Genomic DNA, 112,036 nt, shown 5'->3' with positions numbered 1-112,036 from the left:
GTACGCTCCGTTGCGCCCGTTTCCCGCGCCGCCGAGGGCGATATCTGCTATATCCTCTCGCGCCGTAACCGCGGTGAACTCGCAACCTGCAAGGCATCGGCGATCCTTTGCGATCCGGCTTTGCGCGATATCATTCCGTCGCATATCCCCGTGCTTCTGACCAAGGCGCCGCACGCTGCTTTTGCAAGGGCAGGTGCGCTTCTTCATCCGATCGCGATGCGGCCGTCTCCGGTCACGTCCTCCACCGAGATGATTTCGCCTGCGGCCTTCGTCGATCCGACGGCAAAGCTGGAGCCGGGCGTCGAAGTGGAGCCGATGGCCGTTATCGGTGCAAGGGCCGAGATCGGTGCAGGCACGCGGATCGGCGCAGGCTCCGTGATCGGCGCCGACGTCAAGATCGGCCGCGACTGTTCGATTGCCCCCGGCGCCAGCATCGTCGCGGCGCTGATCGGCAACAATGTCATCATCCACAACGGTGCGCGCATCGGCCAGGACGGTTTCGGTTTTGCGCCCGGTCCGCGCGGCATGCTGAAAATCGTTCAGATCGGCCGTGTCATCATTCAGGATAATGTCGAGATCGGCGCCAATACGACCGTCGATCGCGGCGCGATGGACGATACGGTGATCGGCGAAGGCACCAAGATCGACAATCAGGTCCAGATCGCCCACAACGTGCATATCGGCCGCCATTGCGGCATTGCCAGCGGCGCCGGCATTGCCGGTTCGACCAGAATTGGCGATGGCGTGTTGATTGGCGGCGCGTCTGGCATTAATGGACATATCGAAATCGGCGACGGCGTCCAGATTGCCGCGATGAGCGGCGTGGTTGCCAGCATTCCGGCAGGTGCGCGGTATGGCGGCATTCCGGCCCGGCCGATGAAGGATTTTTTGAAGGACATGGCAGAAACCATGTCGCGTGTTGAAGAGCGGGCGAAGCGCCGAGGAGAAAAAAATGACTGATGAGACCAAGCCGGAACTCGGTATGGCCGACATTCAGGAAATCATGAAGCTTCTGCCGCATCGTTATCCTTTCCTGCTCGTCGACAAGATCATCAATATCGATGGTGACAATTCGGCGATCGGCATCAAGAACGTCACGGCCAACGAGCCGCATTTCACGGGTCATTTCCCGGACCGTCCGATCATGCCGGGCGTGCTTCTGGTCGAAGGCATGGCCCAGACGGCCGGTGCGATCTGTGCGCGTAAGCAGGGCGAGGGCGGCAACCTCGTCTATTTCATGACGATCGACAATGCGCGCTTCCGCAAGCCTGTCGTGCCAGGCGACCGTGTTGAATATCACGTCGTCAAGCAGAAGCAGCGCGGCAGCATCTGGAAGTTCCATTGTGACGCTATGGTCGACGGAACCCTTGTCGCCGAGGCCGATATCGGCGCTATGATGCGCAAGGAAGGCGAATGAGCGTGATTGCAGCCAGCGCCCGCATTCATCCGCTGGCGGTCGTTGAAGATGGCGCCGTGATCGGCGAGAACGTGGTCGTCGGACCCTTCTCGCATGTCGGCCCGCATGTCGTCCTGAAGGACAATGTCGAGCTCGTGTCGCATGCCGTCGTTTCCGGCCGCACGGTGATCGGCAAGGGATCCCGTATTTTCCCGATGGCCGTTATCGGCGGCGTCTCGCAGAGCCTGCACGAGGCCGGCGAGGATTCGACGCTCACCGTCGGTGAAAACTGCACGATGCGCGAAGGCGTGACGATGAACACCGGCACGGTCGGTGGCGGCGGCAAGACCGTTGTCGGCGACAATTGCCTGTTCCTCGCCAATTGCCACGTGGCCCATGATTGCCAGCTCGGCAGCGGCATCGTCATGTCCAACAACGTGATGCTGGCCGGCCATGTGCATGTCGCGGATCGCGTCATTCTCGGTGGCGGCTGCGCCGTGCACCAGTTTACGCGCATCGGCCGTCAGGCCTTCGTCGGTGGCCTTTCCGCCGTCAATTATGACGTCATTCCTTATGGCATGCTGAACGGAAATCCGGGCCTGCTCGGTGGGCTCAACGTCGTCGGCATGACCCGCGCCGGCATGGAGCGCGCAACGATCCATATCGTTCGCCGTGCCTACAAGGCGATCTTTGAAGGCGAGGGCAATGTCCGCGCCAACGCCATTGCGGTTCGTGACGAATTCCTCGATTGCCCGGAAGCGATGGAGATCATCGACTTCATCGGCACCGAGAGCGATCGCGCCATTTCCTCGCCCTTCCGCAGGAAGGGATGATGACCACCGCCGGCTCACCCGGTCAAATACGGGAAGGCCGGCTGGCGATCATCGCGGGCAAGGGCTTTCTGCCGGTCTATGTTGCCGAGGCCGCAAAGGCTGCGGGCGAGGATCCTCTGATCGTCCGCCTGAACAACGAGGCCGATCACGCCTTTGCCGGCTTCGAGACCGTTGCCGCCGGCGTCGGTGACCTCGCGACCATCGAAAAGACATTTCGCACCAAGGGCATCCGCCGGGTCGTCATGTCCGGCGGCGTCGCAAGGCGTCCCGAATGGCGCGAGATCAAGCCGACCTTCCGAACCATTCTGAAAGTGCCGTCCGTCGTGCGCACCCTCCTGTCGGGCGGTGACGACACCGTTCTGCAGATGGTGATCAAGCTGATCGAGGCCATGGGCTGCCATGTTGTCGGCGCCCATGAAATCGTGCCCGGCCTGCTGGCATCGACCGGCGCGCTCGGCCGTCATACGCCCTCTGACGACGATCGCCGCGATATCGAAAAGGCAATGGCTGCCGCAAAGGCGCTTGGCGATCTAGATGTCGGCCAGGGCGCTGTCAGCGTCGGTGGGCGGGTCGTCGCGCTCGAAGGCGTCGAGGGCACGGACGGCATGCTGCAGCGCGTGGCGCAGCTGCGCGCTGAGGGCCGCATTTCGAGCCGCCGCAAGGGTGCGCTGGTAAAGCTCTGCAAGCCTCAGCAGGACGAGCGTGCCGATCTGCCGACGATCGGCCTCTCGACCGTCGCCAATGTCGTCGCTGCAGGCCTTTCGGGTGTTGCGGTCGAAGCCGGCAAGGCACTGGTGCTCGAGGAGAAGCAACTGATCGAGGCGGCGGATGCGGCCGGCATTTTCGTCTGGGGCATCGATCCCGGCCTGCATCTGGGAGAGCCATGATGGCGAGGGCGCTGAAGGTCGGCGTGATCGCCGGTGAAGTCTCTGGCGACCTTCTGGGCGGTGACCTGATCGCGGCGCTGAAATCCGCTTATCCCGGCCCGATCGAGCTGATCGGTGTCGGCGGTGATCAGCTGACCGCGCAGGGCCTGCATTCGTTGTTCGATTTTTCCGAACTGTCGATCATGGGCATTACCCAGGTTCTGGCGCGCCTGCCGGGCCTGATCCGCCGCATCAACCAGACCGCGGAGGCGATCGTTGCGGCAAGGCCGGATGTGCTGATCATCATCGACAGCCCGGATTTTACCCATCGCGTCGCGAAGAAGGTGAGGGCGAAACTGTCCGACCTGCCGGTCGTCAACTATGTCTGCCCCAGCGTCTGGGCCTGGAAGGAATACCGGGCGCAGGCCATGTTGGCTTATGTCGACCGCGTCCTCGCCGTCCTCCCCTTCGAGCCGGATGTGATGAAGAAGCTCGGCGGCCCCGAAACCTTCTATGTCGGACACCGCCTGACCGCCGATCCCGATATCCTGAAGGTCCGTGACCTGCGCGCGAAACGTCCGGCAAAGCAGAGTCATGAGGAAAAGACCCTGCTTCTCCTGCCGGGCTCCCGTTCCGCCGAGATCAAGGCGCTGCTGCCGGATTTCCGGCTGACGGTTGAGGAATTCAGTGCCCGTAACGGCGCGTGCCGCCTTCTTCTGCCGACCGTGGCGCGGCGTGAAGCGCTGGTGCGGGAACTGATCGCCGACTGGCCGATAAAGCCGCAGGTGATCGTCGGGCAGGATGACAAATGGGCAGCTTTCATCGAGGCCGATGTGGCGCTTGCCGCCTCCGGCACCGTGGTGCTGGAACTGGCGCTGGCGACCGTGCCCTGTATCTCGACCTACCGTACGGACTGGCTGATCAAGCTGATGGCCAAGCGTATCAAAATCTGGTCGGGAGCGCTTCCGAACATCATTGCCGATTACCCGGTCGTGCCCGAGCACATCAATGAAATGGTGCGGCCGGGTTATCTCTGCCGCTGGATCGAGCGCCTGTCGCACGACACGCCGCAGCGTCATTCCATGCTGTCGGGTTTCGAGGATCTCTGGCAGCGGCTGGCAACTTCTGTGCCGGCCGGCGAAGCTTCTGCCGGCATCGTGCTCGATCTTCTGGAGAAGCGGAAGGGTGCGCTCCCGCTCTCCTGAGATGATCGGCCGCGTGGCCGATCAGTTCGTTACCGTTGTACGCGCCCTGCCGAGGCTGACGGCAATCACGAAGCCCGCTGAAGCGGCAATCGCACCGACCAGAAACACGCTCTCGTAACCGGAGCGGTCTGCGAGCAGGCCGGTGATTGGTCCGGTCAGGCCATAGGCCAGATCCTGAAAGGCCGAAAAACCGCCCAGCGCCGTACCACGCGATTGCGGCTCGACCAGGCGAACGACTTCACGTCCCATGGCCGGAAACACCATCGAGCATCCGAGCCCCGTCAGGAAAGCGCCGAGGAAGGCCAGCGACGGATCGTTGGCGCTCCAGATCAGCGCCTGGCCGACAGCTTCGATGGCAAGTGATCCGATCGCAACCGGCATGCCGCCGATCTTGTCCGGCAGGCCGCCGAACAGGATGCGGACAAGGACGAAACCGCCACCGAAGGCCGAGAGGCCAAGGCCGGCATGGCTCCAGCCATGGCTCATCACATAAAGCACGAAGAAGGCGCCGATCGCGGCAAAACCGATGCCCTGGAGGCCGACGATCGTGCCATGCAGCCAGATCTTGCCGATGACGCTGAGGAAGGAAGGGCGATGCGCCGCGGGCTTGGGTTCGATACCCGGTATCCGCCAGATGGCCAGAAGCCCGAGGCAGGGAAGTACGGCGCTGACGGCCATCGTGCCGGCGAAGCCGAGCCTTTCCATCAGCAGGAGGCCGACCGGCGCACCGACGGCAAGCGCGCCATAGATCGCCGCGCCAACCAGCGCCAGAATCTTGCCGGAACGGGCAGGGCCGACAATGCCGATGCCCCAGGCGATGATGCCGACTGCGACCAGGCTTTCGCCCACGCCGATCAGCAGGCGACCGACGATCAGCACCTCATAGGCGCTGATCGGTCCGTCCGTCATCAGGCCGGCGAGGAGCGAGGCAAGCGCGCCTGCGACATAGAAGATCAGACCGCGCCGCACGGCCGGCTTGCCGCCGCGCTTGTCGGAAAAACCGCCGGCAAGGCCACGGCTGACGATGGTCGAAAAGAAGGCGCTGCCGACGGCAAGTCCCGCCCAGGCATTGCCGAAGCCGAGCGGCCCCGTCACCAGGACAGGCACGACCGGAAGCGCCATGGCGACGCAGAGATAGGAAAGAAACAGAATGCCGGCCAGGACGAGAAGACGTCCCTGTGCCGGATCGCGGGTGAATTGGAAAGCCAAGCTTTTTCTCCGGGCTGTTCCTCGGTCGCCGGACGTAAAAAAACGCACTCCGACCGTCGAGGATCGTTGAGTGCGTTGCTTGACGTTAGACGCTTACGGCCGCTGATGGGCAAGACCCTCCTATGCCCTCACGGACTGAAGGTCAACCCCGCAGGACGCTGCGGAGGCACTCCTCGTCGAAGCATAGCCGGCACAGCAATAAAAAACCCGGCCATCGCTGGCCGGGTTTTTATCTCGGGAAAGCGCTTCGATTAGCGCTTCGAAACTGGCACGTAATCGCGCTGTGCTTCGCCCGTATAGAGCTGACGCGGGCGGCCGATACGCTGCTGCGGATCTTCGATCATTTCGGCCCACTGGGCGATCCAGCCGACGGTACGTGCGAGAGCGAAGAGCACGGTGAACATGGTGGTGGGGAAGCCCATCGCCTTCAGCGTGATGCCCGAATAGAAGTCGATATTCGGGTAAAGCTTCTTCTCGATGAAGTACTCGTCCGTAAGGGCGATCTTTTCGAGTTCCATGGCGACCTGCAGAAGCGGATCGTCCTTGTGGCCGAGTTCTGCGAGCACTTCATGCGTGGTCTTCTGCATGATTTTTGCGCGCGGATCGTAGTTCTTGTAGACGCGGTGACCGAAGCCCATCAGACGGAACGGATCGTTCTTGTCCTTGGCGCGAGCGATATATTCCGGGATCTTGTCGACCGAACCGATTTCCTGAAGCATGTTCAGGGCCGCTTCGTTGGCGCCGCCGTGAGCGGGGCCCCAGAGGCAGGCAATGCCGGCTGCGATACAGGCGAACGGGTTTGCACCCGAGGAGCCTGCGAGACGAACGGTCGATGTCGATGCATTCTGCTCGTGGTCGGCATGCAGGATGAAGATACGGTCCATGGCGCGGGCCAGAACCGGGTTCACCTTGTATTCTTCACACGGTACGGCAAAGCACATGCGCAGGAAGTTCGACGCGTAGTCGAGATCGTTCTGCGGATACACGAAGGGCTGGCCGATATGGTACTTGTAGGCCATGGCGGCGAGCGTCGGCATCTTGGCGATCATGCGCAGCGAAGCGACCATGCGCTGGTGCGGATCGGTGATGTCGGTCGAGTCGTGGTAGAAGGCCGAGAGCGCACCGACGCAACCGCACATGACGGCCATCGGGTGGGCGTCGCGACGGAAGCCGGTGAAGAAGCGGCTCATCTGCTCGTGTACCATGGTGTGCATGGTCACGCGGTGGTCAAAGTCCTTCTTCTGCGCTGCGGTCGGCAGTTCGCCGTAAAGAAGCAGGTAGCAGGTTTCCAGGAAGTCACCCTGTTCGGCAAGCTGCTCGATGGGGTAACCACGATGCAGAAGAATACCGGCATCGCCATCGATGTAGGTGATCTTGGATTCGCAGGATGCCGTCGAGGTGAAGCCCGGGTCGTAAGTGAAGGCGCCGGTCTGCTTGTAAAGAGCGCCGATGTCGATGACATCCGGGCCTATCGTGCCAGACTTGACCGCCAGGTCGACTTTCTTGTCACCAAGTACGAGATTTGCGCTTATGTCCGTCATTCTGATCCTCCAACCTGTTGGCGGCATGGCGCCCCTAAAGGGCCATAAGAGTTAAGCGTCCGAAGTAGCTATATGATCCGAAAGCTGATGCCAAGCTGTCCCTGCGGCATTTTGTGCACCGCGAAAAAATAATGGGCATATGGTGACTGAAAATTGTCCAACCTGCTGTTGCAGCAGCGAATGCAAAACCGGAAATTCCAAGGCTTCTAAGGCAGTTGACGCAGTTGTGATAATCGCTCAGGTTGAGATTCGTCCATGATCGGGCGTTTCTGGAGACCGTGCCTGCATGTCGACGGAGCCGACATTTTCAGTGACGGAAAAGGCGGAAGCCGCGGCATTTGCTCGCGGGGCACGAATTGGGCTTGCGGGGGCACGCGACTCATTGGTTGATGCGGTCGAACGAGCGGATGCCGAAACCACCGAACCCGCCATCGTCAGGCCACGATTCGGCACCGGCTCTCGTTCCCCGCAATCCAACCGGCGCAATAAAGGCTGGCTCGGCCGAAGGCTGAGGCCTGATGTTCGCCGCCTGCCGGCGACGCTTCGGCTCCTTGCCGGAGAAGAGAAGGCCTATGGCCATGTCTTCCTCTTCGTGCCGGTCCTAGTCGGCACCGGCGCCATCACCTGGTTTTCCCTGCCGCGGGATCCACCTTTCTGGACGCTCGTCTTTTTCCTCGTTGTCACCAGCGTTGCGACCTGCCTGACCCGCCACCGGCATGGCGCGGCCGGTTACATCTGGTCCGCCGCCTTGCTGTTCTCGATCGGCATGATCCTCGGCCAGCTGGAAACTTGGCGGCATGCGACCGTCATCCTCGACTCTCCGGTGACAACGGAGGTCACGGGCATCATCGACCGGCGCGAAGTCGATGCGGAAGGGCGCTGGCGTTATCTTCTGCGTGTCGAGCAGACCGCTGCACCCAGGTTGGCCCGCGCGCCGGAGCGTGTATCGCTTCTGGTGCGGGGCAGGCAGGTTGCGTTCCTGGCGGGTGACCGGATCAGCGGCAAGGCGCGGCTCTCGCCACCCTCCGGCCCGGCGCTGCCCGGGCTGAACGATTTTGCCTTCTCCGCCTATTTCGATGGCATCGGTGCGATCGGTTTCTTTTATGGTACGCCAAGGCTGGAAGCTTCGGGAGCGGCCACCACCGATTGGCCAGAGGCAATCGAGAACTGGCTTTTTTCGCTCAGGAGCGAGATCGGCACGCGCATCCGCGAAACCGTGCCCGGTGATGCCGGTGCCTTTGCCGCGGCAATCGTCACCGACGAACGGCGCGCCATCTCCAAGGAAACCACCGAGGCGCTCAGACTTTCCGGCCTTGCCCATATCGTCGCGATCTCCGGCCTCAACATGGCGCTGGCGGCCGGCATCTTCTTTATCGGCCTGCGCACCTTGCTCGCACTCTTTCCTGGATTCGGTCAGGCTTTTCCGGTCAAGAAGCTGGCGGCCTTCGGTGCGCTCCTGATGGTCACCGCCTATTATCTGATCTCCGGTTTCGGTGTCTCGGCGGAGCGTGCCTATGTGATGATGACGGTCATCCTGATTGCCGTCCTGTTCGACCGGGCCTCGATCAGCCTGCGCAATGTCGCGATCTCAGCGCTGATCATTCTGGTGCTTTCCCCTTCCGAAATTCTAGGCCCGAGTTTCCAGATGTCCTTTGCCGCCACGGCCGCATTGGTTGCCGGTTATGCCGCATGGAAAAGAAAACCCGATCGCGAAAATGCCGATCCGCGTGGCCTGCGCCATCTGGTCTGGCGACCGCTTGTCGTCTCGGCGAGTTTTATCGCCGGCATTACCGCGACATCGATGATCGGCAGCACCTCCACGGCGATCTATTCCGTCGAACATTTTCATCGTCTCGCCACCTATGGCCTTGCCGCCAATCTCGCCGCCATGCCGCTCATCTCCTTCGTTGTCATGCCGGCCGCACTCGTCGGCATGCTGCTTATGCCCTTCGGCCTCGACTGGCCTTTTCTGGCGGCGATGGGCTGGGGCCTCGATCTCGTCATCACGATTGCAAAACACGTGGCGAGCTGGGGAGGGGATGTTGCGATCGGCCGCCAGCACGCCTGGTTTCTCGCGCTCGCTTCAGCCGGCTTCGTCCTCCTGACACTGCTGCGCACCCGCCTGCGGCTGGTCGGCCTGCCGCTTCTGGCTTTGGCTCTCCTGCTGAGCTGGAGCGAGCGTTCAAAGCCACTGGCGGATCTTCTGGTGTCGGAGGACGGGACGCTGGTCGCCTTGATCGAGGCGGGCTCTGTAGCCACCAATCGCAGCCGCCCGCCCAGCTTCATCTATGACCAGTGGAAACGAGCACTTGTGCTTGATGAGCAGGCAGCGTCGGTTCTCGTTCAAAGCCCTGCCGTCTTCCAGAAGAAGCCTCGGGCCGGTGATATGTCGACGGATGGCCGGCGAAAGCGCCCAGACCTGACGCCTGCGGAGATCGAAAATGCAGGCGAGGCGATTGCCACAGCGCCTGAGGGACGTTTCGACTGCATGCGAGGTTTGTGGTGCGTGACCCGATCTGCCGAAGGCATGGTCATCGCCGTTATCGAGGACGGCCGTTACGCCGGCGCCGCCTGCGATGTCGCGGGGCTAGTGATCGCTCCAACGGCACGTTTCGAAAACTGCCGATCTGGTGCCACGATACTCAACGGCGCCACGCTTCGACGAACCGGCGCCCTCGAAGTATTTTTAAATGGATCGGCACGACCCGAAAACTGGAAATTCCATGCCGCCATGGCGGAAGACGGCAAAGGCGGGATGCGCGCCTGGAATGCCCATCGCTATTACGATTGGCGACGCAAGGCTTTTAACCCCGATCTGCCCGAAGAGATCAGAGCCCGATTGCACTGATCTGGCGAAGCCGCTCCAATATCGCCAAGGCTTCCCAAGCCCTGGCACATCGTCAGTTCGAGGCGAAAGCAGCCGTAACCGCTACCGCCCCAAACCACCTCAATGATACTTGCGGATCAGCCCAACCAGCTTGCCCTGAACCTTGACCCGGTCCGGCGGAAAGATACGGGTCTCGTAAGCAGGGTTGGCGGCTTCGAGCGCGATGGATGCGCCGCGCCGACGAAAACGCTTGAGGGTCGCTTCCTCGTCATCGACGAGCGCCACGACGATATCGCCCGGATTGGCCGTGCTGCCATTCTTGATGATGACCGTGTCGCCATCGAAAATGCCGGCTTCGATCATCGAATCACCCTTGACCTCGAGCGCGTAATGTTCACCCGAGCCGAGCATTTCGACAGGCACGACAATCTCGTGCGTGTTGTTCTGGATGGCCGAGATCGGCACGCCGGCGGCGATACGACCCATGACCGGCACGCGGCCGACCTGCGAACTGTCGTCATTGGCAACCGGCTTGGCAGGTGCCGGCGGTGCGGCGACCGGCTGCGGCTTGCCGAGGCTGCCTTCGATGACGCTTGGCGAAAAACCGCGGCGCGGCTGCAGGCTTGCGACATAGGCTTCCGGCAGCTTGATCACTTCGAGCGCACGGGCGCGGTTCGGAAGCCGGCGAATGAAGCCGCGTTCCTCAAGAGCCGTGATCAGCCGATGGATACCGGATTTCGAGGCGAGATCCAGTGCATCCTTCATCTCGTCGAAGGAGGGCGGTACGCCCGACTCTTTCATCCGTTCGTGAATGAACAGAAGCAATTCCTGCTGTTTGCGTGTGAGCATACCGGCACCTTCAGAGTCGGAAACAAATACGGAACGGACACTATATGTTCCATATGTGTTCCGCAAGTCACTAAATTTTCGTGAAGCATCCATTCATTTGTTTGCATTGAGGCATATTCTTTATGCCGCAGGTACTTGCGTAGTGTGCGGCGATGCCCAATGTTCTCATCGTCGAGACTGTGGGGGTTATCGTGAGTAAAAGGCCAATCGACCATCTCGTTCTGCCTGTGGTGGAACTTGCAAAGGCGCGTGCGCGACTGACGGCGCTTGGCTTTACCGTTGCACCTGACGGCTTTCATCCTTTCGGCACTTCCAATGCCTGCGTATTTTTGGGCGATGGCACCTATCTGGAGCCGCTCGCGGTCGCCAATCGCCGTCAGGCGTCGACCACTGCCAAGCGCGGCAATGTCTTCACCGAACGCGATCTCGCCTTCCGTGGCGTACGCCGTCGCGAAGGCCTCTCCGCCGTTGTCGTTGGCACCGATGACGCGCCCGCCGATCATGCCCGCTTCGTCGAGGAAGGTCTTTCCGCCGGCGCGATGCTGGAGTTTTCCCGTCCGCTGAAAATGCCGGATGGCGCAGAAAGCGAAGGAAAATTTCGCCTCGCCTTTGCTGCCGATGCAGCCGGTGGCGATACTTTTCTGTTTGCCTGTCAGCGGCTGGCGGCCTTCCCCTCCGAGCGTGGAGATCTGGAGCGCCATGCCAATGCGGTGACGGGTCTGGCCGAGGTGGTCTTTTCCGCCGAAGAACCGGCGGCCTTCGGAAAACTGTTTTCGACCGTGCTTGAGGCCGAGGCGGAAGCTCCGACGGAGCAAGAAGCGGAAACCGGCACCCTGCGGTTTGCCGCTGCCAATGCCGAGGTGCGCATCCTTTCCAGCGCCGCGCTGTCTGCGGAATTCAATTCCGCAGCACCGGCCTTTACGCCCGGCCTGCATGCCCGCGTGGTGATTTTCAAGACCGCCGATCTTGCCGTGACAGAGATCACCCTTGCTGCTAATGACGTCGCATTCATCCGCCGGGACGGCCGCGTGCTTGTGTCCGCGGCACCGGGCCAGGGCATATTGTTCGGCTTCGAAGAATAGCGACGAGGAAGTTTGAAAATGGCAGTCTCTCCCAATCCTGAAGTAACCGTTGGCGAGGGGGAGGCGAAGGTCACTTTCTCGAACACGAAAAAGCTCTCGCTGATCGCTGGCCCCTGCCAGATGGAAAGCCGTGACCACGCCTTCATGATGGCCGGCACGCTTGTCGAACTCTGCAAGAAGCTTGGGATCGGTCTCGTCTACAAGTCGTCCTTCGACAAGGCGAACCGCACCTCGATCGCCGGCAAGCGCGGCATCGGTCTCGAAACCGCCATGGAGGTTTTCGTCGACCTGAAGAAGGAATACGGCTTCCCGGTTCTCACCGACATCCACACGGAAGAACAGTGCGGCATCGTCGCCGAAACCGTCGATATCCTGCAGATTCCGGCTTTCCTGTCGCGCCAGACCGACCTTCTCGTTGCCGCGGCCAAAACCGGCCGTGCGATCAACGTCAAGAAGGGCCAGTTCCTGGCGCCTTGGGACATGAAGAACGTCCAGGCAAAGTTCACCGAAAGCGGCAATCCGAACGTCATGCTCTGCGAGCGTGGCGCGTCTTTCGGTTACAACACGCTCGTCTCCGACATGCGCTCGCTGCCGATCATGGCTTCCTTCGGTTCGCCGGTCATTTTCGACGCCACCCATTCCGTGCAGCAGCCGGGCGGGCAGGGCGGTTCGAGCGGTGGTGACCGCACGATGGTGCCGGTTCTGGCCCGCGCAGCCGTCGCGGTTGGTGTGGCCGGTCTGTTCGTGGAAACCCATCAGGACCCGGACAATGCCCCGTCGGATGGCCCGAACATGGTGCGACTGGAGGATATGCCGGCCTTGCTCGAAAAGCTGATGGCGCTCGACGCCGTTGCAAAAGGCTGAATTTGCATAGCCGTTCAAACGACTGACACGTTTCTGCGTTAGGCGGCTATCATGTTTGCGGGATCGGCGAACGAAGCGACAGAGGATTCGCCTTGCCATTCGTTCGCATTCGATTATGAGACTTTAAATCGATTGAATTTCGATCGACCATAACCAAGCGAGGAGCGCTATGACCGCCATTACCGACATCATCGCACGAGAAATTCTCGACAGCCGCGGCAATCCGACCGTCGAAGTCGACGTTTATCTCGAAGACGGCTCGATGGGCCGTGCCGCCGTTCCGTCGGGCGCCTCCACCGGTGCGCATGAGGCGGTTGAGCTCCGCGATGGCGGCAAGCGTTACCTCGGCAAGGGTGTCGAAAAGGCCGTCGAAGCCGTCAACACCGAGATCTTTGACGCGATCGGCGGTTTTGACGCCGAAAGCCAGATCCATATCGACAAGACCATGATCGCGCTCGACGGCACGCCGAACAAGTCGCGTCTCGGCGCCAACGCCATCCTCGGCGTTTCGCTCGCCGTCGCCAAGGCTGCCGCCGATTCGGCTGGCCTGCCGCTCTACCGTTACGTCGGCGGCGCCGGCGCACACATCCTGCCGGTTCCGATGATGAACATCATCAACGGTGGCGCCCATGCCGACAATCCGATCGACTTCCAGGAATTCATGATCCTGCCGGTCGGCGCAGAAACCCTGCGCGACGCCGTCCGCATCGGTTCCGAAATCTTCCACACGCTGAAGAAGGAACTGCATGCCGGCGGTCACAACACCAATGTCGGTGACGAAGGCGGTTTTGCTCCGAACCTGAAGAGCGCCCCGGAAGCCCTCGATTTCATCATGAAGTCGATCGAAAAGGCCGGCTACACGCCGGGCGGCGACGTCTTCCTCGGCCTCGACTGCGCCTCGACCGAATTCTTCAAGGACGGCAAATACGTCATGGAAGGCGAAGGCCGCACGCTGGAGCCGGAAGCCATGGCCGAATACCTGGCGGAACTCGCTGCCAAGTACCCGATCATTTCGATTGAGGACGGCATGGCGGAAGACGACTGGGCCGGCTGGAAGTCCTTGACCGACAAGATCGGCTCCAAGGTGCAGCTGGTTGGCGACGATCTGTTCGTCACCAATTCTTCGCGCCTGCGCGACGGCATCAAGATGGGCGTTGCCAACTCCATCCTCGTCAAGGTCAACCAGATCGGCTCGCTGACGGAAACGCTCGACGCAGTCGAGACCGCCCACAAGGCAGCTTACACCGCCGTCATGTCGCACCGCTCGGGCGAAACCGAAGATTCGACGATTGCCGATCTCGCGGTTGCCACCAACTGCGGTCAGATCAAGACCGGCTCGCTGTCGCGCTCCGACCGTATGGCCAAGTACAACCAGCTGATCCGTATCGAGGAAATGCTCGGTCCGCAGGCTGCTTACGCCGGCCGCAGCATCCTCAAGGGCTGATCTTTTTCAGGCCATTTGATCAAGAGGCCCGCGCTTTTGGCGCGGGCCTTTTTCGTATGATCTTTCGCGGCGATATCCTTTGGCACGAAGCGGATCCTGCCTCTGATCGCTGCTCTCGACAACGCGCAGGCAATCTTGCCATCCCGTGTTCGCCATTGACGCGCGCATGTTTAGCGACGATAGGGTCACGCCGAAAATTGGGCCAGGCACGAGCCGGCCGACAACAGGAGTTTATCCGTGAGCGAACCGACCGTAGCAGACGCAACGAACCGCATTTATGAATCGCTCAATGCCGACAATGCCGATATCGATCTGCATATCGCCACCCTCAAGGCAGCGTTGACGCGCGAGGGCCTGAAAGAGGCGGTGTTCGATCCGGCGAAGCTGGTGCAGAACAATCGTTCCGGCAGAAAGCTGATGCAGGCGTATTTTCGCCAGCGCGGCGTAACGGTGAAATTTTCCGTGACGTAAGGCTTTCGGGCGGTCCGGATATGTCCGCCTTGGGTTGCCGCGGGATGGCTTGAACAGAGATGGCTGAGCCGGTTTTCGATCTTCGGCGCGATACCACGATCTTGCGCTGATTTTTCGTGCCGCCCTCTAGTGCTGACTGCGCAAAAACATTAGCGTCCGGCTCCTTCCATCTTTCTCATTGCTTGAGGCGCCCCATGGTCGAGCCATCTCTCTTCGCCCGTTTTGTTGCTCTCGTCGGCGGCGCTGCCGTTGCCCTTCGCCATTCCGGGGATGGCGCGCGCAAGCCGGTCTACGGCACGGCGCCGGTCATTCCGGAAGCCAAGGCCCAGGGCAAGATCCCGACGTTGAAAATGCCGACGGCCAAGGGCTGGGAAGGCAATCACAAGCCGACGGCTGCCGCCGGCCTCAAGGTCAATGCCTTCGCGAAAAACCTCCTGCATCCGCGCAACATGTATGTCCTGCCGAATGGCGACGTGCTGGTGGCCGAATCCACGAGTGAACGGGAAAAGCCGAACGGCCTGTTCGAACATGCCATGCATGCCACGATGCAGCGCGCCGGTGCCGCCGGCATCAGCGCCAACCGCGTGACGCTGCTGCGCGATGCCGATGGCGACGGTGTCGCCGAGCAGAGCTTCCCGCTGATCGAAAACGTCCGCCAGCCTTTCGGCATGGTTTTGGTTGGCGACACGCTTTATGTCGGCGCCAGCGACGCGCTTCTCGCCTATCCTTATGAGACGGGCGCCACGAAAATCAGCGTGACGGGCAAGAAGCTGATGGATCTGATCCCCGGCGGTCACTGGACGCGCAATCTGATCGCCAGCAAGGACGGCACGAAAATTTACGTCGCTGTCGGTTCGCTCAGCAATATCGGTGACGCCGGCATGGCGGCGGAAGAAAACCGCGCCTGCATCTTTGAATACGACATTGCCTCCGGCCAGTCGCGCATCTTTGCCGGCGGCCTGCGCAATCCGGTCGGCATGGCCTGGGAACCCGAGGGCGGCATGCTCTGGACGGTCGTCAACGAGCGTGACGGTCTCGGCGACGAAACGCCGCCTGACTATCTGACCTCGGTGCGCGATGGCGGCTTTTACGGCTGGCCGTTTTGCTACTGGGACCGCGTCGTGGATGACCGCGTGCCGCAGGATGCCGCCAAGGTCGCCTCGGCGCTGCAGCCCGATTATGCGCTTGGCGGACACACTGCCTCGCTCGGCCTCTGCTGGCTGCCGGAAGGCACGCTGCCAGGCTTCTCGGCCGGCATGGCGATCGGCCAGCACGGTTCCTGGAACCGCTCGAAGCTGTCCGGCTACAAGCTGGCCTTCGTCGCTTTCGAAAAGGGCAAGCCCGTCGGCATGCCGCGCGAAATCCTGACCGATTTTCTGTCGCCGGACGAAAAGCACTCTTATGGTCGCCCGGTCGGCGTGGCGCTTGCCGCCGATGGCGCGGTGCTGATGGCCGATGACGTGGGTGATATCATCTGGCGTGTTACCGGCGCCTGAGGTCGAAGATTCTCATTTGTCGCGAAGATTGAAGCCGCTCGCCCCGATGGGGCTGGCGGCTTTTTGTTTCAGACAATGCCGCCGAGGGGGCTTCGCTGGTTGCAGGCCCTCTGCCATAGCGCTGCGGTAGTGATAACCGATGATCCGGCACTGAAACTCAAAAATGAGGTAGGTGAGTATGGATTTATAAGCCTTGGGGCATATTTAGTGTCGCAGGCGCTTCTGCGGACGAAGAAAACAGAGCTTCTCCCCTAAGTTTCCAGGTCACTCATCGTCACAGCATTTGCTCGGAATACCAGAAGCTCCATGAACCGTCCCACTGTTGATCTTACCAATTGTGATCGCGAGCCGATCCATTTGCTCGGTGCCATCCAGCCAATCGGCTTTCTGCTTTCGCTCACTCTTGATTGGATCATTGCGCGGGCATCGGCCAATATCGCCGAGTTCATCAAGGTGGACGATGGCGACCTCGTGGGCCGCCCGCTTTCCGAAATTTTTCTGCCGGAAACCATCCATAGCCTGCGAAACCGGCTCGCCACACTCCGTGGTGCGAATGCCGTCGACAAGGTTTTTGATACGCCGCTGACCCCTCGCGGCCAGCCATTCGATATCGCGATCCACATTTCGAGCGGACAGATCGTTATCGAAGCCCAGCCCTCGGCCGCGAGGCACGGTGATGCGACGAGCATGGTGCGCTCGATGATCTCCAGGCTTGATGTCATGGGAGAAGCCTCCGCCTTTTATACCGAAGGCGCGCGGCAGGTGAGGGCGCTGACCGGTTTCGATCGCGTCATGGTCTATCGTTTTGCGGAAGACGGATCGGGCGAGGTGGTCGCTGAAACCTGCAAGCCCGGTATCGGCTCTTTCAAGGGGCTTCATTACCCGGCAAGCGATATTCCGGTCCAGGCGCGCGAACTCTACAAGCGCAACCTGCTGCGGGTGATTTCCGATGTCGATGCCGTACCGGTCGCCATCCTGCCGCAGCGCGACGAGAAGGGGCAGCTGCTCGATCTCTCCTATTCGATCCTGCGGTCGGTCTCGCCGATCCATATCGAATATCTGAAAAACATGGGCGTGCGCGCCTCCATGTCGATTTCGATCATCGTTGACGGCGAACTCTGGGGCCTGTTTGCCTGTCATCACTATTCGGCCAAGTCGCCGAGCTTCGAAATCCGCTCTGTCTGCGAGCTCTTTTCGCAAATGTACTCGCTGCGGCTGGAGAGCCGCGAGCGCAAGGAGGTCATGGATTACGAGCGGCGGGCGAGGGACATTTCCGACCAGCTTCTGGGCGCCGTCGCGACCAATGAAATGCTGCTCAACGATCCCGAATGGCTTGCCGGCGTCCTGACCGATGTCATCCCGGCGGAGGGCGTCGGTGTCTGGATCAACGGCAATTACGCCTTCTGGGGCATCACGCCATCCACCGAACAGTTCGCCCGCATCGTCCGGGCTCTGAACACCGCAGCCGCAACCCGCGTCTTCGCGACAGATGAAATCGCCTCATTGGTGCCCGAAGCGAAGGACTATACGGAAAGCGCGGCCGGCATGCTTGCCATCCCGATTTCCCGTTCCCCGCGCGACTATGTCATCCTGTTTCGCCGGGAACTGGTTCGCTCGGTGCGCTGGGCCGGCGATCCCCACAAGCCGGTCGAATATGGCCCGAATGGCCCGCGCCTGACCCCGCGTGAAAGTTTTGCCGAATGGCAGCAGCTCGTACAGGGGCACAGCAAGCCGTTCTCAGCACCCGAAAAGCGCGTGGCGGAAACATTGCGTGCAACGCTGATCGAAGTCGTCCTGCGGCTTGCAGGCGAGGCGAGTGCCCAGCGTGACGCTGCCAATCGCAAACAGGAAGTCCTGATCGCCGAGCTGAACCATCGGGTTCGCAATATTCTCGGCGTGATCCGCGGCCTGATCCGTCAGGCCAAGCCGTCCTCCGACAAGATCGAGGATTTTGTGGATCTGGTCGACGGGCGTATCCACGCGTTGGCGCGGGCGCATAACCAGATTACCGACGATCATTGGGGCCCGGCGCCGATCGGCGCGCTGATCGATGCCGAAGCACGCGCCTTTCTTGGCGAGGAGAACCGCGGCATCCATGTGTCTGGCGAGCCGGTCCTGCTCAATCCGCAGGCCTATTCCACCATGGCGCTTGTCGTGCACGAACTGGTCACGAATTCGACCAAGTATGGCAGCCTGTCCAGTGGTGGCCATGTCGATATTTCGTGGTCGCGTGCGGAAGACGGCGGGCTGGTTTTCGAATGGCAGGAGCGGGGCGGGCCACCGGTCGTACCGCCAAGCCGCAAGGGCTTTGGAACGACCATTATCGGCCGATCGGTTCCTTACGATCTGGGCGGCCAGGCGACCATCGACTATGCGCCCTCGGGCGTCAGGGCAAGATTCCAGATCCCGGCTCGCCATGTGTCGGAAACGGCCGGACCGCAGCCGCCGGCCCGGCTGAGGCAGCCTCGGCATTCTCCGTCCCATCCGACGAAGAAGGTGGAAAAGGAATTTCTTGCCGGCCATCGTGTGCTTCTGGTCGAGGACAGTCTGATCATCGCGCTGGACGCGGAAGATATCCTGACGCGGCTCGGAGCGGAGGTGATGACGGCATCTTCTGTCGAGAGCGGGCTGGAAATCATCGACAACAACCCGCCGACGCTTGCGGTGCTGGATATCAATCTTGGCGACCAGACAAGCTTTACGGTTGCCGACCGCCTGGCGGAAATGGGCACGCCGTTCATCTTCGCAACCGGTTATGGCGAGCAGGCGATGCTTCCTGATCACCAGCAGCACAGGACGGTGGTGCAAAAGCCTTACACGCTGGAAGGCATTGCCCGCATTCTGGAAGAGTTGATCGCGGAAGAGAACCTGCGCCGCTGAACGGTGCCGCCGGCGATCATCGCGTTTCGCCCGGCATCTTTTCGATCTTTCTGTTGGACACACTGCTCACCGTCTGCCAAAAGCGCGGCGGGGCGCGACCGCCGTTATCTTTAGAACGGGTTCGGGCGACCGATTGACGTCACGTTGCTGCCGCGAGACCACGCTGGCCGTCCCACTTATCTGCACCGGCAGACCCGGCCGATGCAGCGCCTCGAAAGCAGGCTGCTCTCTATCCTCAACGATTGCTTAAGCAAGTTCTGCGAATCTGAACGGCATTCCGGATCGAATCCGATCCGTAAAGCGTTGTCGGGCGTTGAGCAGGTATGTGGACCAAGCACCATAAAGAACGAAAAATCGGTCGTTTTATCCTTCCTGCCATCACGATCGCCTTCGTGTCCTATTTTGGCTATCATTGCGTGCATGGTGATCTTGGATTGATCGCCACGGAGGAATTCGAGCGCCAGAGGCTGGCCCGGACCGACGAGCTTGCAAAGCTTTCCGCCAAGCGCGAGGCGCTGGAGCGCCAAGTGCAGCTGATGAGCGACGGTTCGCTCGAAAAGGACATGCTCGACGAAATCGCCCGTTATCAGCTGAATGTCTCCCGTCGGGACGAGATTACCATCTTCAACAGCTACTTCTAAGTTAACCGGAATTCGGTTAATTTCATATTTTATCAATTATATCAGTGGCTTAACTTACATGTGAGCCATGCAAATATGTCATTGCTGGGGCGTGCTTTCTTGCATATGGTACGCGCCGAAGCCGGGGTGCGTCATTTTGACATGGTGGCCCCCAACTCATAAGCGCAGCACTAAAGGGAGGGATTGATGGCGCCGACCAAGACCGCGTCTGTATCCGGCCGCAAAACAGCGGCAAAGTCTGCAAACCGTAACGGCTCCAAGGCCGTTTCCAAGGAATTCACGGGCAAGAACACGCCCGACTTCGGCAAGGACGAAGATCTTCACGCTTATCGTGAGATGCTTCTGATCCGCCGTTTCGAAGAAAAGGCCGGCCAGCTTTACGGCATGGGCTTTATCGGTGGTTTCTGTCACCTGTATATCGGCCAGGAAGCTGTCGTTGTCGGCATGCAGATGGCCCAGCAGGAAGGTGATCAGGTCATCACCGCCTATCGTGACCACGGTCACATGCTGGCAACCGGCATGAGCGCCCGCGGCGTCATGGCCGAGCTGACCGGCCGTCGCGGCGGTTATTCGCGCGGCAAGGGCGGCTCGATGCACATGTTCTCCAAGGAGAAGCATTTTTACGGCGGTCACGGCATCGTCGGTGCGCAGGTATCGCTCGGCACCGGTCTCGCCTTCGCCAATGCCTACCGCAACAACGATTCTGTTTCGGTCGCATATTTCGGCGATGGCGCTGCCAACCAGGGCCAGGTCTACGAGAGCTTCAACATGGCTGCTCTCTGGAAACTGCCGATCATCTATATCGTCGAGAACAACCGTTACGCCATGGGCACCTCGACCGCCCGTGCAACGGCGCAGTCGAACTATTCGCTGCGTGGTTCCGGCTTCGGCATTCCCGGCATCCAGGTGGATGGCATGGATGTCCGCGCCGTCAAGGCTGCGGCCGACGAGGCGCTCGAGCATTGCCGTTCCGGCAAGGGCCCGATCATCCTCGAAATGCTGACCTACCGTTACCGCGGTCACTCCATGTCCGACCCGGCGAAGTATCGCTCCAAGGACGAAGTGCAGAAGATGCGTTCCGAGCACGATCCGATCGAACAGGTTCGTCTGCGCCTGCTCGAAAAGGGCTGGGCCACCGAGGACGAGCTGAAGGCGATCGACAAGGACATCCGCGACATCGTTTCGGATAGTGCCGATTTCGCCCAGGCCGATCCGGAGCCGGATGTTTCCGAGCTCTACACCGACATTCTGCTCTGATCGCGGGGAGAAAATCCTATGCCAATCGATATTCTTATGCCCGCCCTTTCCCCGACCATGGAGGAAGGCACGCTTTCCAAATGGCTGAAGAAGGAAGGCGACAAGGTCACGTCCGGCGATGTCATCGCGGAAATCGAGACCGACAAGGCGACCATGGAAGTGGAAGCCGTCGATGAAGGCGTGATCGGCAAGCTGCTGGTCGAAGCCGGCACCGAAAACGTCAAGGTCAACACCAAGATTGCCGTGCTCCTGCAGAATGGCGAAAGCGCCGATGCGATCGGTTCGGAGGCTCCGGCCGCTGCTCCGAAGGCAGAGGCTACGGCCGCCGCCGAAGAAGCAAAGCCGGCTCCGGCCGCTTCGTCTGCCGCTGCTCCGGTCCCCGCCCAGCCGAAGGTCGAAGCCGCTGCCGATCCGGATATTCCGGCCGGCACCGAAATGGTCATGACCACCGTGCGCGAAGCGCTGCGTGATGCCATGGCCGAAGAAATGCGCCGCGATGGCGATGTCTTCGTCATGGGTGAAGAAGTCGCCGAATATCAGGGCGCCTACAAGATTACCCAGGGCCTTTTGCAGGAATTCGGCGCGCGTCGCGTCATCGATACCCCGATCACCGAACACGGCTTTGCCGGCGTCGGCGTCGGTGCTGCAATGGCCGGCCTGAAGCCGATCGTCGAGTTCATGACCTTCAACTTCGCCATGCAGGCGATCGACCAGATCATCAACTCGGCTGCCAAGACGCTCTACATGTCCGGCGGCCAGATGGGCGCTCCGATCGTGTTCCGCGGCCCGAACGGTGCCGCTGCCCGCGTCGGCGCCCAGCACAGCCAGGATTACGCATCCTGGTACAGCCAGATCCCGGGCCTCAAGGTCATCATGCCGTATACGGCTGCTGACGCGAAGGGCCTGTTGAAGGCCGCTATCCGCGATCCGAACCCGATCGTTTTCCTTGAAAACGAAATCCTCTACGGCCAGTCCTTCGAAGTTCCGAAGATGGATGACTTCGTCCTGCCGATCGGCAAGGCGCGCATCCACCGCAAGGGCAAGGACGCGACCATCGTCTCCTTCGGTATCGGCATGACCTACGCGGTCAAGGCTGTTGCCGAACTGGAGAAGGAAGGCATCGATGTCGAGCTGATCGACCTTCGTACGCTGCGTCCGATGGACCTTCCGACCGTCATCGAATCGGTCAAGAAGACCGGCCGCCTCGTGACCGTCGAGGAAGGCTATCCGCAGAACTCGGTCGGCGCCGAAATCGCCACCCGCGTCATGCAGCAGGCTTTTGACTATCTCGATGCACCGGTTCTGACGATCGCCGGCAAGGACGTTCCGATGCCCTACGCCGCGAACCTCGAAAAGCTGGCTCTGCCGAATGTCGACGAAGTCGTCCAGGCGGTGAAGACCGTCTGCTACAAGTAAGGAAGGGTGATACGATGCCGATCAACATCACCATGCCTGCCCTGTCGCCGACCATGGAAGAGGGCAACCTCGCGAAATGGCTGGTCAAGGAAGGCGATACGGTCAAGTCCGGCGACGTGATCGCCGAGATCGAAACCGACAAGGCGACCATGGAAGTGGAAGCCGTCGATGAGGGCGTCGTTGCCAAGATCGTCGTGCCGGCTGGCACGGAATCGGTCAAGGTCAACGCCCTGATCGCCATCCTCGCCGCCGAAGGCGAGGATGTTTCGGCCGCAGCTGCCGGCGCCGGCTCTGCCGCTCCGGCCGCCAAGGCTGAAGCTGCTCCGGCTGAAAAGGCCGCTGAAGCTCCGAAGGCCGCCGCTCCGGTCACCGACGCTGCTCCGGCACCGTCCACCCCGGCACCGGTCGCAAAGTCCGGCGAGCGTGTTTTCGCTTCGCCGCTCGCACGCCGTCTCGCCAAGGAAGCCGGTATCGACCTTACCGCCGTCACCGGCTCCGGCCCGCATGGCCGCGTCGTCAAGGCGGATATCGAGAAGGCCGGCACGTCCGGCGCTGCCAGGGCTGCACCTTCTGCTGCCCCGGCGGCTGCAGGCGCACCGGCTCCGGCGCTCGCCAAGGGCCCGTCCGACGACAACGTGCTAAAGCTGTTTGCGGAAGGCTCCTACGAGCTGCTGCCGCATGACGGCATGCGCAAGACGATCGCCGCGCGCCTGACCGAGTCGACCCAGACCGTTCCGTCCTACACGATCTCGATGGACTGCGAACTCGATGCCATGCTGAAGCTGCGCACCGAGATCAACGCCTCGGCACCGGTGAAGAAGACGGAAAAGGGCGAAGTCCCGGCCTTCAAGCTGTCGGTCAACGACTTCATCATCAAGGCGATGGCGCTTGCGCTGCGCGATGTCCCGATGGCGAATGCCTCCTGGACCTCGACGGCCCGCGTTCTGCACAAACACGCCGATGTCGGCGTTGCCGTGTCGATCCCGGACGGCCTGATCACGCCGATCGTCCGCAAGGCAGAGACCAAGACCCTGTCGGTCATCTCCAACGAGGTGAAGGATCTTGCCAAGCGCGCCCGCGACAAGAAGCTGAAGCCGGATGAATACCAGGGCGGCACGACTTCCGTGTCCAACCTCGGCATGTTCGGTGTCTCGTCCTTCACGTCGATCGTCAACCTGCCGCAGGCCTCGATCGTCTCGATCGGCGCCGGCGTCGAGAAGCCTGTCGTCCGCGGCGGCAAGATCGAAGTCGGCACGGTGATGACGGCAACCTTCGCCTTCGACCACCGCGTCATCGACGGCGCGCTCGGCGCAGAGCTCGCATCTGCCTTCAAGCGCTACATCGAAAACCCGATGGCGATGCTGGTCTAGTCGAAATTCGGCCGCGGTGAAGATCGCGGCCGGTTCCACCTGCGGATGCGTCAGTGCGTGACATTTGCCGATCGGATCTCCATATTTGATGGATGCCGATTACGGTGGTTGGGCGTGCTGGAGGGTATTCGATGGCGAATGAACCAGTGGACATGATCATGCCGATGCTGCGCGAGATGCGCAGTGAGATGAATGAACAATTTTCGCGGATTGATCAGCGCATAGGCGATGTCGAAGATGAACTGAAAAGTGTCCGCAAAATGTTGGTTGCTGACACACTGATGTCGAAGCTCGCCACAGGCGACTTTGAAAAGCGGATTTCGACGCTGGAGACCGACGTTCAAAGGCTGATGAAGGATACCTGATCCTCTCGGAGGCGCGTCGGCAGGGAATGGATGGCATAGGGACAATATGAAAACCGTTCTCTGCTTCGGCGATTCCCTGACCTGGGGTTACGATACGGAAACGCGCGACCGTCATCCCCATGGGGATCGTTGGCCGAGCGTTCTTCAGGCCGCACTCGGCTCCGATGTCACCGTCATCGCCGAAGGGCTGAACGGCCGCACCACCGCCTATGACGATTACCTCGCGGATTGTGATCGCAACGGTGTCAAAAACCTGCCGACGGTTCTGCATACGCATATGCCGCTCGATCTCGTCATCATCATGCTGGGGTCGAACGACATGAAGCCGATGATTGCCGGCACCGCCCATGCGGCGCGGGCCGGCATGCAGCGTCTGGTCGGGCTAGTCCGTCACCACGAATATTCCTTCGACTACGATGCGCCGGATATTCTGATCGTCTCACCGCCGCCCATCTGCGAGACGGCCGATCCGGTCTTCGCGGCGGTGTTCAAGGGTGGCATCGAGGAGTCGGCCATGCTCGCTTCGCTCTATCGCGACCTTGCCGATGAACTCGGCTGCGGTTTCTTCGATGCGGGCTCCGTCGCCAAGGTCACGCCGGTCGATGGCGTGCACATGAATGCGGAAAACACCCGCGCGCTCGGACGCGGCCTCGAGCCGATCGTTCGGGTCATGCTCGGGCTCTAGATAAAAGTTTCAAGTGAGGCAGGCCGCGCTTTGCAGGCCGCCCAAAGAGAAGGCAGGAAACAATGGCTCAATCTTACGACGTCATCGTCATCGGCTCCGGTCCCGGCGGTTATATCGCCGCCATCCGCGCAGCCCAGCTCGGTCTCAAGGTCGCCTGCGTCGAGCGCGAGCATCTGGCTGGCATCTGCTCCAACTGGGGCTGCATCCCGACCAAGGCACTGCTGCGTTCCGCCGACGTGCTGCACACCGCCCAGCATGGCAAGGATTATGGCCTGACCCTGAACGGCACGATCGAGCCGGATATCAAGGCGATCGTCGCCCGTTCGCGCGGCATTGCCCAGCGCATGAACAACGGCGTCGGCTTCCTGTTCAAGAAGAACAAGGTCGATATCATCTGGGGTGAGGCAAAAATCACCAAGCCGGGCGAGATCGTCGTCGGCAAGTCGACCAAGCCGGTCGTCCAGCCGCAGGGTCCGGTGCCGAAGAACACGCTGGGCGAGGGCACCTATACCGCCAAGCACATCATCGTCGCGACCGGCGCCCGTCCGCGTGCTCTGCCGGGCCTCGAGCCGGACGGCAAGCTGATCTGGACCTATTTCGAGGCGATGAAGCCGGAAGAAATGCCAAAGTCGCTGCTGGTCATGGGCTCTGGCGCGATCGGCATCGAATTCGCCTCCTTCTACCGCACGATGGGCGTCGATGTGACGGTCGTCGAAGTCCTGTCCCAGGTCATGCCGGTGGAAGATGCCGAGATCTCGGCGCTCGCCAAGAAGCAGTTCGAGAAGCAGGGCATCAAGATCCATCTGGAAGCCAAGGTCGCCAAGGTGGAGAAGGGTGCAAACTCGATCACCGCTCATGTCGAGAAGAAGGACGGCACGGTCGAGAAGATCACTGCCGACCGGATGATCTCGGCTGTCGGCGTCGTCGCCAATATCGAGAATATCGGCCTTGAAGCAGCCGGCGTGAAGACCGAGCGCGGTTTCATTTCGATCGACGGTTACGGCAAGACCAACGTGCCCGGCATCTACGCGATCGGCGACGTTGCCGGCGGCCCGCTGCTCGCCCACAAGGCCGAGCATGAGGCCGTCATCTGCATCGAAAAGATCGCCGGCCTGCCGAACGTCCATCCGATGGACCGCAACAAGATCCCGGGCTGCACCTATTGCAACCCGCAGGTCGCATCTGTCGGTCTGACGGAAGCCAAGGCGAAGGCCGAAGGCCGCGATATCCGCGTCGGCCGTTTCCCCTTCGTCGCCAACGGCAAGGCGATTGCGCTTGGTGAAGACCAGGGCCTGGTCAAGACGATCTTCGACAAGAAGACCGGCGAACTTTTGGGCGCCCACATGGTCGGCGCGGAAGTCACCGAACTGATCCAGGGCTTTGTCGTCGCCATGAACCTGGAGACGACCGAGGAAGACCTGATGCACACCATCTTCCCGCATCCGACCATTTCGGAGACGATGAAGGAAAGCGTGCTCGACGCTTACGGACGTGCATTGAACGCGTAATCCGGGCCTTGCCCCTCACCCTAACCCTCTCCCCGCTTGCGGGGAGAGGGGACGTGCCCCACGCGACATTCAAGATCGGGGGCGAGGGTGCGGCATATCCCTTCTCCCCGTTAGAACGGGGAGAAGGTGGCGGCAGCCGGATGAGGGGCAACAGCGTTCGCTGAGCCTCTCTTGTTATTGCGGATAGTCAGGCGACTGCCCATATCCGTCAGGTGTGTTTTAGGGAGACTGACATGGGCGTGGGCTGGCTTTCAGCGATCATCATCGGCGGTCTGGCAGGCTGGCTTGCCGGCATCATGATGGATCTGCGCTTCGGCGTGTTGATGAACATCGTGATCGGCATTGTCGGCGCCGTTGTCGCCAACGCGATCTTTACCCGCGCCGGCATCTATGTCGCCAGCGGTTGGCTGGGTTACCTGGTGACGGGTTTCATCGGCTCCTGCATTTTGCTATTCGTCGCCAAACTCGTCAGGCGCTGACGATACCTGCCAGATAGGCAGCTGAGGACAGATACTTATGGTCACCATTCTCGACAGGACGACGCTCTCGGAAGATAAGCGCGTTCGCCATCCCGAAAAGGCGCATCGCCCCGACCAGGAAGTGATGCGCAAGCCGGAATGGATCCGGGTCCGCGCGCCGGTCTCCAAGGGGTACCAGGAGACGCGCTCTATCGTGAAGGAGCACAAGCTCGTCACGGTCTGCGAGGAAGCGGGCTGCCCGAATATCGGCGAGTGCTGGGACAAGAAGCACGCGACCTTCATGATCATGGGCGAGATCTGTACCCGCGCCTGCGCCTTCTGCAATGTCGCGACCGGCAAGCCGAATGCGCTCGATCTGGCCGAGCCAGAAAACGTTGCGAAGGCCGTCAAGCAGATGGGCCTGCAACACGTCGTCATCACCTCCGTCGACCGTGACGATCTGGCCGATGGCGGCGCCGAACATTTCGAAAAGGTGATCTGGGCGATCCGCGCCGCATCGCCGCTGACGACGATCGAGATCCTGACCCCCGACTTCCTGAAGAAGCCGGGCGCTCTGGAGCGCGTCGTCGCGGCCAAGCCCGACGTCTTCAATCACAATATGGAAACCGTGCCGGGCAATTATCTGACGGTGCGTCCCGGCGCCCGTTATTTCCATTCGATCCGGCTTCTGCAGCGGGTCAAGGAACTCGATCCGACCATGTTCACCAAGTCCGGCATCATGGTCGGTCTCGGCGAAGAGCGAAATGAAGTTCTGCAGCTGATGGACGACCTGCGCACGGCAGACGTCGACTTCCTGACAATCGGCCAGTATCTGCAGCCGACCAAGAAGCACCACAAGGTGGAAAAGTTCGTGACCCCGGAGGAATTCAAGTCCTACGAAACGGTCGCCTATACCAAGGGTTTCCTGATGGTGTCCTCGAGCCCGCTGACGCGGTCCTCGCACCATGCCGGCGACGATTTCGCAAGACTTCGCGCTGCACGCGAAAAGAAGCTTCTGGCCGCCGCCGAATAAGGCGGCAGCTTTTCAAGTGCCTTCGAGCGTTATTCAGCAGCCTGCAGCGGCTGATGCTTCGGCGCGTTCTTGTCCTGGCCGCGGCGCCGTTCTCTCAGCGTGAAACGGTGGCCGCGCGCCTCTGCCTTCGCCATTTCGACGAGATAGGCGAGCATCGGCAGCTCATTCATGTCGGCAAGCTGCTTGGCTGATTCCAAGAGCTTTATCATCTGTGCAAAATCGTCCATGGGATGCTTCTTTCGGGCATTACCGGCTTATGGTTGCAGAGGGTTTTCTCCTCATACGTTTCCTTGCGCCTTTGGATCATTACAACCAAATTACATTTCTGTAAGGTCCGGGCCGCGGTCCGTAAAATGAACCAAAATTCCGACTGATTTCAGATCAAGTATTTGAAAAACAAAGTAATATCGCAACTTCAGAAAAGTTCTGGTCGCAATGCTTCCAGCGCATGGGAGGTGTGCATTGCAGCAAATCAATTCGAACACGGCCGGAATGACGACAATCGGCGCCCCGGACGCGATTCGTCACATCGATATTGCCGAAGCCGCCAGGTGTATTGTGCGTGCGGACCGAATCCTTGTCGTCGGCTGCTCCGGCGGCGGCAAGTCCACGCTTTCGCAAAAGATCGCCACGCGTTTCGGCCTCGACTATATCTCGGTCGACCGCGACATTCTCTGGCTGCCCGGCTGGGTGCAGCGGGAGAGGGGCGAGCAGCGCCGCATTATCGAACGGCTTATTTCGGCCGAGCGCTGGATCATGGATGGCACCAATCCCTCGACATTCGATATCCGCGTGCCGCGCAGCGATCTGGTGATCTGGGTGCGCATGCCACGTTACGTCAATGTCTGGGGCATTCTCAGCCGCTGGATCCGGCATATTGGTCGCACGCGGCCGGAAATGGCGGCCGGTTGCCGGGAGCGGATGGATTTTGAATTCTTCCGCTTTGTCTGGACCTGGGAAAAAGCGTTTTCCGGGCGGGTGACGAATGGGCTTCTGCAACACGGGCAGGGCACGCCCGTCCTGACGCTGAAATCGCGGCGGCAGATGCGTGACCTTCTTGATCTTCTCGACGCTCGCGCTTAAGTCCCGGTCATGCCCAAGTTCGAAAATCATCGCCCCGTCAAGCACAGCGCCGAAGACATGTATGCGCTGGTCGCCGATATCGAAACCTACCCGCAATTCCTGCCGCTCTGCGAAGCCCTGACGGTCCGCTCGCGCAAGGAGAGGGATGGCAAGACGCTGCTGGTGGCGGATATGACGGTCGGCTACAAGGCGATCCGTGAGACCTTTACAACTCAGGTCCTGCTCAACCCGGCGGAACGGGCGATCGACGTCAAATATATCGAGGGCCCGTTCAAATATCTCGATAACCGTTGGCGCTTCGAGCCGAACGCGACGGGCAGCGGTTCGATGGTGAATTTCTACATCGATTACGAGTTCAAGAGCATGATCCTCGGCGCCCTGATGGGCTCGATGTTCGACCGTGCCTTCCGCATGTTCGCCGAAGCTTTTGAGGCGCGGGCGGACAAGATCTACGCCTGATCTATTTCAGGCCGTCTATTTGAGGTCTGCCGCTTCGACGAGCATCTCGAGCGCCGTGCGCACCGTGGCCAGCCGGATCCCCGTGCGGCCGATATCGCCATAGCGCATTTCCCGGTGAAGGATGAGGCCGGTGCGGCTTTGTGCCGAGATATGCACGAGCCCGACCGGCTTTTCGGTCGAGCCACCGCCGGGGCCGGCAATCCCGGTCACTGCGACCGAAACGGCTGCCTTGGAGCGGAAGAGGGCGCCATGTGCCATCTGCAGCGCCGTCTCTCTCGAAACTGCCCCAAAGGCCCGAAGCACCGTCTGTCCGACGCCCAGCATCTCCATCTTCGCAATGTTCGTATAGGTGACGAAGCCGCGATCGACGACCGCCGATGAGCCGGAGATTTCCGTCAGAGCCCCGGCGATCAGCCCGCCGGTGCAGGATTCCGCCGTAGCGACCATCAGTCCCTTTTCGGCAAAGGTCCGGATAATGTCTTGGGCCCGCTCTTCGATATCGCCGGGAAACAGGCTCATGGTTCAATCTCCACGAAAGACGACGGTTGCCGTGGCGATTGCCGCAATGCCCTCACGGCGGCCGACAAAGCCGATCTTCTCATTGGTCGTCGCCTTGACCGAGCAGCGGTCGAGCGAAATGCCGAGAATCTCCGAAAGTTTTTCGCGCATCGCCTGCCGGTGCGGGCCGACCTTCGGTGCCTCGGCGATCAGCGAAACATCGGCATTCATGATCGTGCCGCCATGTTCGCGAACGATTTTGGCAGCATGCTCGAGGAAGATTTTTGACGCGGCGCCCTTCCACTGCATGTCGGAGGGCGGAAAGTGATCGCCGATGTCTCCGGCGCCGCAGGTGGCGAGCAGCGCATCGGTGAGTGCATGCAGCGCCACGTCCGCATCGGAATGGCCGCTGAGCTTCTGGTCATGCGGAATGAAGATGCCGCACAGCGTCACGCCGTCGCCGGGCTCCAGCTGGTGCACGTCATAACCATTGCCGGTCCTGACATCCGGAAGGGTGCTTGCGGTGAGCCTTTCATCGGCCATGTCGATATCCCGTTTCACGGTCAGTTTGATATTGTCGACAGAACCCTCGACCAGATGCACGGGAAGTCCCGCCCATTCGGCGATCGAGGCGTCGTCGGTAAAGTCCTCGCGCCGCAGGGCCGCCGCCTTTTCATGGGCGGTGCGGATTTCGGACAGAAGAAAGCTCTGCGGGGTCTGGGCGGCATAAAGCCCGGCGCGCGGCACGGTCTCGTGTACCAGCCCGTCCGAGCCGCCGCGCTTCAGCGTGTCGCTGATCGGGATTGCCGGCAGGAGGCCGTCATGGCCGGCCATAAAACCTTCGGCGACGCGATCGAGCAGATCGTGCTCGACGAAGGGCCGCGCCGCATCATGGATCATCACATGCGTCGCATCGGTGCCGGAGAGCGCGCGCAGGCCTTCATAGACCGAACGCTGGCGGGTCTCTCCGCCGAAGGTGATGATGACGCGCGCCGCCTGCGGCAGATTGACCGTGGCAGCGGCATAAAGCGCCTCGTCATCGGGATGTATCACGACGACGATAGGCCCGCTTCTGTGCCAGGTCAGGAACCGTTCAAGCGTGTGGGCGATCACCGGACGCCCGCCGATCGGGCGATATTGTTTCGGGCCGTCCTCCGGCGCGCCGGCACGTTCGCCGCGACCGGCGGCAACGATGACGATGCCGATTCGGAAAGAGTCGTCGTCCATGGGCCTATCCGTTTCGCTGGGAGGATTGACAGGCCGAGAACTATAGAATGAAAAGCCTGAATTCCAGCAGGTCGCTTAAAAATAACGCAGGCATTGAATTGCTCTTGGCAAATGCGTGAGACCTGAATAAAAATAGTGCAGAAGCTTCATGTGCCCGAAAGATCATCATTTGCGTTTCCAGGATCTTGCTACACCTTTTGAGGTCGGGCCCGTCGCCATTCGCAATAGAATAGTCTTGGCGCCGATGTCCGGCGTGACCGATCTGCCGTTCCGCACGCTTGCATGGCGCCACGGTGCAGGGCTCGTCGTGACCGAGATGGTCGCAAGCCGCGAACTGGTGATGAACCGCGAAGAATCTTGGTCGCGCCTCAAGGGCACCGGCATTACGCCGCATATGGTGCAGCTCGCCGGCCGCGAGGCGCACTGGATGGCGGAAGCCGCAAAGATCGCCGAGGCCAATGGCGCCGATATCATCGACATCAATATGGGGTGTCCGGCCAAGAAGGTGACCGGCGGTTATTCCGGTTCTGCCCTGATGCGCGATCCTGACCATGCGCTATCCATGATCGAGGCGACGGTAAAGGCTGTAAAGGTGCCGGTGACGCTGAAGATGCGCCTCGGCTGGGACGAAAATTCGCTGAACGCGCCGGAAATCGCTAGCCGCGCTGAACAGGCCGGCATCCAGCTGGTCACCATCCACGGCCGCACCCGCATGCAGTTTTACGAGGGCAGGGCCGACTGGGATGCGATCCGCGCCACCCGTGACGTCGTTTCCATCCCGCTGATCGCCAATGGCGATGTCGAGACGCCGGAAGATGCCGACGAGATCCTGAAGCGCTCCGGCGCCGATGCCGTCATGGTCGGCCGTGGTGCGCAGGGCCGCCCCTGGCATGTCGGCTGGCTTGCCGGCCATGCAGCACCCGAACAGGCCGAAATTGCCGCCATCGTCATCGAACATTATGAGGCGATGCTGGAACTTTATGGTCGCGAAGCCGGCCTGCGCCATGCGCGCAAACATCTCGGCTGGTATCTCGACCGCTTCGCCGCCGGCCTCCCGCCCGAGGAAAAGGCCGCAATCATGATGTCGAAGGATTCGGCGGACGTCACGCGACGGATGACGGCCGCTCTTCTCGACCAACCGATAGACGCTCCCCGCAAGGAGGCAGCATGACCAAGACGACAACAGCCGAGAGCGCACAGGGCCAGGCGCTTGCCATGGCCGTGCTCAATGCCGTGCAGAACCCGGTGATCCTGGTGGATGCCGCCGGCAAGGTGGCCTTCGCCAATTGGGAGGCCGAATCCTTCTTCGGTGCTTCCGCCGCGCATCTGGCCAAGAGCAAGATTTCCACGCTCATCCCCTTCGGCAGCCCGCTTCTGGCGCTGATCGACCAAGTGCGCGAACGCAAGGCGCCGGTCAACGAATACCGCGTCGATCTCTCGTCGCCGCGCCTCGGGCAGGAAAAGCTGGTCGATCTCTATGTCGCGCCGGTGGCGGGCGAACACGATTCGGTCGTGGTCGTTTTTCAGGAACGCTCGATGGCCGACAAGATCGACCGCCAGCTGACTCACCGCGCCGCCGCCCGCTCGGTCACCGGCCTTGCTTCCATGCTGGCACACGAGATCAAGAACCCACTGTCGGGCATCCGCGGTGCCGCCCAGCTGCTCGAAACCGTTGTGCCCGACGATGACCGGCCGCTGACCCGCCTTATCTGCGACGAGACCGACCGGATCGTGTCGCTGGTCGATCGCATGGAAGTGTTTTCCGACGAACGCCCCGTCGACCGGGTGCCGCTCAACATCCATTCCGTGCTCGACCATGTGAAGGCCGTCGCCAAGGCTGGCTTCGCGCGCAACATCAAGATCTCGGAAATGTACGACCCGTCGCTGCCGCCGGTTTATGCCAATCGCGACCAGCTGGTGCAGGTCTTCCTCAACCTCATCAAGAATGCGGCCGAAGCGGTCGGTGACCAGCCGGATGCCGAAATCACGCTGACGACGGCCTACCGTCCGGGCATTCGCCTCTCGGTCGCCGGCACCCGCGAAAAGATCTCGCTGCCGCTGGAATTCTGCGTCATCGACAATGGTCCCGGCGTGCCGACCGACCTGTTGCCGCATCTTTTCGACCCCTTCATCACCACCAAGACCAATGGTTCCGGCCTCGGTCTTGCGCTGGTGGCAAAGATCATCGGCGCCCATGGCGGCATTATCGAATGCGATAGCCAGGCCCGCCGCACCATTTTCCGGGTCCTCATGCCCATGCACAAGGAAGAGGGCGGCGACGGCCGCGCCTTGCACACCACAGGAAGCGATAAATGACTGCCACGATCCTGGTCGCAGACGACGACGCAGCCATCCGCACGGTTCTGAACCAGGCCCTGACCCGGGCCGGTTACGATGTCCGTATCACCTCGAATGCCGCCACCCTGTGGCGCTGGATTTCCGCAGGCGAGGGCGATCTGGTCGTCACTGACGTCGTAATGCCGGATGAAAATGCCTTCGACCTTCTGCCGCGCATCAAGAAGGCCCGTCCGGACCTGCCGGTTCTGGTCATGAGCGCCCAGAACACGTTCATGACGGCGATCAAGGCTTCGGAAAAAGGCGCCTATGATTACCTGCCAAAACCGTTCGACCTGACCGAGCTGATCGCCATTATCGGCCGCGCTCTGTCCGAGCCGAAGCGCAAGCCGGCCCGTCTCGATGACGACATGCAGGACGGCATGCCGCTGGTCGGTCGCTCGGCTGCCATGCAGGAAATCTACCGCGTTCTGGCCCGTCTGATGCAGACCGACCTGACGCTGATGATCACCGGTGAATCCGGTACCGGCAAGGAACTCGTCGCCCGCGCGCTGCACGACTATGGCAAGCGCCGCAACGGTCCCTTCGTCGCCATCAACATGGCCGCCATCCCGCGTGACCTGATCGAATCCGAACTGTTCGGCCACGAAAAGGGTGCCTTTACCGGCGCCCAGAGCCGTTCCACCGGTCGTTTCGAACAGGCCGAGGGCGGCACGTTGTTCCTCGACGAAATCGGCGACATGCCGATGGATGCCCAGACCCGCCTTCTGCGCGTACTGCAGCAGGGCGAATACACGACGGTCGGCGGCCGCACGCCGATCCGCACCGACGTGCGCATCGTCGCCGCCACCAACAAGGACCTGAAACAACTCATCCATCAGGGCCTGTTCCGCGAAGACCTCTATTATCGCCTCAACGTCGTCCCGCTGCGCCTTCCGCCGCTGCGCGACCGCGCCGAGGATATTCCCGATCTCGTCCGCCATTTCATGCAGATGGCCGAGAAGGAAGGTCTCGACGGCAAGCGTTTCGACAATGAAGCGCTGGACGCGATGAAGGCCTATGCCTGGCCGGGCAACGTGCGCGAGCTCGAAAACCTCGTGCGCCGCCTGATGGCGCTTTATCCGCAGGATGTCATCACCCGCGAGATCATCGATTCGGAACTGCGTGCCGATGTGCCCGACAGCCCGATCGACAAGATGACGGCGCGCACCGGTTCGCTGACGATCGCCCAGGCGGTCGAGGAAAATATGCGGACCTACTTCGCCGGCTTCGGTGAAAACCTGCCACCGCCGGGTCTCTACGACCGGGTTCTGACGGAGATGGAATACCCGCTGATTCTCGCAGCCCTCACGGCGACTCGCGGCAACCAGATCAAGGCTGCCGACCTTCTTGGCCTCAATCGCAACACCTTGCGCAAGAAGATCCGCGAGCTCGGCGTATCGGTATACCGCAGTTCCCGGGGCGCCTGAGACGCCTTGATTTCCCTGTTTTTCGAGTATCGCCGCTGTAAAAAGCGGCGATACACTTTTGCGCGACGTGCTTTCGTGTGCGCTTGACACAGCCTCAGCCTCGTTGCATTTTCGCCACAATGCGTTGCTTAAACGACACTTAAGGTCCCTGGCTTTCCGCCACGGGGCCGGCGGATCCGACGATCGTCGGCTGCGGGGCCTCTTTTTTAAAAAGGACGATTTTTCCTTCGATCGGGTAGCAACCTGGGCGGTTGAAAGGTCTATCGTCTGATATTGGAGCGTATAGATGACGGATGGCGTAATAACGCCGGTGCCCGACAACGAACCGGTCGTGTCGGTTCAGGATCGTCGTGCGTCTTTCGCTCTGCCTGGCCTTCTTCTGGCTGGCGGCGCTCTCGTCTGTGCCACGCTGACGCTCTTCATTCTGCTCGGCGTCACGCCCATTGCCCCGACCACCAACGTTGTCATCGCTTCGGCCGTGGTCAACTCGCTGTTCATCATCGGCCTTGTCTACCTGATCGGCCGCGAGATCGGCCGGCTTCTGCGCGCGCGCAACCGTGGCCGCGCCGCAGCCCGTCTGCATGTGCGCATCGTCGTGCTGTTCTCGATCGTCGCGATCACGCCGGCCGTCCTCGTCGCCATCTTCGCCAGCCTGACGCTCAGCGTCGGTCTCGACCGCTGGTTCTCGCTGCGCACCCAGTCGATCGTCCAGTCCTCGCAGGACGTGGCGCGCGCCTATATGATGGAAAATGCCAGCTACCTGCAGGGCCAGACCGTCTCCATGTCGAACGACCTGGAGCGCAACCGGGCGATGTTCTATCTCGACCGCACCGGTTTCGTCGATCTCCTGACCCGCCAGGCCCGCGGCCGCGGGTTGCTCGGCGCCTTCCTCGTGCAGGAAGATGGCCAGGCGATCGCCCAGGCCGATATCAAGACCGAAAAGCCGCTGCCGGCAATCCCGCAGGATGCTCTGAAGACCGCGGCCTCCGGTCAGCCGACCCTGATTCCGCCCGGCGTCACCAACCTTGTCGGCGCCGTCATCAAGATCGACACCATTCCCGGCACCTTCCTCTACACGATCCGCGCCGTCGATCCGCGCGTCATGAACGCCATGCGGCTGATGGAAGAGAACACCGCCGAATACAAGGCGATGGAAGCCGGCCGCATGTCGCTGCAGCTTGCCTTCGCCGTGCTTTATCTCGGCTTCGCGCTAATCGTGCTGCTTGCCGCGATCTGGGCCGCCATCGCCGTCGCCGATCGTATCGTCCGGCCGATCCGCCTGCTGATCAGCGCTGCCGACAGCGTTGCCACCGGCAATCTCAATGTCGTCGTTCCCGTCCGTGTCGCGGATGGCGATGTCGGCAGCCTCGGGCGCACGTTCAACAAGATGATTTCGGAAATCCGCACCCAGCGCGACGAGATTCTTGAGGCGAAGGACGAAGTGGACGACCGCCGTCGCTTCATCGAAGCGGTGCTGTCCGGTGTGACGGCCGCCGTCATCGGCGTCGAGGAAGACCGTCGTATCAGCATCGTCAATCCGACCGCCGAAGCCTTCCTCGGCGTCAGCGCGGAACAGCTGATGGGCAAGAAGCTCGAAGAGGTCGCGCCCGAGATCGACCACGTCTTCACCGAAGCGACCTCGCGATCACGAGGCGATTTCCGCAAGCAGGTGAACCTGATGCGGGGCGGCAAAGAGCGAACCCTGTCGGTCCAGGTGACCCGCGAAGAACAGCGGACTGCCCATGACAGCTATGTCGTCACCCTCGACGACATTACCGACCTTGTCATCGCCCAGCGCTCGACCGCCTGGGCCGATGTGGCGCGCCGCATCGCCCACGAGATCAAGAACCCGCTGACCCCGATCCAACTCTCCGCCGAGCGCCTGAAGCGCCGTTACGGCAAGCAGATTGACGAGAGCGACCGCGCCGTCTTCGACCAGTGCACCGATACGATCGTGCGTCAGGTCGGCGATATCGGCCGCATGGTCGATGAATTCTCCTCTTTCGCCCGCATGCCGAAGCCGGCCAAGGAAAATGCCGATCTTCGCGACATCCTGCGCGACGCCATTTTCCTGCGCGAAATGGGCGAGACCCATGTGGATTTCATCCGCGAGCTCGGCGACGAGCCGCTCAAGGGCTCATTTGACAGCCGCATGCTCGGCCAGGCCTTCGGCAATCTCGTCAAGAACGCCGTCGAGGCGATCGAGGCGGTGCCGAGCGATCAGGAGCGCGATGGCCGCAAGGTCTGGGTCCGCGCCAACCGGGATCGCGCCCGCGACACGTTTGTTGTCGACATCATCGACAACGGCAACGGCCTGCCGACCGAAAACCGGCATCGCATTCTGGAACCCTATATGACGATGCGGGAAAAGGGCACTGGCCTTGGTCTCGCGATCGTCAAGAAGATCATTGAGGAACATGGCGGACAGCTCGAACTCCACGACGCTCCCGCCGATTTTGATCATGGCAAGGGCGCCATGATCCGGGTGCTGCTGCCGCATGTCGAGCAGGCGGCATCGCCCATAAATGGTAATGACAAGGAATTGGCTTATGGCGTCTGATATTCTGGTCGTCGATGACGAGGCGGATATTCGCGAAATCGTCTCCGGCATTCTCTCCGACGAGGGACATGAAACCCGCACCGCGCATGACGCCGACAGCGCGCTTGCGGCGATCTCGGATCGTGTTCCCCGGCTCGTTTTCCTCGACATCTGGATGCAGGGCTCGCGCCTTGACGGTCTGGCCCTTCTCGAAGAGATCAGGGCACGCCATCCCGACCTGCCTGTGGTGATGATCTCCGGTCACGGCAATATCGAAACCGCCGTTTCCGCCATCAAGCGTGGCGCTTTCGACTTCATCGAAAAGCCGTTCAAGGCCGACCGCCTGATCCTGATCGCCGAACGGGCGCTCGAAAATTCCAAGCTCAAGCGCGAAGTGACCGAGCTCAAGAAACGCACCGGTGACGCTGCCGAACTGGTCGGCACATCGGTTGCCGTCTCGCAGCTGCGTCAGACGATCGAAAAGGTCTCGCCGACCAATAGCCGCATCATGATCCTCGGCCCGTCGGGTTCCGGCAAGGAACTCGTCGCCCGCATGATCCACAAGAAGTCCTCGCGGGCGACGGGTCCGTTCGTGGCGCTCAACGCCGCGACGATCACGCCGGAGCGCATGGAAATCGCGCTGTTCGGCACCGAAGGCGGCCCCGGCCAGCCGCGCAAGATCGGCGCGCTTGAAGAAGCCCATCGCGGCATTCTTTATCTCGACGAAGTCGGCGAAATGCCGCGCGAGACGCAGAACAAGATTCTCCGCGTTCTCGTGGATCAGCAGTTCGAGCGTGTCGGCGGTTCCAAGCGCGTCAAGGTCGATGTCCGCATCATTTCCTCGACCGCCTACAATCTCGAAAGCTCGATTGCCGAAGGCACGTTCCGCGAAGACCTCTTTCACCGTCTCGCCGTTGTGCCGGTCAAGGTGCCGGCGCTCGCCGAACGCCGCGAGGACATTCCGTTCCTGGTCGACATGTTCATGCGCCAGGTCTCCGAACAGGCCGGTATCCGCACCCGCAAGATCGGCGATGACGCGATGGCGGTGCTGCAGGCCCATGACTGGCCGGGCAATATCCGCCAGTTGCGCAACAATATCGAGCGCCTGATGATTCTTGCCCGCACCGATGGTCCTGACGCGCCGATCTCTGCCGACATGCTGCCGACCGATCTTGGCGACATGCTGCCGAAAGTCTCGTCCAAGGGTGACGTCCACATCATGACGCTGCCGCTGCGTGAGGCTCGTGAAATGTTCGAACGCGATTATCTCGTCGCCCAGATCAACCGTTTCGGCGGCAATATTTCCCGCACCGCGGAATTCGTCGGCATGGAGCGCTCGGCCCTGCACCGCAAGCTGAAATCTCTCGGCGTCTGAGCCGGGAGACTTTTCCACAGTTTTGATTTTGCACGACTGATGTGCTGAGGGACTGCCCATGTCGAGAATTGCCTATGTGAACGGCCAGTATGTCCAGCACGCCGATGCCGCCGTTCACATCGAGGATCGCGGTTTTCAGTTTGCCGATGGCGTCTACGAGGTCTGCGAGGTCCGCGCTGGCATGATCGTCGATCTGACGCGCCACCTGAACCGGCTCGACCGTTCGCTCAGCGAATTGCGTATGGCGCAGCCGATGAGCCGCGCCGCTCTCACCCATGTCATCCGCGAAGTGCTGCGCCGCAATCATGTGAAGAACGGCATTTTCTACATGCAGGTGACCCGTGGCGCGGCCCGCCGCGACCATTTCTTCCCGGCCGAAGGAACGCCGCCGACCATCACGATCACCGCCAAGAATACCGATCCTTCCGTCGTTGCGAAAAAGTATGCGAACGGGATCAAGGTGATAACACTTCCCGAAAACCGCTGGGACCGCGTCGATATCAAGACCGTCGGCCTTCTGCCCAATGTGCTTGCCAAGCAGCAGGCGCGGGATGCCGGTGCGGCGGATGCGATTTATGTCGATCGCAACGGCATCGTCATGGAAGGCGCATCCTCGAATGTCTGGATCGTCACGCCGCAGGGCGAGCTCGTTACCCGCCCGGCCGAACACGGCATCCTGCGCGGCATTACCCGCACGACGGTGATCGATGTTGCGGCGAAACTCGGCCTCAAGGTCGTCGAGCGTGAGTTCAAGACCGAGGACATGCTGAACGCCCGCGAAGTCTTCTTCTCCTCGGCGACAGGTATCTGTGTACCGATCGTCGAGATCGACGGAAAGACCGTCGCCAACGGCCATCCGGGGACCATCTCCGCCTCGATCCGTGATGCTTTTTTCGACATTGCGGAAAAGACGGCGATTTGATAACCAGACATTTGGGGGAAGGGAAACACGAGGGCGTTTCCCGATCATCTCTATTTTTATTATGATCAGGATCCCGGTATTACCGGCAAGAAAGAAAGAAGCGGCGCCATGGCGGAACGTTCTCAGAACCTGCAGGACTTATTTCTCAATACTGTCCGCAAACAGAAGATTTCCCTGACAATATTCCTGATTAACGGGGTCAAGCTCACAGGTGTTGTCACGTCTTTCGACAATTTCTGCGTTCTCCTTCGTCGTGACGGACACTCGCAGCTCGTGTATAAGCACGCGATCTCGACCATCATGCCGGGCCAGCCGCTGCAGATGTTCGAGACCGAAGAAAACGCTGCCTAACAGGACATCGACCGATTTCTAATCGAGATACCTCGAACGAATCGCTTGTTCCGGAAACGGAAAAGCATCGTGATGACATGCGCGCCGTCGTGGTCGTGCCTGTGCTCAAGCAGGTGCGCACACGCGCCGGGCAGGGCGCTGAGCCCAACCAGGCCCCCGCGCCGCAAAGATCCAATGAAGCACGCCTGGAAGAGGCGATGGGCCTTGCCCGCGCGATTGACCTCGAGGTCGCCGAAGGGCTGATCGTGCCGGTCAACACGCCGCGCCCGGCAACGCTGATGGGATCCGGCAAGATCGATGAGATCAAGGCGCTTCTCGACGAGAGAAATGCCGGCCTCGTCATCGTCGACCATCCGCTGACGCCGGTGCAGCAGCGCAATCTCGAGAAGGAATGGAACGCCAAGGTCATCGACCGCACGGGCCTGATTCTGGAAATCTTCGGTCGCCGCGCCTCCACCAAGGAAGGCACGCTGCAGGTTGATCTCGCGCATCTCAACTACCAGAAGGGCCGTCTGGTCCGCTCCTGGACCCACCTTGAACGCCAGCGCGGTGGTGCGGGCTTCATGGGTGGTCCGGGTGAAACCCAGATCGAAGCCGACCGCCGCCTGCTGCAGGAACGCATCGTCAAGCTCGAGCGCGAGCTCGAACAGGTCGTGCGCACCCGCCAGCTGCACCGCGCCAAGCGCCGCAAGGTCCCACATCCGATCGTGGCCTTGGTCGGTTACACCAATGCTGGCAAGTCGACCCTGTTCAACCGCATCACCGGCGCCGGCGTGCTGGCCGAGGATATGCTGTTCGCAACGCTCGACCCGACGCTGCGCCGCATGAAACTGCCGCATGGCCGCACCGTCATCATGTCCGATACGGTCGGTTTCATCTCCGACCTGCCGACCCACCTCGTCGCCGCCTTCCGCGCGACGCTGGAAGAGGTTCTGGAAGCGGACCTGATCCTGCACGTGCGCGACATGTCGGACCCGGACAATGCCGCCCAGGCAAACGACGTTATCCGCATCCTGACCGATCTTGGCATCGGCGAGAAGGAAAGCGCCGAGCGCCTGATCGAGGTCTGGAACAAGATCGACCGGCTGGAGCCGGAAGCCCATGACGCGCTGTTCGAGCGCGCCCGCGACCGCACCAACATCATGGCCGTCTCGGCCATCACCGGCGAGGGCGTCGATGCGCTTCTCGCTGAAGTGTCGAAACGCCTCTCCGGCGTCCTGACCGAGGCAGAGATCACCATCCCTGCCGAAAAGCTCTCGATCCTCTCCTGGGTCTACGGCAATGCGACCGTCGACGAGCGCAAGGACAACGAGGACGGTTCGGTGACGCTGGACGTCAGGCTGTCGGAGGCGCAGGCGGCAGAGCTCGAACGCAAGCTCGGCAATGGTCCGAAGCCGGAGAAGGAAGACTGGGAGCGGTGAGGGTGCTTGGCGTCTGAGGCCGGCACTGTCTCTTCAGCTGTTCAGGGATGGCGATTGATGCGCTTTTTTACTTCCGAATGGGCGACAGGCGACGATGAAAGTGATGCTGTCGCGAACCAGCAGAACTTCCTGAATTCCCTAGATCCGGATGATCCGGTCTATTCGTTTGCAACGTCTGTAAACCTTCATGACGCCAGGCTGGATCGCGTTGTCTTTGACAGCGCGACGAGGCATTTGAAGCTCTTGCTTTTATCCGGAGACTTGCAGGTCGGTTATTGGCGTACGGAGATCAGCTACGCCGATGCCGCAGTCCAGGGACGCGATATCCTGGCCGCCGCGTTGGACACTCGTTCGGCCGAAGTCTGGTATGACGAGTTTTACCTTGCCGACAATCGAATGACGCATGCCTTCCTTCTGGTGCCGGAAAGCCTCCGCGGTTCAGTGGCTCAGGAGTTCGAGATCACCTTCACATCCTTCAGCTACACCCAGCAGCCGATAGAGGGGCGTGTCCTCGCGACAGCTGACAATATTTCGATATGGTCCTGAAGTGGTGGCGTCGGTGTGATGTAGCAGGCTTAGACAGTAGAGCCGCCTTGAATTTTCAAGAGCGTTCGAACGCCAAGGCAACCAAAATCCAGCCTGCGCATTAAGGCAGCGCAATTTCGCGCCGGATCTCGCCACATGGCTCTTTCCTCTGCCTCTTCGCCTCAGGTCGTGCGTGCTGAAAAACGCCCGCCACGCATCGTGTCCGACCGTTCTCTCGCAGCCCTTGCCGTCCTCAACTTCTTCCTCGCCGATGCCCGCGACGGTCTCGGGCCATTCCTCGACGCCTTTTTGGCCACGCGCGGCTGGTCATCCATGGCGCTCGGGCTGATTGCCACAGTCGGCGGACTAATCGGCCTTGCCGCGACGCCGCTCTGTGGGGCGCTGGTGGACGGGACACGCTGGAAGCGGGCATTGATCGCCGGTCCGGTCATTCTCGTCACAGCCGCGGCGCTGGTCACGCTGATCTATCCGACACCCGCCATCGTCTGGTTCGGCCAGATCGGCACCGCCGTCGTCGGCGCGGTGATCGGTCCGGCATTGGCGGGCCTGACGCTTGGCCTTGTCGGCGAAAAACTGTTTTCGCAGCAGATCGCCCGCAACGAGTTCTGGAACCATGGCGGCAATTTCGCCTCGCTGTTTGCCGTCTTCGTGGCGGTGTCGCTGTTCGGTCAGGCGGGCATGGTCTGGCTGATGGTGGTCACCGCCTTTGGCGCACTGGCAGCGATCGCCATGATCGATCCCGATCGCATCGACCACAAGGTCGCTCGCGGTCTTGCGGAAGACAAGGGCGAGCCGGGACCGTCGGGCTTCGACGTGCTCCTGAAAAGTCGCGGCCTGATCCTGCTTGCGATCATCCTGCTGATCTTCCATTTCGGCAATGCGCCGATGAGCCGGCTGATCGCCCAGCAATTCTCGATCGAGCTCGGCACGCCCTTCCGCACCACCGCGATCATCACCGGCATATCGCAGCTCTCCATGGTCGCGGTCGCCGTCGCGGCACCCTTCCTGATCCGCCGGTTCGGGCTGGGCGCAACACTCGCGATCGGCCTTGCAGCACTCCCCATCCGCGGCCTGATCGCCGGCACGTTCGACGGGTTCTGGATGGTCTTGCCCGTACAGATCCTCGACGGCGTCGGCGCCGGCCTGCTTGGCATCGTCACGCCGGTGGCGGTCGAGCGCATCCTGAAAGGCACCGGCCGCTTCAATGCCGGTTTTGCCGGTGTCATGACCGTGCAGGGCATTGGCGCCTCGCTGAGCAACGTCGTTGCCGGCTGGCTGGTGGGCGAGGGTGGTTACGCCCTGTCGCACATGGTGGGCGGCGGCGTGGCGCTGGTGGCGTTTGCGGTGTTCTGGATGTATCGTAAGGAGATTGCGCCGCCACAGGAGGTGGTGGGCGCCACATAGAAATTCGCGGCAGCTCGTAACCGATCGGCAGTGTCAGTCGGTCCAATCGATCATTGGGCCTAACCCGGCCCTTCGCTTTGGCTCAGGGCGTTCGACGCTCAAAACGCTCCACCGGAGCGTTTTGCCGGCCTTTGGCCGTCGCGTCTCACCCCACGAAAGCCCGTTCGATCACAAACTCACCCGGCTTGTTGTTCGCGCCTTCCGTCAGACCTGCCTTCTCCAGCAGCTCTTTCGTATCCTTCAGCATCGCCGAGGAGCCGCAGATCATGCCGCGGTCGACAGCGGGGTCGAGCTTCGGCACGCCGAGATCGGTAAACAGCTTGCCGCTCTCGATCAGGTCGGTGATGCGGCCTTTGAACTCGAAATCTTCACGCGTCACGGTCGGGTAGTGCTTGAGTTTGGCCCCGACGATCTCGTGCAAAAATTCGTGGTGGTTGATCTCGTGAACGAGGTCGAAACCGTATTTCAACTCGGCGACATCGCGGCAGGTATGGGTGAGGATGACCTCGTCGAACTTTTCATAGGTCTCGGGATCGCGGATCAGGCTGGCGAAGGGCGCAATGCCAGTGCCGGTCGAGAACATGTAGAGACGTTTGCCCGGCGTCAGCGCATCGAGCACCAGCGTGCCTGTCGGCTTCTTGCGCATCAGAACCGTATCGCCCGGCTTGATCGCCTGCAGATGCGAGGTGAGCGGGCCGTCCGGAACCTTGATCGAGAAGAATTCCAGTTCCTCGTCCCAGGCCGGGCTTGCGATCGAATAGGCACGGTAGACCGGCTTTTCGCCGACCATCAGGCCGATCATCGCAAACTCGCCGGTGCGGAATCGAAAACCGTCCGGGCGCGTCATGCGGAAGCGGAACAGGCGATCCGTATAATGCTCCACCGAAAGAACCGTCTGGGCATAAACGCCGTCCGGGATCTTTGTGGCAAATTCCTGCGATGTGGTGGGAGCGTTCATGCCTGCTCGTCGTCCTTCGTCGTCAATCTTCGCACGAGCGAAATATATCATTGCACTGCCGTTTTAAAGGCATGCTCATTCGTGTGGGCAGCTCTTCGCGGAAATATGTGCCCTGATGTCAGGTTATGACGATCGCATAGCAACATCGCGGTGCAATGGTCGCCTTTATGGAGAGCCTCAACTGAAGCCGCAATCATTGCGAGAGTAATATTTATTGCAATTCTCTAATGTCAGGATCACACTCTGTCCATCACCGGGGAGGGTGCCATGATCGGGAATGACGTCTTGATCGCATTTTATGATACGCGGGCCAATCTGGATCTGGATGCGCATTTGAGCTTCGCGGCTCAGGACTGCGTCTTTCGCATGGTCGGCACTCCGAAGCTGGGTGCCCTCACACAGACCTGGTCTGGTCTTGGCGAGATCCACGGCATAGCCCGGGAGCTCTTCGAAGCATGGGACATGAGCCAGCTCGAAATCGTCAGTATCGACCGCTGCGGCGAGACTGCCTATGTGCACCGGAAAGGCAGTGTCATATATCGTCCGGACGGTTCGGCGCTTGATACCGAACTCATCGACAAACTGACCTTTCGCGACGGCGCTGTCGTCGAATATCTGCAATTCGTCGACACATTCGCAATCGCCGATTTCATCTCCGAAAAACGTGCGACTGCGATGGTTTGAGCAGAGCCGGATGTGGGCCGAAAAATCAGCCCACCCGCCGCCAGCTGTAACCGCCAGCCTTTTCTTCCCGCACGGCGGTCGGCTGGTAGTGCTGGTTGATACCCGGCAGCCGGCCTTCGGCAAGGCGTTTCAGCGCTGTCGCATTGGTCACCGCAAAACTGTCGAACCCGCAGCGCAGCATCAGCGGCACATGGTCGATCAGCACGTCGCCGACGGCGCGCAGCTCGTTCTTGTAACCGAGCCGGTCACGCAGCAGCGAGGCATGGCTGAAACCGCGGCCATCGCTGAAGGCCGGGAATTGCACGGCCACCAGTTCGATACGGTAGAGATAGGGCTCCAGCTTGCGCACATCGTCCGCCGGCGCGACCAGCACGCCGAGGCCGACATCATTGCTGGCTTCCGCCTTCTCGATGAACTGGTCGAGCGGCAGAAGCACCTTTTGCTCGTCCGTCGCCTTCACCTCTTCGGTCTCGATCACCCAGGCATCGTTCTCGACGAAGCCGGTTTCCCTCCAGATTTTCGTCATCACGCAGCCTCCGCCTTGGCATCACCATAGAGCGCATCCTTGAACGGCTGCGGTCCGACACGGCGATAGGCCTCGAGAAAAGTTTCCGCCTTCGATGAACGCAGGCCGAGATAGGTGTCGACGATCGTCTCGATCGCATCCGTCACCTTGTTCGGCTCGAAACCGCGGCCGATGATTTCGCCGATCGAGGTGTTTTCGTCGCCGGAACCACCGAGCGTGATCTGGTAGAGTTCGGCCCCCTTCTTCTCGACGCCCAAAAGGCCGATATGGCCGACATGGTGATGGCCGCAGGCATTGATGCAGCCCGAAATCTTGATCTTCAGCTCGCCGATGTCTGCCTGCCGCTCCGGTGCACCGAAACGGGTGGAAATTTCCTGGGCTACCGGGATCGAACGGGCGTTCGCCAGGGCGCAGTAGTCCAGGCCGGGACAGGCAATGATGTCGGTGATCAGGCCGGCATTGGCCGTATGCAGGCCGTGGGCGTTCAGGGCGCGGTAAAGCGGCTCCAGGTCGGCCAGCGCCACATGCGGAAAAATGACGTTCTGCTCGTGGCTGATGCGGATCTCGTCATGACCGAATTCCTGGGCCAGGTCGGCGATCACATCCATCTGCACATCCGAAGCATCGCCCGGAATGCCGCCGATTGGTTTCAGCGAGATGGTGACCATGCCGTAATCGGGATGTTTGTTCGGCTGCACGTTCTGGTCCACCCAGCGGGCAAAGCCTTCATCGGCCTTTTTCCAACCGGCCAGCTGCGCCCAGCCTTCGGCCCGGTCGGGCAGGGCTGGCGGTGCGAAATAGGCGGTGATGGCGGCAACATCGGCTTCCGGCAGCTTCAGCTCCGAACCCTGAAGGTGCGAAAACTCTTCTTCCACCTGACGCGTCAATTCCTCGACGCCGGTCTCGTGCACGAGGATCTTGATACGCGCCTTATACTTGTTGTCGCGGCGGCCGTTCAGATTGTACACGCGCATGATCGCAGTCGTGTACGAGAGGAGATCCTCTTCCGGCAGAAAGTCCCGGATCTTCTTGGCGATCAGCGGCGTACGGCCCTGGCCACCGCCGACATAGACGGCAAAGCCGATCTGGCCTTCTTCGTTCTTCTTCAGATGCAGGCCGATGTCATGCACCTGGATGGCCGCACGGTCGCGCTCGGCGCCGGTGACGGCGATCTTGAATTTGCGCGGCAGGTAGGAGAATTCCGGATGGACGGAAGACCACTGGCGAAGGATTTCCGCATAGGGGCGGGGATCCGCCACCTCGTCTGCCGCCGCACCCGCAAAATGGTCGGCGGTGACGTTGCGAATGCAGTTGCCCGAGGTCTGAAGCGCGTGCATCTCGACGGTCGCGAGATCGGCCAGAATGTCCGGCGTATCGGAAAGTTTCGGCCAGTTGTACTGGATGTTCTGGCGGGTGGTGAAATGGCCGTAACCGCGGTCATATTTGCGGGCGATATGGGCAAGCATCCGCATCTGCGCGGAGTTCAGCGTGCCATAGGGAATGGCGACGCGCAGCATATAGGCATGCAGCTGCAGATAGACGCCGTTCATCAGGCGCAGCGGCTTGAAGGCGTCTTCCGCCAGTTCGCCGGAAAGGCGGCGTTCGACCTGGTCGCGGAACTGTTCTACGCGGCTGGAAACGAAAGCGTGGTCGAACTCGTCGTAACGATACATGTTATTCCCCGAAAATCGGTATCAGACTGCGATGAACACCGGATCGGCATGGCCATATCCGGCAGCATAATCCATGGTCGGCCCCTGGGCGCGGATCCGCTCGCGAAGACGCAGCGGCCAGAGCTTTCCGTCCGTTTCCTGCACATCGACGACGGCGACGTCGACGACCTTGTTTTCCGCAAAATCGCGCTTGCCGATCGCTTCCAGCGAGGCGGCGGCCTCCGCATGGCGGGCGACCAGCGCATCCTGCAAATTCTCTACCCACTGGCCATTGGCATCGAGCCAGACGGCAATGCCGTCGGTCAGCCGGTTTGCGGTCAAAACCTTGTCGGTCATGCTTGCACTCCAACATGTGTCGGAACGGCGTCTCGCGCGAAGGCGGAGAGCGGTTCGGATTTTTCGAAATTTGCGCCGGCGACAGCTTCGCCGATGATCACCATGACAGGCCCGTCGAGATCGTCGCGGGCTTGCAGGTCCGGCAGTTCCTTCAGGACGCCGTGAAACAGCTTTCGGTCCGCGCGGCTGGCATTCTCGATCACGGCAACCGTCGTGTCGGGAGAAAGCCCGGCCGCCATCATCCGTTCTGCGACGGAGGCAGCAACCGTGCGCCCCATATAGACGGCGATCGTGGCGCCGGAAACAGCTAGGCTTGCCCAGTCCGGCAGGACCTTTCCGGTCAGATCATGGCCAGTGGTGAAGATCAGCGACGAGGCGACACCGCGCAGCGTCAGTGGCAGGTCGAAATCGGCAGCCGCGGCAAAGGCCGAGGTGATGCCGGGCACGACCTCATAGGCGATACCCGCTTCGCGCAGCGCCGCCATCTCTTCGCCGGCACGACCATAGACCAGCGGATCGCCGCTCTTCAGCCGCACGACACGCTTGCCCTGCTTTCCGAGATCGACCAGCAGGCGGTTGATCTCGTCCTGGCTTTTGGAATGACAGTTCTTGCGCTTGCCGACCGAAAGCCGCTCGGCATCGCGGCGGCCCATATCGACGATCGCCTGGGGCACGAGCGCGTCATAAACGATCGCATCGGCTTCCATCAGCGCGCGCTGGGCGCGCAGCGTCAGCAGATCCTCGGCACCCGGACCGGCACCGACCAGCCAGATCTTGCCCTCGGCTTTGCCGGAGTTTGACAACAGGGCATTGGCCGAACGGCGGGCGGCGGCAGTGTCATTGGCATTGATCGCATCGGCGACATCGCCGGAGAAGAAGCGGCGCCAAAAGATGCGCCGCGATACGCCGCGCGGCACCAGCCGTTCGGCGGCATCGCGATAGTCGGCGGCAAGCGAGGCGAGGCGGCCGAGCGAGGGCGACAGCATCTGGTCGATGCGGGCGCGGATCATCTGGGCCAGAACCGGGCCTGCACCTTCCGTGCCGATGGCGATCGCGACCGGTGCGCGGCTGACGAGGGCGGGCGTGAAGAAATCGCAGAAATCCGGCTGGTCGACCGCATTGGCCGGGATCTTTTTTGCCCGCGCTGCGGTGACGATCAACTGGTCCTGCGCTGCATCGCCGGTGGCGGCGAAGGCGAGCACGGCGCCATCCAGCTGTTCGGCAGAAAATGGTGCGCGGACGACCTCTATGCCCTCGGCCTTGAGCCAGATGGCATAATCGGCTTCGGGACAGTCGGCAAAGGCGCGGATCACGGCATCGGTGTTGCGCAGCAGGCGGGCCTTGGCGAAGGCTTCGTCGCCATTGCCGAACACGGCGACGCTTTTGTCGCGCACGCGAAAAAAGGCCGGAAAGGCCGAGAGGCGTTCAGGATTGCCGGATATGGGATTGCTATCGCTCATTGCGCTGCAATATCGGGGATTGCAGCTGCAAAGTGAAGGAATGGATATCCGAACTGGGTGCAGGATGCGTATTTCTGTTCCGCAATCCGCCTTCGGTTGAGCAAAACCATGCGGAAGGGCGGTTTCCCCAGCTTTTCCAGAGGCTTTGGCGTTTTTGCTTCCGGCGCCGTGACGGAGGCCATAGACTTGGGCTCGACCCTTTGAACGGAAGCCCCGCCATGACCATCGCCGCCCGCCTTCTCTCCGTCATCGAAGACGATATCTTGCCGCTCACCGAACGCGGCGTCGCCGCCGGCAACAAGGTTTTTGGCGCGGCGATCTTGAAGAAATCGGACCTGTCGCTGGTCATCGCCGAGACCAATAACGAGACGGAAAATCCGCTCTGGCATGGCGAGGTCCATACCCTCAAACGCTATTACGAAAAAGCTTTAGGATATTCCACCAAGGATCTGATTTTCCTATCTACTCACGAACCATGTACCATGTGCATGTCGGCCATTACCTGGGCCGGATTCGACAATTTCTACTCCTTCTTCAGCCATGAGGATTCGCGCGATGCCTTCGCCATTCCGCATGACCTGAAGATCCTGAAGGAAGTGTTCGGGCTGGAGCCGGGCGGCTACCGCCGCCAGAACGCCTTCTGGACCTCCTACTTCATTTCCGACCTCGTCGAGACGGAGCCGGATCCGCTGCGGCAAGAGCTGAAGGCGCAGACGGCGCGCATCAAAAATACCTATCAGCGCCTCTCGCAAAACTACCAGTCCGGCAAGGGCGACAACAACATACCCCTGAACTGATTGGCGGGTACGGACTTTCCGGAGAGAATGTTTATGGAAGCTTCCAAGGATATTTCGCGCCTGATCGAGATCATGGCGGCGCTGCGCACGCCGATTACCGGCTGCCCCTGGGATCTCGAGCAGAATTTCGAGACGATCAAACCCTATACGATCGAAGAGGCCTATGAAGTGGCCGATGCGATCGAACGCAGGGACATGGATGATCTTTGCGAGGAACTGGGCGACCTTCTGCTGCAGGTGGTTTTTCACGCCCGCATGGCCGAGGAAGCGGGAGAGTTTTCCTTCGGCGATGTCGTTCAGGCGATCACCAGGAAGATGATCCGCCGCCACCCGCATGTGTTTTCCCGTTCCGATGCCGACACGCCAGGTGCGGTGAAACTGCAATGGGATGCGATCAAGCAGGAGGAGAAACGCGAGCGTGCCGAACGCCGCGCCGCCCGCGGCATGTCCGAGGATTTCAAGGCCGGTCATCTTGGCACCGTCCACCGCCACCAGCCGGCTTTGACCGAGGCGCTGAAACTGCAGGAACGCGCGGCAAAGGTCGGTTTCGACTGGTCGGAAGCCGCCCCCATCCTCGACAAGATCGAGGAAGAAGTCGGCGAATTGCGCGAGGTTCTGGCCGCCGGCCAGCCGGAAAAGGTGGCCGACGAACTCGGCGACCTGATCTTTGCCCTCGTCAATCTCGGCCGTCATGTGAAGGCCGATCCGGAACAGGCGCTGCGCGGAACAAATACGAAATTCCGTCGCCGTTTCAATCATATCGAGACGGAACTTCAAGCGAATGGCGAAGATCTTCATGCAGCCTCTCTGGAGCGCATGGAAGAGCTCTGGCAGGCGGCAAAAGCGATCGAAAGACAGCTCGGCTGATTTCCCCATGACCTCTTGTACCGGCCATCCCGCATGAAGCTCGAAACCCTCGATATCGCCATTGCCGGGGCCGGCATGGGCGGCCTTTCGCTCGGTGCCATGCTGGCGGCCCGGGGCGCCAAGGTGACCGTCTATGACCAGATGACAGCGCCGCAGCCGGTCGGTTCCGGTTTCGTGCTGCAGCCGACCGGTCAGGCCGTGCTTTCCGCCATGGGCCTGCTTGATGAGGCCGGTGCGCGCGGCGCAAAAATCTTTCGCATGCATGGGCGGCTTGCCGGGCAGAATGGTGAAGCGGGCCGCACCGTGCTGGAGATCGGTTACGGCAAGGACCGCCAGGGCCAGGACGGGCATGGCATCGCCATCCAGCGCGTCGCCCTGTTCGACATCCTGCTCAAGGCCGCAACCGATGCCGGGGTGCGGTTCGAGACCTCGTCGCGGGCGGTCGAGGTGATGCCCGGCGAGCGGCCCGTCATCTGCCTCGAGGGCGGGCGAAAAGCGCCGGCTGCTGATCTCGTCATCGATGCCATGGGTGCCGGTTCGCCGATCGGCCACGACCCGGCCAAGGAGCTCGGTTACGGCGCGCTCTGGGCGACCGTGCCCTGGCCTGTAGAGGCGCCGGCAGAAGACACATTCCACCCGAACGAGCTGGAACAGCGTTACGAGCGGGCGACGCGCATGGCGGGCGTTCTGCCGGTCGGCACGGCCGGCGAGGGCGCGGCGCCGATGGCGACCTTCTTCTGGAGTCTTCGCAACCGCGATATCGACCGCTGGCGGGCGGAGGGGCGGCAAGCCTGGATCGAGGCGGTGGCAAAACTCTGGCCGGAAGCGGCGCGGTTTGCCGAGATCGCCGAGCCGGTGCATGCCCGTTATCGCCACCACACGCGAAAACCGGTCGCCGGCCGCAATGTGCTGCGCATCGGCGATGCCTGGCACGCCACGAGTCCGCAACTCGGCCAGGGGGCGAACATGGCGCTGCTCGACGCCGCCTCGCTGGTGACGGCCCTGATGCGGTCGAAAACGCGCGAGGAGGCGATCAGGCTGCATCTGAGCCAGCGGCAGATGCATATCCGCCTCTACCAGCTGCTCAGTTTGGTGCTGACGCCCTATTACCAGTCCGACAGCCGCATTCTGCCGCTGCTGCGCGACCTGATGATCGCGCCGGTCACCCGAATGCCGGTCATACGCGGCCTCGTCAGCCGGCTTGTCACCGGCGACGTGCTCGACCCGATCGGCCGTATCGGAATTTTGCGCAGCTGAAACCGGCCATGTAGATGGCCGTTGTGCCAGAGGTGCCGCCCTTAGCGGGCCGGCATCGTGCCCGAGAGTTTGGACTGGACCAGATCGACGCTGCCGCGCACATGCACGCTGGCGGGCTGGCCGCCGGGGCCGGTCATGGCAAAGGCGATGATCGTCACGTCTGGCTCGAAAGCGATGACGTAAAGCACCTGCGCCGGGTTGACATAAACAATCTGGTTGTTGGTGTTCTTGAACCCGACCATTGCCCCATTCATCGCTGCCATGCGTCTTTCTCCCGTCATGCACTGTTGCCAGAGATATGCCATGCAGGGGTTGATGCAGGTTTAACGGATACACGCAAAGGCACCGTCGAAGAAACGCACCGCCGGACCCTCATCCGACGCCTGCCGGATACTGCCGCAGAGCGCTGCAATCCGCGCCTCCCATTCCGCCACGTCATCACCGTCCCGGTCCCGATCCGCCTCGGGCATCAAGGCCGGAACCGCGGCCGTAGCGACGGCTTTTGCCCCACGCGCGGCGGCAGAGTCCGCAATGGCCGGGCCGAAAAGGTCATTCTCCGGCAGCGCTCCTTGCGCCTCCGTGCTGCCTGCCGCCAAAATTCCGGGCTCCAAAACACCGGGCGCCAAAATCCCGGCGCCTGCGCTCTCCGGATCGGCGACGACCGCCCGGACGGTTTGGGCGGCCGGCGGGTTCTCCCGGCCGCGGCAGAAGGCGTCAAAACGTTTTTTGCGCAAGGGATCGCGGATCGTATCGCGGACGATCTCGACCGCCGCATCCTGCAATTCCTGCGACAGCGGATCGGCTGCCGCGGCAAGAAAACCCGGCCCGGCGCTGTCGGCGGCAATCTGCCGGGCGCAGTCATAAAGCGCGAGATAATCGTCCGCCATGCTCGGCGCCAGATTGGGCAGGCAGCGGGGCATGAGGATTTTTCCATAATGGAAACCGCACATGGTCTGCCGCCGACATTTTCGCAACCCGCAGACCAGGAAGGGCACGGCGAGCATCTCGGCCGTGCGGAAGGCAATCTCATAATCCATCGGCAGGGCAGGCGACTCCACCTCCGCCTCCGACACTTTTGGCGCCATTGCGAGCAGCGCGCCGCCGGGATCGGCCGCTTTCGGTTCCCCGGAATCCCCGGCCTGCATCAGGATCTGCAGGGCGGTCTCGGTCTTGACGGACATTTTTGGCACTCCCTCTGCTCTCTGGTCGGGCTGGTTTCGGCCCGATGGACCGAACGTTTTTTTCACGCACAGGTTTTCGCAGAACACATGTGTCCCTTGGCGATCTCGAAAATTTCTTGGAACGGACGGGGCGCCCAAAGCTGCCTCGTAAAGTAAAAATAGGTGACACCTCTCGGCGCCCCGTTCGGCGGTTTTTGCCCGCGACTTCGGTCCCTCTGCCGTGGTTCTTCCGGACGGTCTTTTCCGCCGGTCTTCCGAAAAGTGTCGCGGACTGAAAAGCCCGGCAAAACTTGTCCGTCGAACCACCCTGTGTGCCGCACAGGCACGCCCGGCGCCCTGGTCGGGCATCAAGAAATGACGGGCCGGTCCGAACCCGTCAAAACTCCCCGTCTCGCCGGAGGGAGACCATTTTCCGCGAACCCGGGATGTGAGATCCTGCGTCTCTCCCTCACACCCCGCGCCGATCCCGCCTCGCCGGCACGCCTGCCGGTGTATCCGTGACGGAACGAGGGCTATTGTGCGGGAGGTTTTTGGGGTGGGGGATGAAATAAATTTGAGGGATTGATTTTATTGAGGAAACGGCGCGGGGCGTTCACCTTTTTGCGCACGGGTAAAGCGATGCGACCAGAGAGTGGCCGACAGTCAAACGCTGGAGGTGATCGAAGAGTGGCAAAAAAATATTGACTTGGAAGCAGCAAGACCCACCAATCAAATACGACCGGGGTGAGGGGGTATCTCTATTGTTTTTCTTGTAAATTCATAGAATTCTTCGTGTGGTCGAGTTCTCTGCGAAATAGAAAATGCGTTGATATGGTTCGAAGTGAAAATTGCACTGTGGAGTCAGGAAATGCAGCAGCGTTTTATCCAGCTTGAGAGCGATATCGAAGGTGCACTGATGCGGTATATCGTCGATATAAGAGGTGCCAGTTCTCATATAGTTCGAAATATACGGAGCAGTAAAATATTTGAAGGCGATGGATCTTCGATATTTAGGGAAGATTCTACGCGGGATGAAACCGAAATTCGAAAATTCTCCTCTGAAGTAAGCGTTGATAAGGAGAAGATTTTATATGGTGATTGGTCGGAAATTATCGAATGCTTCCATGCAATTGGCTTGGAAATGGCTTCCGAACAGGAGCGGATGCTTTTCAAAGTGGTTGAGGATGCGACAACCCGTACGGGGAATGTCGTCAGCGCTGAGGGAAAGCCAATTTCACTCGATTTAATACTGAAGATGCTAGAAAAAGTTTGGATTGACTTTGACCGGTCTGGGCAGCCGAAATTACCGACAATCGTTGTCGGGGATGAAGTTGGTGAGCAAATTAGAAAGCTTATGAATAGTCCAGACGTAGGGAATGAGCAGAAAAAGTTCGATGACTTGATGCGGCGCAAGAAGGAGGAGTGGCTTGCAAGAGAGGCTGATAGAACACTGGTTGGATAGCATCAATGAGCGAGCCTACCAGTCTGCTTTTCTTCAAATGCTATCAGGCGAAGGGCATATTGTGGTGCATTCAACGCGTCACATGGCCATAGAGTTTGGTAAAGATGTGGTCTCAATTGATGCCGATGGCGTGCCGTGTGCTTTTCAGTTGAAGGGAAATCCACGCGGCCGTTTGACCTTAAATCAATTCCGGGAAATGAAACCACAATTGGATGAGCTTGTTGAGCAGCGCATCGTTTATCCTGGCATTCCAGATATTCCTCACAAATGTTTTATTGTAACAAACGGTGAAGTTGAAGAGGAGGTTCAGAGAGCTGTTGATGATCTGAATTTTGGATATGAAAAGCGTGGATTTCATAAAAATCAGAGGCTTAGAATAATTTCCAGAGGCATGCTTCTAGATTTTGCGATAAAGCATTCTACTTCGTTTTGGACTGATAGTTTCTCGATACATGAAAAGATAATTCGGCTTTACAATGAAGACGGTAGAAAGTCAGCTAGGCTCGATATAATATCGGAAGGGCTTGATGAGATACTAAAAATAAGCCCGGCGGATGAAGCTTTATCAAAGATAGAATTCGAACGAAGGCAAATCTCGGCATCTCTATTCGTTAGCTTCGGTATTCGAAATTACGAGAACCTACGCAATCACATCGCAGTTTCTTCTGCGTATGCCGCATTGTTTGTTGCGTTAGAATGTTCCCGTCAACGCCATTCAATTTTTAGCTCCGCGCGAGCTGATATGATTTTGTCTATCGCTAGGCAGGGATTTTTTGACTCTGCAATCGAGCTTGCCGATGAAATTGGAAAAAATATAGATCACCTACAAAATGAGCGGTCAGATGGAAAGCCAATAGATTACAATGTAATGTTTTTAACGTCTCCTCCGCTGTCGGATAACTTTCTTTGGCGCCCTCGGGCATTGATGACGTCTGCAATACTGTCTCTGATAAGTATTGAGCGCAATAATCGCGGAAATTCAGATGGAATAACTGATGATGCCGCTAAGGCTATCGAATTCATTATTAAGCCGGGATTATTCACCTGCCCGGTTTTTGGGGAGTTTTTTATTCCTCAATTACTGTGCGTGATATTTAATTTGCATAAAACAGATCCGTCAATGTTGGCGAACTTTTCCGAGCATGGACTGCTGAAATCTATTTTATCTCAAATTCTTCGAGTAGAAGGTGGCTATATAGCATCCCCGTATCACAATGCTGAGGATACTATACGGGATTTCATTGGTAACATTATTGATATCGATAAGGGGCCTGTCGGTGACGAGGTGACCGTAAATTCATCCTATTTTGCTGAGGCTCTATTTTACTGCTTTGTACGATCAAATTTGAAGAGCTATGCGAAGGATATTTGGGTAAACTTGACTAAGGTCTCTCACTTGCAATTTCTTCCCAAAAACTCATGGGATTACTTCCAGTGGAGAGCGGCCAGCGGTGACAACCAAACTAGAATATTGGAGCGGAGACGGCTTTGGTCGGATGTCCAGAAGGAAGCTTCCAATATAGATACTCCGAATATCCCGCCGAGGCTTCGTGATGACCCCGTGATGCTTCTGGCTTTTATCGTTTTTTTCCCACACCGGGGAATTCCAGAGGTCGTGAAATTTCTACATTTTTCACTTTGCGGAACTTGGTTTCTCCCAACAGAGCGGCCTCCTCGCTGAGCTATGTGTTCTCACCGCCCCGGCCGTCCGGTCTTCCCCTTCGTCCGCCGCTTCTGCTGTTTCGCATCCACGGCATCCTCGTAACTTCCGGCACCCACCTTGCCGCGCACGATCGGGCGCGGGTCGCCGCGTTCCGGCTGGCCTTCGAGCAAAGGTGAAAAGCGCTTGCCCGGTTCGGTTTCCGGCTTTTCCGGCACCTTGCCGATAACCGGTTTTTCCGTGCGGCCGACGGTCATTTCGTCCAGCGTGTTGCGGCGGAAGAGCGGGCGGGCGGTGTCGGTGCCCGGGCCCATGTCGTCGAGATCCGGTTTCTGGAAAAGCGAGGTCGGGGATGCAGCGGCGCCGGCTCCGGCTTTTTTGGCCGCCTTGCCGCCGCCTTCGACGGCGCGCGCCTCGTCGCGGGCGATCGGGTCGTCCATCGTCGCCAGTTCGGCGGCCTTGAGGCGCTTGATTTCGTCGCGCAGGCGGGCGGCCTTTTCGAAGTCGAGATCGGCTGCGGCATCGCGCATGCTTTTTTCCAGCGCGTTGAGATGGCTCTGCAGATTGTTGCCGACCAGATGGCCGCCATCCGCAAAGCCTTTTCCGCTGGCGCCGGAAATATCGGCGCGGACATGGTCGCGTTCGTAGACCGAGTCCAGAATGTCGGAAATTTTTGCCTTCACCGATTCCGGCGTGATGCCGTGTTCGGCATTATAGGCCATCTGCTTTTCGCGGCGGCGGGTGGTTTCTTCCATCGCCCGTTTCATCGAGCCGGTAATGTTGTCGGCATAAAGGATGACCTTGCCGTCGACGTTACGCGCGGCACGGCCGATGGTCTGAATAAGGGACGTCTCCGAGCGCAAAAAGCCTTCCTTGTCGGCGTCCAGAATGGCGACGAAACCGCATTCGGGAATGTCGAGGCCCTCGCGCAACAGGTTGATGCCGACCAGCACGTCGAAGGCGCCGAGGCGCAGGTCGCGGATGATTTCGATGCGTTCCAGCGTGTCGATATCCGAGTGCATGTAGCGGACGCGAACACCCTGTTCATGCAGGTATTCGGTCAGGTCCTCGGCCATGCGCTTGGTCAGCACGGTGCAGAGCGTGCGGTATCCTTTTGCCGCGGTTTCGCGGATTTCGCCTAAAACGTCGTCGACCTGGGAGCGGGCGGAACGCACTTCCACCGGCGGGTCGATCAGGCCTGTCGGGCGAATGACCTGTTCGGCAAAAACGCCGCCGGACTGTTCCATTTCCCAATTGCCGGGCGTGGCCGAAACCGCGACGGTGAGCGGGCGCATCGCATCCCATTCCTCGAAACGCAGCGGCCGGTTGTCCATGCACGACGGCAGGCGAAAACCGTATTCGGCCAGCGTTGCCTTGCGCCGAAAGTCGCCGCGATACATGCCGCCGATCTGGCTGACGGAAACGTGGCTTTCGTCGATGAAGAGCAGGGCATTGTCGGGGATATATTCGAACAAAGTCGGCGGCGGTTCGCCGGGATTGCGGCCGGTGAGATAACGCGAATAGTTTTCGATGCCGGCGCAGGAGCCGGTCGCTTCCAGCATTTCGATATCGTAGCGGGTGCGCTGTTCGAGGCGCTGGGCTTCGAGCAGGCGGCCGCCCTTTTCCAGTTCGGCCAGCCGGTGTTTCAGCTCTTCCTTGATCGATTTGATCGCGCCGTTGAGGGTGGGGCGCGGGGTGACATAGTGCGAATTGGCGTAGATTTTTACGCTTTTCAGGTCGCCGGTCTTCTGGCCGGTCAGCGGGTCGAATTCGGTGATCGCGTCGATCTCGTCGCCGAACATCGAGATACGCCATGCCGCATCTTCAAGGTGGGCCGGAAAGATCTCGATAGTATCGCCGCGAACCCGGAACGAGCCGCGGATGAAATTGATGTCCTGGCGCTTGTATTGCTGCGCCACGAGGTCGGCGAGCAGCTGGCGCTGGTCGAGCCGGTCACCCACTTCCATCTGAAACGTCATGGCCGTGTAGGTCTCGACCGAGCCGATACCATAGATGCAGGAGACGGAGGCGACGATGATGCAGTCGTCGCGTTCCAGCAGCGAGCGGGTGGCGGAGTGGCGCATCCGGTCGATCTGTTCGTTGATCGAGCTTTCCTTCTCGATGAACGTGTCGGAGCGCGGCACATAGGCTTCCGGCTGGTAATAATCGTAATAGGAAACGAAATATTCGACCGCGTTGTCCGGAAAAAAGTTCTTGAACTCGGAATAGAGCTGGGCGGCCAGCGTCTTGTTCGGCGCGAGAATGACGGCGGGGCGCTGGGTCTCCTCGATCACCTTGGCCATGGTAAAAGTCTTGCCGGAGCCGGTGACACCGAGCAGGACCTGGGAACGGTCATTGTTGTTGATGCCTTCCACGAGGTCGCGGATGGCGGTCGGCTGGTCGCCGGCGGGCTTGTATTCCGACGCCATGCGGATGGCGACGCCGCCTTCCGATTTTTCCGGCCGGGCAGGGCGGTGCGGCGTCCAGAGCTTGCCGTCCTTGAACAGCGGATTGCCACTTTCGATCAGCTTTGACAGCGCATCGACCGTGGCGGTGACGGCGCCGGTCGCCAGCGTCTCGGCCTCTTCCAGCGACACGTCGAGACCGGCGACGGGATTGAGGCCGGCCGCGGCACGGGTCTTGGGATCCGACGAGGCGCCGATCGACACGCCGCGCGCGGTCTTGCTGGCCGTCGTGTTTTTGGCCGTCTTCGGCTTCTCCTTCGCCGCCGCCTTGATCGCTTCCTCGCGGGCGGCGATCTCGATCTTCTTGCGGTGTTTGCCGGCCTTGGAGGCGATTTCGCGCTGCGTCTCGATGCCGGACGCTTCCGCCTCCGCCTCGAGCTGTTTCACCCAGTCGGAAACGCTGCCCGACAAGGGCGCGGAAAGGGGAGCGCCTTCAAACGATGCCTGGGGAGATTCTCCGAAACCGGAATGGTCTTCACGGTTTTCGGGCGCGGATTTTTTCGGAGCTTTGGCCATGCCGCGAATATGGAGAGACTCTTGGCCGATGTGAAGAGGCGGACGGGGAGAAAAGAGTACAAAAGGGAAACGATGTCGAAGGGCTTTTGTCGCCCCTCACGCCACCCTGTGCCCAACCTTCTTGCGCTTCTCCTCGATCCAGTGCGGCAATCTCTCCACCGGCATCGGGCGGCCCAAAAAATAGCCCTGGACGATGGAGCAGCCGAGGGCGGCGAGCGTTTCGGCTTCGTCCTTCGTCTCCACGCCTTCGGCGACGACGTCCATCGACAGCGCACGGCCAAGGCCGATCATCGCGCCGACGATTTCCTGGTTCTGGCGGCTGGTTTCGATGCCGGTGACGAAACGGCGGTCGAGTTTCAGCTGGTCGACCTTGAGGCCGACGAGATAGGCGAGCGAGGAATGGCCGGCGCCAAAGTCGTCGACGGCGAGCTTGTAGCCGGAGCGTTCGATCTGTTTCAGCTGCGGGCCGGAGACCAGTGCGTCGAGAATCGCCTCCTCGGTGATCTCTATCTCGAACAAGGCCGGGTCGATGCCATGCGCCCGCGTCACCCGGTTCAGCACATCGGCGACATCGTAGAGTTCGAACTCACGCGGCGAGACGTTGATCGCGACGGTGGCCTGCGGCAGGCCGAGGCCGGGCAGGTCGTTCAGCAGCCGACAGCCGGCGGCGGCGATGGTCGCGGTCAGGCGATCGGCAAGATTGGCGCTCTGGGCGGCTGCAACGATTTCCGGCGGCGAGATCGGCCCCAGCACCGGATGACGCCAGCGCACCAGCGCCTCGAAACCGACGACCGTTCCCGTCGCAAGCTGCACCTGCGGCTGGAACCAGGCTTCCAGCGCGCCGTCCAGCGCCTCGGCCAAGTCGTGTTCGATCTGGCGGCGGCGGTCCGCCTCGGCGCGAAAGGCTGGGTCGAAGGCGCGCCACTGGTCGCGGCCGCCATCCTTGGCACGGTACAGCGCCATGTCGGCGCAGATGAACAGGTCCTCGGCATTGGCGGCATGGCTCGGAAACAGGGAGATGCCGATGGAGGTACCGATCGTGACGGGATGGCCGTCGATGACGAGCGGTTGCCGGCTGCGGACCAGAATGTCCTGCGCGCTTGCCTGCGCCTGCTGCCAGACATTGTCGCCGCCGATGATAATCGCGAATTCGTCGCCGCCGAGCCTTGCGATCGTGCCGGTCTCGCCCATCGAGGCCCGCAGCCTCGCGGCGATCTCGATCAGCAGCGCATCACCGACACTGTGGCCAAACGTGTCGTTGACCGATTTGAAGCGGTCGAGGTCGAGGATCAGCAGGCCGAGCTGGCCACCCTCGGCGGTCGCTTCGGTAATGCCGTGATTGAGCGCCGCGTTGAAGGCGGCGCGATTGGCGAGCCCCGTCAGCGGATCGCTGTTCGCCATCGCCTCGAGCCGCTCATTGGCCAGCAGGATATCGCGATTGGCGCCGGAGAGCGACACGGCGAGCGCCGTCGCGGAAAGCTGCGCCTTGACGCTGCCGATCACGATGCTTTCGCTTTTCGTGCTGCTTTTGCACAGCACGATGGTGAGCGCCAGCACGTTGAGCCCGAGCAGCATTCCGCTCAGTTCGCCGGTGAGAAGAAAGGTGACGATGACCGAAACATGCACGGGCAGGGCGAAGGCGAGAGAGCTGGCGCTATGGCCGGTTCCCATCAGCACCGCGCCGGTGCCCATGCCGCACATCAGGATATAGACGCAGCCATCGAGCCCGAGCGGATGAAAATTGTCGATCGCATAGGGAAGCGCCGCCCAGACGAGGCCCGACATCAGCGCGCCGAAGGTCATCAGCTTCAGCAGCGTTTCCGGGGCGCGACTGGGCAGGTCGGAGCGCTGGATGAAATCATGGGCGAACAGCCGCAGCGCCAGCGTGCCGATCGCGGCGGCGAACCACCACAGCGCATGCAGCGTAAAACCGCGATCGATGCAGGTGACGAGCAGGGCGGAGATGGAGACGCCGGCATTGGTGGCGATCGTGCCGGGCATACGCTCCAGCATGGCAGCCGCCTGCGCTCGCCTGACATTCAGCGCAAGTGCAGTTTTCGTCGCGTCTCCGCTATCGGCTGCGCTCATCAGATTGTCCGGCCTTGTATTATCGGTATCCGGGCCGATTATGCAGCATTGCTGATAATAAAGTCTTGCCTTGCTGGAATTTTATCCTTCTGAAGCGCATATTTTTGAAATGACAAACGTCAATATGGTTGGAAATATCCTGAAGGGGTAAGTATTTGTGACTGACTGTCGGCATTTCATCGCTATCACTCGCAGGTGATTTCCAGTTTGCCGCGACCGGGGGTTTACTCTCGGACCTAGACCGGGCAAAGCCGGCATTCCAATTCGTCCCCGCGTTACAATTTATCCATGTCGCGAAACCGCCTCAATTTTCGAACGTTTCCGACACATTCCTCCTCGAATCTCATTTCAAACAACCGGGAGTGGTTTGTATGGCGCTTTCTGATCCGACATTGGCTGCGATCCGCTTCGGCTACGGCCTGCGGCCTGGCAGCGACATGCCGTCGGATCCGGATGCACTTCTGGCCCAGATCCGCCGCGGTGTCGTGGCAAAACCGCGTTTTCCCCGCGAAGGCATTTCCGGACGGCGCGAGGCGGCAACGCGAATCATCTCGCTGAGGGCCGCCGAGGCGAAGGCCGCCAAGGACGGAAAGCCGAACGAGGATATCCGCAAGCAGACCCAGCGGGATGCCCAGCGCATCTACCGGCAGGATGCGATGGCAAGGCTTGTCCAGTCGGTGCAGTCGCCGCTCGGTTTCTACGAGCGGCTCGCCACCTTCTGGACCGATCATTTTTCCACCAGCGCGCTGAAATCCCTGCCGATGCGCATGGTCGTGCCGCTTTACGAGGCGGAGGCGATCCGCCCCAATCTCGGCGGTTCCTTCTCGAAACTGCTGAAGGCGGCCGTGCTGCATCCGGCCATGCTGATCTATCTCGACCAGACGCAGAGCGTCGGGCCGGATTCGGTCGCCGGCCAGAAGGGCAGGCGCGGCCTCAACGAAAATCTCGGCCGCGAACTTCTGGAACTGCACACGCTCGGAGTCGGCAGCGGTTACAGCCAGGGCGATGTCCGGGCGGCAGCGCTGATCCTCACCGGCCTTTCCGTCGACAATCGCGGTCTCGACGTCATCTATCGGCCGCGTTTTGCCGAAGAGGGTCCGATCTCGCTGCTCGGACGTGAATATGACGACGAGGAAGGAAGCGGCCAGGATCACATGCTGATGCTGGAGGATCTGGCCAATAATCCGGCCACGATCCGCCATGTCTGCGCCAAGCTGGTGCGCCATTTCATCGCCGACGAACCGCCGCAGGACGTCACGGATGTGATGATGGCGGCCTGGACCAAGACGGGCGGCGACCTGACCGAAGTCTATCGCGCCATGCTCACCCATCCGCGTGCCTGGTCCGAACCGGGCCGCAAGATCAAGCAGCCTTTCGAATTCGTCGTTTCCGGTTTCAGGGCGCTGGACCTGCCGGACGAGAGTTTTGCGAGCATGCTCAAGGATATCGACGACAATGCCGAGGATGGCGGTCCGGTCGGCAAGGCGATTGCATTGGCCGGTGGCGAGGCCGCCAAGGAAAATGCCAAGCGCAAGGCAAACAGGGCAAAATCACTGACTTTGGGTGCGCTTCAGCGCATGGGCCAGCCGATCTGGCAGCCGCCGAGCCCGGCCGGTTTTGCCGATACCGAGGAAGCCTGGCTTTCGGCAAGCCAGCTTGCGGAACGTATTGCCTGGTCGCGCATGGTGGCCCGCGTCTTTGCCCAGAAGCTGGATCCGTCCGATTTTCTGGAGATGGCACTCGGAGATGCGGCCAGCGCCCAGACGCGAAAGATCATCAGCCAGGCGCCGAGCCGGGTGCATGGCATCACCATGGTTCTCGCCTCTGCGGAGTTCAACAGGAGATGACGATGGACCTTTTTAAAGGCATCAGCCTTGGGGGTATCGGCCAAGAGGGAGGCAGACTGTCGCGGCGCGGCTTTCTCGCCGGTGCCTGTTGCGTGGCCGCGAGCCCCGTCCTGACCCCGGTGACTTTCGCCGCCATGCCGGGCGACAACCGTTTCGTCACGATCATCCTGCGCGGTGCCATGGATGGGCTCGATCTCGTCCAGCCCTATGGTGATCCGGCCTATGCGGCGCTGCGGCCGAAACTCGGGATGACGCCGGATACGGGGCTGCTCGATCTCGACGGCTTTTACGGCCTCAATCCGGCCGCCTCGGCCTTGCTGCCACTGTTTCAGGCGGGCGAGCTTGCCTTCGTGCATGCGGTCTCGACGCCCTATCGCGACCAGCGCAGCCATTTTGACGGGCAGGACATTCTGGAAACCGGCGGCATGGCCAAGGAACAGAAGACCGGCTGGCTGAACCGCACGCTCGCCTCCATCCCGCGCTCCGACAGCCGCCGTGCCATCGATATCAATACTTCGATGGAACTGATCCTGACCGGCCCGAACAGTTCCGACAGCTGGTCGAGCCAGAGCGATCTGGCGCTCGCCGATGACGAGATCGCCTTTCTCGATCGTCTTTACGCCGGCGATCCGGCCTTTGCCAAAGTGATGGAAGAGGCGAAGCAGACGGCGCTGTCCGCAGCCGGTGCCTTTTCCGGCGACGAGAAACGCGGTGCCGGAATTGCCGACATGGCGCAACTCGCCGGCGGCATGCTGCGCAAGGATTATCGCATCGCCAGTTTCTCGATCAATGGCTGGGACACCCATGTCGGCCAGCGCAACCAGTTCGCCAAGGCGGCGGGAGAACTCGCCACCGCCATCACGACCTTGAAACAGGCGCTAGGTGATGCCTGGAAAAACACGGTCGTTCTGGCGATGACCGAATTCGGCCGCACGGCGCGTGAGAACGGCACCAATGGCACAGACCATGGCACCGGCGGACTTGCGGTTCTGGCCGGCGGCGCGGTGCCGGGTGGCAAGGTTCTTTCCCGCTGGCCGGGTCTCGCCGAGGACAAGCTGCTCGACCAGCGCGACCTGATGCCGACCGGCGATATCCGCGAGATCGCAGCCGCCATGCTCTACAAGCAGTTCAACATCAGCCCCAACACGCTGACGACAAAAGTGTTTCCGGGGCTGAGTTTTGATACGTCTTCGGTCTATCTCAAAGGTTAGTCGACGGACGTGCCGGAAAACAGGCTGTGCTCCGCCCACTGGTCTTCCGGAATTTCGGCGCCCATTTCGAATTCGAACGAGACGACCTCTTCGGTCGTCGCTGCCGTGGTGCAGGTATAGCTGATTGCATACCAGCGCTTCTTGCTGCGGATGGCGGCACCCGGCGCATCGACTGTTCGCCCGGAAAGCCTCGATTCAGCCATGGCATAGGCGACGACCGCGTCCGGCCGGTAATCCGCATTCCAGGCGCGAACCTGTTCCATCGCTTCGAGATTGCAGATCTGTTCCAGACGGTCAGCGCCCGACAATTGCTGCAGCGAGGCGCGTGCCTGCCAGCTGCGCGGATCGGCGAGCGTTTTTGCCGAAAGCAGCGTTGTCGCCTTGATGCGCCCTGCCGGAGCGGCGAGAGGTGCAATCGCCGGTTCCGGCATAGCTGCCAGCGGGGATTGAGGCGAGGGCGGAGGTGGCGCAGTGCGAGGGACGAAGTCTTCGCTCCCTGGAGCCGGTGGAGCTTGCAACGGCGAGAGCGCTGCCGATTTCGGGGCGGCACGCGTTGTCTCTTCGGCCGAAGCGTCCGGCACCTGTTCCGGCGTGACGATCTCGACGCTGATATCCTGCTCGGGGTCTGGAACTGTCTGTTTCGGGACGGGCAGGAAGAGCAGCAACAGAAGGCCGAACAGCGCATGTGCGCCGAGCGACAGGGGAAGGCTTACGATCGTGTCGGGCTCTGCCGCTGTCTATCGTCCATGGCTATGCAAAGTTGCTGCGGTCCTGCCCGGAGTCAACCTGACGGGCAATCACCTTGACAGGTGATTGCCTTGAGCTGCAGGCTTATCGGCCTTTGCGCCCCGCAACATGCCGCGCCAGCTTCGCCAATGTCTGGCCGCCATATTCGACGGCGCCAAAACCGATTGCTCCGTCTCTCTGCGCTTTCGACGGATGCATCTGACGCAGCGTCAGCACGGTCTTGCCATCACTCTGCTCGTCGAAGGTGACGAGCATGCGGAACTTGCCGGGGTCTTCGTCCTCGTCGGACCCGTGTTCGACCTCGATCAGCGCCGGGGTTTTCATGCGCAGAAAAACCATCCGGTTGGTGTAGCGGGTGCCATCGGGGGCGACCATGTCGAAGCGCCAGATACCGCCCTGTCGAAGGTCGATCTCTTTCGTTTCTATCGCAAACCCTTCCGGCCCAAACCACGCCTGGATCTGATCCGGATCCGTCCAGGCGGCATAAACGAGATCGCGCGGTGCATCGATCAGGCGGCTGAGAACGATCTCGCGATCGATCGGCCAGTCGCGCCAGGCGGAATCGGAATTTTGGATCAGGTCGCTCACGGTTCAATCCTCCCTTTTCATGCGTTGGATATGCGCTTCCATCCGGTCAAGGCGCCGTTCCCAGGTCGCGATATGCTGCCCGAGCCACGCTTCCGTCGCCTGCAACGCTTCCGGTTCGATCCGGCAGGTTCTGACGCGTCCGGTTTTTTCGGAGACGATGAGGCCGCTCTCCTCCAGCACGCGCACATGCTTGAGCAGTGATGGAAGTGCGAGTTCGAATGGTTCCGACAGTTCGCTGACGGATTTCGGCCCTTCGCACAGGCGGCTGACGATCGCCCGTCGGGTCGGATCGCCAAGGGCGGAAAAGGCGCGGTCGAGATCGGTTGAAAACTTAGCCATGTGGAAAAGTATTGACCGGCGCCCGATGCCGGTCAAGGAGAAACTTTCCCGTTTGGCTAAGTTTTGTGATCGGCGCCTGTTACAGGGAGAGGGGACAGAGCGTGATGTCTCGGGCCATCAGGGTCACTCTTCCGCCGGTACCGGCATCGGCTTGCCCTGCGCATCCATGGCGACCATGATGAACGTGCCGGCGGTGACCTTTTCCAGAATGCTGTGGCGGGAGCGCTGGGCCCAGGCTTCGACGGTGAGCGTGATCGAGGTGCGGCCGACGCGGACGATGTCGGTATAGATGCTGAGCGTATCGCCGATCTTGACCGGCAGTTCGAAGGCCATTTCCTTGACGGCCACGGTCGCAACGCGGCCACGGGCGCGCTCGCCGGCGCGGATGCCGCTTGCCAAGTCCATCTGGGCCATGACCCAGCCGCCAAAAATGTCGCCGGCGGGATTGGCGTCTGCCGGCATGGCAAGGGTGCGAAGGGTCAGTTCGCCGGTGGGTTTGCCAGAGGCATTGCTTGCCGGCTTGTCGGCGGGCTTTGTGGTGTCTGTCATGTCGTGTCCCTGATGATCGGAAAAAGGTCCTCCCGCGCGAACCTAGACACAGATCGCACGAAATCCCAGCCTGTTTTTTGGAATGGTTCTATCTGCCCATTGCATGCCGCTACCGGCAATACATCTTGGATTTCAAGTAATTCGCTGGCGCTAATGCACTCATCGGGTGCGAAAAGCATCATTTCACTACCTGGTAACCCTCTTTCATTAGAATTTGAGAGAATTTTGTTGGAGGGGAAACTATAATGAAGCGCCTGACCATATCCTGGCGACTATACAGTCTCATTCTGCTTTCGCTCGTCATTCTCGGCGGCGCACTGACCTTCAGCCTGTTCCAGAGCTATCGCTCGTCGGAACGGGAGCGCAAGGCGGGGCTGGCTCAGATGGATGACAATGCGCTTTCGATGCTGAAGCGTTATCAGGCGCTGGAAGCCTCTGGCGCGATGACGCGCGATCAGGCGCAGACCGAAGCAAAGGCCGCGATCGGCGCGATGCGCTATGCCGGCGGCTCCGGATACTTTTGGATCAACGACATGCAGCCGCGCATGATTATGCATCCGATCAAGCCGGAAATGAACGGCACCGATCTCAGCCAGAACAAGGATCCGAACGGCAAATTCCTGTTCGTCGAATTCGTCAACGTGGTGAAGGCGAGCGGCCAGGGTTTTGTCGACTATTACTGGCCGAAACCCGGTGCCGACCAGCCGGTCGAAAAATATTCGCACGTGATCGGCTTTGCCCCCTGGGGCTGGGTGGTCGGCACGGGCGTCTATACGGATGACCTGCAGGCCATGTTCCGCCAGGACGCGCTGCGTTTCGCCGGCATCTTTGCCGTCGGCGCGCTGCTTCTGGTTCTCGGCGCCTGGTTTGCGGTGAAAAGCGTCACGAAACCGCTCGACGGGGTCAAGCAGGTCCTGCAGTCGATTGCCTCCGGCCAGTCGAAAGTGGCCGTGCCCTGCACCGACGAAAAGAACGAGATCGGCGATATGGCCCGTGCACTTCTCGTGTTGCGCGATAGCGTCGAGGAACGTTCGGCCCTGCAGCGTCGCGAGGCCGACCAGCAGCGGGCGATCGCCGACGAACGTTTCGAGACGGAGCGCCTGCGTGGCGCCACCGCCGACCGCCAGTCGCGGGCGATGACCGAGCTCGGTCGTGCGCTCGAAGGTCTGGCCGATGGCGACCTGTCGGTTTCGCTTGCCGATATCGGCGAGGATTACGCCAAGATCCGCGCCGACTTCAATGCCGCAGTGGGCGCGCTCAAGAGCGCAGTCGGCGCGATTTCCGAGACCGGCTTTGTCGTGCGCGAAAGCGCAGCCGACATTTCGTCCGCCACGGGCAATCTTGCCCGCCGCACCGAACAGCAGGCGGCCGCTCTGGAGGAGACGGCGGCGGCGCTCGACGAGATCACCGCAACCGTACGCACGGCGGCCGAACGGGCGCATGAGGCGCGCGGCATGGTGAGCGAAACCAAGGCCAGCGCCAGCCGTTCCGGCGCGATCGTCCGCAATGCGATCGACGCCATGGGCCGCATCGAGGAATCCTCGAGCCGTATCAGCCAGATCCTGTCGGTCATCGACGAGATCGCCTTCCAGACCAATCTGCTTGCGCTGAATGCCGGTGTCGAGGCAGCACGTGCGGGCGAGGCGGGCAGGGGTTTTGCGGTCGTGGCGCAGGAAGTCCGCGAACTTGCCCAGCGTTCGGCAACGGCCGCCAGGGAGATCAAGGAACTGATCGGCAATTCGGCCCGCGAGGTCGAAGGCGGCGTGGCGCTGGTGCGCTCCACCGGCGATGCGCTGGTCGAGATCGCTGAGCTCGTCGAGCGGGTCAAAGCCCATGTCGAGACGATCGCAACGGCTGCCCACGAACAGTCGAACGGGCTGCAGGACATCAATTCCTCCGTCAACCAGATGGACCAGATGACCCAGCAGAATGCCGCCATGGTGGAAGAGACGACGGCCGCCAGCCAGACGCTCGCCGACCAGAGCCTGCATCTGCAGCAGCTTCTCTCGGCCTTCCGGCTCGGCGAGGGCGCAGCGTCGGACAACCGCCGCCCGTCGCATTACCGGGCCGCCTGAGCCGCAAGGCAAGCGTCGGCAACATCGACAGGGGCTCGCCGATATACTCGGCGAGCCCTTTTCTTTTCTGTCGCAGCGTCTTTTTTGTCGCAACTCTGGCGTTCTTCTGAATTTTTCAACCGTCACATAACAATCGTCATGTCGAGTTGATCGATAGGGTCTTGCCTCGTGGCGATGATTTTTACATATGACGTCGATGACGACTGATTCAAAAATTTTTGTTGGCCTCAAACCGATCCGCAGCAAGGCAAAGCCGAAGAGCAGCGAACCGATCGGTCCGAAGTGTCATTGGGATGGCTGCGACCGTGTCGGCCAGCATCGCGCACCTGTCGGCCAGGAGGCCGAAGGCCGGTTCTTCCTGTTCTGCATCGAGCATGTGAAGGCCTATAACGCGGGCTATAATTATTCGAGCGCGCTTTCGAGCCCCGAAGTTGCCCGTTACCAGAAAGAAGCCGCGACCGGTGCCCGCCGGGCGATGGGCAAGACTTTTGTGCAGCCGGAGGAGCCGCCGCTTCCCTCGACCGCCCGTTCCGGCTCGGCCAGGGTCGTCAACGCGCGCAAGTCCGCAGAGGAACGCGAGGCGAAAAAGGCCGAGCAGCAGAAGCGCAAGCTGCGCGTGCTCGAAGCCAAGGCTTTCGATGTGCTTGGCCTGTCCGAAGACGCGACGCCTGACGAGATCAGGAACCGCTACAAGGAAAGGCTGAAAATGCTGCATCCCGACGCGAATGGCGGCAGCCGTACGTCGGAAGAGCAGCTGCGCGCCTCGATCGAAGCCCACAAGATCCTCAAGCTGAACGGCTTCTGTTGATCCCGTCCATGCCGGCGCCGTGAATGGCACCCATGCCGGCATAGACGGTTTTCGCATCACCGATCCCGCCCGCGCCATTCGTGCCCGCTGCAAGCCGGGCGCGAGCTGCGGCGGCATGCGCCTGTTTCTCCCGCAATCTCCACGTGAAATCGCCTTGAAACCGCCCAGATCCGGCAAGGCTTCGTTTACCGACTCTGCCTAAACTCGCAGACTGTGTCATTTCGGCATCCCTGCGCCTTGAGCACGACTGTGTTTCGAGGCACCGAGAGAGCGGCAATTCGTATGGCGTATGCTTTTTCCTTCCGGCGGGCCGTGGCTCTGCTGATGATCTCGGCCACGATGGCAGGCTGCTCCTCGAGCGATCTGGTGCCGCCGGCGGCGATCGATTCAGGCCGGGTCGGCGCCATTCAGCCGACACGCTCGATCCCGCCCGAACCGGTGTCCCAGCCTGCCTACCAGATGAGCCCGGCGCCGGTCTCCCAGACAAGCGCCATGGATTACATGGGGAGCCCCAGCCAGCCGCGCGCCCCGATGGCGGCTTCTGCCCCCATGGCAAACGATGGCGGCCATTACCTGCGCGCACCCGATCAGGTCCAGTCGGCATCCCTCGGCGCGCCGGCACCCGCCGCCACCCGCGCCGGCCGCTTGCCGATGATCGACAGCGACGAGGCGATGCGCCAGCAGTCCCAGCCTTCGTCGAGAAATTTTCCGCGCGGCGCCGCCAACAGCATTCCCCAGAACGGCGTCAATATCGATGCCGAGCTCGGCGTCGGCCCGGATGAAAGCGACGTTACCGGTCTGGCTGAAGAGGAAGAGAGCAATATTGCCGAAGGTGTCGGTGACCAGCCCGTCGTCGATGGCATCGGCACCGACAATCCGCGCGCACTGAGAGCCCGCCGCCAGCCGATTTCCGATGACCGGGTGGTCGTGCCGCCGAAACGGCAGGGTTCCGGCATACGCGGTGACATGGCGAATGGCAGCGCCGTCTGGGGCGACAATTCCCCGGTCGTAGAACCGCGCCGCGTGCCCTCGGCAAACAGCCAGCAGGTGGCGATGTTGCGGCCGAACAATCCCGCAACGCTGGGCGGCTCGATGACCGATCAGGGCCCGATGAGCCAGCCGGACCAGCCGTGGCTGAGAAACGTCATGCCGCAATCGGAAGTCAGCTGCCGGGCGGAGCTGCGCAGCCTCGGCGTCGAGTTCAAGGACCTGCAGCGCATTTCCAACGGTCCGAGCTGCGGCATCGATTACCCGGTCAAGCTTTCCGGCCTCGGCGGCGGCATTGCCGTTTCGCCGGCCGTGACGCTCAACTGCCAGACGACGCTCGCCTTCGCCAAATGGGTGAAGAACGAGCTTAATCCTTCGGCCCGGCTGCGTTATTTCTCCGGCATCGGCCGGATCCAGCCACTCGGCGGTTATTCCTGCCGCCGCATGAACAATTCCAGCCAGCGCTACAACCCGATGTCGGAACATGCCAAGGGCAACGCCATCGATGTCGGCGCCATCGTGCTCAAGAACGGCCACGATATCGACGTGCGCAAGAAGGGCCTGTTCTCCTTCCGCGAGGGCGCGCTTCTGAAATCGGTGCGCAGCGACAGCTGCAAATATTTCTCTACCGTGCTCGGCCCCGGCAGCAATGCCGAACACTGGAACCACTTTCACTTCGACCTGCGCGACCGCAAGGGCGGAAGACGGTATTGCGACTGAGCCTTCGTCGCCGCCCTTGCGGGCGATAAGCGACTTGGGGTCACTTACAAATGAGTTTCGTTATGGGAGCTGGATATGCGCTTCGGCATGTTGTGCTGCCTTATGGTGTTCGCATTTTTCGTTCCGGTGAAGGGGTTTGCAGACGAGACGTTTCCGGTCGAGTTCGCAGTGTTGCTGACTGAGGGAGATCCGGTTTCGGGCAGCGCGACCTGTATGGTCGACAAACAATGCCAATTGCTTGATTCGAAGCTGCCGGGATTCGAGATCAGTTTGAAGGTTCATTCAGGACAAGGCGGAGTGACCGGCGAGTTGATGGTGAGCTGCGAGAAAGCCTGCTCGTTTGAAAACGAACGCCCAAAGGTCGATTTTGTTTATAAGCGGGGTGCCAGGCTTCGTTTCGGTTTTAAGAAGGGAGCCCCTGGCATTTGGGTGCCACTGGTTCTCATGCCGAAGAGCGGAATTGGCGAGATATTGCTCGTCTTCCCATAGAGCGATGATAAGCCGCGTATGCATCCCTCCAAAAGAAAAGCCGGCCCTTCGGCCGGCGAAACGGAGTGAGGGCTCACGGGGAAAGCCTGTTCTCCTGATAAATTTCGTTATGGCTTCTCACACAAGGCATGCGGCAAGCAAAACGAGGTATCAAGCAATCAAGAGGTGATCACGGCCGGTCGCTGGAAGCGGCGGCAAGGCGGCGGCCGGTGCTTGCCTGATGCTCTTGTGAACGAGCAACGTCACTGGATGATGACAAGTCGCCGTCAGTGTTCATCTTTCCCGCTTTTTGTGATTGGCGCTCAAAACCGAATGCAATATTCGTCCGCAAGGGGATGGTTTGTCGGGTGCAGATGCCTATATCTGCGGCAAATTCCGCAAAACCATTCCTTCCGTGAAGACCATCATGACACCGATCGTATCCGTCGAAAAACTGACGAAAACCTATGGCAACGGGTTCGAGGCGCTGAAGGGCGTCGATCTTGCCATTGAACAGGGCGAGATCCTCGCACTTCTGGGGCCGAATGGCGCCGGCAAGACGACGCTGATCTCGATCGTCTGCGGCATCGTCAATCCGAGCTCCGGAAAGGTTCTGGTCGGTGGCCATGACGTGGTGAAGGATTTTCGCGCCACCCGTTCCCTGATCGGCCTCGTGCCGCAGGAACTGACGACGGACATGTTCGAGACGGTCTGGAACACGGTCAGCTTTTCGCGCGGCGTTTATGGCTACAAGCCCAACCCGGCGCTGATCGAAAAGGTGCTGAAGGACCTGTCGCTCTGGTCGAAGAAGGACAACATGCTGCGCGAGCTTTCGGGCGGCATGAAGCGGCGTGTGATGATTGCCAAGGCACTCTCGCACGAGCCAAAAGTTCTGTTTCTCGACGAGCCGACGGCCGGCGTCGACGTCAACCTGCGCCGCGAGATGTGGCAGGTGGTGCGCGACCTGCGCAATACCGGTGTCACCGTCATCCTGACGACCCATTATATCGAGGAGGCGGAAGAGATCGCCGACCGGGTGGGCGTCATCAATGGCGGCAAGCTGCTGCTGCTCGAGGAAAAGACCGCGCTGATGAAAAAGCTCGGCCGCAAGCAGCTGCGCCTCGAATTGACCGAACCGCTAAAGGCGGTGCCGACGAGCCTTGCCGTCTATGACCTGACGCTGGCCGCCGACGGCCTGTCGCTGCTCCACGAATATAGGGACGGCGAGGGGCAGGATACGATCGCCTCGCTTCTGGCCGGCCTTGCAGCCGAAAACATTCATTTCCGCGATCTTTCGACCCGGCAGAGCTCGCTCGAGGACATTTTCGTGGAACTGGTAGGAGAAAAGGCATGAATTTCGAAGCGATGAAATCCATCTACGTCTTCGAGATGGCCCGCATGCGCCGCACGCTGTTGCAGAGCGTGATTTCGCCCGTCATCACCACCTCGCTCTATTTCATCGTCTTCGGCACCGCGATCGGCTCGCGCATCCAGACGATCGACGGCGTGTCCTACGGCTCGTTCATCACGCCCGGCCTGATCATGCTGACGCTGCTCACCCAGTGCATCAGCAACGGTTCGATCGGCATCTATTTCCCAAAGTTTACCGGAACGATCTACGAGATCCTGTCCGCCCCGGTGGCGATGACGGAAATCCTGGTCGGTTATGTCGGTGCTGCGGCGACCAAGGGGCTGATCATCGGCCTGATCATTCTGGCGACCGCGACCTTCTTCGTCGATATCCGCATCGCCCATCCGTTCATGATGGTGGTCTTCCTGGTGCTCACGGCCGTGACCTTCAGCCTGCTCGGCTTCATCATCGGCATCTGGGCCAAAAGTTTTGAACAGCTCAACATCATCCCGATGCTGGTCGTACCGCCTTTGACCTTCCTCGGCGGCAGCTTTTATTCGATCAGCATGCTCTCGCCCTTCTGGCAGGCGGTCAGCCATTTCAACCCGGTTCTTTATCTCGTCAGCGGTTTCCGCTGGAGCTTTTACGAGATCGCCGACGTGAACCCGTGGATGAGCCTTGCCATGATCTGCGTGTTCCTGGTGATCTGCCTGTCGCTGCTCGGCTGGATTTTTAGGACGGGGTATCGGCTGCGGAGCTGATAGCCAGGTCGACTATTGGGCGGCTGGCGGACGAGGTTGCAAACCTTTTCGCCATCATTCGCGGATTCGTCCAAAGGACGACGAAATCTTTCAAGTTCAAGATTTGCCATCAGCCGTAATCATCGTATTACAGCCCTGGTTCGGTCTCGATGGTATCTCATGAACGTATGGCGCGGATATGTTCTGGCTGGATTTTTGGTTCTGATCGCGGCCGGCGCTCATGCTGATGATCCGCCAAATTTTCCAGTCAATGTCCCCACGCATGAACTTTTCCAGCCGGAGGCCATCTTCCGCCCGGGCATGACGCCGGATCAGGTGAAAACCTTATTCGCTGGCAGAAAACCTCACTGGAAAATGCGCGAAAGTGAAGAATTCCTCCTGAGGCGCGGGTGGGAACAGTCTCTGCCGAACGAGCGATTTATCCAGGCGATCATCGCGCGAGAGGAACGGGATGACGTTGATCACAGTTACTTGCTCCGTTTCACGTCGCCTCTTGGACACTCGCAACTTTATAAAGTTACACAGAGTCTGAAGCGAAAGACCGGACAGAGCGGGTTCATGAAGCTGACGGACTGGTCGGATTTCATGCTGAAGCGGTTTGGCGCGCCGCAGCGAATGACGACCTTGGAAAGCAATATCTCGCTCATCTATTATCTTGGAACCGATCATCGCCCTTTGTCCGATGGCAAAGACCGCTGCCGTAGGGCTGGCTCTATGTATTCGGGCCTAGAGCTGAAGACCGACTCGGAGCTCGCCCAAGTGCTGTCTTATATCGATGAGACCGGTTGCCGTGAAATTCTGATTGTAAGTGCTGACAGCGGGAAGGACGGGCTTGCGGAGAGTTTGGTCGTTTCGATTGTCGATATGAAACGACAGGCGGAAGATACGAGAGCACGGTGGTGGCGGAAGCCTCCGCCAGGGCGATAGTCTTTTCGCGATGCTGGCCTAGTCCGCAATCCGAAAGAACAAATGCCGGCCGAGATTGGCATCCCGGCCGGGGTTGTTTTGAAAACTCAGCCGTTGAGTTCCGCCTTGGCCGGCTGGCGCATGCCGCCGGCAAGCATGATCCAGGCTGCGACGGCAGCCGAGAGGCCGGCAAAGCCGATGACGCCGAGCGGGCCCTGGCTGTCGACCAGCAATCCGCCGACCACCGCACCGGTCGAGATGGCGATCTGGAACGTCGTAAGCATCATCGCACCCGCACTTTCCACTTCATCCGAGGCGACGCGCATGACGCGGTTCTGGACGCTGACCGGGAAGGCACCGAAGCCAAAGCCCCAGATGACGACGGCAGCGATCGCCGCTGCCTGATGACCCGCCGTGGCAACCATGATGGCGGCCGAAAGCGCGATCAAGCCGGCTGCGAGCGTTAGCGCACCGCTGCTGGTACGGCCGGCAATGTAACCGCCGACGGCGTTGCCGACGAAACCGGCGATACCGAAGCCGAGCAGGACCAGCGAGACGGTCGAGACGTCCAGATGGATCTCACCTTCGAGATAGCTGCGGATGAAGGTGAAGCCGGCAAAATGGCCTGCGACCGCAAAGATGATGACGAGGAACACGCGGCGCAAAGCCGGGCGGCCGAGCAGCTTGAACATGGTGCCGAAGCCGGCATGGCCGGATGGCGGCATGGAGGGAACCGTCAATGCCTGTATGGCGAAGGCGAGAACGCCGAGCACCGCCGTCAGGTGGAAGGCATAACGCCAGCCAAAGGTCTCGCCGATCCAGGCGCCGAGCGGGGCGGCACAGACGGTGGCAAGCGAGACGCCGGCCATGACGATAGACATGGCCCGCGGAATGTCATTTTCCGGCACGAGGCGCATGACGAATGATGCCGACAGGGCCCAGAAGCCGCCGAGCGCCACGCCGAGCAGCAGGCGGGCGATCATCAGCGGTACAAAACCGCCGGCCGTCGCGGCGATCAGGCTGGAGACGATCAGAAGGGCGGTCAGTACGAACAGCACGATGCGGCGATTCATCTTGCGCGTGCCGACGACGATGCCGGGGCCGGCAAAGGCGGCGATGACGGCCGTTGCCGTCACCGTCTGGCCGGCAAGGCCCTGGCTGATCGAAAGATCGGAAGAGATCGGCGGCAAGAGGCTTGCAGGCAGAAACTCGGCCGTAACTAGGCCGAAGACGGTGAGCGACAGCGAGGTGATGGCAGGCCAGCCGGCCTTGGCGGGGGCCGCCACATTGGGCGACGAATTGGATCTTGAATCCATCATGGGATATTCCTTTATGCACGGTCTTGGGGAGAACCGTTGCAAAAATGGCCGAGACTCGCCGTTTTTTCTATGCTAAAAACTCCGATATGCTTGATCATTCGTCCAAATCCCCGGCCATAATGTCGCAGCCATCTGGGTATCAGGATACCGAGATGCGCGATCCCTTGAGCGAGATGCTGCGCGGTTTGCGGCTGGACGGCGTCGAATACGGCCGCTGCCGGCTGTCGGATCCCTGGGGCACGGCCTTTCCGGCGCAGGAGGCAGCACGCTTCCATTTCATCTCGTCAGGAAGCGCATGGCTGAAGACACCGGCCGGTGACTGGCTGGCGCTGCAGCCGGGTGATGCTGTTCTTCTGCCGCGCGGCGACGCCAATATCATTGCCAGCTCTCCCGACGTGACGCCGGTGCCGTTCGAACGTTTTGGCCGCAAGCAGGTCTGCGACGGATTTTACGACATGCAATGTGCCGATATCTGCGGCGACACGGTGGCGCTGACGGCCTCTATGCGCTTCAACATCGACAGGCTGCATCCGCTGCTGCAGCTCATGCCCGGCGCCATGCTGACCAGCGCGCTCGGCAAGAGCGAGCCGGCCATTCCGCATCTGCTCGAAGCCATGGCGCGCGAGGTCGATATGGACCGCGTCGGCGCCGGCGGCATTCTGGCCCGGCTGGCGGACGTGCTGACGGCAACCATCATCCGCGCCTGGGTCGAGCATGGCTGCGGCGACACGACCGGCTGGATCGCCGCCGTCCGCAACCCGGAAGTCGGCCGCGTTCTGGCCGCCATCCATCTGGAGCCGGAAAAGGACTGGCAGGTGGCCGAGCTCGCCCGCCTGATGGGCGTCTCACGCTCCGGCTTCGCCGAACGTTTCGCCCGCGTCGTCGGCGAAACTCCGGCCCGTTACGTGGCGCGCGTGCGCATGCACCAGGCGCGTTTGTGGCTGAAGGACGGAATGCGGGTGGCGACGGCCGCCGAAAAACTTGGCTATGACGCCGAGGCCTCGTTCAGCCGGGCGTTCAAACGCATTATCGGTGAGCCGCCGAGCCAGTTTCGGCGAAAGGATGGCGGGGTTGGGATGCTGGCGGCGGCGGAGTAGGGGGAATCATCGCGGCAACTATTATAACGGGTAGCATTTCCGAGTTCGCGGCTGATTGGGGAGAAGGTATGCGTTTGGAATTTATAGCGTTACTGCCTTGTGTCGCCATGATCGCCTCCGCCTTGTTGGTGCGCCGGGGCATCGCGACTTGGATGTCTTTGATCGGAGTCGGAGTGTCGCTGGCTTTCGCGATGTCAGAACTCCAACCAGGCGTCGTTCGAAGCTGTCAGATCAATGAGAGCGAGTGTGTCGGCGCAAAAGCGATATCCTATTTGGTGATAGCGCTATGGATGCCGTTCCTCATCGGGATTGTAGGCCGGGTTATCGTTGTAAACCGTGCGAAGCGTTAGCGCTGTATTGTTCGCTGAGGGCTGTTTACGGCCGTTCAGTTCCTCGCTTACGCTCACAATCTGACATGGAGATAATAACTTGGAAACGTGTAGCAAAAGCGGCCTGGCTATCATTCACGTTCGTTTACTCGATGAGCCAGTCGCCGTGTGGCGGCCTGTTCAGGCTCGAATACTGGAGGACGGATGCTTTCTCATCGTTCCTCAGCAGCTACCCGATTATGAGGTTTGGGAATTCAAGCCGGGTGCGAAGGTTACTGCGGTGCCTCATACAGACGAGAAAGGTGAGTACCTCAAAGCAACTGCTTGTACATAAGAACTCGGGCTGACAGCCCTGACGGCAGCTTTGCGCCAATAGCAGTCGTTGCGGGTTAAGGTGCGCCAAGCTAACAAGGCGTGGGCACATAACCTCAACCGTCCGCGCGCTGATAAATGGTGCAGCCGCGATTAATGCTGAAGACAGGGTAAGGCTATGTTGGAATTGAGGGCTGACATAATCGTGGCGATTTCTGCTGGCGAGACCTTCGATATTGAAATGGACGGGAGTGAAACTATTGCAAACGTGTCGTCAGATGATGCCGACATCTGGCTTCAACTCGCAATAGGGCCCAAGGGTGCCGACTGGACAGAAACTTTTTCAGTCAGGGTTGTGACCCCGAACAGAGTTCCTTTCAAAAGCGATGAGACGAGGATCATTCGTATCCATCGGTACTCGCACGATACGCTCTTAGACTATCTGCGTACCGCCGTCGCAGCTTGTGAGCGCGACACATGGGAGGGTTGCTTGGAGGCACTGCGCGTGAAGTTTCTTTGGGAGTGGGACACTCCAAATGCACGAAAGAGAAAGCGCTAACGGCTGACGCCCCCAATGACCGCAATGGGCTGTGGGTCGGTCTTCGGCTTTGCGCGAATTGCAGCCATACACTGACCCCATCTACGCATAGGCACGGACATTTAAAAGGTACTGAGATGGAGGATAACGACGCCGTCAAGCTCTTGGATATCTACATCGAGAATGCCGTTCGTATCTTCGGCGGAGGCTTTGGATGTGATCGTGCTGAGAATGAAATGTTCGCAACGGTGGATCTGCTGCGCGAGAAGGAGAGCCTCAGACCGGAATTCCTGCGGCGGGTTAGCGCTACGCTGACGAGAGCAGATGTTTGGGAGACAGGTAGTGGCGACGTACCGCTGGAGCTTGTCGAACTGGCCATCCACGAACTACGTTGGCCGGAGTTCCGTCAGTTGATCGAACTTCGCCGTTCGCTATTCCCTCTGGATACCAAGCATCTCTCCCTTGTCGGAGCCTTTGATCCGGATTGGATTGATCGCGAATATTATCAGCGTTATCGCACTCGCGACCAGGAAGCCTGACACGTTCGCTTTGAGCCTAGTGCCGTAATGACAGGATTGCTCCTCAAGCTGATAAGAGCGGCCCGATGGTATTTAGCTCAAAGGCCTTTGACGCTCGCTTTGAAATTTTCATAGAGAGACCAATCGCGATCATCGGTCGTTGTAATCGAGATCGGGTAGGTGCTGCGTTCTACCAGATGCTCTGCTTGAGTTTTCCAGGCGTCGGGGTCTTTCACATACCAATACCAATCCTTGTGGCCGTTGCCTGTTACCACAAGCATCTGTCGGCCTATTTTGTTGCGATCCAGAGGAGACAGAGCGTCTTCAAACTCGATCTGCGCCTCGTTCACTTCGCTGCTTGGCATACCTTGTGTTGTCGGCTCGTAACGCCACGATACGGTGATGAGATACGGTAATGCCCTCTTGCTGACTTCCTCCGGCACTGCCGCAATGCTGCGAAAAATCAGAGGCTTCCCATCTTCTTGGCCAGTAGCCGTAAAATAGAGGTCCTCAGCATCAGCAACCATGGAAACGGCCAGATAAGAAAACAATAATGGGACAATGAGGCGAAGAATTCTCATTCGAATATGGCCAGTGGTCATTGCAATGCGGCCAGCATAGCGAACCCTTCAATGACCGCAAAGGGCCTGTCGCCGCCATGCCGCGGAAACGTGATCGCTTATCCGGCATTGCAAATAATATCAGGCTACGCCTCGGGTCATGGTCGGTTTAGAACAGCATTGCTCCGCCTGACGAGAAGCGATATCTGCGGAATACAAGGGCCTGCATCGATCCAAGCACAATGGATGCGAGGCCGACAGCACCCAGAGTGATGGACCAATGGCCCGCAAGAACAGAGATGAACCGGATTCATGGGATGTGGCGGCGCCAGAGCCCGTGATTTGTCCGTTGTGCGAGCGTGTGATCCCGGACGATCAGCAGGACGAGCATCATCTTGTCCCCAAGAGCAAGGGCGGCAAGAAAACCGTTTGCCTGCACCGTATCTGCCACGACCAGATCCATGCGATTTTCACGGATGCCCAACTCGCCAAGAAGTTCTCGACGATCGAGGCCATTCTTGAAGACCCCGCGGTACAGACATTCGTTGCCTGGGTAAAAAGCAAACCTCCAGGCTTTTCGGATTCGGCAAAGGAGTCACGACAGTCGTCAGGGCGGGGCCGAGGGCGCAAACCGTAACAGGCAGGCGGCCGAACGCGTCAATCTCGCAGCCTGAGCTCATCCGTCTGCATCTGCAACGACCCCAGCGTCGACAGGAACGTCATGCCGAGCAGGCTTTCGTCGAGCCTGCCTTCCGTCGCCACCATGGCGCGGACATTGCGCCTGACGATCGGGCCGATCGACATTTCGGTGAGGCGTACGGGGGCGGCGGTGGCGCGGCCGTTGGCGGTCATGACGGTGACGGAATAGGTGAGCGAGGCAACGTCGAGGCCGATCGTGCGGGCGTCTTCGTAGGAGAGGACGACACTGCTCGCGCCTGTATCGACCAGCATGCGCAAGACCTTGCCTTCGACCGTCACATTGGTCTGAAAATGGTCACCGAGCGTCTTGTGGATGACGACTTCGCTTGCGCCATCGCTACCGGTGACGACGACGGCGGTGCCGGGCAGCAGGCCTGCCGTCATGCGGGCGCCAAAACGGCCAAAATCGTCGCGGTAGAGATAGGCGGCGACGAGGGCGAGGACGATGACGAGCCAGGTGGCGATCTGCCGTGCGACGGTGCCGAGATCGCCGCGGCGGCCCGAGAGAATGCCGGCGCCGAGCAGGCCGGCGATCGGCACCATATAAACGAGATGCCCAAAGCCCTCGTTGTCGAGGCCAAACGTGCGGCCGCTGTCATGGTTCATGACGAGCAGGACAAGGCCGATGCCGAGGAAGACGAGAACGACTGTCAGCGCCTTCATGCGTCGCCGGATCCGTTTGTGGCCTCTGCCGCCATCCGCCGGCGCCGCGTTTCGCGGCGGGGTTTTCGCTCGACGGTTTCGAGCCTTGCGGGCAGGATTTCCATCAGGCTGCGGCGCTCCGCATCGGAAAAATCCATCCAGCCGGCGATCTCGTCGCGCGTGCGACCGCATCCGAAACAATAGCCGGTCTTCATGTCGATCGAACAGACGAGGATGCAGGGCGAAATCATGATCGATATATCGGAATTTCAGGCGAAGAGGGCAAGGGCTGATAACAGGCCGATCTCGCAGAGTTGTTGGGTCGCGCCTATCGTATCGCCGGTATGGCCGCCGAGCTTCTTTTCCGTGAAACGGGTAAAGCCATAGGCAAGCGCCGCCGCGGCTATGAGCGAAATAAGGGGGGCGGCAAGCCCAATTGCGGGCACCAGCAGGATCAGTGCCGCAGCCGTACTGATAACAAGCGCGATCGTGCGGGCGCTCTCGTCCGGCATGCCGGCGCCGGCGGCAACACCATTGGCGCGGGCAGGGGGCAGCGCCCGCCAGTGGGCAACGAGCACGCCACGGCTGAAGGCGGCGCTTGCGAGAAGGGCGAGCGGTGCTGCGGTCGGGACGGTGCGGGCAAGGGCGGCAAGGGCTGCCGCCCGCAGGCCGAAGGAGAGGATCAGCGCCACGACGCCATAGGTGCCGATGCGGCTGTCCTTCATGATGGTGAGCGCGTGGTCGCCGTCTCGCCCACCGCCGAGACCGTCGGCGGCATCCGCCAGCCCGTCTTCGTGCAGGGCGCCGGTGACGAGTGCCATCAGCGCCAGCGCCAGCAGGGCGGCCAGCAGCGGGTCTGTCTCGCCGTTGAGGAGCAGCATCAGGAGAAGCGCCGGCAGAATACCGATCACCAGTCCTGCGACCGGAAAGGCGCGCACGGCGCGCGAAACCGTACCGTCATGGCCGCGGAAAAAACGGTCCGGCACCGGCAGCCGGCTGAGGAAGCCGACCGAGCGGGCAATGTCTGCGATGAAGTCCGTCGCGTTTGGCAGTTGTCCCTCCGTGCGGACCCGATTATGAGATGGCGCAAAGAAGCGCGATTTTTGGATGAAACACAAGGGGCGGCGATGTGTCTTCCTCTTTCGGCCAAGGTTCGCGCCGCCATGAGACGAAAAGACCGAAAGAGATCCCCATGAGCATGACGGGCCTGCCATTCGACGATTTCCGCACCCTGATCCAGAACCTTCCGGGGCCGGACGCCCGCGCGCTGGTGGATGCCCGCGAGCGTGACGCGCAGCTGACCAAGCCGCCGGGCGCGCTCGGAAGGCTCGAGGAAATCGCCTTCTGGCTCGCTGCCTGGACCGGCCGCGCGCCGGCCGTCACCCGGCCGCTGGTGGCGATCTTTGCCGGCAATCATGGTGTGACGAAACACGGAATCACGCCTTTCCCGTCATCCGTCACCCAGCAGATGGTGGAGAACTTTGCGGCCGGTGGTGCTGCGATCAACCAGATCTGTGTCACCCACGATCTCGGCCTGAAAATCTTCGATCTGGCCCTGGATTACCCGACCGGTGACATCGCGACCGAGGCGGCCCTTTCCGAGCGCGACTGCGCCGCGACCATGGCCTTCGGCATGGAAGCGATTGCCGGCGGCACGGATCTTCTCTGCATCGGCGAAATGGGCATTGGCAACACGACGATTGCCGCCGCCATCAACCTGGCGCTTTACGGCGGCGAGGCGGAAGACTGGGTCGGTCCCGGCACCGGTTCGCATGGCGAGCTGATGGCCCGCAAGGTGGCGGTGGTCAAGCAGGCCGTCGAATTCCACAAGGACCACCTGAGCGACCCGCTGGAAATCCTGCGCCGCCTCGGCGGCCGCGAGATCGCAGCGATCGCCGGCGCGATCCTCGCTGCCCGCATGGAAAAGATCCCGGTCCTGCTCGATGGTTATGTCGTGACCGCCGCAGCCTCGATCCTTAAGGCCGCCAATCCGGCTGCGATCGACCACTGCCTGATCGGCCATGTCTCCGGCGAGCCGGGCCATCTGCGCGCCATCGAAAAGCTCGGCAAGACGCCGCTTCTGGCGCTCGGCATGCGACTTGGCGAAGGCACGGGTGCAGCCCTTGCCGCCGGCATCGTCAAGTCGGCGGCCGCCTGCCATTCCGGCATGGCGACCTTCGCCCAGGCCGGCGTCTCCAACAAGACGAACTGAGGCGCGATGGAAAAGCCGGTCGGAAGCAAAAAGGGACAGGCCGCGACCCTCGGCAGGATCGTGGCTTCATTCCTCTATTCCATGCAGGGCCTGTCACGGCTCTGGCAGGAAGCGGCGTTCCGGCAGGAGGTCTATGCCTTCTTCCTCGGACTGATCCTCTTCGCCGCCGTCGGCGCCGGCTTTTTCGACTATTTCATCTACCTGATCCTGATGTTCCTGCTGTTTTCCGTCGAGGCTCTGAATACGGCGATCGAGGAACTGGTCGATCGCATCTCACCGGAAATTTCCACGGTTGGCCGGCACGCAAAGGATCTGGGGTCGTTTGCGGTGTTTTGTCTTCTGTGTGCGAACGGGTTGTTTGCGCTTTACGTGGTGGTGAAGGCGCTGTTTTTCTAAAGGTCACCCGAACTGTCGGGCATGGAATCCGGATCGCGCGCGGCATGCCGAATGCCGACAATGACGATCTCATCTGGCGCGGCCAGATAGAAAATCAGATAGGGGTAAGGCGTTACCGCGATACGCCGCATGCCGGCCGCGTCCGTCATCGTTCCGGAAAGCGGATAATCTGCCAAGTTTTTCAGAATACGCTGGATCCGGGCATTGACGTTGACGGCGCCCTGGCGCGAATGGCTCTCGGTATATTCCAGCAATTCGCGAAATTCCGAAAGCGCTTCCGGCGTGAAGCGAAGCTTCATGGCGCGTATTTCGAGAACACCGACTGCACGTCATCATCACTTGCAAATTCCCGACGTTCCGCCTGAGCGAGTGAAGTCGCAAACGATGCAGCTTCTTCCGCAGTGAGGTGATGGACGGGCTCGTTGAGGTTGAGGAGCTTCAGCATAATCTCAGCCATCTCGTCCTGCTTTTCAGCAGGCAGGGCGCTTATCGCTTCGATGGCACGGTCGAGAAGTTTCGTCATGCGTGAATTATGCGCCGTAAATCCTGTAAACGAAAGATCCGAAGAACACTCTCAGTGTTTGGGCGAAGGATTTAGCGATCACTGGAGCATCCGTTATCGCGCCGTTCGACGCTTGGCGTGAACAAATCGCAATACCAAAGCGTCATCTCCGACGATCCGGTAGAATATCACGTACGGATAAGATGAGAGCCTCAGGCGGTGGATCGATTTTTTCGTCGTCGGACGACCGGAACGCGGTTGATCGTTTAGCAGCTCAAGGGCTTCGGTAATCCGTTGCGAGAGGCTATCTGCGCCAGAGGGCGAACGGTCCCGCACATAGGACAAGGCTTCTTCGATCTGTTTGGAAAATAGCGCTGTGAAGCGAACGCTCACAGGCGATATTTTGCAAGAACGGCGCGGACTTCCTCGTCAGTCGCCAGCTCGCCTCTTTCCACCTCTGCCAGGGCTTCGTCCAGATCGGCCTCTTCCTCCGGCGTCAGTTCGTAGACGTCTTCCTCGGTCTCCTCACCCATCAGCCGCAAAAGAATGCCGCCGAGCTCGTCCTGCATCTCTGCAGGGAGTTCGCGGGCAGCTTCGAAGGCACGGGCGAGGATCTTACTCATGACCGTATTATGCGCCCGAAATCCCGCAAACGGAAGGGGCGGGCAAACTAGCCAGGTCAGCCGATAATATCGAAATCGCTTGCCTTGAGAGCCAAACCCTTGGCGAAATCGGCGAATTCTACCGGGGCGATCTTGCCGTTGCCGTCCGCATCATAAAACAGCTTGCCGGTCTTCTTGTCGTAGAGGATGCGGTCATCAGCATCATGGGCCTTTGCGCCGGTGTAAAAGGCGTCCGCGGTCAGCGCGCCAATCTTTCCAGCCTTGGTAAAGATGTCGTCGTCCAGCCAGATCTTGTCCTCGCCCGGCCTGAAGTCGGTGATGCGGTCGATATTGGCCGGCCCGAGTTTGGTGTTGAACACGAAGACATCCGCACCCGCGCCGCCCGAGAGGACGTCTTTGCCGGCCCCGCCGTAAAGCCGGTCATTGCCGGACTGGCCAAAAAGCCTGTCGTTGCCGGAACCGCCCAGCAATATGTCATTGCCGGTTCCGCCATAAAGCTTGTCATTGCCGCCGCGTCCATCGACCCGGTCGTCACCGCCAAGCGCCTTGATCGTATCGGCAAGCTGCGAGCTGCGCAGGGTGTCGGAGCCGTTCGTCGGCTGGATATAGGCCGGATCGCCGTCATAAGTGCCGATCAGCCGGTCGAGGTCGCGTTTCGGCGCGGCAAACGGGATGAAACCGTCCTTCAGCGCCAATTTATAAAATTCGTCGAGCCGGTCGCTGCCGCTGATGTAATCGACGGCGAAAACGGGCTTGCCGTTGGCAAGAAAATCCTTTTTCAGGACGTCGATCGTCTCACGGCTGGGATTGAGCGGATTGTTCTCGTCGGCATCGCCCAAATAATAGACATCCTCGACCGCAATGCCGCCAATCGCGTCGAGATAGGCCTTTTTCCGCACCGTGTCCGAACCGAGATCCTCCAGGATGAAGGCGCCGTTCTGCGGGATGACGAAAAAGTCGGGATTGGTTTCGCGGGCATGTTTCGTCAGCGCGACGATGAAATCCACCATGCGCTGCGCCGCCTGCTTAGTATTGGCCGGATCGCCTGCATGCTTGTCCTTGGCCGAGGCTTCCGCGCCCCAGAAATAATAGGCATCGACGATATCGAGATAGGCGGCATCGAACCCGGCCTTGACGATGGCATCGAGATTGCCGGTCTTCTGATCGTTGAAGATCAGTTTTTGCCAGTCGGTATCCCAGTAACGGACTTTTCGGGATTCCGGCCAGTCGGGATTAAGCGGACCCAGCCAGTCCGGTGCCTTGGCGGTGAGCGCGTCGGAAGCCTCGCCACCGCGCGTCCAGGTCTTGTTCCAGTAATCGCGGAAATCGGAAGCCTCGCCGATCGAGATATAGGAGGCGACGACCGAGCGGCCGCCCATGCCATCCTTCATGCGGGTGATCTCGCCTTCGGAAAAGCGACCCTTGTCGGTGCCGTCGCGAGAGGAGTCTATGACGAGAAGGTCGTGGGTCGCGGAGGCGAGCTGGCCGGCATCGAGCGGCTTGCCGCCCAATCCCTGAAGCTCGTAACCCCAGTTATCGACGCTGACGGTGCCGGTGGAGGTCGTGAACTTGACCATGCGGTCTCCAGAATGGCTGAGTGAACCGGCTTTTACGCAAAGCTCTTGCGGCGGCGCTCGATGGACGGCGCATCGGCGACGGCCGGCACGCTCTGCAGCACGCGGGTCGAGGGCAGGATGGCGATCGCCTCCGTGCCTTCGCGCAGTTTCGAGCGCAGGATGAACTGGCCGTCATGCTTGGCAAGGATCGCCTGGACGATCGGCAGGCCAAGCCCGGTTCCCTGTTCGGCGCTCTTGATCGCAATCGAGCCCTGGCCGAAGGCGGAGAGCACGACCGGGATTTCCTCCTCGGGAATGCCGGGGCCATTGTCCTTGATCGCCACATACTGGCCACCGCCAGCCGTCCAGCCCACCTTGACGAGGATCTCGCCGCCCTGAGGCGTGAATTTCACGGCATTCGACAGGAGGTTCAGGATCACCTGCCGCATCGATTTTTCATCGGCCCAGATCGGCGGCAGATGCCGTTCGAACTGGTCGCGGATGGTGATGTTCTTGGCCCGTGCCCGGAGCTGCACCATGCCGATGCAATCCTCGGCGACTTCCAGCAGCGAAAGCGCATCCTCGGTCAGATCATAGCGCCCGGCCTCAATACGTGACAGGTCGAGGATCTCGTTGATCAGGTTGAGAAGATGCTGGCCGGAGCGGTGGATGTCGCCGGCATATTCCTTGTAGGTCGGGTTTGCGAGCGGGCCCAGAACCTCGGAGCTCATCACTTCGGAAAAGCCGAGAATCGCGTTGAGCGGCGTGCGCAGCTCATGGCTCATCGAGGCAAGGAAACGCGACTTTGCGAGGTTCGCCTCTTCCGCCCGCCGACGCGCCTCGTCCGACATGGAATTGGCGACTTCCAGTTCGGCGATCAGATCGTCCTTTTCCGACTGGTAGGAGATCAGCGTCAGGTTGGAATGGTAGAGCCGGTCGGCGATATAATGGAAGAAGACGACGGCCATGGCGCACATGGCGGTCAGGCCGATATCCAGAACCTGGCCGGAGGTCAGCGCCAGCGACAAGAGCGCCAGTACCATCGGCATGAAGCCGTAGAGCATGCTCTGCCGCAGCATGAAATTGCTCATCGCCGTATAGGAGACGGCAAACAGCAGGACGGCACCCTTGTAGAAATAAAAGCTGTCGCCGCCGCAGGTATTGCAGCCCTGCAGCGCGAACGAGGCCCAGCCGCAGCCGACGAGGACCTGGCCGACAATGAATCGGCGCCGCCATTTGGCAATGTCGCCGGCACCGATCTCGACGCGGCTGGCCCGGCGGGCCACCAGAACGTTGACCGAATGCAGGCACAGCATCAGCAGCGCCCAGGCAAACAGATGCGCATCCGGATTGATATAGACGCCGATCGCGGTGACGAGCGTGACGACGAGAGGCGTTACCGCTGCCGCCTGAAGCACGGCGGTGACATGCATGGCCAGCATGTCGCGGTCAAAAACCTGGGAACCATTTGCGTTGGATTGCAGGCGTTCGCGGGTCGCGCGTACTGCTTTCGACACCGCCTTGTTGCGATGGCTGCGTGATCGATCAACGATATTTTTGTCGGTCGAGGTACTGACGCCGCTACTCATGGCCTGTGCACTAAAAACCCGGATGCTTGAGAGATTATGTTCCAAATCTTAAGAAGATACTGCCGGGAAAGGTTTTGTTTTCCATTTTCCCGAACTTTCCGTTTTCTATTGAGGCCTGATTGTGACGCGTTTCGTGAAGATTGGCCGGGATGCCTTGTTCCTCGGCGCATTCCTGGTTCTGGGGTCGCTGATCATCGCCAAGGTAGACCTCACCAATGAAACTGTCATCCCGGGTCCGTTTTTCGCGATCGACGGGGATACGCTGGCGGCTGGCATCGAGCGGCTGCGGCTTCTCGGCATCGATGCGCCAGAAAGCGACCAGACCTGTGGCGATGGCAAGGGCGGAGAATGGGCCTGCGGCGACGCCGCCCGCAAGGCGCTTTCGGATCTTTCGTCGGACACGCTGGCCGAATGTCGCGGCGAAGCGAGGGATCAGTACAAGCGCATTCTCGTCCATTGCCGCCGGGCAGGCGTCGATATCAATGCCGAACTGGTCAGGCGCGGCCTGGCGGTCGCCTCGGGTGGCTACAAGGCTGAGGAGACGGCGGCGCGGGGCGAAGGCCGGGGCATCTGGGCCGGACCTTTCGACATGCCGCGCACCTGGCGCAAAAGCCATCACGCAATCGAGGATGAGCCTCGCAACGAGGCAGGTTTCCTCGATCGCCTGAAGGGATTTTTCGCGTGGTGATGGCGAGTGAACGGGAGATCAGCGTGCTGGCGCGGGATATTGCCGCCTGTCGTATCTGTCGCGATCAGCCTGCGAAAGGCGAGGGTGATCGCCTGCCGCACGAGCCGCGCCCGGTCGCGGTCCTGTCCGCCACGGCGCGCATCCTGATTGCCGGTCAGGCGCCGGGCCTGCGGGTCCATGAAAGCGGACTGCCTTTCGACGATGCATCGGGAAACCGTCTTCGCGACTGGATGGGTGTGTCGCGCGAGGAGTTTTACGATGCGGACCGTTTTGCCATCGTGCCGATGGGTTTCTGTTTTCCCGGTTACGATGCCAAGGGCGGCGACCTGCCGCCGCGCCGCGAATGTGCGCCCTTCTGGCGCGCAAAAGTGCTGGCGACGATGCCGCAGATCGACACGATCCTTGCAATCGGCCAATATGCGCAAGCCTGGCATCTCGGCGCGCGCCGCAAGGCGAGCATGACCGAGACGGCGATGAACTGGCGCGACTACTTTTTCGTCAACCACGGTCCGCGTATTCTGCCGCTGCCACACCCGAGCTGGCGCAACACGGCCTGGCTGAAGAAAAATCCCTGGTTCGAAAAAGATGTGCTGCCGGTGCTCAGACAGCATGTGGATAGCTTGATCCGCGAAACAAAATTCGCTTAACTGCCAGAAAATCGGGTGTATAACGAAAAATCATTTCGAAAGGACGATTATGGACCGCCTCGACCGCAAGATTCTGCGCATTCTTCAAGAAGACTCCACGCTCGCCGTCGCAGATCTCGCCAAGAAGGTGGGTCTCTCCACGACGCCTTGCTGGCGCCGCATCCAGAAAATGGAAGAGGACGGTGTCATCCGCCGCCGCGTGGCGCTGCTCGATCCGGCCAAGGTCAACACCAAGGTCACGGTTTTCGTCTCGATCCGCACCGCCAGCCACTCGATCGAATGGCTGAAGCGTTTTTCCGAAGTCGTGGTCGATTTTCCGGAAGTGATCGAGTTCTATCGCATGAGCGGTGACGTCGATTATCTGCTGAAGGTCGTGGTGCCGGATATCGCCGCCTATGACGCCTTCTACAAGCGGCTGATCGCCAAGATCGAGATCCGCGACGTCTCCTCGGTCTTCGCCATGGAGCAGATCAAGTACACGACCGAACTGCCGCTCGATTACATGATGCTGGACAACCAGAAGTCGGGCGAGGATTGAGGCTTTTGCAATTGCGGTGGCGCGCGCTATCCGGATGCATTATTATGCGTTTTTAGAAGGGGGCGCGCCCATGGATATGCTTCTTGAAGTGCATCGAAACCTCGAAAAGCTTGCAACAATGGGTGAGCGAGAGCGCGAAGATGCGCGCTCCGACAATGTTTCATCCTTTTATGTCGATCCTGCTTTCGGGGATTATATCGTCGAGGAAAAGCCCGATGGAGTTAAGGTTCTGACGCCTTTCACTCCCTTGCCGCACGCCGACGCTGCGGAATGAATGGATCCCGACCGTCTTGTGCGATCCTGGCCGGTCCGAACGGTGCTGGAAAATCGACGATCTATAAAAACCTGGCGCTTCCGGGCGTTTTTGTGAATGCCGACGAGGTTGCAAGGGGATTGGACGCCTCCAATCCGGAAGCGAATTCTCTCAAGGCTGGGCGCCTGGTTCTGGAAACGTTGAATAGGCTGATCGCAGCTCGACAAGATTTCGTCTATGAAACGACCTTGAGCAGTCATCAGTCAGTGAACCTGCTGCGGCAGGTCGGCGAGTCCGGCTATAAGACACTGATGATCTTCGTTGCCCTCGTTTCGCCGGACCTGCATGTCCAGCGCGTAGCGCAGAGGGTTTCAAGAGGTGGTCATCATATTCCTGAGCCGGTTATCCGCAGGCGTTATGACGTCGCCTTCCAGAATTTGACCGCCTGTGTACCGTTGAGCGAAACGACGATGATATTCGACAACAGCGCTGCCGGTGCCCGGCTGCTGCTGCAAGTAAGCGGAAACACGATCACGCATCAGCATGTCGATCCGCAAAAGTCCTTCGACCGCCGCATCGCCGCCTGTGTCGCGGCCGGCCTCGACATTCCCGTCGAAGCCGTGCTTCCACCCGCGGGCTGATCGCAAAACCAGCCCACCCGCAAAAAAACTCCTACTTCCGCTCCAGTCGGGCCAGCAGCGAGGACGTGTCCCAGCGATTGCCGCCCATGGCCTGGACGTCGCCGTAAAACTGGTCGACGAGGGCGGTGAGGGGCAGTTTTGCGCCATTGCGGCGGGCCTCGGTCAGCACGATATCGAGATCCTTGCGCATCCAGTCGACGGCAAAGCCGAAATCGTATTTGCCCTCATTCATCGCCTTATGGCGGTTTTCCATCTGCCAGGAACCGGCGGCACCCTTGGAGATGACCTCGATCACCTTTTCGATGTCGAGCCCGGCCTGTTTGCCGAAATGGATCGATTCGGCGAGGCCCTGGACGACGCCGGCAATGCAGATCTGGTTCATCATCTTGGTCAGCTGGCCGGCGCCGACCGGACCCATCAGGCCGACCATGCGGGCATAAGCTTCGATCACCGGCTTCGCCTTCTCGAATACGGCTTCGTCACCACCGCACATCACGGTCAGCACACCGTTCTCCGCGCCGGCCTGGCCGCCGGAAACGGGGGCATCGATGAAGCCGACACCTTTTTCGGTCGCAGCCGCGGCGAGTTCGCGGGCGACTTCGGCGCTTGCCGTGGTGTTGTCGATCAGGATCGCACCCTTTGCCATGCCAGCCAAAGCGCCGGCCTCGCCCAATGTCACCGAGCGGAGATCATCGTCATTGCCGACGCAGGTGAAGACGAAATCGGCGCCCTTGGCTGCTTCGGCCGGGGTGGCCGCGGCCGTTCCGCCGAATTTTTCCGCCCAGGCTGCAGCCTTGGACGCGGTGCGGTTATAGACCGAAAGCTCGTGGCCGCCCTTCTGTTTCAGGTGTCCCGCCATCGGGAACCCCATCACGCCCAGACCAATGAATGCCACCTTCGCCATGCCAACCTCCGGAATTTATGCCTCTGCGAGGATTAGAACAAAGCAGGCCCACCGCCTAGTCGCGGCGTGCAAAAAAACGTTCTTTTCGCGTCGCAGCAAATTCAATGTCTTCGGGAGACGTACATTCCGGAATAATCGCATCCTGGGAATGAAATATCGCGGTGGCGGCGATTCCCGAAATGAACGAATGCCGACCGGGTCGCTCGGGTAAGGGTTGGTTCCGGCAGGGCAGGCGGCGTCAGACGGCCGACTCGCCGCCGCATTTCGGGCACACGCCCATGCCGCAGCCTTCGACATCGATGAACACGACGCCGCCATCCTCGAAGGCACGGCGAATCTGTGCAGCGGTCGCCCGATGCACGTCATGACGACAGCCTTCGAAGTCGCGGATCGTGCTTCGGGAGACCTCTGATCGGTCGGCGAGATCGCTTTGTGTCCAGTCGAGAAGCCCTCTTGCCGCGCGGCATAAAGCCGGCGTCAAAATCATTTGCCTTGCGTCTTGACCCATGTCTAGAGGATGCCCATATTGGTCAACATACGCCATATATGGCATGTTTTCAGGAGATTTCCAGAGGGGGAACGCGGATGCCGCACGAAACGCCATTGATCTCGACCATTGTCGGCGGTCTCGTGCTTGCATTCATATTCGGGGCGATCGCCAATCGTTTCCGTCTGCCGCCCCTCGTTGGTTATCTTTTTGCCGGTATTCTTGTCGGGCCGCATACGCCCGGTTTCGTTGCCGATACCAGCCTTGCGCCGGAACTTGCCGAAATCGGCGTCATCCTTCTGATGTTCGGCGTCGGCCTGCATTTCTCGCTGAAAGATCTGCTCTCGGTGCGCGGTATTGCGGTACCGGGCGCGATCGTGCAGATCGGCTTTGCGACCCTGCTCGGCTGGGGCATGGGCTGGCTGATGGGCTGGCCGCTCGGCGGCAGCCTTGTCTTCGGTCTGGCACTGTCGGTCGCCTCGACCGTCGTGCTCCTGAAGGCACTGCAGGAGCGGCGCCTCGTCGAGACCGAGCGCGGAAAAATCGCGGTCGGCTGGCTGATCGTCGAAGACCTGGCCATGGTTCTGGCGCTCGTCCTGATCCCGGCGCTGGCCTCGATCGGCGGCGGCGAATCGGCCCATCCGGATCCGCTGGCCATCGCCGTTGCCCAGATCTTCAATATCGAACTCGGCGTTGCCGGCATTATCGGCATCACGCTCCTCAAGGTCGCGGCGTTTCTGGGCGTGATGCTGGTCATCGGCCGCAGGGTCATTCCGTGGATCCTGCACCGCATCGCCCATAGCGGTTCGCGCGAACTGTTCCGGCTCGGCGTGCTTGCGATCGCGCTTGGTGTCGCCTTCGGCGCAGCAAAACTGTTCGGCGTGTCGCTGGCGCTCGGTGCCTTCTTCGCCGGCATGATCCTTTCCGAAAGCGAGCTGTCGCATCGTGCAGCCCAGGAAAGCCTGCCGCTGCGTGATGCCTTCGCGGTCCTGTTCTTCGTCTCGGTCGGCATGCTGTTCGACCCGAATATCGTCGTCAACAGCCCGCTGACGCTGCTCGCCACCGTCTTCATCATCGTCATCGGCAAGTCGATCGCCGCCTTCCTCATCGTGCTTGCCTTCGGCCACAAGGCGAGTACGGCGCTGACGATTTCGGCAAGTCTGGCGCAGATCGGCGAATTTTCCTTCATTCTCGCCGAGCTCGGTGTCGGCCTCAATCTTCTGCCGGAAGAGGGGCGTGACCTGATCCTGGCCGGCGCGATCATGTCGATCATTCTGAATCCGCTGATGTTCTATCTCTGCGACAAGATCCGCCCGCGGCTCGAAGCCAGAATTCACCGCGCACCGGTCGAGGCGCATGCTGAAGCCGTTGCGTCGGCCGAAAGCAGCGGTCCGGTCACCGAGGATGAGGCGTCTGCAAAGCTGGAAGAGCATGAGCCGGTCTTCACCAGCGCCGGCAGCGAGGGCGAGGTGGCTGCAACGCGCCTCACCGATCACGCCGTGGTCGTCGGTTACGGCCGGGTCGGCAGCATCATCGTCGCCAACCTGCGGGCATCAGGCATTCCCTTCCTCGTCATCGAGGATTCGGAAAACCGCGTGCAGGAACTTTTGAAACTCGGCATCGAGGTCATCGTCGGCAACGGCGCCTCGACCCGCGTGCTGGAACTCGCCAATCTCGGCGCGGCAAAGAGCCTTGCCGTGGCCATTCCCAACGCTTTCGAGGCGGGCAATGTCGTGATGCAGGCGCGTCAGGTCAATCCGGCGCTGCTGATCCTGTGCCGCGCCAATTCCGATGCCGAGATCGAGCATCTGGAAAAGCTCGGTGCCGACAAGACGATCATGGGCGAGCGCGAGATCGCCTATGGCATGCTCGAAAGCCTCGATCAGGTCCATTACCGCGTCGAGGAATTTTCCGAAGAGCCGGATGAGCCGCCGATCCTTCTCGGCCATGCTCCCGTGCAGTCGTCACCGGTGCATGACGAACCGGCAGCCCCATCCGATGTGGAACCGCCGGCCGAGACCCCTAAAAATTAAGGGAAAGCTGATCAGAAGGGCTTGATGACGGCAAGCCCGATGATCAGCACGGCGGAACAGAGGATGATCGGCAGGCCAGCGCGGACAAAAGCGTTCGGATCGAGCTTCGGATCGGCTTCCATCTTGCGCAATGCGGCACTCTGCATGCCATGCAGCGCGGACAGAAGAACGACGAACAGAAGCTTGCCGTGCAGCCAGCCCATGCCGGGGCCGGCAAAGCCGGTATAACCGAAGGCGAGCCACAGCCCAAAGATCCAGACGCCGGCAAGGGCGCCGGTGGTGACGGTCCGGTCGTATTTCCGCAGCGCCGTGATGACGGGCGTGCGGATCGCAGGCGGCACCATGCCGATGACGAAGGCGTTGATCAGCATGCCGCCGATGAACAGGAAATCGGAAATCAGGTGCAGCGCCTTGATGACGAAATAAAGCATGGTCGTGTCAACTCCAGATCATGACTTCGGTGAAGCCGAGTTCGGCGGAATTCTTGGGCCTTGCCCCTCACCCTAACCCTCTCCCCGTAAACGGGGCGAGGGGACTTGCCCTGCGAGGCGCTGGAGAGAGACGGTGGCGGTGCGGCATATCCCTTCTCCCCGTTCATACGGGGAGAAGGTGCCGGCAGGCGGATGAGGGGCGATCCTCTCCTCTGCCGGCGTCCGAAAATTAGCCCTTCAGCTTTGCGATGACCAGATGGCCCGGGCTCGGCTTGCCTTCCTGCATGCGCACGTTGATCTCTGTGATATCGATCACCTCGAAACCGGTTTCGGCGAGGCGGCTGCGGATATAGGCTTCCGAATGCACGAAACGCTGATGCGGGCCGACCGCGAAGGGGCGGCCGTCGCTCGCTGCCAGTTCTTCCGAGGAAAAGGCGAACAGTCCGCCCGCCACCATGTTTTCGGCAGCGCCGAAGAACAGCGGCTCAAGCGCGCCGAGATAGGGCAGGACGTCGGTGGCCGTGATCAGGTCGAAGGCGTCCTCGTCATTGTCCTCGAGAAAATCCTCGACTTCGGCGACGTAGAGCGTCTCGTAGAGATCCTTTTCATGGGCGATCTCGACCATGTTTTCGGAAAGGTCGATGCCGGTAATGTCTTCCGCGAGATCGCGCAGCGTGCCGCCGGTCAGGCCCGTGCCGCAGCCGAGGTCGAGCATGCGCTTGAACGGGCCGAGCTGCAGTTCCTGCAGGCGCTGCAGAAGAAGGGTCGGCACTTCGTAGCCGAGCTGTGCGACAAGAATGTCCTCAAAACTTTCGGCATGCTGGTCGAACAGCGTCTCGACATAGGCGTCGGGCGCCTTGGGCGGCGTCTCGCCGCGGCCCATCGAGGCGATGCGCACGGCAGCCCCGCCATGGTCTTCCGGGTCGATTTCCAGCACTTCGCGATAGGCCTCGACGGCGGCATCGATATTGCCGGCCTTTTCGAGAGCGAGCGCCCGGTTATAGGCCTCGGCCAGTGCTTCTTCGTCGATCTTGGTCATCGCCATAAATTCCTCGTGTGTCTGCGAGCGATGTAAGCCGCGGGTTGCCTTTTGGCAATCCGGCGTCAGGTCGCAGCCTTGAGGAAGACGGGGATGACGGTCAGTGCAGGATGATCTCGCCCTTCACGGCGCGCCATTCACTGGCCGAGATCAGCTTGCGGTGCACATAGCGAACCGAATGCAGCGGCCCGTCGAGCTTTTCCTGCCAGAATTTGAGAAAGCCCTTCATCTCCGGAAAGTCGGGGGCGAGATCGTAATTCTGCCAAACATAAGTCTGTAGCAGGATCGGATGGTCGGGAAGGCGATAAAAGATCTGGGCTGTGGTCAGCCCGTAGCCTTTCAGCATCATTTCCATTTCGGACATTTTCGGTTCCCACATCGTTGGTGTCGAAGTGACGTCGTTGCGTCACCCACGATGGGAACACGGCATGCTTAACGGAAGCTTGAGATTTGCCCCGTAAATGCATATCCGCTAAATTTTTCAAATACTTGGCAGCAGATGCATGGGAGTGCTGCCAGAAAACTCAGCGCTTCAGGTGGCGTGTCAGGCGGGCTTCGAGATAGGCCCAGAGATGCCGGAGCGCCTCGACCATGGCGAGGTAAAAAATCGCTGCCCAGAGATAGGTCTGATAATCGAAGGTGCGTGAGAAGGCGTAACGGGTTTCGCCCATCAGGTCATAGACGGTGATGATGGCGACGACCGCCGACCCCTTGATGAGCAGGATGATCTCGTTGCCGTAAGGGCGAAGCGCCACGATCAGCGCCTGCGGCAGTACGACTTTGCGGAAGGTGATGGCCTTGGAAAGGCCAAGCGAGGCCGCACCCTCATGCTGGCCGCGCGGCACGCTTTCGATCGCACCGCGCAAAATTTCTGCCTGATAGGCAGCGGTGTTGAGGATGAAGGAGAACAGGCCGCAATACCAGGCCTCGCGAAAAAACCACCAGAGACCGACCGCCTCGAGCTGCGGGCGAAAACCGCCGAGCCCATAATAGATCAGGAAGAGCTGGGCGAGCAGCGGCGTGCCGCGGAAGAAATAGACGTAGCCATAGGCAAAGCCGCTGATGAAGCGGTTCTTGGACATGCGTGCAAAGGCGAGCGGCAGTGACAGGATGGCACCGAAGACGACGGAGATGGAAACCAGCGTGATCGTCGTCCACAGGCCATGAAGGTAACGCGGGCCGTAGCGCAGGAATTTCGCCTCATCCCAGCCGGTGATCATCATCGACAGAAGCGCTATCGCCAGCAGCACCCATATGCCGATCAGGCCGATGCCGATGACGCGCGATGTCGTCAGCGGCCTGTGCAGGACGGCAGGGGCAGGGCGGGCCGGGATCAGTTCCTTGATATGGGCCATCAGCGTGTCCCCTGCTTGCCGGTCCAGCGCTCGATGGCGCCGATACCGATCGAGGAGACGATTGCGAGCGCCAGATAAAGCGCGCAGGCGAGGCTGTAGAACAGGAATGCATCTTTCGTGACGCGCACGGCGACACCCGTCTGGCGCAGGATATCGGCAAGCCCGATGATCGAGACATAGGACGTGTCCTTCAGGAGGATCATCCACAGATTGGCAAGGCCGGGCAGGGCGATGCGGATCAGCTGCGGCAGGATGACGAGGATCATCGTTCTGCCGCGGCGCAGGCCGAGAGCGTCGCCCGCCTCATACTGGCCCTTGGGGATGGCGCGGAAGGCCGACAGCAGCACTTCCGAGCAATAGGCCGAAAACACCACCGACAGGGCGATCATGCCGGCGACAAAGGCGTTGATTTCGATCCGTTCGTCGTACCCGAAGGAGGACAGCAGCGACTGGATGGCAATCTGCGCGCCGTAATAGATGATGAACAGGGTGAGCAGTTCCGGCATGCCGCGAAAGATCGTCGTGTAGATGCCGGAGGCGAGCCTCAGCAGCCTGTCTTCGGATTGCTGGCCGAGCGCCACGATGAAGCCGATGAGAAGCCCGACGGGCAGGGTGCAGAGGGCAACCGCGACGGTGATCTGCAGGCCGCTCGCGATCTCGTCGCCCCAGCCGGTATCGCCGCAGGCAAGCAGGGTGGAATTGCCGAACCAGGTGAAGATGCCGACGGGACCGCAGAGCGGATCGATAATATTCACTATCCAGGCCAGGGCGGAGCCCAGCGCTGAAAACAGTCCGTCCATCAAAACTTCCCCTTTATCCGGCGGCCCCGTCATATCTTGGGCCCCCTTTATCCGGCAGCATGGCCGTTTTTTCTCTTTTTCAAACAAAAATGGCGGAAGGGCAAGCCTTCCGCCACTGAGCTTTGGAGCCGGGCCGGGGATTTCCCGCCCTATCTTCGATCAATCGCCGTAGACGTTGAAATCGAAATACTTGTCCTGGATCTTCTTGTAGGTGCCGTTGGCGCGGATCGCGGCGATCGCGGTGTTCAGCTTTTCCTTCAGCGGATCGCCCTTGCGCACGGCAATGCCGGCGCCGACGCCGTTGATTTCCGGATCGGACTTCAGCGGGGTCAGGATCTTGCAGCAGGCGCCGGCATCCGACTTGACCCACTGCGACAGCACGACGATGTCGTCGATCACGGCGTCAACACGACCGTTGGAAATGTCGAGCTTGTATTCGTCGGCGGTCGGGTAGAGCTTCAGCTCGGTATCGGCCAGGTGCTTTTCGGCATAGTTGGCGTGCGTCGTCGAGCTCTGGGCACCGATCGTCTTGCCCTTCAGGCCGGCGACGTCGGTGATCTTCGAATCCTTCGGCACGGCGATGGCCGGCGGCGTGTTGTAATACTTGTTGGTGAAGTCGACGAGGGCCGAACGCTCGGGCGTGATCGACATGGACGACAGGATCATGTCGAACTTCTTGGCCTGCAGGGCCGGAATGATGCCGTCCCAGTCATTGCTGACGAAGGTGCATTCGACCTTCATCTCGGCGCAGAGCGCGCGGCCGATATCCATATCGAAGCCGAGGAACTGGCCGCTGGCATCGACATATTCGAAGGGCGGATAGGTGGAATCCGTACCGATGACGAGCTTGTCGGCGGCGCTGGCGGCACCGGCGAAAAGCGAAAGCGCTGCAACCGATGCAGCTGCAAGGATACGTGCGATAGTCATGATGATCCTCTCTGTTGGCATGCCCCGCTCGCGTGTTTCTTTTGTCTCGCTGCGGAGGCTCGGGAGCCGGTGTGTGGGAAATGGCTCCTTCGCGACTTATAGATACCGGCGCCGCTAAAATTGCAACCGCAATGTCAAAGGCGCGAAAAGACGCTCCTTTTAGGCGTTCAGCCTGGGTTCAGCCGCACGATCACAGTCTCGATGGAACAAAAAACGGCTCAGTTCGGTTGAGCCGCCGCGCCAGCCCGCTTTGTCAAAAAGCACTCTGCCATACCAAAAACACAAGTCGAGAGAAAAACGGCAGCGCAAAAGGGACGACACGCGAGAAGAGGTATTGAGCATGTCAAACAAATTCAGGTTATTCGCGAGCGTTGCAGTCCCGCTGCTGTCGCTTCCGGCGCTGATGCAGCCGGCCTTCGCCGCGCCACCGGTTTCCGGTATCGAGATTCCGGCTGCTCAAGGGAACGATGTCATTCGGGTCCAGCAGCAGATCATCCAGCCCGGCGACAATGCCGATGACAGCCAGCAGCGCCGCAAGAAGCCGCAGGAAAAGGGCGCGCAACAAGGTCAGCCCGACGAACAGCGTCCGGCCCGCCCGCAGCGCAATGCGCAGGGTGCCGATGACGGCGGTGCACAGGAACGTCCGCAGCGCCGCCCGCAATCGGCCGACCAGCAGCCGGGTGCAGAGCGCCCGCAGCGCAATCAGCCGGGCGCTGCAGGCGGCAATGATGCAGCCCCCCAGCGTCCGCAGCGCCAGCAGGCCGCTCCGGCAGATGCGCCCGATGCGACGCGTCCGGCAAAACCCCAGCGGGATGCCCAGCCACGGGATGCCCAGCCGCGCGACACCCAGCAGCGCCCGGCCGCGCCGGACCGCAGCAATACGATGGCCCCGCGCGAGGACAATAACGGCGCCTTCCGCAATGCCGGACCGGATGACGATACCGGCCAGGGCAAGCCGCCCGTAACCAACAAGGCGCCGGACAAGGCACCGGCACCGCCGAAACCTGCCGCGCAGGCCCCGGCACCGACCAAGCCCGCCGCTCCGGACAGGGCCGCGACCCCGGACAAGGCAGCCCCGCCTGCCGCCGATGCAAAGCCGCGTCCGCCGCAGGGCGCAGACGATCAGCAGCCGCCGGCCCGCCCGCCGCGCCAGCAGAACGCCACCGGCCAGCAACCGGACGCAAACGGTCGTCCGCCACGCCAGGATGCCAACGGCCAGCAGCCCGATGCGAATGGTCGTCCGCCGCGCCAGAACGCTGCCGGCCAGGAGCCGGATGCAAACGGCCGTCCGCCGCAGATGAACGGCAATGCGCCGCAGCAGCCTGACGGCACCAGCCGCCCGCCGCGTCCGCAGAGCGCCGATGGCCAGCAGACCCCACCGGCCCGTCCGCCGGCTGGCCCGGGAGACCCGCAGCAGGCCGGTGGCAACCGTCCCGCCCAGCCGCCGCGCACCCCGCAGGATGTCGATCGCGCCCGCCAGATTGCGCGGGATCCGGCAGCTGCAAGGCCCGGCGAGACCGTGGTGCTGCCCGTCGAAAACGGTGCCGCCGTGCTCGACAGCGACAAGCGCCCGACGCGTCCGCGCAACGATCCCAACGATCCGGGCCGCCCGCGCAACGATCCGCAGCGCGACCCGTCGCGTTATCAGGATCAGGCCGGCCGTCCGCTGCCGCCGCCGCGTTCGGATGCCGACGCCCAGGCCCGCAACAACGGCCCGCGCTTCAATCCGGACGATGTCCGCGCCATGAACGACGAACGTGGCCAGCGCCTCGACCGCCGTCCGCAGTTCGACCGCCCGCAGGGCTGGGACTATGACAACAACTTCCCCCGTCGCGACGATGGCCGCGTGATCATCTCGATCGACAACCAGCCGGTCGTGCGCCATGACGACAGCCGCCGTTTCTACGATGGCGATCGCCAGCCGGAATATGATCGTCTGAGCGACGACCGCGTCCGCGAAGTGATCGTCCGTCCGGACGGCACGCGGATCATCACCGTCCGCAACCGTTATGGCGAGATCATCCAGCGTTCGCGTGTCGTGCGCGGCGGCCAGGAATATGTGCTCTACTATTCACCGGAAATCGCCAACGAGACCCGTGGTCCGGATTACGTCTGGCGCGATCCGGGCGATGACCTGCCGCCGATGCGCCTCTCGGTGCCGCTCGATGACTATATTATCGACACGTCGAGGGATCCGAACCGCGATTATTACCAGTTCCTCGAACAGCCGCCGGTTGAAAATGTCGAGCGCGTCTATTCGCTGGACGAGGTGCGTTATTCGGCCCGTATCCGCGACAAGGTGCGCCGTATCGACCTCGATACGATCACCTTTGCCACGGGCAGCGCCGAGGTTCCGATGAGCCAGGCCGGTTCGCTGCGCAAGGTGGCGGATGCGATCAACAAGGTGCTGCAGAAGGATCCTTCGGAAACCTTCCTGATCGAAGGCCATACCGACGCGGTCGGCTCGGACCAGAGCAATCTCGTCCTTTCCGACCAGCGCGCCGAAAGCGTTGCCCGGGTTCTCTCGGACGCCTTCGGCATCCCGCCGGAAAACCTGACGACGCAAGGGTATGGCGAGCAGTATCTGAAGGTGCAGACCGATGGCCCGAACGCGGAAAACCGCCGCGTCACCATCCGCCGCATCACCCCGCTGGTTCGGCCGGTTGCCTCGCGCTAAGACCCGCTGATATCAAGAATGAAAGCCGCTGGAGCGATCCGGCGGCTTTTTTGTCTCTTGGCGAAATCAGGTTGTCGGAAGCCCGGTCACGTCGGCGATGAAGTCGGCAATGGCCATCGTATCGTCGAGATCGAAGACGGGCAGGTTGGTATCGTCGATCGCATGATCTGCGGCGATCGCGACGATATGCGGATCATTGGGCCAGAGCGGCTCGCGGCTGTGTGATTCCAGCCGCCGCGCCTCGATTTTTGGCACCGGCTCGCGCTTGTAACCCTCGATCAGCACCAGATCGCAAGGTGCTATCCGGGTCAGAATATCCTGCAGGCTCGGCTCCGGCGCACCACGCAGTTCATGCATGATCGCAAATCGCGTGCCGGAGACGATCGTCACCTCATGCGCGCCGGCCTGCCGGTGGCGGAAGGAATCAGCGCCGACCTTGTCGATATCGAAATCGTGGTGGGCGTGTTTGATGGTCGAGATCCTGTAGCCGCGCCGGGTGAATTCGGTGACGAGCCGCACGGCCAGCCCTGTCTTGCCGGAATTCTTCCAGCCGGAAATCCCGAAAACGCGTGGAACAGTGTCTGGAGCGGTCATTCAAGCGTCCCGATGAAGGTCTTTGCGAGCGCAAGATCCTCACGCGTGTTGATGTTCATGAACGGATCAAGCGGACCATGACCGGTTTCGATCATCGGAAATTCGACGGTCTCGACCGGATGGCGGTTGAGGAAGGCGTTTATCCGCCGGTTGTCGGGATTGGCAAGCCAGTTTTCCAGATCCTGCGCCAATGTCACCGGCCAGAGACCGAAGACCGGATGCGAGCGCCCTTCGGAGGCGGCAATCACGATAGTGCCGGGGGTGGCCTTTTCCGAAAGCCGCGCCGCAAGATCCAGCGGCAGAAAAGGGCTGTCGCAGGGGACGGTCATCAGGAACGGCGATGCGGGCTGGTTCTGCCGAAGATCCAGAAGACCGCAAAGAACACCTTCCAGCGGTCCGTTCCTGTCATCGTCGCGATCGGGGACAAGCCGCAGTCCGAATGTTTCGGGGAAATCCGCCGGTGCGTTGAGCGCGAGATCCGGAACCTGGGGGGAGAGCCGGTGAATGACATGGCCCAGGATCGTCCGGTCGCCGAGTGCCATCATCGCCTTGTTTTCACCCATGCGGCTCGACCGGCCGCCGGCAAGCACGAGGCCGGGAATTGGGGCAGGGTGGCTCACTGGCCGGTCTCCTGCGTCTGGATGGCGCCGGGCGGTGCCGTTTCGGCGCTCACGGCGTTCGCCTGCTTGCGCTTGTTCTCGCGATAGAACGTATAGAGGCCCGAGCAGATGACGATGACGGCCCCTGCCAGCATCGTGGCGCTCGGATGTTCGCCAAAGAAGAAGATCGCGATCGTCAGCTGCCAGATGAGGCTCGTATAACGAAATGGCGCAACGAAGGAGACTTCTCCGGAACGCATCGCCATGATCACCGTCTGGTAGCCGCCGAAGACCAGAAATGCGGTCACGACCAGAATGCCGAAGGTGGAGCCCGAAATCGGCTGCCAGCCGCCCATCGGCACGATCAGGACGATGCCGAGCATGGTGTTTGCGAATGCCGTCAGAAGCGTGATTTCAAGCGTCGGTATGGCAGGGTTGATACGTCGCGTGGTGAGGTCGCGTGCGGTGGTGAACATCAGCGCGATCACCGCATAGATCGCATCGGGATTAAACCCTTCCGCGCCTGGACGGATAATCAGAAGCACGCCGGCAAGGCCGACGACGATGGCCGCCCAGCGCCGCCAACCGACCGATTCACCGAAGAACACGGCGGCTCCCAGCGTCACCGCCAGCGGCAGCGCCTGGTTGATCGATCCTGCCACCGAGAAATCCAGTCGCTGCAGGGCGGTGAAGAACGAAACGGTTGCACCGAGTTCGCAGAAAGCCCTTAAGACCACGAGGCGGTCCGTAAGCGTGCGCAGCGTCAGGCGGATCTTCATCTGGCGGGTGATGGCATAGACCAGCAAGGTCGTCATAATGCCGCGCACGGCCATGATCTGGGCGATGTTGAGTTCGCCCGCGACCTGTTTCACCAGCGCGTCGTTGCAGGTGAACAGCGCCATGGCGAGTGCCATCACCAGCGCGCCGCGTGAATTTTCAGACAAAGACAAGATGATTCCCCCCGAATGAGGCCAGTTGTAGTCCAGCCGCCGCCGGCTCACCAGCCGGGAAGCCCATATCACACCCGCCGATTTTGAGGGGTAATCGCTGATAGATTGCAAAAAGCAACTTTGAAGGTTCGTGATTAACCCTTGTTCAACCGAAATTTCCGACTGTGGGGTCAATTCGTTCTCGCATGAAACGGGAACCGTGCCGATGAAACCCCGCAATGTCATCAAGACGGGGAGGCACCCGATCAAAGCGCCGAGGGGGCACATGTCTTTTATCGATCGTCTTCTTCAGGGCCGACGCATTGTCACCAAGGTCCTTCTGTTCGTCATCCCGCTCGTCTGCCTGATTGCCGGTGTCGGCTTGGCAGGCTTCTATACCGCCGAGACGCTGAACGGCCACATGACCGTGACGCGGGCGACGATCGAAAATATCGGTGATCTCGAAGATCTCCAGTCCTCGCTTCAGGGCTTTACCGAGGCGCCTGCCGACGCAACGCTGGCTGCGCTGCGCAAGAGCATCGAACAGCAGCAGGCCGGCGTCTCCCGCCTTCAGGGCCTGCTGACCACCGATGGCGATCGCGAGCGCATCGGTGTGGTTGCCGCCCTCGGTGCCAATCTTTCGAAGAACACGGATGCGCTCTGGTCGGTCGATCAGAGCCGCAAGCAGAATATTGCCGACATCAACGGCATCCTCGACGACGTGCGCAAGACGTCGGAAGGCGTTGCCAAGCAGGTGACCGTCATACAGCGGCAGTTCGATTCCAAGCAGAACTTTGCCAAGAAGCTGCTGTTCGAAGCCTTTGCCTTCAAGTCGATCGCCCGCCGTCTCGACAATCTGCGCAATGCAGTGCGCGGTGCCGAAACCGATGAGGCAACCGCCAAGGCCGCGGTGCTTTACGGCGACGCGCTGCGCGCCGAATTCGACAAGATCGACAGCCTCCTGTCCTCGTCAGGCCATGGCGTGATGCAGCCGATCATGCAGCAGGCGGATGCGTTTGTGGCGATCGCCAAGAATGATGCGCCGCTGGCTGAAAAGGTGCCGGCTCTGCGCGTCGCCGCCAGCGCCATGATGAAGCCGCAGGGTGATCTCACCACCGAAGTGACGGCGAAATCCAGCGATGCCGCCGAACGTTTCGTCGGCATGGAGACGGAAGTTTCGACGCTGCGTGACCTGCTTTCGCAGATCGACATGTCGCTGCAGCTGGCAAATGGCCTGCAGCTCGATACCGAACGTTTCCTCAGCAACCCGTCGGATACGACCCGTACCGTGGTGATGAGCGATATCAACAGCCTGCGCGCTTCGGCCGGCAAGGTGTCGAAGCTCAACGCCACCAATGCCGCCACCCGCGATTTTGGGCCGAAGGTCGAGACGCTGATGGATGCGCTGGTCAACGGCACCACCAAGACGATTGCTGTTGGCACAGACTGGACCACCGCCCGCGCCGCAGCGTCCAAGACGCTGACCGAAGGCATGGCGGGCCTGAAGAACTTCGTCGCCCAGGCGCAGGAAACCGGCAAGGAAGACAGCGAGCGTTCGGCGACCCTGTCGGTCGTCGCCATGGTGGTTGGCACGCTGATGGCGATTGCCGGTGGCCTGATGCTGGTCGAGACCCTGCGCGGCCCGCTGAAGCGCGTCACCGAGGTGATGAAGCGTCTTGCTGACGGCGATCTGGAAGTGCGGATCGAAGGCCGCGAGCGTGGCGACGAGATCGGCGACATGGTGCGCTCGGTCAGCGTTTTCCGCGATGCGGCGATCGAGAATATCCGTCTCGAACAGGAAGCGGCTTCCGCCCGCGAACTCTCCAATGCCGAAGCCGAACGCCGCGCCAGCGAAAGGGCGCGTGTTGCCGGCGAGCAGCGCCAGGCGCTGACTGCGCTGTCGGGCGTACTCGGCAAGCTTGCCGAGGGCGATCTCGAAAAGGGCATGGACGAAAACCTGCCGGACGATTTCGTCGACATGGCACGCACCTATAACCGTGCCGTTGAGGAGCTGCGGGCGACGCTTGCCGAAGTCCGCTCGGCGGCCGAAGAGATCGAAGGCGGCACCGGCAATCTCGCCGCTTCCGCCGACGATCTTGCCCGCCGCACCGAACAGCAGGCGGCAGCACTGGAAGAAAGCTCGCGTGCCCTCAAGCACCTCAACGACGTTGTCCGTTCCACCGCCGAGAGTGCGCGAAAGACGTCCGTATCGGTCAACGAGACGGAAGAATTCGCGGTCCGCTCCGGCGATGTCGTGGCCCGTGCCGTCGGCGCGATGGGCGAGATCAGCCGGTCTTCGAACAAGATCGCGACGATCATCGGCGTCATCGACGAGATCGCTTTCCAGACCAACCTTCTGGCGCTCAATGCCGGTGTCGAGGCAGCTCGTGCCGGCGAGGCGGGTCGTGGCTTTGCCGTCGTCGCCCAGGAAGTCCGCGAACTCGCCCAGCGCTGCGCAAGTGCTGCCCGCGAGATCAAGGGCCTGATCTCGGCCAGCGCATCGCAGGTCAATGATGGCGTGCATCTGGTCGAGGAAACCGGTGAAGCGCTGTCGCAGATCATCTCCCATGTCACCGATGTGAGAAAACTCGTCGCCCAGATTTCTGCCGCCACCGACGAACAGTCGACCGGTATCGGCGAAGTCGCCCATGCTGTACAGGAAGTCGAGCACATCACGCAGCGGAATGCAGCCATGGTCGAGGAGAACAATGCCGAGATCCATGGCCTGCGCCAGCGTGTTGAGGTGCTGTCGGAAAAGATCGACCGCTTCAAGACCCGCGATCCGAACATGGACGTTTCGGGCGGGCTTTACGACCGCCGCGCCGGTGGCCGCCGTTTCGACGCGGCATGATTTCACCCCTATGATGTTTTGCGTTTAGGGTGATGCGGCGGGCCGAACATGGTCCGCCGCATTGTTCGTTCTGGGCAAGCGCGAGCGGGAGATATCCGATGCTGATCATCCTCGGCGGCCTGCCGGCAAGCGGCAAGACGACGATCGCGATTGCGCTCGCAAAAAGGCTCGGCGCGGTGCATGTGCGCGTCGATACGATCGAGCAGGCCCTGCGCAGTTCCGGCATGCTGGCCAAGGACGAGGGGCCGGCCGGATATATGGCCGCCTATGGCATTGCCGGTGACAATCTTGCCGTTGGCCGCACCGTCATTGCCGATTCCGTCAATGCCTTCGAGATTACGCGCGAGGCGTGGCGTTCGGTTGCGAGGCGGGCAGGAGTGCCTGCCGTCGAGGTCGAGATTTTCTGCTCAGACAAGGCCGAACACCGTCGCCGGGCCGAAAGCCGCCCGACCGACGTGCCGGGTCTGGTCAAGCCGGATTGGGACAGGATTGCCGGCCGGACCTACGAGGATTGGGGACCGGGACCGCTGCGGCTCGATACGGCGCTGATGCCTGCGGAAGACTGTGTTCTCTGGCTGACCGAGCAAGTCACGCGCCGGTGACGTTTGGGTGTTAGCTGGCGGCACTCCGAAAACATTGCGCCTTTGCCTTTCGAGGATGGAAATTGACCGATCTCTTCCCGACCATCACCGACAGCGACCATTTTCGCAGCTGGCGAAAAGAGAGCCGGAACTGGCAGCCGATCCTTGCCGAGATCGCGGCTGCGGAAAATCTGCGCTTTGCAAACGTGCGACCGTTTTCGACCGGCACCAATCTCGTTCTCGCACTGGACGAAAATCTGATCCTGAAAATCTTTCCGCCGCTCTATCGCCGGCAGTTCGAAGTGGAACGGGCGACACTTGCGCTTCTGCAGGGGCGCCTGAGCCTGTCGACGCCCGATCTCGTTGCTGCCGGAGAAATTTTTGGATGGGGCTATATCGGCATGACGCGGGTTAAGGGCATCACCGGTTCGGAGGTCTGGCCGGTGCTTGCCGAAGACGACAAGGAGCATATTCTCGGTCAGATCGGTGAAACGATCGCCGAGGTCCAGTCCGTTCCTGTCGGACCGCTCGCGGAGGTGGGGCCAGCATGGCCGAACCTGATCTCGACCCAGATCGCTAACTGCCACCGCCGCCACGCCAGCCAGGGGCTTGGCGGAAAATTCCTCGATGATCTCGATGAGCTGGTTGCGGACGCGCCCTCGATCATCCCGCTCGATACGCCACCGGTCATACTGACGGGCGAATATATCCCTGAAAATTTCCAGCTATCGGACGAGGGCGGACGTTGGCATCTGAGCGGCCTGATCGATTTCGGTGATGTGATGACCGGCTGGAGCCAATATGACCTGCTGGGCCCGAGCGCCTTCATGACTGCGGGCCAACCACGCCGGGTGCGTCGTCTGCTGCAGGGTTTCGGGATCGACCCTGCCGATATCGACGACACATGGCGGCGCCGGCTTTTCACCATGATGCTGCTGCACCGCGCCAGCGACCTTCGCAATGTCGATGTGCCGAACTGGCAGTCAAGAGTAAGCAGGCTTGGCGATCTGGCAGGGCTGATCTGGCCGACGGAGGATTGAGGTCACCCGCCGGTGACGCTCATGTGGCGGCTGACCGCCGGGCGGTTGTGGGTGCGGTCGATGATGAAATCGTGGCCCTTCGGCTTGCGGCCGATCGCTTCATCGATCGCAGCCGATAGATAGGCGTCGTCGTCCGATGCCCGCAGCGCGGTGCGCAGGTCGGCGGCGTCGTTCTGGCCGAGGCACATATAGAGCGTGCCGGTGCAGGTCAGGCGCACGCGGTTGCAGCTCTCGCAGAAATTATGGGTCATCGGCGTGATGAAGCCGAGCCGGCCGCCGGTTTCCTTGACGGTGACATAGCGGGCAGGGCCGCCGGTGCGGTAACCGATGTCGGACAGCGTGAACTGGCTTTCGAGGTCGGCGCGCAGCTTTGACAGCGGCAGGTAACGGTCGGTGCGGTCCTCGTCGATCTCGCCCATCGGCATGGTTTCGATGACGGTCAGGTCCATGCCGCGGCCATGCGCGAAACGCAGCATGTCGGCAATCTCGAATTCGTTAAAATCCTTCAGCGCGACGGCGTTGAGCTTGATCTTCAGACCGGCCTTCTGGGCGGCATCGATGCCTTCCATCACCTTGGAGAAATCGCCCCAGCGGGTGATTTCCTTGAATTTTTGCGGATCGAGCGTGTCGAGCGACACATTGATGCGCCGGACACCGCTGTCATAAAGCTCGTCGGCATAACGGGCGAGCTGCGATCCGTTGGTGGTGATGGTCAGTTCGTCGAGCGCGCCTTGATCGATATGGCGGCCGACGGCGCGGACCAGATGCATGATATTCTTGCGCACCAGCGGCTCGCCACCCGTCAGGCGGATCTTTCGAACACCCTTCTCGATGAAGGCGGAACAGAGCCGTTCCAGTTCTTCCAGCGTCAGCAGATCCTTTTTCGGCAGGAAAGTCATGTTTTCCGCCATGCAATAGGTGCAGCGGAAGTCGCAGCGGTCCGTTACCGAGACGCGCAGATAGGTGACCGCCCGGCCAAACGGGTCGATCATCGGCGCCTTTTCGGTGGAAAGCGGTTTTGCACCGCCGATCGGCCCTGCAATAGTATTCACGTCAAGTCTCCTGACAGGCAAGGTGGGCATAGCGACGCCGGACGTCAAGTGCAAGAGCTTCACCGGGCTGGAGGCGGCCCCTGAAAGGGCCTCGCGCAAACGTGTCCGGACAATAAGGCTTGCAGAGCCGCCGGACACCTCCTAATCCTCCCGGCACGGCTCTTTGTGATTATATGCCTTTCAGGCCTGATCCCGAAGCCTTGATCTTTCCAGGAATACGAGTGAACCGAGGATGGCGACCATGAGTGACAACTGGCCGACGGAGCTGCGGGTTTCCAAGGATCGGCGCCTTCTGAGCGTGACCTTTTCCGATGGCGCGTCCTTTGCCCTTCCGGCCGAAATGATGCGGGTTCTGTCGCCGTCTGCCGAAGTGCAGGGCCACGGGCCGGGCCAGAAGGTCACCGTGCCGGGCAAGCGCGAGGTCGGCATTGTCTCGATCACGCCGGCCGGCAATTATGCCGTACGCGTCGGTTTCGATGATGGCCATGACAGCGGCATCTTCACCTGGCCTTATCTGCGCGAGCTGGGCGATGACGGCGCACGCATGTTTATGGAATACGAGCAGGAATTGGCTGAAAAGGGGTTGAGCCGCGACGCGAGCAAGCGATAAGGGCGGCGGCAAGCGCGGGCGGGCATCGTTCGCGCAGAAAGAGAGAGGGACAGGGTGTCTGCAGAAACGAATGCGAGTGATCTGGTTCAGGTCGTGGCTTTGCTCGGGGCAGGCGTCATCGCTGCACCCCTGTTCAAGAGGATCGGCCTCGGCTCGGTGCTGGGATACCTCGCCGCCGGTCTTGCCATCGGTCCTTACGGGCTGAAACTGTTTTCCGATCCGCAGGCCATCCTGCATGTCGCCGAGCTCGGCGTGGTGATGTTCCTGTTCATCATCGGTCTGGAAATGCAGCCGTCGCGGCTGTGGAATATGCGCAAGGATATTTTTGGTGTCGGCGCATTGCAGGTCGGGGCCTGTATCGTCGCCCTGATGGCGGTCGGCATCACCTTCGGTCAGTCGCCGATCGTCGCCTTTGTCGCCGGTACCGGTTTCGTGCTGACCTCGACCGCGATCGTCATGCAGATGCTTGAGGAGAGCAATCATCTCCAGACGCGAAAAGGCCAGCGGATCGTCGCGATCCTGCTGTTCGAGGATCTGGCGATCGTGCCGCTCCTTGCCATCGTCGCGCTGCTCGCCTCCAATGGCGAGACGGTCTCGCTGCTGGAAAGACTGAAATCGGTCGGCATCGGTTTTGCAGCTTTGGCCGCGCTGATCCTGGCCGGCCGTTACTTGCTCAATCCCTTCTTCCGCCTTCTGGCAAAATCCGGTGCCCGCGAAGTGATGACGGCGGCGGCTCTGCTTGTCGTATTGGGTTCGGCCCTGTTGATGGAAACAGCAGGTCTCTCCATGGCCATGGGCGCCTTCCTTGCCGGCGTGCTTCTTTCCGAATCCGCCTTTCGCCACCAGCTCGAGGCCGATATCGAGCCTTTCCGCGGCATTCTTCTCGGCCTGTTCTTCCTCGGCGTCGGCATGGCGGTCGATCTGTCGGTGATCGCCGCCAACTGGCAGCATGTGATCATTGCCGTCATCGCCTACATGATCGTCAAGGCGGCGGTGATCTACGGCATCGCGCGCGTCCTCGGTACTTCCAATGCGGAAAGCCTGGGGCGGGCGATGCTGATGGCGCAGGGCGGCGAATTCGCCTTCGTTCTTTATGCCGCAGCCACGGCCGCCGGGATTTTCGATGGCGAAACGAATGCGGTTCTGACCGCGACCATCGTGCTCTCCATGGCGATAACGCCGCTGGTCGTTGCCGTCTATGTGCGCCTTGCGCCCAAGCCGCAGGTCGATACGAGCGGACTGGCCGAGCCGGAAAGCCACGAGGAAAACGTGCTTCTGATCGGCTTCGGGCGTTTCGGTCAGATCGCCAGCCAGCCCGTCCTTGCCCGCGGTTACACCATGTCCATCGTTGACCGGGACGCCGACCTTCTGCGCGAGATCGGCAAGTTCGGCTTCAAGGTCTATTATGGCGACGGCTCGCGACCTGATATTCTTCACGCAGCCGGTGCTGCGACCGCCAAGGCGATCCTGATCTGCATCGACGACAAGGAAGCGGCGATCAAGATCGCCGAGATCGTCAGGCAGGAATTCCCGATGACCAAGGTCATGGCGCGCGCCTATGACCGTGGCCACGCGATCGACCTGTTGAAGGCTGGCGTCGATTACCAGATCCGCGAAACCTACGAATCGGCCCTGAATTTCAGTAATGAACTGCTGCAGGTTCTGGGCGAGGAAGAGGAAATGGCGGCAAACCTGATCGCCGAATTCCGCGAGAACGATCTGGAACGTTTTGCGCTCGAACAGGTCGGCGGCATCTATGCCGGTCGTTCGCTCATCAAGGGCAATGCCCAGCCCGCCGATATCGTCGCCGCCAAGACCGGTCGCGATCGCGAGCGCCGTGCGGCGGAGCAGGCGGCAGCGGCACAGGGAGCGGCCACGTGAGCCGGGATGCGATCGGAGAGCCGGGCATCGTCACCTCCGTCGAGGCGCTGAAGGCGCTTTATGGGGATGTCGGCGAAGCGTCGCTGATCAAGGTGACGAAAGTGCTGACGCCGGATTACCGGCAGATGATCGAGGCGTCGCCCTTCGTTGCACTGGCAACCGTCGGGCCCGAAGGGCTCGACTGTTCGCCGCGCGGCGATCTCGGCGGCGTCGTGCGGGTGAGGGACGAGGGCACGCTCCTCCTCCCCGACTGGCGCGGCAACAACCGCATCGATTCGCTCCTCAACATTGTCCGCGACCCGCGCGTCGCCCTGATGTTCCTCGTGCCCGGATCGACGACGACGATGCGGATCAACGGCAAGGCGGTGGTTTCTGCCGATCCGGCTTTGCTGGAGAGTTTCGAGATGGACGGCAAGCATCCGCGCAGCGTCACGGTGATTGCGATCGAGGAAGTCTATTTCCAGTGTGCCCGCGCGCTGATCCGTTCCGAATTGTGGAATCCGGATCGTTTTGCCGATCCGAAGCAGCTGCCGACGCCCGGCGCGCTGCTGAAATCCGCCAAGGCGGATTTCGACAAGGATACCTATGACCGGGAATGGGCGGGCCGCGCTGCCAAGACCATGTGGTGACAAGAAAACTGCGGTCACAAAAACGCCGCCCGGTTGAAGGGGCGGCGGCGGATGTCTGTTTCTCGGAAGACTACTTCTTGTAGATCAGCCAGCTCTTGCTGACATATTCCTTCTTCATATTGTCTTCGTAGATCACCGTGCGGTTCCGGCCGGAATTCTTGGCGTGGTAAAGCGCCGCGTCGGACTTTGCGTAAAGCTCGCCGGCATCGGCGGATTGCGCCGCCATCGAGTAACCAAGCGAGATCGTCACTGGTCCGTAATTGACTCCGGAGCGGGAATTGCGGAAGGCCCGCGTCTCCAGTGCGCGACGAACACGTTCGCAGATGATCAGCACTTCTTCCGGCGTATTGCCCTGCACGATGATGGCGAATTCCTCGCCGCCGGTGCGGGCCACGAACACTTCCTTG

111 protein-coding genes (2 of these 111 cut by a window edge) are annotated in these 112,036 nt (G+C 60.9%); 67 read left to right on the top strand and 44 right to left on the bottom strand.

Going from position 1 to position 112,036, the window contains the following annotated elements:
• The 5 genes in view from lpxD to lpxB are tightly spaced (each overlapping or abutting the next) and all read left to right on the top strand, a layout consistent with a single transcriptional unit that may run on beyond the window.
• On the top strand, window positions 1-960 hold the 3' portion of the coding sequence (lpxD, locus tag FHW37_RS24590) for a UDP-3-O-(3-hydroxymyristoyl)glucosamine N-acyltransferase (protein ID WP_145641148.1). Its footprint begins 105 nt before the window's first position; 960 of the gene's 1,065 nt are visible here — the last part of the coding sequence; its start codon lies off the left edge, out of view; the stop codon is at window positions 958-960.
• The gene (gene fabZ, locus FHW37_RS24585) at window positions 953-1,417 is read left to right on the top strand and encodes a 3-hydroxyacyl-ACP dehydratase FabZ (protein ID WP_145641146.1); all 465 of its coding nucleotides are present in this window, start codon (window positions 953-955) and stop codon (window positions 1,415-1,417) included. The genes lpxD and fabZ overlap by 8 nt, the downstream gene beginning before the upstream one ends.
• The gene (lpxA, locus tag FHW37_RS24580) at window positions 1,414-2,229 is read left to right on the top strand and encodes an acyl-ACP--UDP-N-acetylglucosamine O-acyltransferase (RefSeq protein ID WP_145641144.1); all 816 of its coding nucleotides are present in this window, start codon (window positions 1,414-1,416) and stop codon (window positions 2,227-2,229) included. Before fabZ ends, lpxA begins: the two co-directional genes overlap by 4 nt.
• Window positions 2,229-3,116 (top strand): LpxI family protein, encoded by an 888-nt coding sequence (locus tag FHW37_RS24575; RefSeq protein WP_145641284.1) that lies wholly within the window; start codon window positions 2,229-2,231, stop codon window positions 3,114-3,116. Before lpxA ends, FHW37_RS24575 begins: the two co-directional genes overlap by 1 nt.
• Complete coding sequence (gene lpxB / locus FHW37_RS24570) at window positions 3,113-4,300, top strand: lipid-A-disaccharide synthase (RefSeq protein WP_145641142.1); 1,188 nt, start codon at window positions 3,113-3,115, stop codon at window positions 4,298-4,300. The genes FHW37_RS24575 and lpxB overlap by 4 nt, the downstream gene beginning before the upstream one ends.
• Before the next feature lie 21 nt (window positions 4,301-4,321).
• Here the strand turns inward: lpxB and FHW37_RS24565 are convergent, their stop codons facing one another.
• Both FHW37_RS24565 and gltA read right to left on the bottom strand, forming a co-directional pair.
• Window positions 4,322-5,509, bottom strand: a complete 1,188-nt coding sequence (locus FHW37_RS24565) for an MFS transporter (protein WP_145641140.1) — start codon at window positions 5,507-5,509, stop codon at window positions 4,322-4,324.
• A 251-nt stretch (window positions 5,510-5,760) separates the two neighbouring features.
• Complete coding sequence (gltA, locus tag FHW37_RS24560; protein WP_145641138.1) at window positions 5,761-7,050, bottom strand: citrate synthase; 1,290 nt, start codon at window positions 7,048-7,050, stop codon at window positions 5,761-5,763.
• 286 nt (window positions 7,051-7,336) lie between these two features.
• On the opposite strand from gltA, the gene FHW37_RS24555 reads away from it, so the two are divergent.
• Window positions 7,337-9,898, top strand: coding sequence for a ComEC/Rec2 family competence protein (locus tag FHW37_RS24555; protein ID WP_145641136.1), 2,562 nt, complete (start codon window positions 7,337-7,339; stop codon window positions 9,896-9,898).
• 99 nt (window positions 9,899-9,997) lie between these two features.
• Here the strand turns inward: FHW37_RS24555 and lexA are convergent, their stop codons facing one another.
• Window positions 9,998-10,726: a transcriptional repressor LexA gene (gene lexA / locus FHW37_RS24550; protein WP_145641134.1), complete on the bottom strand. Its 729-nt coding sequence runs from the start codon at window positions 10,724-10,726 to the stop codon at window positions 9,998-10,000.
• A gap of 152 nt (window positions 10,727-10,878) precedes the next feature.
• On the opposite strand from lexA, the gene FHW37_RS24545 reads away from it, so the two are divergent.
• The 15 genes from FHW37_RS24545 (at window position 10,879) to lipA (ending at window position 27,696) form a co-directional block, all read left to right on the top strand.
• Window positions 10,879-11,808 (top strand): VOC family protein, encoded by a 930-nt coding sequence (locus FHW37_RS24545; protein WP_145641132.1) that lies wholly within the window; start codon window positions 10,879-10,881, stop codon window positions 11,806-11,808.
• A gap of 18 nt (window positions 11,809-11,826) precedes the next feature.
• The gene (gene kdsA, locus FHW37_RS24540) at window positions 11,827-12,672 is read left to right on the top strand and encodes a 3-deoxy-8-phosphooctulonate synthase (protein WP_145641131.1); all 846 of its coding nucleotides are present in this window, start codon (window positions 11,827-11,829) and stop codon (window positions 12,670-12,672) included.
• A gap of 169 nt (window positions 12,673-12,841) precedes the next feature.
• Entirely contained in the window at window positions 12,842-14,116 is a 1,275-nt protein-coding gene (gene eno, locus FHW37_RS24535; protein ID WP_145641129.1) for a phosphopyruvate hydratase, read from the top strand.
• A 237-nt stretch (window positions 14,117-14,353) separates the two neighbouring features.
• Window positions 14,354-14,587, top strand: coding sequence for a hypothetical protein (locus tag FHW37_RS24530; protein WP_145641128.1), 234 nt, complete (start codon window positions 14,354-14,356; stop codon window positions 14,585-14,587).
• 194 nt (window positions 14,588-14,781) lie between these two features.
• A complete protein-coding gene (locus FHW37_RS24525) occupies window positions 14,782-16,083 on the top strand; it encodes a PQQ-dependent sugar dehydrogenase (RefSeq protein ID WP_145641126.1) in 1,302 nt (433 codons plus the stop codon).
• Between the two features lie 306 nt (window positions 16,084-16,389).
• Window positions 16,390-18,963: an HWE histidine kinase domain-containing protein gene (locus tag FHW37_RS24520; RefSeq protein WP_145641124.1), complete on the top strand. Its 2,574-nt coding sequence runs from the start codon at window positions 16,390-16,392 to the stop codon at window positions 18,961-18,963.
• A 323-nt stretch (window positions 18,964-19,286) separates the two neighbouring features.
• Window positions 19,287-19,604, top strand: a complete 318-nt coding sequence (locus FHW37_RS24515; RefSeq protein ID WP_145641122.1) for an FtsB family cell division protein — start codon at window positions 19,287-19,289, stop codon at window positions 19,602-19,604.
• A gap of 186 nt (window positions 19,605-19,790) precedes the next feature.
• Complete coding sequence (gene pdhA / locus FHW37_RS24510; RefSeq protein WP_145641120.1) at window positions 19,791-20,861, top strand: pyruvate dehydrogenase (acetyl-transferring) E1 component subunit alpha; 1,071 nt, start codon at window positions 19,791-19,793, stop codon at window positions 20,859-20,861.
• Between the two features lie 18 nt (window positions 20,862-20,879).
• The gene (locus FHW37_RS24505; protein WP_145641118.1) at window positions 20,880-22,277 is read left to right on the top strand and encodes a pyruvate dehydrogenase complex E1 component subunit beta; all 1,398 of its coding nucleotides are present in this window, start codon (window positions 20,880-20,882) and stop codon (window positions 22,275-22,277) included.
• Window positions 22,278-22,291: 14 nt separating this feature from the next.
• Window positions 22,292-23,647, top strand: coding sequence for a pyruvate dehydrogenase complex dihydrolipoamide acetyltransferase (locus FHW37_RS24500; RefSeq protein ID WP_145641116.1), 1,356 nt, complete (start codon window positions 22,292-22,294; stop codon window positions 23,645-23,647).
• A gap of 131 nt (window positions 23,648-23,778) precedes the next feature.
• Entirely contained in the window at window positions 23,779-24,012 is a 234-nt protein-coding gene (locus tag FHW37_RS24495; RefSeq protein ID WP_145641114.1) for a hypothetical protein, read from the top strand.
• 46 nt (window positions 24,013-24,058) lie between these two features.
• Window positions 24,059-24,697: an SGNH/GDSL hydrolase family protein gene (locus tag FHW37_RS24490; protein ID WP_145641112.1), complete on the top strand. Its 639-nt coding sequence runs from the start codon at window positions 24,059-24,061 to the stop codon at window positions 24,695-24,697.
• Window positions 24,698-24,759: 62 nt separating this feature from the next.
• Window positions 24,760-26,205, top strand: coding sequence for a dihydrolipoyl dehydrogenase (gene lpdA, locus FHW37_RS24485; RefSeq protein ID WP_145641110.1), 1,446 nt, complete (start codon window positions 24,760-24,762; stop codon window positions 26,203-26,205).
• 233 nt (window positions 26,206-26,438) lie between these two features.
• Window positions 26,439-26,684, top strand: a complete 246-nt coding sequence (locus FHW37_RS24480; protein WP_145641108.1) for a GlsB/YeaQ/YmgE family stress response membrane protein — start codon at window positions 26,439-26,441, stop codon at window positions 26,682-26,684.
• Between the two features lie 37 nt (window positions 26,685-26,721).
• The gene (gene lipA, locus FHW37_RS24475; protein WP_145641106.1) at window positions 26,722-27,696 is read left to right on the top strand and encodes a lipoyl synthase; all 975 of its coding nucleotides are present in this window, start codon (window positions 26,722-26,724) and stop codon (window positions 27,694-27,696) included.
• A gap of 29 nt (window positions 27,697-27,725) precedes the next feature.
• Here lipA and FHW37_RS24470 read toward each other — a convergent pair whose 3' ends face one another.
• Window positions 27,726-27,923 carry a hypothetical protein gene (locus FHW37_RS24470; protein ID WP_145641105.1) on the bottom strand — a complete coding sequence of 66 codons (198 nt, stop codon included), beginning with the start codon at window positions 27,921-27,923 and terminating at the stop codon, window positions 27,726-27,728.
• 265 nt (window positions 27,924-28,188) lie between these two features.
• On the opposite strand from FHW37_RS24470, the gene FHW37_RS24465 reads away from it, so the two are divergent.
• Window positions 28,189-28,779 carry an AAA family ATPase gene (locus tag FHW37_RS24465; protein ID WP_145641282.1) on the top strand — a complete coding sequence of 197 codons (591 nt, stop codon included), beginning with the start codon at window positions 28,189-28,191 and terminating at the stop codon, window positions 28,777-28,779.
• A gap of 9 nt (window positions 28,780-28,788) precedes the next feature.
• A complete protein-coding gene (locus FHW37_RS24460) occupies window positions 28,789-29,238 on the top strand; it encodes a type II toxin-antitoxin system RatA family toxin (RefSeq protein ID WP_145641103.1) in 450 nt (149 codons plus the stop codon).
• Between the two features lie 15 nt (window positions 29,239-29,253).
• Here the strand turns inward: FHW37_RS24460 and FHW37_RS24455 are convergent, their stop codons facing one another.
• On the bottom strand, window positions 29,254-29,757 hold the full coding sequence (locus tag FHW37_RS24455; protein ID WP_145641100.1) for a CinA family protein: 504 nt from the start codon (window positions 29,755-29,757) through the stop codon (window positions 29,254-29,256).
• 3 nt (window positions 29,758-29,760) lie between these two features.
• Window positions 29,761-30,963 carry a bifunctional 2-C-methyl-D-erythritol 4-phosphate cytidylyltransferase/2-C-methyl-D-erythritol 2,4-cyclodiphosphate synthase gene (locus FHW37_RS24450; protein WP_145641098.1) on the bottom strand — a complete coding sequence of 401 codons (1,203 nt, stop codon included), beginning with the start codon at window positions 30,961-30,963 and terminating at the stop codon, window positions 29,761-29,763.
• A gap of 148 nt (window positions 30,964-31,111) precedes the next feature.
• Between FHW37_RS24450 and dusB the strand changes: the two genes are divergently transcribed.
• From dusB to FHW37_RS24400, 10 genes are all read left to right on the top strand, one after another.
• A complete protein-coding gene (gene dusB / locus FHW37_RS24445) occupies window positions 31,112-32,134 on the top strand; it encodes a tRNA dihydrouridine synthase DusB (protein ID WP_145641097.1) in 1,023 nt (340 codons plus the stop codon).
• Window positions 32,131-33,279, top strand: coding sequence for a two-component system sensor histidine kinase NtrB (locus FHW37_RS24440; protein WP_145641095.1), 1,149 nt, complete (start codon window positions 32,131-32,133; stop codon window positions 33,277-33,279). The genes dusB and FHW37_RS24440 overlap by 4 nt, the downstream gene beginning before the upstream one ends.
• Window positions 33,276-34,727: a nitrogen regulation protein NR(I) gene (gene ntrC, locus FHW37_RS24435; protein WP_145641093.1), complete on the top strand. Its 1,452-nt coding sequence runs from the start codon at window positions 33,276-33,278 to the stop codon at window positions 34,725-34,727. The genes FHW37_RS24440 and ntrC overlap by 4 nt, the downstream gene beginning before the upstream one ends.
• 286 nt (window positions 34,728-35,013) lie before the next feature.
• Window positions 35,014-37,287 carry a sensor histidine kinase NtrY-like gene (locus FHW37_RS24430; RefSeq protein WP_145641091.1) on the top strand — a complete coding sequence of 758 codons (2,274 nt, stop codon included), beginning with the start codon at window positions 35,014-35,016 and terminating at the stop codon, window positions 37,285-37,287.
• Window positions 37,277-38,641 carry a sigma-54-dependent transcriptional regulator gene (locus tag FHW37_RS24425; protein ID WP_145641090.1) on the top strand — a complete coding sequence of 455 codons (1,365 nt, stop codon included), beginning with the start codon at window positions 37,277-37,279 and terminating at the stop codon, window positions 38,639-38,641. Before FHW37_RS24430 ends, FHW37_RS24425 begins: the two co-directional genes overlap by 11 nt.
• A gap of 58 nt (window positions 38,642-38,699) precedes the next feature.
• Window positions 38,700-39,563 (top strand): D-amino-acid transaminase, encoded by an 864-nt coding sequence (locus FHW37_RS24420; protein ID WP_145641088.1) that lies wholly within the window; start codon window positions 38,700-38,702, stop codon window positions 39,561-39,563.
• Between the two features lie 108 nt (window positions 39,564-39,671).
• Window positions 39,672-39,914, top strand: coding sequence for an RNA chaperone Hfq (gene hfq, locus FHW37_RS24415; RefSeq protein ID WP_046792193.1), 243 nt, complete (start codon window positions 39,672-39,674; stop codon window positions 39,912-39,914).
• 77 nt (window positions 39,915-39,991) lie between these two features.
• On the top strand, window positions 39,992-41,335 hold the full coding sequence (hflX, locus tag FHW37_RS24410) for a GTPase HflX (RefSeq protein ID WP_145641086.1): 1,344 nt from the start codon (window positions 39,992-39,994) through the stop codon (window positions 41,333-41,335).
• 57 nt (window positions 41,336-41,392) lie between these two features.
• Window positions 41,393-41,881, top strand: a complete 489-nt coding sequence (locus tag FHW37_RS24405) for a hypothetical protein (protein ID WP_145641084.1) — start codon at window positions 41,393-41,395, stop codon at window positions 41,879-41,881.
• Window positions 41,882-42,016: 135 nt separating this feature from the next.
• A complete protein-coding gene (locus tag FHW37_RS24400) occupies window positions 42,017-43,285 on the top strand; it encodes an MFS transporter (RefSeq protein WP_145641082.1) in 1,269 nt (422 codons plus the stop codon).
• Between the two features lie 145 nt (window positions 43,286-43,430).
• Here the strand turns inward: FHW37_RS24400 and FHW37_RS24395 are convergent, their stop codons facing one another.
• Window positions 43,431-44,243 (bottom strand): ferredoxin--NADP reductase, encoded by an 813-nt coding sequence (locus tag FHW37_RS24395; protein ID WP_145641080.1) that lies wholly within the window; start codon window positions 44,241-44,243, stop codon window positions 43,431-43,433.
• Window positions 44,244-44,510: 267 nt separating this feature from the next.
• Between FHW37_RS24395 and FHW37_RS24390 the strand changes: the two genes are divergently transcribed.
• A complete protein-coding gene (locus FHW37_RS24390; protein ID WP_145641078.1) occupies window positions 44,511-44,927 on the top strand; it encodes a nuclear transport factor 2 family protein in 417 nt (138 codons plus the stop codon).
• A gap of 25 nt (window positions 44,928-44,952) precedes the next feature.
• Here FHW37_RS24390 and FHW37_RS24385 read toward each other — a convergent pair whose 3' ends face one another.
• From FHW37_RS24385 to cysG, 4 genes are read right to left on the bottom strand one after another with little or no spacing between them, the layout of a single operon-like run.
• On the bottom strand, window positions 44,953-45,453 hold the full coding sequence (locus tag FHW37_RS24385; RefSeq protein WP_145641077.1) for a DUF934 domain-containing protein: 501 nt from the start codon (window positions 45,451-45,453) through the stop codon (window positions 44,953-44,955).
• Window positions 45,453-47,126 (bottom strand): nitrite/sulfite reductase, encoded by a 1,674-nt coding sequence (locus tag FHW37_RS24380; protein ID WP_145641075.1) that lies wholly within the window; start codon window positions 47,124-47,126, stop codon window positions 45,453-45,455. Before FHW37_RS24380 ends, FHW37_RS24385 begins: the two co-directional genes overlap by 1 nt.
• A gap of 21 nt (window positions 47,127-47,147) precedes the next feature.
• Window positions 47,148-47,462 carry a DUF2849 domain-containing protein gene (locus tag FHW37_RS24375; RefSeq protein WP_145641073.1) on the bottom strand — a complete coding sequence of 105 codons (315 nt, stop codon included), beginning with the start codon at window positions 47,460-47,462 and terminating at the stop codon, window positions 47,148-47,150.
• The gene (gene cysG / locus FHW37_RS24370) at window positions 47,459-48,922 is read right to left on the bottom strand and encodes a siroheme synthase CysG (RefSeq protein WP_145641071.1); all 1,464 of its coding nucleotides are present in this window, start codon (window positions 48,920-48,922) and stop codon (window positions 47,459-47,461) included. The genes FHW37_RS24375 and cysG overlap by 4 nt, the downstream gene beginning before the upstream one ends.
• Before the next feature lie 218 nt (window positions 48,923-49,140).
• Between cysG and FHW37_RS24365 the strand changes: the two genes are divergently transcribed.
• From FHW37_RS24365 to FHW37_RS24355, 3 genes are read left to right on the top strand one after another with little or no spacing between them, the layout of a single operon-like run.
• Window positions 49,141-49,719 carry a deaminase gene (locus FHW37_RS24365; protein ID WP_145641070.1) on the top strand — a complete coding sequence of 193 codons (579 nt, stop codon included), beginning with the start codon at window positions 49,141-49,143 and terminating at the stop codon, window positions 49,717-49,719.
• Between the two features lie 33 nt (window positions 49,720-49,752).
• Window positions 49,753-50,586, top strand: coding sequence for a nucleoside triphosphate pyrophosphohydrolase (mazG, locus tag FHW37_RS24360; protein WP_145641067.1), 834 nt, complete (start codon window positions 49,753-49,755; stop codon window positions 50,584-50,586).
• A 33-nt stretch (window positions 50,587-50,619) separates the two neighbouring features.
• Window positions 50,620-51,843: an FAD-dependent oxidoreductase gene (locus FHW37_RS24355; protein WP_145641065.1), complete on the top strand. Its 1,224-nt coding sequence runs from the start codon at window positions 50,620-50,622 to the stop codon at window positions 51,841-51,843.
• 41 nt (window positions 51,844-51,884) lie between these two features.
• On the opposite strand, the gene FHW37_RS24350 is transcribed toward FHW37_RS24355, so the two are convergent.
• Together FHW37_RS24350 and FHW37_RS24345 are read right to left on the bottom strand one after the other, a co-directional pair.
• Window positions 51,885-52,106, bottom strand: coding sequence for a hypothetical protein (locus FHW37_RS24350; RefSeq protein ID WP_246690891.1), 222 nt, complete (start codon window positions 52,104-52,106; stop codon window positions 51,885-51,887).
• Window positions 52,107-52,166: 60 nt separating this feature from the next.
• The gene (locus FHW37_RS24345; RefSeq protein ID WP_145641064.1) at window positions 52,167-53,024 is read right to left on the bottom strand and encodes a hypothetical protein; all 858 of its coding nucleotides are present in this window, start codon (window positions 53,022-53,024) and stop codon (window positions 52,167-52,169) included.
• Between the two features lie 847 nt (window positions 53,025-53,871).
• Between FHW37_RS24345 and FHW37_RS24340 the strand changes: the two genes are divergently transcribed.
• Together FHW37_RS24340 and FHW37_RS24335 are read left to right on the top strand one after the other, a co-directional pair.
• Entirely contained in the window at window positions 53,872-54,465 is a 594-nt protein-coding gene (locus FHW37_RS24340) for a hypothetical protein (RefSeq protein ID WP_145641062.1), read from the top strand.
• A complete protein-coding gene (locus FHW37_RS24335) occupies window positions 54,431-56,146 on the top strand; it encodes a hypothetical protein (RefSeq protein ID WP_145641060.1) in 1,716 nt (571 codons plus the stop codon). The genes FHW37_RS24340 and FHW37_RS24335 overlap by 35 nt, the downstream gene beginning before the upstream one ends.
• Window positions 56,147-56,157: 11 nt before the next feature.
• Here the strand turns inward: FHW37_RS24335 and uvrB are convergent, their stop codons facing one another.
• Complete coding sequence (gene uvrB / locus FHW37_RS24330; RefSeq protein ID WP_145641058.1) at window positions 56,158-59,106, bottom strand: excinuclease ABC subunit UvrB; 2,949 nt, start codon at window positions 59,104-59,106, stop codon at window positions 56,158-56,160.
• Window positions 59,107-59,202: 96 nt separating this feature from the next.
• Window positions 59,203-61,194: a putative bifunctional diguanylate cyclase/phosphodiesterase gene (locus FHW37_RS24325; protein WP_145641057.1), complete on the bottom strand. Its 1,992-nt coding sequence runs from the start codon at window positions 61,192-61,194 to the stop codon at window positions 59,203-59,205.
• Between the two features lie 371 nt (window positions 61,195-61,565).
• On the opposite strand from FHW37_RS24325, the gene FHW37_RS24320 reads away from it, so the two are divergent.
• Window positions 61,566-63,041 carry a DUF1800 domain-containing protein gene (locus FHW37_RS24320; protein WP_145641055.1) on the top strand — a complete coding sequence of 492 codons (1,476 nt, stop codon included), beginning with the start codon at window positions 61,566-61,568 and terminating at the stop codon, window positions 63,039-63,041.
• A 2-nt stretch (window positions 63,042-63,043) separates the two neighbouring features.
• On the top strand, window positions 63,044-64,252 hold the full coding sequence (locus FHW37_RS24315; RefSeq protein WP_145641053.1) for a DUF1501 domain-containing protein: 1,209 nt from the start codon (window positions 63,044-63,046) through the stop codon (window positions 64,250-64,252).
• On the opposite strand, the gene FHW37_RS24310 is transcribed toward FHW37_RS24315, so the two are convergent.
• From FHW37_RS24310 to FHW37_RS24295, 4 genes are all read right to left on the bottom strand, one after another.
• A complete protein-coding gene (locus FHW37_RS24310) occupies window positions 64,249-64,917 on the bottom strand; it encodes a DUF930 domain-containing protein (RefSeq protein ID WP_145641052.1) in 669 nt (222 codons plus the stop codon). The genes FHW37_RS24315 and FHW37_RS24310 overlap by 4 nt on opposite strands.
• Before the next feature lie 166 nt (window positions 64,918-65,083).
• Window positions 65,084-65,578 carry an SRPBCC family protein gene (locus tag FHW37_RS24305; RefSeq protein ID WP_186458378.1) on the bottom strand — a complete coding sequence of 165 codons (495 nt, stop codon included), beginning with the start codon at window positions 65,576-65,578 and terminating at the stop codon, window positions 65,084-65,086.
• Window positions 65,579-65,590: 12 nt separating this feature from the next.
• Entirely contained in the window at window positions 65,591-65,926 is a 336-nt protein-coding gene (locus FHW37_RS24300) for an ArsR/SmtB family transcription factor (RefSeq protein WP_145641049.1), read from the bottom strand.
• A gap of 123 nt (window positions 65,927-66,049) precedes the next feature.
• Window positions 66,050-66,475 (bottom strand): acyl-CoA thioesterase, encoded by a 426-nt coding sequence (locus tag FHW37_RS24295; protein ID WP_145641047.1) that lies wholly within the window; start codon window positions 66,473-66,475, stop codon window positions 66,050-66,052.
• 245 nt (window positions 66,476-66,720) lie between these two features.
• Here FHW37_RS24295 and FHW37_RS24290 point away from each other — a divergent pair, with 245 nt between their 5' ends.
• Together FHW37_RS24290 and FHW37_RS24285 are read left to right on the top strand one after the other, a co-directional pair.
• Window positions 66,721-68,550, top strand: a complete 1,830-nt coding sequence (locus FHW37_RS24290) for a methyl-accepting chemotaxis protein (RefSeq protein ID WP_145641045.1) — start codon at window positions 66,721-66,723, stop codon at window positions 68,548-68,550.
• 196 nt (window positions 68,551-68,746) lie between these two features.
• The gene (locus FHW37_RS24285) at window positions 68,747-69,358 is read left to right on the top strand and encodes a J domain-containing protein (protein WP_145641044.1); all 612 of its coding nucleotides are present in this window, start codon (window positions 68,747-68,749) and stop codon (window positions 69,356-69,358) included.
• Here the strand turns inward: FHW37_RS24285 and FHW37_RS33700 are convergent.
• Window positions 69,336-69,494, bottom strand: a complete 159-nt coding sequence (locus FHW37_RS33700) for a hypothetical protein (RefSeq protein ID WP_186458375.1) — start codon at window positions 69,492-69,494, stop codon at window positions 69,336-69,338. The genes FHW37_RS24285 and FHW37_RS33700 overlap by 23 nt on opposite strands.
• A 146-nt stretch (window positions 69,495-69,640) precedes the next feature.
• Between FHW37_RS33700 and FHW37_RS24280 the strand changes: the two genes are divergently transcribed.
• The 5 genes from FHW37_RS24280 to FHW37_RS24260 all read left to right on the top strand — a co-directional run bounded on the left by FHW37_RS24280 (window position 69,641) and on the right by FHW37_RS24260 (window position 74,572).
• Window positions 69,641-71,065 (top strand): extensin-like domain-containing protein, encoded by a 1,425-nt coding sequence (locus FHW37_RS24280; RefSeq protein WP_145641042.1) that lies wholly within the window; start codon window positions 69,641-69,643, stop codon window positions 71,063-71,065.
• A gap of 75 nt (window positions 71,066-71,140) precedes the next feature.
• Window positions 71,141-71,554, top strand: coding sequence for a hypothetical protein (locus tag FHW37_RS24275; RefSeq protein WP_145641040.1), 414 nt, complete (start codon window positions 71,141-71,143; stop codon window positions 71,552-71,554).
• A 406-nt stretch (window positions 71,555-71,960) separates the two neighbouring features.
• Complete coding sequence (locus FHW37_RS24270) at window positions 71,961-72,887, top strand: ABC transporter ATP-binding protein (RefSeq protein WP_145641278.1); 927 nt, start codon at window positions 71,961-71,963, stop codon at window positions 72,885-72,887.
• On the top strand, window positions 72,884-73,645 hold the full coding sequence (locus tag FHW37_RS24265) for an ABC transporter permease (RefSeq protein ID WP_145641039.1): 762 nt from the start codon (window positions 72,884-72,886) through the stop codon (window positions 73,643-73,645). Before FHW37_RS24270 ends, FHW37_RS24265 begins: the two co-directional genes overlap by 4 nt.
• Before the next feature lie 159 nt (window positions 73,646-73,804).
• Window positions 73,805-74,572: a hypothetical protein gene (locus FHW37_RS24260; RefSeq protein WP_145641037.1), complete on the top strand. Its 768-nt coding sequence runs from the start codon at window positions 73,805-73,807 to the stop codon at window positions 74,570-74,572.
• 86 nt (window positions 74,573-74,658) lie between these two features.
• Here FHW37_RS24260 and FHW37_RS24255 read toward each other — a convergent pair whose 3' ends face one another.
• A complete protein-coding gene (locus tag FHW37_RS24255; RefSeq protein WP_246690890.1) occupies window positions 74,659-75,870 on the bottom strand; it encodes an MFS transporter in 1,212 nt (403 codons plus the stop codon).
• A 152-nt stretch (window positions 75,871-76,022) separates the two neighbouring features.
• Here FHW37_RS24255 and FHW37_RS24250 point away from each other — a divergent pair, with 152 nt between their 5' ends.
• The 3 genes from FHW37_RS24250 (at window position 76,023) to FHW37_RS24240 (ending at window position 78,685) form a co-directional block, all read left to right on the top strand.
• Entirely contained in the window at window positions 76,023-76,967 is a 945-nt protein-coding gene (locus tag FHW37_RS24250; protein ID WP_145641035.1) for an AraC family transcriptional regulator, read from the top strand.
• A gap of 819 nt (window positions 76,968-77,786) precedes the next feature.
• Entirely contained in the window at window positions 77,787-78,167 is a 381-nt protein-coding gene (locus FHW37_RS24245; RefSeq protein ID WP_145641034.1) for an Imm8 family immunity protein, read from the top strand.
• Between the two features lie 116 nt (window positions 78,168-78,283).
• Window positions 78,284-78,685 (top strand): hypothetical protein, encoded by a 402-nt coding sequence (locus FHW37_RS24240; protein ID WP_145641032.1) that lies wholly within the window; start codon window positions 78,284-78,286, stop codon window positions 78,683-78,685.
• A 77-nt stretch (window positions 78,686-78,762) separates the two neighbouring features.
• Here FHW37_RS24240 and FHW37_RS24235 read toward each other — a convergent pair whose 3' ends face one another.
• Window positions 78,763-79,266 (bottom strand): DUF695 domain-containing protein, encoded by a 504-nt coding sequence (locus tag FHW37_RS24235; protein WP_145641031.1) that lies wholly within the window; start codon window positions 79,264-79,266, stop codon window positions 78,763-78,765.
• A gap of 238 nt (window positions 79,267-79,504) precedes the next feature.
• On the opposite strand from FHW37_RS24235, the gene FHW37_RS24230 reads away from it, so the two are divergent.
• Window positions 79,505-79,861: an HNH endonuclease gene (locus tag FHW37_RS24230; RefSeq protein ID WP_145641029.1), complete on the top strand. Its 357-nt coding sequence runs from the start codon at window positions 79,505-79,507 to the stop codon at window positions 79,859-79,861.
• Between the two features lie 20 nt (window positions 79,862-79,881).
• On the opposite strand, the gene FHW37_RS24225 is transcribed toward FHW37_RS24230, so the two are convergent.
• Genes FHW37_RS24225 through FHW37_RS24215 form a run of 3 tightly spaced genes read right to left on the bottom strand, consistent with a single transcriptional unit; the run spans window position 79,882 to window position 81,617 of the window.
• Window positions 79,882-80,586 carry a TIGR02281 family clan AA aspartic protease gene (locus FHW37_RS24225; protein ID WP_145641028.1) on the bottom strand — a complete coding sequence of 235 codons (705 nt, stop codon included), beginning with the start codon at window positions 80,584-80,586 and terminating at the stop codon, window positions 79,882-79,884.
• Entirely contained in the window at window positions 80,583-80,816 is a 234-nt protein-coding gene (locus FHW37_RS24220; protein ID WP_145641026.1) for a DUF1289 domain-containing protein, read from the bottom strand. The genes FHW37_RS24225 and FHW37_RS24220 overlap by 4 nt, the downstream gene beginning before the upstream one ends.
• A gap of 18 nt (window positions 80,817-80,834) precedes the next feature.
• Window positions 80,835-81,617: an adenosylcobinamide-GDP ribazoletransferase gene (locus FHW37_RS24215; protein WP_246690897.1), complete on the bottom strand. Its 783-nt coding sequence runs from the start codon at window positions 81,615-81,617 to the stop codon at window positions 80,835-80,837.
• Between the two features lie 140 nt (window positions 81,618-81,757).
• On the opposite strand from FHW37_RS24215, the gene cobT reads away from it, so the two are divergent.
• Complete coding sequence (gene cobT / locus FHW37_RS24210; protein ID WP_145641023.1) at window positions 81,758-82,777, top strand: nicotinate-nucleotide--dimethylbenzimidazole phosphoribosyltransferase; 1,020 nt, start codon at window positions 81,758-81,760, stop codon at window positions 82,775-82,777.
• 6 nt (window positions 82,778-82,783) lie between these two features.
• Window positions 82,784-83,173, top strand: a complete 390-nt coding sequence (locus FHW37_RS24205; RefSeq protein WP_145641021.1) for a diacylglycerol kinase — start codon at window positions 82,784-82,786, stop codon at window positions 83,171-83,173.
• Here FHW37_RS24205 and FHW37_RS24200 read toward each other — a convergent pair.
• The 6 genes from FHW37_RS24200 to FHW37_RS24175 form a co-directional block, all read right to left on the bottom strand.
• The gene (locus FHW37_RS24200; protein WP_145641019.1) at window positions 83,170-83,472 is read right to left on the bottom strand and encodes a type II toxin-antitoxin system RelE/ParE family toxin; all 303 of its coding nucleotides are present in this window, start codon (window positions 83,470-83,472) and stop codon (window positions 83,170-83,172) included. The two genes, FHW37_RS24205 and FHW37_RS24200, sit on opposite strands and share 4 nt — an antisense overlap.
• Window positions 83,469-83,696, bottom strand: coding sequence for a hypothetical protein (locus FHW37_RS24195; RefSeq protein WP_145641018.1), 228 nt, complete (start codon window positions 83,694-83,696; stop codon window positions 83,469-83,471). Before FHW37_RS24195 ends, FHW37_RS24200 begins: the two co-directional genes overlap by 4 nt.
• Before the next feature lie 93 nt (window positions 83,697-83,789).
• Entirely contained in the window at window positions 83,790-84,068 is a 279-nt protein-coding gene (locus FHW37_RS34675) for a type II toxin-antitoxin system RelE/ParE family toxin (RefSeq protein ID WP_186458374.1), read from the bottom strand.
• On the bottom strand, window positions 84,065-84,298 hold the full coding sequence (locus FHW37_RS24185) for a hypothetical protein (RefSeq protein ID WP_145641016.1): 234 nt from the start codon (window positions 84,296-84,298) through the stop codon (window positions 84,065-84,067). Before FHW37_RS24185 ends, FHW37_RS34675 begins: the two co-directional genes overlap by 4 nt.
• Before the next feature lie 56 nt (window positions 84,299-84,354).
• Window positions 84,355-85,875, bottom strand: a complete 1,521-nt coding sequence (locus FHW37_RS34195; RefSeq protein ID WP_145641015.1) for an MJ1477/TM1410 family putative glycoside hydrolase — start codon at window positions 85,873-85,875, stop codon at window positions 84,355-84,357.
• A 32-nt stretch (window positions 85,876-85,907) separates the two neighbouring features.
• Window positions 85,908-87,443: a sensor histidine kinase gene (locus FHW37_RS24175; protein WP_145641013.1), complete on the bottom strand. Its 1,536-nt coding sequence runs from the start codon at window positions 87,441-87,443 to the stop codon at window positions 85,908-85,910.
• Window positions 87,444-87,564: 121 nt separating this feature from the next.
• Between FHW37_RS24175 and FHW37_RS24170 the strand changes: the two genes are divergently transcribed.
• The 5 genes from FHW37_RS24170 to FHW37_RS24150 all read left to right on the top strand — a co-directional run bounded on the left by FHW37_RS24170 (window position 87,565) and on the right by FHW37_RS24150 (window position 90,210).
• Window positions 87,565-88,131 carry a thermonuclease family protein gene (locus tag FHW37_RS24170; protein WP_246690889.1) on the top strand — a complete coding sequence of 189 codons (567 nt, stop codon included), beginning with the start codon at window positions 87,565-87,567 and terminating at the stop codon, window positions 88,129-88,131.
• The gene (locus FHW37_RS24165) at window positions 88,131-88,778 is read left to right on the top strand and encodes a uracil-DNA glycosylase family protein (RefSeq protein WP_145641271.1); all 648 of its coding nucleotides are present in this window, start codon (window positions 88,131-88,133) and stop codon (window positions 88,776-88,778) included. The genes FHW37_RS24170 and FHW37_RS24165 overlap by 1 nt, the downstream gene beginning before the upstream one ends.
• 49 nt (window positions 88,779-88,827) lie before the next feature.
• Entirely contained in the window at window positions 88,828-89,316 is a 489-nt protein-coding gene (locus tag FHW37_RS24160) for an Lrp/AsnC family transcriptional regulator (RefSeq protein WP_145641012.1), read from the top strand.
• A gap of 70 nt (window positions 89,317-89,386) precedes the next feature.
• Window positions 89,387-89,590, top strand: a complete 204-nt coding sequence (locus tag FHW37_RS24155) for a hypothetical protein (RefSeq protein WP_145641010.1) — start codon at window positions 89,387-89,389, stop codon at window positions 89,588-89,590.
• On the top strand, window positions 89,587-90,210 hold the full coding sequence (locus tag FHW37_RS24150; RefSeq protein ID WP_145641007.1) for an AAA family ATPase: 624 nt from the start codon (window positions 89,587-89,589) through the stop codon (window positions 90,208-90,210). Before FHW37_RS24155 ends, FHW37_RS24150 begins: the two co-directional genes overlap by 4 nt.
• A gap of 31 nt (window positions 90,211-90,241) precedes the next feature.
• On the opposite strand, the gene FHW37_RS24145 is transcribed toward FHW37_RS24150, so the two are convergent.
• Together FHW37_RS24145 and FHW37_RS24140 are read right to left on the bottom strand one after the other, a co-directional pair.
• Complete coding sequence (locus FHW37_RS24145; protein WP_145641005.1) at window positions 90,242-91,114, bottom strand: NAD(P)-dependent oxidoreductase; 873 nt, start codon at window positions 91,112-91,114, stop codon at window positions 90,242-90,244.
• 238 nt (window positions 91,115-91,352) lie between these two features.
• Window positions 91,353-91,667: a helix-turn-helix transcriptional regulator gene (locus tag FHW37_RS24140; RefSeq protein WP_145641269.1), complete on the bottom strand. Its 315-nt coding sequence runs from the start codon at window positions 91,665-91,667 to the stop codon at window positions 91,353-91,355.
• A gap of 32 nt (window positions 91,668-91,699) precedes the next feature.
• On the opposite strand from FHW37_RS24140, the gene FHW37_RS24135 reads away from it, so the two are divergent.
• On the top strand, window positions 91,700-93,634 hold the full coding sequence (locus tag FHW37_RS24135; RefSeq protein WP_145641003.1) for a cation:proton antiporter: 1,935 nt from the start codon (window positions 91,700-91,702) through the stop codon (window positions 93,632-93,634).
• A gap of 11 nt (window positions 93,635-93,645) precedes the next feature.
• Here FHW37_RS24135 and FHW37_RS24130 read toward each other — a convergent pair whose 3' ends face one another.
• From FHW37_RS24130 to FHW37_RS24105, 6 genes are all read right to left on the bottom strand, one after another.
• Window positions 93,646-94,065: a CopD family protein gene (locus FHW37_RS24130; protein WP_145641002.1), complete on the bottom strand. Its 420-nt coding sequence runs from the start codon at window positions 94,063-94,065 to the stop codon at window positions 93,646-93,648.
• A 229-nt stretch (window positions 94,066-94,294) separates the two neighbouring features.
• Window positions 94,295-95,110: a methyltransferase gene (locus FHW37_RS24125; protein WP_432442892.1), complete on the bottom strand. Its 816-nt coding sequence runs from the start codon at window positions 95,108-95,110 to the stop codon at window positions 94,295-94,297.
• 94 nt (window positions 95,111-95,204) lie between these two features.
• Window positions 95,205-95,468: an usg protein gene (locus FHW37_RS24120; RefSeq protein ID WP_145640999.1), complete on the bottom strand. Its 264-nt coding sequence runs from the start codon at window positions 95,466-95,468 to the stop codon at window positions 95,205-95,207.
• Window positions 95,469-95,628: 160 nt separating this feature from the next.
• Window positions 95,629-96,459, bottom strand: coding sequence for an ABC transporter permease (locus tag FHW37_RS24115; RefSeq protein ID WP_145640998.1), 831 nt, complete (start codon window positions 96,457-96,459; stop codon window positions 95,629-95,631).
• Window positions 96,459-97,259, bottom strand: a complete 801-nt coding sequence (locus tag FHW37_RS24110) for an ABC transporter permease (RefSeq protein WP_145640996.1) — start codon at window positions 97,257-97,259, stop codon at window positions 96,459-96,461. The genes FHW37_RS24115 and FHW37_RS24110 overlap by 1 nt, the downstream gene beginning before the upstream one ends.
• A gap of 159 nt (window positions 97,260-97,418) precedes the next feature.
• Window positions 97,419-98,186 carry an ABC transporter substrate-binding protein gene (locus FHW37_RS24105; RefSeq protein ID WP_145640995.1) on the bottom strand — a complete coding sequence of 256 codons (768 nt, stop codon included), beginning with the start codon at window positions 98,184-98,186 and terminating at the stop codon, window positions 97,419-97,421.
• Between the two features lie 340 nt (window positions 98,187-98,526).
• Here FHW37_RS24105 and FHW37_RS24100 point away from each other — a divergent pair, with 340 nt between their 5' ends.
• On the top strand, window positions 98,527-100,863 hold the full coding sequence (locus tag FHW37_RS24100) for an OmpA family protein (protein ID WP_145640993.1): 2,337 nt from the start codon (window positions 98,527-98,529) through the stop codon (window positions 100,861-100,863).
• Between the two features lie 66 nt (window positions 100,864-100,929).
• On the opposite strand, the gene mobB is transcribed toward FHW37_RS24100, so the two are convergent.
• The 3 genes from mobB to FHW37_RS24085 are packed head-to-tail and all read right to left on the bottom strand — an operon-like array spanning window position 100,930 to window position 103,006.
• Window positions 100,930-101,457 carry a molybdopterin-guanine dinucleotide biosynthesis protein B gene (gene mobB, locus FHW37_RS24095; protein WP_145640991.1) on the bottom strand — a complete coding sequence of 176 codons (528 nt, stop codon included), beginning with the start codon at window positions 101,455-101,457 and terminating at the stop codon, window positions 100,930-100,932.
• Complete coding sequence (mobA, locus tag FHW37_RS24090) at window positions 101,454-102,077, bottom strand: molybdenum cofactor guanylyltransferase MobA (protein ID WP_145640989.1); 624 nt, start codon at window positions 102,075-102,077, stop codon at window positions 101,454-101,456. Before mobA ends, mobB begins: the two co-directional genes overlap by 4 nt.
• A complete protein-coding gene (locus FHW37_RS24085; protein WP_145640988.1) occupies window positions 102,074-103,006 on the bottom strand; it encodes a DMT family transporter in 933 nt (310 codons plus the stop codon). Before FHW37_RS24085 ends, mobA begins: the two co-directional genes overlap by 4 nt.
• Before the next feature lie 265 nt (window positions 103,007-103,271).
• Between FHW37_RS24085 and FHW37_RS24080 the strand changes: the two genes are divergently transcribed.
• The 3 genes from FHW37_RS24080 to FHW37_RS24070 all read left to right on the top strand — a co-directional run bounded on the left by FHW37_RS24080 (window position 103,272) and on the right by FHW37_RS24070 (window position 107,457).
• Window positions 103,272-105,836 (top strand): methyl-accepting chemotaxis protein, encoded by a 2,565-nt coding sequence (locus FHW37_RS24080; RefSeq protein WP_145640986.1) that lies wholly within the window; start codon window positions 103,272-103,274, stop codon window positions 105,834-105,836.
• A 98-nt stretch (window positions 105,837-105,934) separates the two neighbouring features.
• On the top strand, window positions 105,935-106,438 hold the full coding sequence (locus FHW37_RS24075; protein ID WP_145640984.1) for an AAA family ATPase: 504 nt from the start codon (window positions 105,935-105,937) through the stop codon (window positions 106,436-106,438).
• A 62-nt stretch (window positions 106,439-106,500) separates the two neighbouring features.
• Window positions 106,501-107,457 carry an aminoglycoside phosphotransferase family protein gene (locus FHW37_RS24070; protein ID WP_145640982.1) on the top strand — a complete coding sequence of 319 codons (957 nt, stop codon included), beginning with the start codon at window positions 106,501-106,503 and terminating at the stop codon, window positions 107,455-107,457.
• A 2-nt stretch (window positions 107,458-107,459) separates the two neighbouring features.
• Here the strand turns inward: FHW37_RS24070 and moaA are convergent, their stop codons facing one another.
• Window positions 107,460-108,539, bottom strand: coding sequence for a GTP 3',8-cyclase MoaA (gene moaA, locus FHW37_RS24065; protein WP_145640981.1), 1,080 nt, complete (start codon window positions 108,537-108,539; stop codon window positions 107,460-107,462).
• Between the two features lie 211 nt (window positions 108,540-108,750).
• Here moaA and FHW37_RS24060 point away from each other — a divergent pair, with 211 nt between their 5' ends.
• From FHW37_RS24060 to FHW37_RS24050, 3 genes are read left to right on the top strand one after another with little or no spacing between them, the layout of a single operon-like run.
• A complete protein-coding gene (locus tag FHW37_RS24060; RefSeq protein WP_145640980.1) occupies window positions 108,751-109,119 on the top strand; it encodes a gamma-butyrobetaine hydroxylase-like domain-containing protein in 369 nt (122 codons plus the stop codon).
• Window positions 109,120-109,173: 54 nt separating this feature from the next.
• Window positions 109,174-111,000: a monovalent cation:proton antiporter-2 (CPA2) family protein gene (locus tag FHW37_RS24055; RefSeq protein WP_145640978.1), complete on the top strand. Its 1,827-nt coding sequence runs from the start codon at window positions 109,174-109,176 to the stop codon at window positions 110,998-111,000.
• Complete coding sequence (locus FHW37_RS24050) at window positions 110,997-111,629, top strand: pyridoxamine 5'-phosphate oxidase family protein (protein ID WP_246690888.1); 633 nt, start codon at window positions 110,997-110,999, stop codon at window positions 111,627-111,629. The genes FHW37_RS24055 and FHW37_RS24050 overlap by 4 nt, the downstream gene beginning before the upstream one ends.
• A gap of 70 nt (window positions 111,630-111,699) precedes the next feature.
• Here FHW37_RS24050 and FHW37_RS24045 read toward each other — a convergent pair whose 3' ends face one another.
• Window positions 111,700-112,036 carry the final stretch of a GGDEF domain-containing protein gene (locus FHW37_RS24045; protein WP_145640977.1) on the bottom strand. It continues 734 nt past the right edge of the window, so the window shows 337 of its 1,071 coding nt (coding positions 735-1,071); its start codon lies beyond the right edge, outside the window; its stop codon occupies window positions 111,700-111,702.

The organism is Neorhizobium alkalisoli, from assembly GCF_007829835.1.
In the GTDB taxonomy this organism is placed as follows: Bacteria; Pseudomonadota; Alphaproteobacteria; order Rhizobiales; family Rhizobiaceae; genus Neorhizobium.
The sequence above is the reverse complement of the archived record's forward strand: the minus strand, read 5'-3'. Positions and strand labels throughout refer to the sequence as shown.

What these genes read in the sequence shown, in the direction of transcription:
- FHW37_RS24200 (WP_145641019.1), bottom strand. Translation starts at nt 83,472, where the DNA reads ATGAAGCTTCGCTTCACGCCGGAAGCGCTTTCGGAATTTCGCGAATTG.
- FHW37_RS24325 (WP_145641057.1), bottom strand. Translation starts at nt 61,194, where the DNA reads ATGAGCGCAGCCGATAGCGGAGACGCGACGAAAACTGCACTTGCGCTG.
- kdsA (WP_145641131.1), top strand. Translation starts at nt 11,827, where the DNA reads ATGGCAGTCTCTCCCAATCCTGAAGTAACCGTTGGCGAGGGGGAGGCG.
- FHW37_RS24080 (WP_145640986.1), top strand. Translation starts at nt 103,272, where the DNA reads ATGTCTTTTATCGATCGTCTTCTTCAGGGCCGACGCATTGTCACCAAG.
- FHW37_RS24120 (WP_145640999.1), bottom strand. Translation starts at nt 95,468, where the DNA reads ATGTCCGAAATGGAAATGATGCTGAAAGGCTACGGGCTGACCACAGCC.
- FHW37_RS24225 (WP_145641028.1), bottom strand. Translation starts at nt 80,586, where the DNA reads ATGAAGGCGCTGACAGTCGTTCTCGTCTTCCTCGGCATCGGCCTTGTC.
- FHW37_RS24115 (WP_145640998.1), bottom strand. Translation starts at nt 96,459, where the DNA reads ATGGCCCATATCAAGGAACTGATCCCGGCCCGCCCTGCCCCTGCCGTC.
- FHW37_RS24455 (WP_145641100.1), bottom strand. Translation starts at nt 29,757, where the DNA reads ATGAGCCTGTTTCCCGGCGATATCGAAGAGCGGGCCCAAGACATTATC.
- FHW37_RS24135 (WP_145641003.1), top strand. Translation starts at nt 91,700, where the DNA reads ATGCCGCACGAAACGCCATTGATCTCGACCATTGTCGGCGGTCTCGTG.
- gltA (WP_145641138.1), bottom strand. Translation starts at nt 7,050, where the DNA reads ATGACGGACATAAGCGCAAATCTCGTACTTGGTGACAAGAAAGTCGAC.
- FHW37_RS24345 (WP_145641064.1), bottom strand. Translation starts at nt 53,024, where the DNA reads ATGTCCGTCAAGACCGAGACCGCCCTGCAGATCCTGATGCAGGCCGGG.
- FHW37_RS24175 (WP_145641013.1), bottom strand. Translation starts at nt 87,443, where the DNA reads ATGAGTAGCGGCGTCAGTACCTCGACCGACAAAAATATCGTTGATCGA.
- FHW37_RS24220 (WP_145641026.1), bottom strand. Translation starts at nt 80,816, where the DNA reads ATGATTTCGCCCTGCATCCTCGTCTGTTCGATCGACATGAAGACCGGC.
- FHW37_RS24265 (WP_145641039.1), top strand. Translation starts at nt 72,884, where the DNA reads ATGAATTTCGAAGCGATGAAATCCATCTACGTCTTCGAGATGGCCCGC.
- FHW37_RS24470 (WP_145641105.1), bottom strand. Translation starts at nt 27,923, where the DNA reads ATGGACGATTTTGCACAGATGATAAAGCTCTTGGAATCAGCCAAGCAG.
- FHW37_RS24400 (WP_145641082.1), top strand. Translation starts at nt 42,017, where the DNA reads ATGGCTCTTTCCTCTGCCTCTTCGCCTCAGGTCGTGCGTGCTGAAAAA.
- FHW37_RS24060 (WP_145640980.1), top strand. Translation starts at nt 108,751, where the DNA reads ATGAGTGACAACTGGCCGACGGAGCTGCGGGTTTCCAAGGATCGGCGC.
- FHW37_RS24240 (WP_145641032.1), top strand. Translation starts at nt 78,284, where the DNA reads ATGGAGGATAACGACGCCGTCAAGCTCTTGGATATCTACATCGAGAAT.
- ntrC (WP_145641093.1), top strand. Translation starts at nt 33,276, where the DNA reads ATGACTGCCACGATCCTGGTCGCAGACGACGACGCAGCCATCCGCACG.
- FHW37_RS24490 (WP_145641112.1), top strand. Translation starts at nt 24,059, where the DNA reads ATGAAAACCGTTCTCTGCTTCGGCGATTCCCTGACCTGGGGTTACGAT.
- FHW37_RS24290 (WP_145641045.1), top strand. Translation starts at nt 66,721, where the DNA reads ATGAAGCGCCTGACCATATCCTGGCGACTATACAGTCTCATTCTGCTT.
- FHW37_RS24105 (WP_145640995.1), bottom strand. Translation starts at nt 98,186, where the DNA reads ATGACTATCGCACGTATCCTTGCAGCTGCATCGGTTGCAGCGCTTTCG.
- mazG (WP_145641067.1), top strand. Translation starts at nt 49,753, where the DNA reads ATGGAAGCTTCCAAGGATATTTCGCGCCTGATCGAGATCATGGCGGCG.
- FHW37_RS24250 (WP_145641035.1), top strand. Translation starts at nt 76,023, where the DNA reads ATGCGCGATCCCTTGAGCGAGATGCTGCGCGGTTTGCGGCTGGACGGC.
- FHW37_RS34195 (WP_145641015.1), bottom strand. Translation starts at nt 85,875, where the DNA reads ATGGTCAAGTTCACGACCTCCACCGGCACCGTCAGCGTCGATAACTGG.
- FHW37_RS24300 (WP_145641049.1), bottom strand. Translation starts at nt 65,926, where the DNA reads ATGGCTAAGTTTTCAACCGATCTCGACCGCGCCTTTTCCGCCCTTGGC.
- FHW37_RS24125 (WP_432442892.1), bottom strand. Translation starts at nt 95,110, where the DNA reads ATGGCGATGACCAAGATCGACGAAGAAGCACTGGCCGAGGCCTATAAC.
- mobB (WP_145640991.1), bottom strand. Translation starts at nt 101,457, where the DNA reads ATGACCGCTCCAGACACTGTTCCACGCGTTTTCGGGATTTCCGGCTGG.
- FHW37_RS24255 (WP_246690890.1), bottom strand. Translation starts at nt 75,870, where the DNA reads ATGATGGATTCAAGATCCAATTCGTCGCCCAATGTGGCGGCCCCCGCC.
- FHW37_RS24140 (WP_145641269.1), bottom strand. Translation starts at nt 91,667, where the DNA reads ATGCCATATATGGCGTATGTTGACCAATATGGGCATCCTCTAGACATG.
- lpxB (WP_145641142.1), top strand. Translation starts at nt 3,113, where the DNA reads ATGATGGCGAGGGCGCTGAAGGTCGGCGTGATCGCCGGTGAAGTCTCT.
- FHW37_RS24185 (WP_145641016.1), bottom strand. Translation starts at nt 84,298, where the DNA reads ATGAGTAAGATCCTCGCCCGTGCCTTCGAAGCTGCCCGCGAACTCCCT.
- lipA (WP_145641106.1), top strand. Translation starts at nt 26,722, where the DNA reads ATGGTCACCATTCTCGACAGGACGACGCTCTCGGAAGATAAGCGCGTT.
- FHW37_RS24230 (WP_145641029.1), top strand. Translation starts at nt 79,505, where the DNA reads ATGGCCCGCAAGAACAGAGATGAACCGGATTCATGGGATGTGGCGGCG.
- cysG (WP_145641071.1), bottom strand. Translation starts at nt 48,922, where the DNA reads ATGAGCGATAGCAATCCCATATCCGGCAATCCTGAACGCCTCTCGGCC.
- FHW37_RS24315 (WP_145641053.1), top strand. Translation starts at nt 63,044, where the DNA reads ATGGACCTTTTTAAAGGCATCAGCCTTGGGGGTATCGGCCAAGAGGGA.
- FHW37_RS24515 (WP_145641122.1), top strand. Translation starts at nt 19,287, where the DNA reads ATGTGGACCAAGCACCATAAAGAACGAAAAATCGGTCGTTTTATCCTT.
- dusB (WP_145641097.1), top strand. Translation starts at nt 31,112, where the DNA reads ATGTGCCCGAAAGATCATCATTTGCGTTTCCAGGATCTTGCTACACCT.
- FHW37_RS24390 (WP_145641078.1), top strand. Translation starts at nt 44,511, where the DNA reads ATGATCGGGAATGACGTCTTGATCGCATTTTATGATACGCGGGCCAAT.
- FHW37_RS24195 (WP_145641018.1), bottom strand. Translation starts at nt 83,696, where the DNA reads ATGACGAAACTTCTCGACCGTGCCATCGAAGCGATAAGCGCCCTGCCT.
- uvrB (WP_145641058.1), bottom strand. Translation starts at nt 59,106, where the DNA reads ATGGCCAAAGCTCCGAAAAAATCCGCGCCCGAAAACCGTGAAGACCAT.
- lexA (WP_145641134.1), bottom strand. Translation starts at nt 10,726, where the DNA reads ATGCTCACACGCAAACAGCAGGAATTGCTTCTGTTCATTCACGAACGG.
- cobT (WP_145641023.1), top strand. Translation starts at nt 81,758, where the DNA reads ATGAGCATGACGGGCCTGCCATTCGACGATTTCCGCACCCTGATCCAG.
- FHW37_RS24150 (WP_145641007.1), top strand. Translation starts at nt 89,587, where the DNA reads ATGAATGGATCCCGACCGTCTTGTGCGATCCTGGCCGGTCCGAACGGT.
- FHW37_RS24460 (WP_145641103.1), top strand. Translation starts at nt 28,789, where the DNA reads ATGCCCAAGTTCGAAAATCATCGCCCCGTCAAGCACAGCGCCGAAGAC.
- FHW37_RS24285 (WP_145641044.1), top strand. Translation starts at nt 68,747, where the DNA reads ATGACGACTGATTCAAAAATTTTTGTTGGCCTCAAACCGATCCGCAGC.
- FHW37_RS24160 (WP_145641012.1), top strand. Translation starts at nt 88,828, where the DNA reads ATGGACCGCCTCGACCGCAAGATTCTGCGCATTCTTCAAGAAGACTCC.
- FHW37_RS24295 (WP_145641047.1), bottom strand. Translation starts at nt 66,475, where the DNA reads ATGACAGACACCACAAAGCCCGCCGACAAGCCGGCAAGCAATGCCTCT.
- FHW37_RS24440 (WP_145641095.1), top strand. Translation starts at nt 32,131, where the DNA reads ATGACCAAGACGACAACAGCCGAGAGCGCACAGGGCCAGGCGCTTGCC.
- FHW37_RS24365 (WP_145641070.1), top strand. Translation starts at nt 49,141, where the DNA reads ATGACCATCGCCGCCCGCCTTCTCTCCGTCATCGAAGACGATATCTTG.
- FHW37_RS24495 (WP_145641114.1), top strand. Translation starts at nt 23,779, where the DNA reads ATGGCGAATGAACCAGTGGACATGATCATGCCGATGCTGCGCGAGATG.
- FHW37_RS24420 (WP_145641088.1), top strand. Translation starts at nt 38,700, where the DNA reads ATGTCGAGAATTGCCTATGTGAACGGCCAGTATGTCCAGCACGCCGAT.
- FHW37_RS24235 (WP_145641031.1), bottom strand. Translation starts at nt 79,266, where the DNA reads ATGACCACTGGCCATATTCGAATGAGAATTCTTCGCCTCATTGTCCCA.
- FHW37_RS24340 (WP_145641062.1), top strand. Translation starts at nt 53,872, where the DNA reads ATGCAGCAGCGTTTTATCCAGCTTGAGAGCGATATCGAAGGTGCACTG.
- FHW37_RS24110 (WP_145640996.1), bottom strand. Translation starts at nt 97,259, where the DNA reads ATGGACGGACTGTTTTCAGCGCTGGGCTCCGCCCTGGCCTGGATAGTG.
- hfq (WP_046792193.1), top strand. Translation starts at nt 39,672, where the DNA reads ATGGCGGAACGTTCTCAGAACCTGCAGGACTTATTTCTCAATACTGTC.
- FHW37_RS24275 (WP_145641040.1), top strand. Translation starts at nt 71,141, where the DNA reads ATGCGCTTCGGCATGTTGTGCTGCCTTATGGTGTTCGCATTTTTCGTT.
- FHW37_RS24320 (WP_145641055.1), top strand. Translation starts at nt 61,566, where the DNA reads ATGGCGCTTTCTGATCCGACATTGGCTGCGATCCGCTTCGGCTACGGC.
- FHW37_RS24525 (WP_145641126.1), top strand. Translation starts at nt 14,782, where the DNA reads ATGGTCGAGCCATCTCTCTTCGCCCGTTTTGTTGCTCTCGTCGGCGGC.
- eno (WP_145641129.1), top strand. Translation starts at nt 12,842, where the DNA reads ATGACCGCCATTACCGACATCATCGCACGAGAAATTCTCGACAGCCGC.
- FHW37_RS24280 (WP_145641042.1), top strand. Translation starts at nt 69,641, where the DNA reads ATGGCGTATGCTTTTTCCTTCCGGCGGGCCGTGGCTCTGCTGATGATC.
- FHW37_RS24395 (WP_145641080.1), bottom strand. Translation starts at nt 44,243, where the DNA reads ATGAACGCTCCCACCACATCGCAGGAATTTGCCACAAAGATCCCGGAC.
- FHW37_RS24155 (WP_145641010.1), top strand. Translation starts at nt 89,387, where the DNA reads ATGGATATGCTTCTTGAAGTGCATCGAAACCTCGAAAAGCTTGCAACA.
- FHW37_RS24245 (WP_145641034.1), top strand. Translation starts at nt 77,787, where the DNA reads ATGTTGGAATTGAGGGCTGACATAATCGTGGCGATTTCTGCTGGCGAG.
- FHW37_RS24075 (WP_145640984.1), top strand. Translation starts at nt 105,935, where the DNA reads ATGCTGATCATCCTCGGCGGCCTGCCGGCAAGCGGCAAGACGACGATC.
- FHW37_RS24145 (WP_145641005.1), bottom strand. Translation starts at nt 91,114, where the DNA reads ATGGCGAAGGTGGCATTCATTGGTCTGGGCGTGATGGGGTTCCCGATG.
- fabZ (WP_145641146.1), top strand. Translation starts at nt 953, where the DNA reads ATGACTGATGAGACCAAGCCGGAACTCGGTATGGCCGACATTCAGGAA.
- FHW37_RS24260 (WP_145641037.1), top strand. Translation starts at nt 73,805, where the DNA reads ATGAACGTATGGCGCGGATATGTTCTGGCTGGATTTTTGGTTCTGATC.
- FHW37_RS24270 (WP_145641278.1), top strand. Translation starts at nt 71,961, where the DNA reads ATGACACCGATCGTATCCGTCGAAAAACTGACGAAAACCTATGGCAAC.
- FHW37_RS24505 (WP_145641118.1), top strand. Translation starts at nt 20,880, where the DNA reads ATGCCAATCGATATTCTTATGCCCGCCCTTTCCCCGACCATGGAGGAA.
- FHW37_RS24545 (WP_145641132.1), top strand. Translation starts at nt 10,879, where the DNA reads ATGCCCAATGTTCTCATCGTCGAGACTGTGGGGGTTATCGTGAGTAAA.
- FHW37_RS24450 (WP_145641098.1), bottom strand. Translation starts at nt 30,963, where the DNA reads ATGGACGACGACTCTTTCCGAATCGGCATCGTCATCGTTGCCGCCGGT.
- FHW37_RS24405 (WP_145641084.1), top strand. Translation starts at nt 41,393, where the DNA reads ATGCGCTTTTTTACTTCCGAATGGGCGACAGGCGACGATGAAAGTGAT.
- FHW37_RS24425 (WP_145641090.1), top strand. Translation starts at nt 37,277, where the DNA reads ATGGCGTCTGATATTCTGGTCGTCGATGACGAGGCGGATATTCGCGAA.
- moaA (WP_145640981.1), bottom strand. Translation starts at nt 108,539, where the DNA reads ATGCCCACCTTGCCTGTCAGGAGACTTGACGTGAATACTATTGCAGGG.
- FHW37_RS24575 (WP_145641284.1), top strand. Translation starts at nt 2,229, where the DNA reads ATGACCACCGCCGGCTCACCCGGTCAAATACGGGAAGGCCGGCTGGCG.
- FHW37_RS24130 (WP_145641002.1), bottom strand. Translation starts at nt 94,065, where the DNA reads ATGCTTTATTTCGTCATCAAGGCGCTGCACCTGATTTCCGATTTCCTG.
- FHW37_RS24165 (WP_145641271.1), top strand. Translation starts at nt 88,131, where the DNA reads ATGGCGAGTGAACGGGAGATCAGCGTGCTGGCGCGGGATATTGCCGCC.
- pdhA (WP_145641120.1), top strand. Translation starts at nt 19,791, where the DNA reads ATGGCGCCGACCAAGACCGCGTCTGTATCCGGCCGCAAAACAGCGGCA.
- lpxA (WP_145641144.1), top strand. Translation starts at nt 1,414, where the DNA reads ATGAGCGTGATTGCAGCCAGCGCCCGCATTCATCCGCTGGCGGTCGTT.
- FHW37_RS24520 (WP_145641124.1), top strand. Translation starts at nt 16,390, where the DNA reads ATGAACCGTCCCACTGTTGATCTTACCAATTGTGATCGCGAGCCGATC.
- lpdA (WP_145641110.1), top strand. Translation starts at nt 24,760, where the DNA reads ATGGCTCAATCTTACGACGTCATCGTCATCGGCTCCGGTCCCGGCGGT.
- FHW37_RS24375 (WP_145641073.1), bottom strand. Translation starts at nt 47,462, where the DNA reads ATGACCGACAAGGTTTTGACCGCAAACCGGCTGACCGACGGCATTGCC.
- FHW37_RS24380 (WP_145641075.1), bottom strand. Translation starts at nt 47,126, where the DNA reads ATGTATCGTTACGACGAGTTCGACCACGCTTTCGTTTCCAGCCGCGTA.
- FHW37_RS24500 (WP_145641116.1), top strand. Translation starts at nt 22,292, where the DNA reads ATGCCGATCAACATCACCATGCCTGCCCTGTCGCCGACCATGGAAGAG.
- FHW37_RS24355 (WP_145641065.1), top strand. Translation starts at nt 50,620, where the DNA reads ATGAAGCTCGAAACCCTCGATATCGCCATTGCCGGGGCCGGCATGGGC.
- FHW37_RS24205 (WP_145641021.1), top strand. Translation starts at nt 82,784, where the DNA reads ATGGAAAAGCCGGTCGGAAGCAAAAAGGGACAGGCCGCGACCCTCGGC.
- FHW37_RS24100 (WP_145640993.1), top strand. Translation starts at nt 98,527, where the DNA reads ATGTCAAACAAATTCAGGTTATTCGCGAGCGTTGCAGTCCCGCTGCTG.
- FHW37_RS24430 (WP_145641091.1), top strand. Translation starts at nt 35,014, where the DNA reads ATGACGGATGGCGTAATAACGCCGGTGCCCGACAACGAACCGGTCGTG.
- FHW37_RS24555 (WP_145641136.1), top strand. Translation starts at nt 7,337, where the DNA reads ATGTCGACGGAGCCGACATTTTCAGTGACGGAAAAGGCGGAAGCCGCG.
- FHW37_RS24465 (WP_145641282.1), top strand. Translation starts at nt 28,189, where the DNA reads ATGACGACAATCGGCGCCCCGGACGCGATTCGTCACATCGATATTGCC.
- hflX (WP_145641086.1), top strand. Translation starts at nt 39,992, where the DNA reads ATGCGCGCCGTCGTGGTCGTGCCTGTGCTCAAGCAGGTGCGCACACGC.
- FHW37_RS24350 (WP_246690891.1), bottom strand. Translation starts at nt 52,106, where the DNA reads ATGGCAGCGATGAATGGGGCAATGGTCGGGTTCAAGAACACCAACAAC.
- FHW37_RS24480 (WP_145641108.1), top strand. Translation starts at nt 26,439, where the DNA reads ATGGGCGTGGGCTGGCTTTCAGCGATCATCATCGGCGGTCTGGCAGGC.
- FHW37_RS24385 (WP_145641077.1), bottom strand. Translation starts at nt 45,453, where the DNA reads ATGACGAAAATCTGGAGGGAAACCGGCTTCGTCGAGAACGATGCCTGG.